Raw genomic sequence first — 114,417 nt, forward strand, 5'->3', positions numbered from 1 at the left:
CCGCGGCCGCCGGACGGACTCTGTCGGAAGGCAACGAAGCACAGAAGGAAGTTCCATGAGCACCACTGAAACCACCGACACCGCAGCACAGCAGGACCTCGAGCTGAAGGCTCGTCACCGCAGGATGTGGGCACTCGGCGACTACGACCGCGTCTGTCGCGAGATCGTCTCCCCGCTGGGCGGCGTCCTCGTCGACGCCCTCGACGTCCAGCGCGGCGAGCGCGTCCTCGACGTCGCCGCCGGCACCGGCAGCGCGGCCGTCCGCGCCGCCCGCCGCGGGGCCGACGCCGTCGCGTCCGACCTCACGCCCGAGCTCCTCGACGTGGGCCGCGAGACCCACCCCGACGACACCCTCGCGTGGGAGGTCGCGGACGCCGAGGCGCTGCCGTACGAGGACGACGCGTTCGACGTCGTCATGTCCTGCATCGGCGTGATGTTCGCGCCGCACCACCAGCGAGCGGCCGACGAGCTGGTCCGCACGGCCCGCCCCGGCGGCCGGATCGGACTGGTCTGCTGGACGCCCGAGGGCACGATCGGCCAGCTGTTCGCGACGATGAAGCAGTACGTCCCGCCGCCGCCCCCGGGCGTCTCGCCGCCCCCGCTGTGGGGCAACGAGGACCACGTCCGCGAGCTGCTCGGCGACCGCGTCGAGGACCTCGAGCTCCAGCGGATGAAGCTCCCGGTCACCCTCTTCGAGGGCGGCGAGCAGTTCCGCGACTACTTCGCGAAGCACTACGGCCCGACGATCGCGGCCTACGCGGCCCACGCCGGCGACCCCGACCGCACCGCCGAGCTGGACCGCGACCTCGCGGCCCTCGGCGAGCGCGAGGGGACGCGCGACGAGGACGGCTTCACGATGCAGTGGGAGTACCTGCTCGTCACCGGGCGGGTCCGCTGACCCTCCGCCCGCGCCGGACGGCTCCGGGATCCCGACGATCCCGGAGCCGTCCTCCCCCTGATGGGGCCGTCAGTCCACCGTGATGCCGATGAACTTGGGCTTGCCCATCTGGTTCATCTGGAAGCCCTGGACCTTGTCGCTCCGCGCGATCAGCGCATCCTGGAACGCCACCGGAAGGAACGGGGTGCTCTCGTAGGCCGCGACGGCCGCAGCGTCCAGGCCGACCACGCGCTCGTCCAGGTCGAAGGACTTGTCCGCCGCACCGATCGCCTCGGCCATGCCGTCGATGTCGAGGCCGCCGACGTTGTAATAGCCCTTGGCGTCGAACAACGACCGGTAGGTCATGCTCGGGTCAGGACGCCCCGACCAGCCGGCGAGGTAGGCCGGACTGCTCTTCTGGTTGAAGTACTGGTCCGTGGCCTCGACCACGTCGCGCGGCAGGATGTTGACCGTCACGCCCACCGCCGCCCACTGGTCCTTCAGGATCTCGGCCAGGCGAACGCTCGAGGTGTCGCTGCGGCTGAGCATGTCGAACTCGAGGTCCGGCTCGCCGGCCTCGGCCAGCAGTCGCTTCGCCTCGTCGGGGTCGTAGGCGTAGTCGACCGAGTCCGGTGTCTCGGCCCAGTACCCGTCAGGCAGCACACCGCTGGCCGGCTGCCCGTGCCCGAACAGCGCGTTCTTGACGATCGTGTCGCGGTCGATGGCCAGGGCCAGCGCCCGGCGCACCGTGGCATCGGAGAACTGCGGTGCGCTCGTGTTCATGTACATGCCGTGCACCAACAGGCTCGTCTGCGACTCGAGGACGACGGACTTCTCCTTCTCCAACGACTCGGCGTCGACCGGCTGGACGTCGAGCGCGATGTCCTGCTGTCCGGAGCGCATCGCGGTCACGCGGGTGCGCGGGTCGGTGATGATCTTGATCCTCAGGCTCTCGGCGCGCTCGGCGTCCTCGTCCCAGTAGTCGTCGAACCTCTCCAGGCGGAGCTCGTTGCCCTGCTTCCAGTCCGACAGCTTCCATCCGCCCGCGCCGACCGGATTGCGGCTCACGTCGTTGTCGTTCGCCTCCAGCGCCGCCGGCGAGACCATCATGCCGGCGCGATCGGCGAGGACCAGCAGCAACGAGGCGTCAGGACGGCTCAGCTCCAGCGTCACGACGAGCTCGTCATCGACCCGCACGTTCTCGATCGACGCCAGGTCAGCGGCCGCGACCGAGTCCTCGGCGCGCGCGCGATCGAGGTTGACCTTGACGGCGTCGGCATCGAGGGGCTCACCGTCGTGGAACGTGACGCCCGACCGAAGGGTCAGCGTCAGCTCGTTCGGGCTCGGCGAGTCCCAGGACTCCACGAGCCCGGGCTGCGGCTGCAGACCCTCGTCGAACGACACCAGCGTGTCGTAGATCGGGAAGAGCATCACGTGATCGTTGCCGGAGTTGCCACGGATGGGGTCGAGCGAGGACACGTCCGACTGGGCCGCGACCCGCAGCGTGGTCGACCCTGCCGACTTCTCGTCCGAGCCCCCGCAAGCGGACAGCACCGCGGTCATCAGGGCGGCCGCAGCCACCACCTTCATCGTCTTGGCGATCCTCACAGCGTCTGTCCTTCCTTGAACAGCTGGCGCAGCTTGTACTTCTCGATCTTGTTGGTCGGTGTGTGCGGGATCTTGCCCACCGGGAGGATCCGCGTGGGCCACATGAACTTCGGCATGACCGCCTTGCAGTGCGCATCGAGCGCCGCCTCGTCGAAGGCGTGCCCCTCCACCAGCTCGACGAACGCGACGATCGCGTCCTCGTAGCCCTCGTCGCTCGGCACCGCGATGACCGCAGCGAGCTGGACACTCGGGTGACGGGCGATCTGCTCCTCGACCTGCGCGCCCGAGATGTTCTCCCCGCGAACGCGGATGCGATCGCCGAGTCGATCGACGAAGTGGAACACGTCGTGCTCGTCGACCCTCGCGGCGTCACCGGTGTGGAACCACAGGTTGGCGAAGGCGTTGGCGGTGGCCTCGGGCTTGGCGAGGTACTCGGTGAAGATCAGCTCGGACAGCGCCGGCCGCATCGCCAGCTGCCCGACCTCACCCGGGGCGCAGGGTCGGTCGTCCTGGTCCAGCACGGTGACCTCGAAGAACGGGCTCGGCGTGCCGAGGATCCCCTTGATCACCCGCGGGTCCGGCCCGTCGAGGACCAGCATCCCGGCCTCCTCGAAGGAGGCGCGGATCGTGGCATGGTCGAGGCCCCGGTAGACCGACTCCGGCGTGCCCTCGCCCTGCGCGAGCTCCTCGACGAGCGTCATCATCGCGCTTCCGGACTCGGACTGGCCGAACCCCGTGAGAGCGAAGTCGATCCCGAAGCGCCGCGCGAACTCCTGGTGGTTCGCCGGTACGGGACCCAGCACCACCTTGTTGAGCGCGTTCTCGCGGTCGTCGTCCCGGGGCTCCTGCTTCTGCAGCCAGGTGATCATGACGTCCAGCAGGGTCGCCGTGGTGCACCCGCCCACCTTGATGCGGCGCCAGAAGTCGCTGGGGCTGAAGCGGTCCCACAGCTGCAGGCCCGCCCCGACCCAGAGGGCGCGTGCGACGTTGTAGTGAGCCCCACCGACGTGGTAGAGCGGGAGGTCGTTGTAGACGACGTCGTCCTCGTTGAGGATCCGACGACCGATCCACGTGTACCCGTTGACCCAGCGGTGCGACTGCAGGACGCCCTTCGACGGCCCCGTGGTCCCCGACGTGTAGATGATGTTGGCCGGGTCGTTGAAGGCCAGGGTGACGTCAGGACGCTTCGCCTCCCCCAGCAGGTCGGCGAAGACATGAGGCCAGGCCCGTGACGATCCCTGCGCCGGCACGACGATCACCGTCGGGTCGACCGTCAGCTCGCCCTTGATGTCCTCGACTGCCGGGACGAGGTCCTCGTCGACGATCAGCAGGGCGGGACGCGTGTCGTTGAGCTGGTAGGCCAGGAGCTCGCCCCGGTAGAGGTAGTTGACGGGCGCGTAGACGGCGGCGGCCTTCCAGAGCCCGTACATCGACGCGGCGGCGACCATCGCGTTGGTGGAGAGCACGCTCACCCTGGTTCCCCGGTCCACCGCGAATCGCTCCGCCAGGTTTCCGGCGATCGCGTCGGTGCGAGCGCCGAACTGGGCGTAGGTCAGCTCCTCGCCCGTCTCGCCGTAGGTGATCGCGATGCGGTCGGGTCGGACCCCCACGTGGTGGTCCAGCGCTTCCACGGCCGTCGCGAAGTCGTACTCCAGCAGCTTCTCGAGGTCTTGGGACCTGATGGCATCCAACTACCTCACTCCTTCCCGCGCGCCGAGCGTCCTCGTCGGCGCTGTCTACCTGAGCGACCGCTCAGGTAGTTGGGATCGTATGTGACGTCTCTCACGCAACGCAAGAAGAAGTTGAGATTAGTTTCAAGTGCTGCCCGCGCAGGCAGGGGCACGACGTCGCGAGCGGCGACTCGCGGCGAAGGGTGGGTGCCAGTCGGCGTCAGCCGGCGGCGAACGCCGCGTCGATCACCTCAGGGGAGGCGTTCAGCATGCGCAGCCCCAGCAGCGCGAAGTGGTCGCCGATCTCCTCCGGCGTCCACCGCCCGTCCGGGCGGTACCAGCGCGCGACGTCGACGCACAGGGAGAACAGGGCGGTGACCGTCATGTCGATCTGGGGACTCTCGAACAGCTCCAGCTCCACGCCGCGGTCGATGATCGCGCGCACCAGGCCCACCATGGCCCGCCGCACCGCGGCCACCTCCGCGAAGTGCTGGGAATTCAGCGAATCCAACTCGTTCGCCAGCACGTGCGAGACGAACTGCTCGCGTGCGTGACCGGCGCTCAACGCGCGCATCACTCCGACGAACTGCGCACCCGGACCAGTCTGGGTGGCCAGGACGCGCTGCATGCCGTGCAGCGCGCTCTCGTGCCCCTCCTTGGCGATGAGGAAGAGCAGCTCCTCCTTGGAGCGGTGGTGGGCGTACAGGGCCGAGGCGCTGATGCCGGCCCGCTCGGCGATGCCGCGCGTCGATGCGCCTCCGAAGCCGTGCTGGGCGAACTCGGCCCGCGCGGCGTCGAGGAGGCGCGCCCGCGTCCGATCGCCCCGGGGACGCTGCTTCCGCTCTGCCATGCCTCAGCCACTCCTTCGCAGTCGTCGCCGTTGACGCGGCGCGGTGGTTCATCCTATCGTCGCGAACGTAACCGATCGATCGCTCAGTTAGCCATGTCCGTTCCATGGTGCTGGGGAAGGAACTCTCGCGTGACAACATCTCTCGGACACGACGAGGTCCACCGCCGCCGCGCGCTCGCGCTGCGGCTCGGAGGCGTCGACCAGGTGGCTCGCCAGCATGCCCAGGGGAAGCTGACCGCCCGCGAGCGCATCGACCTGCTCGCCGACCTCGGCTCACTGCGAGAGTTCGGCATCCTCACCGGACGCTCCGAGTACTCCCCCGAGGGCGAGCTGCGCGACTTCGTCCCGAAGGGCCAGGTCGACGGGATCGTCGAGATCGAGGCCCGCCCTGCCGTCGTGAGCGCCGGAGACTTCACGGTCCGCGGCGGCGCGGGCGGAGTCGATGCGGTGGGCTTCGGGCGCGAGCCGCTGCCGGCGGAGCGCGCGCTGGAGATGGGGGTCCCGCTCATCCGACTCCTCGACGCGAGCGGAGGCAGCGTCAAGAGCTTTCTGGACCTGGGCCGCACCTACCCCCCGGACGGCAACACCTTCGTCGCGCCCGAGGTGGAGCTGCTCCAGCTCGCACCGGTCGTGTCAGCGGTGATGGGGCCGGTCGCCGGGCTGCCCGCGGTCGCCGCGTGCCTCGGCCACTTCAACGTCATGGTCAAGGAGACCTCGCAGCTGTTCCCCGGCGGGCCCCCGGTGGTGAAGGCCGCGCTCGGCCTGGACATCACCAAGGAGGAGCTCGGTGGCTGGCGCGTCCACGTCCACGAGAGCGGGTCCGTGAACAACGTGGCGGTGGACGAGCACGACGCCCTGGCTCAGGTCCGCGCGTTCCTGTCGTACCTGCCGACCAACGTGCACACGATGCCGCCGCGATCGGCACCACGCGGGCCCGGGACCGATCCGGACACCCTGCGCGATGTGATCCCCGAGGACGCCAGGACCCCCTTCGACCCTCGCGCCGTGATCGATGCGGTCGTCGACGAGGCGACGTTCTTCGAGCTGTCGCCCGCCTACGGTGGCTCACGGGTGACCGGGCTGGCCCGCGTTGACGGCTTCCCCGTGGGGATCATGGCGAACGACCCCGCGGTGCTCGGCGGATCGACGGACACCGCTGCCGCGATGAAGACGATTCGGCTGATCCAGATCTGCGACCAGTTCCACCTTCCCCTGGTCTCCCTCGCCGACGAGCCCGGCGTTCTGGTCGGTCCCGACTCGGAGCGCGCCGGGATCGAAGCGGCCGGCGCCCGACTGGTGTGGTCCGTGTGCCGCAGCCGCATGCCCTGGATGACCGTCGTCATGGGCCGACTGTTCGGCGTCGGCGGACAGACGCACCACCGTGCCTCCGGAATGTTCCGCCGCATCGCCTGGCCCACTGCGCAGTGGGGCTCCATGCACATCAGCGGCGGCACGTACGCCGCGTTCCGCAGCCAGATCGAGTCCGCACCGGACCCGGAGGCCGAGCAGGCGCGCATCGAGGCGCAGCTGCGGGCGGTGACGTCACCGTTCCGTACCGCCGAGGCCACCGGCCAGGACATCGTCGACCCGGCGGAGACCCGCGACCTCGTCGTGCAGTTCGTCCGTGACGCGCAGCTGCCGCTGGCTCGCCAGCTCGGGCCCTCCCCCACCCCCTTCCTCCCCTGAACCGCGACCGGAGAGCACACCGCATGAAGAAGGTACTGATCGCCAATCGTGGCGAGATCGCCATCCGGATCATCCGCGCCTGCCGCGACCTCGGGCTGGCGTCCGTCGCGCTGCACACGGCCGAGGACGCCGGCGCCGCGTACGTGTCCCTCGCCGATGAGGCCATGCCGCTTCCGGGCCGCAGCACCGCCCATGCCTATCTGGACATCGACGAGATCCTCGCCGCCGCGCTCGCGTCCGGGGCGGACGCCATCCACCCTGGCTACGGGTTCCTCTCCGAGAGCGCGGAGTTCGCCCGTCGCGTCGCGGGAGCGGGACTGACCTGGGTCGGACCGCCCGAGCGAGCCATCGACCTCCTCGCCGACAAGGCCTCCGCGCGCAACATCGCCTCCGAGGCGGGTGCCCGGCTGATCCCCGGCAGCGGCGGTCCTGTCGAGACGGTCGAGGACGTCCACGCCTTCGTCGCCGAGCACGGCCTCCCGGTGGTGATCAAGGCCGTGCTGGGCGGAGGCGGACGTGGCCAGCGGGTGGTGACGTCCATCGACGAGGTCGCGGAGGCGTGGCAGTCCGCACGGCGGGAGGCCGAGGTCGCCTTCGGCTCCAACCCGTGCATGGTCGAGCGGCACCTGAGCCACGTCCGCCACGTCGAGACCCAGTGCCTCGTCGACCGGAACGGCACCGTCCGGATCGTCAGCACCCGCGACTGCTCACTCCAGCGTCGCAGTCAGAAGCTCGTCGAGGAGGCGCCGGCGCCCCTGCTCGACAGCGCGCAGGTGCGCCACCTGTGCGACGTGTCCACGGCCATCCTGCAGGCGGTCGGCTACGTTGGCGCGGCCACCTGCGAGTTCCTCCTGGACGAGGACGGGGATCTCTACTTCCTCGAGGTCAACACCCGGCTCCAGGTCGAGCACAGCGTCACCGAGGAGGCCACGGGCGAGGACCTGGTCGCCGCTCAGCTGCGGATCGCCGATGACGAGCTGGTCCAACCGGGCGCCGTCGAGGCCGATCGTCACGCGATCGAGTTCCGGATCAACGCCGAGGATCCGGGAAGGGACTTCCTCCCCATCCCCGGGATGGTGCGCTCGCTCTCCGTCCCCCAGGGTCCGGGGGTTCGTTGGGACGGCGGCGTGACCGCCGGTGAACGCGTCACCACGAACTTCGACTCGCTCATCGGCAAGCTGATCGTCACTGGCCCCGATCGGGCAACCGCCCTGGCGCGCGCACGTCGCGCACTCGCCGAGCTCTCCGTCGACGGCATCGCGACGGTGACCGACTTCCACCGTGGCATCGTCGAGCACCCAGACTTCGCCGAGCTGCCGCTGGGCGTGCACACCCGATGGATCGAGCTGGACTGCGACCTCCAGCTCGACGCCTACGCCCCGAGCGTCGCCGATGCCGAGACCTCCTCCGGTCGCGGAGGCGAGGTTCGCTCCGGCGCGACGAGACGGGCCCTCGAGGGTGACGTCGTCTCGCCCCTCACCGCCACCGTGCTCCAGGTCCGCGTCGAACCCGGCTCCGTCGTCTCGGAGGGCGACGTCGTCGCCGTGGTGGAGGCGATGAAGATGGAGCAGTCGATCCGCACGACCACCGGCGGAACCGTCTCTGCCGTGCACGTCGCCGCGGGCGACGGCGTCACGACAGGTCAGGCCGTCGTGAGCATCGACGCATGACGACCCTCCGCGAGGCGTCCCACCCCTACGTCGTCGCACTCGACGCCCTGGCCACGGCCGCGGAGACCGGCGACGAAGCCGCCTTCATGCGCCTGTTCTCGACCGACGCGACCATCTGGCAGAGCACGGTGGGCCACGGCATGCGCGTCACGGATCTCGTCCGGGTCCTGTGGGCGCTCGACCGCACGGTCGGGGGCCGCCGCTACCTCGACCGCCGCGTCGACGTCTTCGAGCGCGGCGCCGTCGAGCAGCACGTCCTCGAGGGGACTCGCCTGAGCGACGGCGCACGCGTCCGACTCACGGCGTGCGTGGTCGTCAGGTTCGACGAGGACGGCTTGATCTGCGACCTGCGCGAGTACCTCGACTCCGCGGAGACTGCGGCTTTCGCACCGCGGCCGCCGACGAGCGTGCGCAGCTAGACGGAGGACGGCCCCAGGATCTCCCTCGATCCTGGGGCCGCCCGGCCTGTCCCCCTGGCCTCAGCGCACCCGCAGCACGAACGCGCGGCTGGCGGGCGATGTCAGCGACGAGCCGCTGAACTTCGCCACCAGGCGCACCGAGGACTTCTGACGCGGCAGCGTGACCGTGGCCTTGCCGCCCTTGACCTTCGCGGAGCCGATCACCTTCGAGCCGCGGTAGATCCGGACCGTGCCCGACTTCTCGGTGAAGCCCGGGGTCCTGACCGTGACGCGCACCTTCGCGCGGGTGCGGTCGGTGACCTTGCCGTTGAGCACCTTCGCGGCGACCGTGGCCTTCGCCTTCGCGACCGTGACGCGGACGCTGGTCTCGCTCGGGTCCACGTCGCGGCTGCCGCCGTAGAAGACGCGCACCGTCGTGGTGCCCGGGCGCAGGGCCGTGCCGGGCACGCGGATCGTGGCCGTGCCGTCGCGCATGATCGCCGAGGCGATGATGCGGCCGTCGACCGTCGCGTACGTCAGGCCGCTGGCACCCGGGGCGCCCGTGACGGCGATCGCCGTCGGCTTGCCGTAGGTGCCGCGCGCGGCCTTGGCGGTCAGCGTGGACACGGCGCGCACGTCGACGGCGACCTTCGCGGTCGAGTCGGCGTAGCGGCCCTCGCCGGCGAAGTCGACGTCGAGCACGTGACGACCGGCGCGCAGCGTGTCGGCCGGGATCGTCACCGTGGCGGCGCCACCGGAGACCTCGGCCGTGCCGAGCACCTCGTCGCCGAGCGAGACGGTGACCGCGCCGCGGGGCGAGCCCACGGCCGAGTCCACCGTGACGGCGACGTCGAACGGCTCGTCGGCCCACACGACCTTCGGCACCGTCGCCGAGGTCGTGGTGGAGACCTCGGCCGCCGCACCCGGGTCGAAGCCGACGATCACGGGGTCGTGGTCGCTGGCGCGGTACGGGGTCGACGCGTCGAACAGGTTCGTCACGTTGTTGTTGAAGCGGCTGTACTCACGGCCGATCGACTCGGGCGCGTTGATCGTCCACACGTCGGCGCCGGTGACTCGCGCGAACGCCGCCGAGGACGCGAACACGTGGTCGAGCGAGCCGTGCATGCCCTCGAACTGGTAGGTCTCCTCGTTCGTCAGGCGCTGGTCGACGTTGACGAATCCGGCGTCCTCGATGATCGCGAGCGGGTCCTCCTTGGCGTAGGAGTTGAAGTCGCCGAGCAGGAACACACGGTCGGTGTCGGTCTGCTCCTCCAGCGAGGCCACGAAGTCGACGAGCGCCTCGGCCTGACCGACGCGAGCGCGGTTGGACGCGCCCTGGCCGTCGCCCTGGTCGGCGTTCACGCCCTCGCCCGAGCCCTTGGACTTGAAGTGGTTGACGATCGCCAGGAAGTCCTGGCCGGCGTCGCCGTCGACCGGACGGAACTCCTGCGCCAGCGGGGCACGAGCGTTCGAGAAGGCGGGCGAGTCGAGGATGACCGACGGGCCCACCGGCTCGACCACGTCGCGCTGGTAGATGAACGCGGTGCGGATGACGTCGCGACCCGAGGTCGGGATCGCGTCCGGCGACAGCACGGGTGCCCAGCGCTCGGTGCCCGCGTCGGCGTTGAGCGCAGCGACGAGGGTCTTGAGGGCCTCGTCGCGGTCGGCGCCGCCGAGCGAGCCGGTGTCCTCGATCTCCTCGAGCGACAGTACGTCCGCGTCGAGCGTGTTGATCGCCTGGACGATCTTGGCCTGCTGACGCGCGAGGCTGGCGTCGTTGGCCGCGCCGCGCGGGCCATTGTTCGTGCACTCGTTGACCGTGATGCGGTTGCCGTCGCGGTCGGAGTACCAGGTGCAGGTGCCGCGACCGGAGGAGACCCAGTCCTCGCCCGTGGTGGTGAAGTAGTTCAGCACGTTGAACGAGGCCAGCTTGACCGCGCCGCCGACGTCCTGCGGCGCCGTCTCACGCGTGCTCTGCGAGGAGATCGTGGCGGGCTCGTCACCGGCCGCGAACGGCTGCGTGGGCTGGAGCTTCCAGGTGCTGTTGCGCCAGTCCAGGATGAGCGGCTCGTCGATCGTGACCTTCGCGCCCGTGCGGACCTCGTTGCCGGGCGTGAGCCACGGACCCGGGATCGCGCGGTTGGCGCCCGACGTGAAGTTGATGCTCTTGCCGTCGTCGATGCTGATCGCGCGCGCGGCGTTCTGCGCGACGAGCGCGTCGTACGCCGACGTGCGCGGACGGACCTCGTTGGTCGGCTGCGGCAGCACGGTGTCGCCGGCCGCCAGACCGATCTCGCCGAACGTGTTCGTGCCGTAGTTGTTCGTGAGCGTGTAGGTGCCCGAGGTCGCGTCGACGAGCATGCCCTCGAGCGCCTCGCGCTGCGTCGGGCTCATCGGGAACGTGACGGGCGTCGGGGTGACCGTGCCGGGGGTCGTCGCGTCCTTCCACGAGACCGCCGTGATCTGGGTCAGGCCGTTGAACTCCGAGACCGGACCCGTGACGTCGATCGTGTCGCCGAGCTCGACCGACTGCGCGAACGCGGTGGACGAGCCGAACACGAACAGGCCGTGCGAGGCCGGGCCCGCCGTGCCGCCCGTGCCGGGCGTCTGAATGTAGGCACCGTTGAAGCCGCCCGTGGCGTAGTGGCCGGTGACGACGCCGGTGGTCGTGACCGTCTGGCCGACGCGCGGGCTGGTGGCGCCCGTGCCCTGGATCTGCGCGATCGTCAGGGTCTCGGTGGGCTCGGGCTCCTGCGGCTCGGCGTCGCCGGGGCCGTCGCACGTGGCACCGCACGGCACGGGCGTGGGCGCCGCGGTGGCGAAGTCGGTGGAGTTCGTGTCGGTGTCGGCACCCGCGGCGCGGGTGACCGAGGCGCTCACGGTGTAGCCGTCGGCCTTCGGCGCGCCCTCGAACGTGTTCGAGGCGCCGTAGCCGATGAGGTCGACCAGCGAGGCGCTGGCGCGGACCGCGGCGAGGTCGCCGGTGAGCGCGGTCTCGGAGGAGACGAGCGCGATGCTGCCGCCGTTGGCGTTGCCCGAGAACGCAACCGTGCTGGCCACGTCGGGAGTCGGCAGGTCGGCGCCGTTGGTGGAGTTGGCGTTGCCGCTGACGAGCAGCGTGCCGCCGGGCTCGAGGTGGTGGTCGCCGAGCGGGATCACCGAGGTGAAGTTCGCGGTGCCGTTGTAGGCGCGGTACTGGACCGACCAGCCGTTGACGCTGATGTCCTCGTCCGTCGGGTTGTAGAGCTCGACGAACTTGTTCTTGTAGGTGGCGCCGGTGGAGCCGCCGTTGAGGTAGACCTCGTTGATCACGAGGCCGGATCCGTCGGGTGCGGCGGTGGCCGCGGACGGCACCGCCACGGCCGCACCGGCCGCGACGGCGAGCGCGGTGAGTCCGCGCAGGACAGGACGAGACATCAGGATTCCCCTCGAGATGGGTGCAGGTGGGAGTGGGCCGGGGCGGCCTGCACGCAGGCCGCCCCGGCTCGGTTCACTACTTGACGACCGTGGTCTTCACGGAGGTCTTCGACGCGTTCGCGACGGAGCTGCCCTGGTAGAAGACCCGCAGCGTGGCCTTGCCGCGCGGGAGCTTCGAGAGCTTCACGCGGGCCACGCCGTTCTTCACCTGCGCCTTGCCCACGACCTTCGTGCCGCGCTTGACCACGACCGTGCCGGTCGGGGTGAAGCCCTTGCCCGAGACGCGCGCCTTCAGCACCGCGCTCTTGGCCGAGACCTTCTTCGCGACGACGGCGCGCACCGAGGTGTTCGCCTTCGTGACCTTGACCGTCACGGTCGCGTCGGCCGGCTCGTACGAGGCGCTGCCGTTGAAGAACAGGCCGTAGGTGTGGGAGCCCGGCTTGAGCGCCGTGCCGCCGAAGCGGAACGTGCCCTTGCCGTCGGAGAGGAAGGCGGTGCCGACCTGCATGCCCAGCTGGTTGGCGACGAAGACGATGCCGGTGGTGCCGGGGGCGGCCGACATCGTGATGGTCGCGCCCGTGCCGTACGGCGTGGTCGAGCCCTTCGCGGTGAACGGCGTCTCGCCCTTGATGACCTCGACCGAGACGGTGCCCTCGGACGGGGCCACCGTGGTGGAGCCGTCGAACGAGACGGTCAGCGTGCGCTGGCCGAGTCGCAGGTCGGACGCGTGGACGTCCACCGTGCCCTCGCCGTCGGTGACGGTGCCCGCGCCGACGATGTGGTCGCCCTCGAGGATCCGGACCGGACCGTCGACGTCGACACCGGCCGCCGCGGCGACCTCGACCGAGACGTCGAAGACGTCGCCCTTGGTGACCTGGGCCGGAGCCGTGGCGGTCGTGGTGGAGGCGGCCTTCTCGACCGACAGCGGGATCGTGGCGACGGTGCCGCTGGGCGCCGCCGTCGCGCGGATCGTGCCGCCCTCGATGGCGCCGGCCGGGACCGTGAACGTGAACGTGCCGGAGGCGCCGTTCGTGACCGCCTGGGTGCCGAGGTCGAGCGACTGGTCGTCGCCGTACTCGAGGACCGCGCTGACCGAGGTGTTCGCCGGGCTGCCCAGCGACGTCAGGTTGAGCTTCGGCAGCGAGAACGAGGCGCTGTCGCCGACCTCGTAGGAGTCCGCGAGGCCCGTGACGCCGACCGAGCGGCGACCGAAGTCGGGCGCGACCGGCGAGTTGTCACCGAGGTAGTCGATCCAGCCCTCGTAGTCGACGACGCCGGTGTCGACCCACGTGCCCTCCTTGAAGGCGCGGAAGTTGTCGCCCCCGGTGCCCAGGAAGGACGGGACGATGACCTTGTAGGACTTCGCGGCGTCGATCTGCTGGTCGTCGATCCAGATGCTGGTGACGCGGTCACCCTCGTCGCGCGTGGCGTCGTAGGTGTAGCGGACGTTGTCCGACACGCCCAGCTGCTGGTACGGACGGCTCGGCACGTTGCCGTTCGCGTCGCGCTGCCACTGCTGCTCGAAGACCTTCTTCAGCGAGGCGCCCGTGAGGGTGACCGTGTAGAGGTTGTTGGTGAACGGCAGGACCGCGTTGGCCTCGGCGAACGTCACCGAGCCGTCGGTGTTGTTCGGGCCACCCGTGGTGGTGTTGCCGGCGTAGAACAGCTCGTCGCGCAGGCCACCGGGGTTGTTGATCGCGAGGTCGGCCGGCGCCGGCGTGCTCTTGGACTGCTCGAGCATCGCGTCGGGGACCAGGTTGCCGATCGTCGACTCGCTGGCGCGGTCGTCGCGGCCCGTCTTCGGGGCCGCCGGGTTCGACGGCGTGTAGACGCCGTTGACGTAGCTGCCGCCGGTGTAGGCGGTCGTGATGTCGGCCGAGATGTCGGCGACCTTCTCGTTGCCGATCGTGGCGGCGTACGCGAGCGCGCTGTCGACGATCTGCTGGACCTGGGCGACGCGCGGCGACGCCAGGTTGGCGGTCGCGGCCCGCGCGACGTTCTCGACGGTGTGCGCGGCGACGTCGCCGGTGTCGGGATCGACCGACAGGGTGACCTTGCCGATGTTCTCGCCGTAGCTGCCGGTCTGCAGGACCGGGCGCGTCTTGCCGGCCGCCCCGGGCACGGGCGCGTCCCAGGCGTAGACCTTGTGCGTGTGGCCGGTGAAGATCGCGTCCACCGAGGCGTCGGTGCCGTTCACGATGTTGGCGAAGGCGCCGCCGTGGGCGACCTCCTCGGCCAGCGACGAGCCGTCGGGCGTGCCCGCGCCGGCTCCCTCGTGGTAGGCCGCGACGATCACGTCGGGCCGGTCGGCCTCGGGCAGCGCCTCGAGTCGGTCGACCTCGGTGTTGACCGCTGCGACGGGGTCGGTGAACTCCAGGTCCGCGATGCCCGAGGGGGTGACCAGCGTGGGGGTCTCCTGCGTGACGGCGCCGATGACGGCGACCTTCAGGCCGGCGCGGTCGAACGTCGCGGAGGCGGGCAGCGCGGCGGAGCCGTCGGACTTGAGCTTGACGTTGGCGCCCAGGTGCGGGAACTCCGCCCGATCCGTGACGCGGCCCGCGAGGTCGGCGAAGCCGCGGTCGAACTCGTGGTTGCCCACCGCGGACACGTCGAGGTCGAGCGCGTTCAGCACGTCGATCGTGGGCGCGTCCTGCTGGGTGGCCGACGCGAACGGCGAGGCGCCGATGTTGTCACCGACGGACAAGAAGAGCGTGTTGGCGGCGCCCTCCGTGTCGCGGATGCTCTCCACGGTCGTGGCGAACTTGGTGGTGTTCGCGTCGATGCGGCCGTGGAAGTCGTTGATGTCGACGAAGGTGATGTCGACCGGGTCGGCGGCACTCGCCGACGGGGCCACCACGATCGGCGCACTGAGCAGCGCTCCGATCGCGACGACCGAGAGGGAACGTCGGGACTTCAAGATCTTTGTCCTTTGTCGCAGGGAACACGGGTCGCCACACCGTAACCCTGAGAATCACCCAAGAGACCTGCCGAAGCATGTCTTTTTGGTTAAGACCCGGCAAAAGGTCGGGGCGCCGCGCGGACTAGAGGGCGATCGTCGCCTGGAGTCGGCACGGGCCGTCGGGCGCGGCCACGATCGGGTCGATCGCGAACGGCACCGTGGCGCCGGCCTCGACCCGGTCGAGCTCGACCACGCGCGCCGGTCCGGTCTGCTGGCCGATGAACGCGGTGACCCGGTAGTCGCGCACCTGCTTGCCGGTGTTCTTGAGGGTGCCCTGCACCTTCCAGCGCCCCTTGGCGTTCTGGCGGCACGTGAACGTGGTGATCGCGAGGGGGTCGACCGTGCCCGTGGCCTCGGTCCCGACCTGGCCCGGAGCGGTCGACGTGGCGTCGGTCTTCGGGGCGGCGGAGCCGTCGCTCGCACCGCAGCCGGCCACCGCCAGGAGGAGCACCACCGAGACCCACGCACGCATGGGTCCATCCCATCACGCGGGCCCCATGCGCCCGCGGAGGCGCACCCCGGTGGCCGGTACGATCGAAGCTGAGGAATCCATCATCTTTCAGGAGGTCGAGTGTCCATCGAACGCATCGGAGTCGTCGGAGGCGGCCTCATGGGGTCCGGCATCGCGGAGGTCAACGCCCGCGCCGGACTGTCGGTCGTCGTCGTCGAGGTGACCGAGGACGCGGCCACCGCCGCGCACGGTCGCATCGAGTCGTCCCTGCAGCGCGCCGTCGACCGCGGCAAGCTCTCGGAGACCGACCGTGACGCCGCGCTCGACGCCATCCACGTCACCACCGACCTGAACGCGCTGGCCGACCGCCAGCTCGTGGTCGAGGCGGCGAGCGAGAAGGAGTCGGTCAAGCTCGACCTGTTCACGCGGATCGGGCAGATTCTGCAGGACCCGGACGCGATCCTGGCGTCCAACACGTCGTCGATCCCGATCGTGAAGCTCGGCGCCGCCTCGGGTCGCGCCGACCGGGTCATGGGCGTGCACTTCTTCAACCCCGCGCCCGTCATGAAGCTCGTCGAGCTGATCCCGTCGCTCACCACCTCGGACAAGACGCTCGACCGCATGCGCGGCTACGTCTCCGAGACCCTCGGCAAGCAGCCGATCGACGCGACCGACCGCGCGGGCTTCATCGTGAACTCGCTGCTCGTGCCGTACCTGCTGTCGGCGATCCGGATGTACGAGGCCGGGTACGCCTCGGCGAAGGACATCGACAACGGCATGGTGCTGGGCTGCGGCCACCCGATGGGGCCGCTCGCGCTGAGCGACCTCATCGGACTGGACACCATCAAGGCGATCGGCGAGTCGATGTACGAGGAGTTCAAGGAGCCCCTCTACTCGCCGCCGCCACTGCTCGACCGCATGGTCGACGCGGGCCTGCTGGGCAAGAAGTCGGGCCAGGGCTTCTACCCCTACCCCTGAGCCGCGGTCAGTCCGTCGTCCGCTTCCCGAGCCCCTGCTCGGGAAGCAGGCGCAGGAAGAGGCCCTCGGCCTCGGCGCACACGACGTCGCCGTGGCGCAGCTCGCCGCGCAGGAACCACTTGCGGCCCTCGACGCGGTCGATCCACACGACGGCCTCCAGCTCGGTGTCGATCGGCGTCAGGGCGCGGTAGCTGGTGTTGAGGTAGGCCGTGCGGGTGATGCCACCGGCGGCCAGCGACGCGAGGATGCCGAGCACCTCGTCGAACAGCAGCGTCACGGCACCGCCGTGCACGGCCATGCCGCCGCCCATGAACCAGCGGCCGAACCGCACCGTGCCCTCCACGCGGTCGCGCGTGCGCGAGGTGACGAGGAGCTCGGGCAGCATCGCGTGCCCGCGCACGGGCAGCTCGGCGACGCGCCCGTTGACCTGGTGCTGCTCGTCGGTGGCGAGCGGTTCGAGCCGCTCGCGCCAGCCGGCGAGGTCGGCGGCGAGACCGTCGATCGCCTCGCGGTCCATCGGCATGGAGGCGAGCGCGTTCTGGACGGCGTGCAGGTGCTCGACCAGCTCGCCGTAGGCCCGCACGTCGTCGGCGGCGAAGTCGCCCTTGAACATCTCTTCCCAGCTCACCCGAGCGAGGCTATCCAAGCGCTCGTCGCGTCAGCCGAGGGCACCCATGATCCCGGCGACGCGCGAGACCGCCTCGGGACCCACCCGGCAGCAGCCGCCGACCCACGCGGCTCCGGCCTCGACCCACGCGGGCACCAGACCGACGTCGTACGTGCTGGTGCCGACCCACTGCTGCGCCTCGGCGTCCCAGACCTCGCCCGCGTTGGGGTAGACGACGCCCGGCTTGCCCGTGGCCGCGGCGGCCCGCAGCGCAGGGCCGACGTCGGCGGGTGCACAGCAGTTCACGCCGACGGCCACCACGCTGTCCACGGCTGCCGGGATCGCGAACGCGGCGTCGAGCCGCTGGCCGGCGCACGTGCGATCACCGACGATCGAGTAGGAGAACCACGCCGCGTGGTCGTACTCCGCGAGCAGCCGTGCCAGCACTTCGGCCTCGTCGGTGTCGGGGATCGTCTCGACGGCGATCACATCTGGTCCGGCGGCCAGGAGGGCCTCGAGGCGCGGCCGGTGCACCTCCTCCAGCTCCCGCGCGGTGAGTCCGTAGCGACCGCGGTACTCCGACCCGTCGGCGCGCAGCGCCCCGAACGGACCCAGCGAACCGGCGACCAGGCGGCCCTCGACGTCGCCGGCGGCCTCACGGGCCAGCTCGACGCTCAGCCGGATGAGGCCGGGGTCGCTCGCCTGGTAGCTGGCGGAGGTCGCCACGTCGGCCCCGGCCTCGAAGTAGGCGCGGTGCACCGCGACGATCTCGTCGGGCGACGTGCGCAGCACCCGCGCGGTCCACTCGCCCCCGGACAGGTCGTTCCCCCGGTCCTCCAGGGCGTTGGACAGTCCACCGTCGAGCACGTGCATCCGGCCAGTATGCCGTTCGCCGGGAGGGCCCGACCGCTGGTCGATCGGTCCGGGCCCGAGGTGCACGAGGCGAGCGGGAGTCGCCACAATGGCAGCGTGACGTGACCCACACGCACCGTTCGACCCGCCGGAGGCCTCATGATCGTCCCGCTGACCCTGCGCGACTTCCTCGACCGCGCCCGCACCGTCTACCCCGACCGCGTCGCCGTGGTCGACGAGCCGAGCCAGGTGGCGGACTCGTGGGGCGAGCTGACCTACGCGCAGCTCTACGCGAAGGCGCGCAGCCAGGCGGCCACGCTCGACGAGCTCGGGATCGCGCAGGGCGCGCGCGTGGCGATGGTGTCGCACAACGCGGCGCGCCTGCTCGCCTCCTTCTACGGCGTGGCCAACTGGGGTCGCATCTTCGTGCCCGTGAACTTCCGGCTCGCACCGGCCGAGGTGCAGTACATCGTCGAGCACTCCGGCGCCGAGGTCGTCATGCTCGATCCCGAGCTGGAGCACCTCGCCGACGCGTGCGCGTCGGCCAAGCACGTGTTCGTGCTGGGCCGCGACGACGACCGGATCTGGGCGTCGAAGGCCGAGCCGGCCGAGTGGGAGCCGGACGAGAACGCGACCGCCACGATCAACTACACCTCGGGCACGACGGCCCGGCCGAAGGGCGTGCAGCAGACGCACCGCGCGCGCTGGGTCAACGCCACCACGTTCGGCTGGCACGCCACGCTGACCGACCGCGACGTCTACCTGCACACGCTGCCGATGTTCCACTGCGACGGCTGGGGCCTGCTCTACTCCGCCACCGGCGTGGGCGCGAAGCAGGTCGTGATCCGCCAGATCGACGGCACCGAGATCCTCCGACGGATCGAGGAGCACGGCGTCACCGTGCTGGCCTGCGCGCCGGCGGTGCTGAACGCGGTCCTCGACGCGCTGCCCGACTGGACCGGCGAGACCGGCCGCGACCGGGTGCGCTGCATCGTGGCCGGCGCTCCCCCGCCGACCCACACGATCCAGCGCGTCCGCGAGGAGCTGGGCTGGGAGTTCATCCAGATCTACGGGCTCACCGAGACCTCGCCGCTGCTGACGATGAGCCGCATGCGCGAGGAGTGGGACGACCTCGAGGGCGAGGAGCAGGCGCGCCTGCTCGCCCGCGCCGGCGCGCCCACGATCGGCACGCGGATCATGGTCGACGACAAGGGCGAGATCCTCGCCCGCAGCAACACCGTGCTCGAGTCGTACTGGGAGAACCCGGAGGCCACGCAGGACGCGCTGGCCGACGGCTGGTTCCACACCGGCGACGGTGGCGTCTACGAGGACGGCTACGTCACGATCGCCGACCGCAAGAAGGACGTCATCGTGTCCGGCGGCGAGAACGTGTCCTCGATCGAGGTCGAGGACGTGCTCGCGTCGCACCCGGCCGTGCGCGAGGTCGCCGTGATCGGCGTTCCCGACGACAAGTGGGGCGAGCTCGTGCTGGCCCTCGTCGTGGTCGAGGGCGACGTCTCCGAGGAGGACCTGCGCGCCCACGCCCGCGAGCGCCTCGCCGGCTACAAGGTGCCCAAGCGCGTCGAGTTCCGCGAGGAGCTCGCCCGCACCGCGACGGGCAAGCTGCAGAAGTTCAAGCTCCGCGCCCAGTACTGGGAGGGCCGGGACCGCCTCGTCAACTGACTCCGATCTCGATACGCCGGCTCGTTCCTCGCCGCGCTATTCGATCGCCGGTGCTCCCGCTGATCGAGTAGTAGGCGAGCGCAGCGAGCCGCGTATCGAGATCCCGGTCAGCCGGTGTTGCGCAGGCCGTTGGCGATGCCGTTGACGGTCTGCAGGAGCGCGGCGCGCATGTCCTCGTCGACGGCGTCCGGGTCCTCGCGGTAGCGGGCCAGCAGGTCGACCTGGGCGAACGAGATCGGCTGGAGGTACGCGTCGCGCACCTCCAGCGTGCGGCGCAGCGCGGGCTGGTCGTCGAGCACGTGCCGCTCGCCGGTGACGCGCAGCACCTCTTCCACGGTGACCGCGTGCTCGGCGCGGATGCGGTCGAAGATGGGTCGCAGGTCGGCCGGGACGAGCGTGTTGACGTAGTGTCCGGCGACGTCGAGGTCGGTCTTGGCCAGCGTCATCTCCACGTTCGAGATGAACGTGCGGAAGAAGTGCCACTTCTCGAGCATCTCGGCGAGCACGTCGGCCTTGCCGTCGAGCCGCGCGGCGCGCAGGCCGCTGCCGACGCCGAACCAGCCCGGCACGATCTGACGGCTCTGCGTCCAGCCGAACACCCAGGGGATCGCCCGCAGGCCGTCGATGCCGCCGCCCGTCTCGGGCCGGCGCGACGGGCGCGAGCCGATGTTGAGGTCGCCGAGCTGGTCGACCGGCGTCGAGGCCAGGAAGTACTCGAACAGCCCCGGCGCGTCGATCAGCTGCCGGTACGAGGCGTAGGCCGCGTCGCTGACCTGCGTCATCGTGTCGTCCCACTGCTGCATCGACTCGGCGGGCGTGCGGGCCTGCAGGTGCAGGGTGGACGCCTCGAGCACGGCCGCGAACGAGAGCTCGAGGTTCTCGTGGCCGAGGCGCGGCAGCGAGTACTTGTCGCTGATGACCTCGCCCTGCTCGGTGAACTTGATGTCGCCGGTGAGCACGCCGTACGGCTGGGCGAGGATCGCGTCGTAGGTGGGGCCTCCGCCACGGCCGACCGTGCCGCCGCGACCGTGGAACAGCCGCAGCGTGACGCCGTGCTTCTGCGCCACGTCGCGCAGGGCGCGCTGGGCGCGGTGCAGCTCCCACTGCGAGGTCGTGATGCCGCCGGCCTTGTTCGAGTCGGAGTAGCCGAGCATGACCTCCTGGGTGTCGCCGCGCAGCCGCACGAGCGAGCGGTAGTGATCGTCGGACAGCAGCTCGTCGAGGACGTCGCCGGCGCGACGGATCTCGTCGACCGTCTCCAGCAGCGGCACGAAGCCGAGCCGCGCGAAGGGGGGCGTCTCGTCGCTGCCGACGAGGTCGACCAGGCCGGCCTGGCGGGCCAGCACGACCGGCGCGAGGAGGTCGTCGCCGCCGAGCGTCATCGAGACGATGTAGGACTCGATGACGTCCTCGCCGAAGGTCTCCTTGAGCTCGCGCACCGCGGTGAAGACGCCGTACGTGCGCGCGCCCCACTCGTCGAGGGAGGGCGGGTCGGCCGACAGCGGACGCAGCCGGCCGAGCTCGCGCGACAGCAGCGCGAACCGCTCGTCGCGTTCGAGTTCCTCGTACGGGGTCTCGGACTCGTCGAGGCGGTCGTACAGGATGCCGAGCGCGTGGTGGTGAGCCTCGGCGTGCTCGCGGATGTCCATCGTGGCCAGGTGCAGCCCCACCGAAGAAATGGCCCGGATCGCCCGCGCCAGCATGCGGTCGGCGATGAGCTCGCCGCCGTTCGCGCGCAGCGACGCGTCGACGACGCGCAGGTCGGCCAGCAGCTCGTCGCGGTTGGCGTAGTCGCGTCCGGGCACGTGAGGCGTGCCGTCGGCCACGCGCGCCGCCGAGTTCGCGACCTTGAGCTTCACGCACGACAGCTTGAGCCGGTAGGGCTCGTGGGCGTTCACGAGCAGCAGCCGCGGGTCGAGGTCGGGCAGGGCCGTGAGGTCGGCCTGCAGCGACTTCGTCAGCTCGGCGCTGACCTCAACGAGCTCGTCGGACGACGACAGCTCGCGGATCAGCAGGTCGAGGTTGGTGTCGACGATCCGCGTGGCGATGCGGTTCTGCAGTCGCAGGATGTCGAGGGTGACCTGCGGGGTGACGTTGGGGTTGCCGTCGCGGTCGCCGCCGATCCACGTGCCGAACGACAGGGGTCGCTTCGCGGGATCGAGGACGATGTCGTGCTCGGCCAGCCGGTCGGCGAGGTCGGTGCCGATGTCGGGCAGCGCCTCCTCGAGGATCTGCTGGAGGAAGAACACGAGGTGCCGCGCCTCGTCGACGGGCGTGGGACGCGTGCGGCGCACGGCGTCGGTCTGCCAGATGAGGTCGATCAGCTGCGCCAGGTCGCGGTCCTGGGCCGCGCGCCGTCGGGTGCCGGTCTCGGCGGAGTCGAGCAGGATGTCGGCGATGCGGCGCAGCTTCGTCAGCACCGTGCGGCGGCTCACCTCCGTGGGGTGCGCGGTGAAGATCGCACGCACGTCGATCCGCTCGATGCCCTCCCGCAGCGCGTCGACGCCCTGCTCGGCGACGATGTCCTCGATCGCGCGGGCGAGCCAGCCGCCGTCGTCGGGCCGCGACTCGATGCCGCGCACGCGCGCGACCTGCTCGGCCACGTTGGCGAGGTTGAAGTAGACGCTGAACGCCCGCACGAGCTTGCCCACCGTGGCGGCGTCCAGGTCGGACAGCAGGGCGCGGATCCGGGTGGCGGCCTCGTGCCGCTCGTCGGCGTCGTCGGAGTCCTCGATGACCTTGCCCTGCGCGCGGACCAGCTCGACCTGCTCGAAGAGGTGCTCGCCCTCGAGGCGGCGCAGGGTCTGGCCCAGCAGGTCGCCCACGCGGCGCACGTCGTGGCGCAGCGAGTCGTCCTTGGAACGGGCGATGGCATCGAACTCGGAGTCGGTCACGGGGCTCCCCTCGGCTGACGGATGTCGTGGGGCGCCGTTGCCCGCGCCCAGCCTAGCCAGATCGGTCGCGGGACGCGGCGCTCAACTCGTGTGGTGGACCACCGCGTCGACGAGCGCGCGCCACGGACCGTCGATCTGCCGCTCGGGCAGCGTGGCCTCGCGGTCGTTGGCCTGCACCTCGTAGACGAAGCCGTCGGGGTAGCCGTCGTCGGGCGTGGCGTCCCACGGGCACGCCTCGACCAGCGGCCACCAGGCCCGGGCCTCGTCCTCGCTGGTGGCCTCGACCTCCCACTGCCGGCGCAGGCCGGCGAAGCCGCCGGTGCGGATCACCCGGACGACGAGGAGGGGCTGGTCGATTCCTTCCATACCCCCACAGACTGCCACGCACCGCGCACCACGTCAGCCGCGTCGTGGCTCTCGGCGACCGCGACCGTGGCGCGGGCGAACTCCTCGAACGTGGCACGCGGCGAGAGATCGCCCAGCAGCGTCTCGTACCAGATCCGGCCGGCCACCTCCCAGGCGTGACCGCCGAGCCCGGTGGCCACGAGGTGGAATGCCTTGTTGGGGATGCCCGAGTTCAGGTGGACGCCGCCGTTGTCCTGCCGGGTCTCGACGAAGTCGTCCATGTGCGCGGGCTGCGGGTCCTTGCCGAGGACGTCGTCGTCGTAGGCCGTGCCCGGCGCGCTCATCGACCGCAGCGCCCGACCCTCGACGGCGTCGGTGAACAGCCCCTCGCCGATGAGCCACGAGGCCTCGTCGGCGGTCTGGCCCGCGGCGCGCTGCTCGACCAAGGCGCCGAAGACGTCGGCGACGGACTCGTTGAGGGCGCCCGACTGGTCGCGGTAGACCAGACCGGCGGTGTACTCGACGAGACCATGTGCGAGCTCGTGACCGATCACGGACAGCGACGCGGTGAAGCGGCCGAAGATCTCGCCGTCGCCGTCGCCGAACACCATCTGCGAGCCGTCCCAGAAGGCGTTGTCGTAGGCGTTGCCGTAGTGCACGGTGCCCAGCAGCGGCAGTCCGGCGTCGTCGATCGACTGCCGCGCGTAGACCGCGCGGAGGAGGTCGTCGGTGGCGCCGAAGCCGTCGTAGGCCTCGTCCACCGCGACGTCGCCCGTGGGCGGGTCGCCCTCGTCGCGCACGACCTCGCCCGGCAGCTCGGTGCCGCCCCGCGCGTCGTGCACCGTGCGGCGCAGCGGCACGGTCGTGGCCGGCGGCCGGGCCGACGGGCGCGCCTGCCCGCCGTGCTCGGGACGCTCGGCGAGCGCGGCCTGGGCGGCCTGCGCGGCCGTGGCGTAGCGGTCGTCCTCGAGGCCGGCGATGTGGCGGAGCAGGTAGGGCGGGACGATCCCCCGAATCGTGTCCATGTCCCGACCGTAGACGTCGGCACCGACATCGCGCGCGCCGACGACTGCCACGTGAGACCCGCCCGGCCGACCGGCTGCCCGGACTGGCCGATCGGCCGACGCGGCAACCTCGCGACCACGGCTAGCGTGCGGGCATGGCCACCTGGATCCTGCGCGACCGCGGACGCGACCTCGCCGTGCGCGACGACGGGGACGGCGGCCTCGTCCTGTCGCTGGACGGAGTCGAGGTCGACCAGGCCACGGTCGGGCGGCTCGGCGACCACGAGTTCGAGCTCGACCGGATCGCCGGTCGGCACCAGAAGGTCAAGGCCGAGCGAGGTCTCGGCGCGGCGCTGGCGAAGGTCGCGCTCGTGGAGTCCGGCAACGGCGACCTGCCCGTCACGGTGCCGTTCGTGCCGCCCGAGGGCACCCGCGCCCGCCGCCTGCACGACCTCCGCGAGGCCCACCCGAAGGCGTGGGCGGCCCGGCACGTCGTGTTCACCGTCGTCGGCCTGCTCGGCATCGGCGCCCTCGTGTCGGGCCTGCTCGGCCGCCTCGTCCCCGCGATCGACTGGTCGTGGCTGCCCGACCCGCCCGACGTCGACCTGCCCGAGATCGGCCTCGACCTCACGCTGCCCGGCTGGCTGCGCTACCTGAACCCGTTCTTCTGGCTCGGCCGCATCACGCCCGACTGGCTGGCCGACCTGCCGTGGGGCGTGATCATCTCGCTGCTGGTGGCGTGCAGCCTCGCGTGGGGCGAGTACCGCAAGCAGAAGGACCGCAAGGAGCGCGAGGAGCGCACCGACGACTGACGCGCCTCAGGACGGGTCCGGGCCCTCGCTCCGACGCTCCTGCTCGGCCTCGTGCCGGACGGTCTGGATCCCCTTGGCCCACTGCGGCAGGTCGGCGCGGCGCACGTGGTCGGGCACCTGCCGGCTGAGCACGAACCGCATGAGCCAGATGCCGACCACGACCATCGTGATCCCGATCAGCCAGCCCAGTCCGGTGCGGCCCTCGTTCGACAGCCACACGATCGCGGTCGGGACGGCGAACGTCAGCATGAGGCTCACCGAGAGCACGCGGGCACCGGAGGCGTTCGCGGCGGCGTGCGCGGGGCTCGTGTCCATCATGTTCGCCTCGACGAACTCGGCCGGACGGAAGAACGCGAACCACGGCAGGACCACGAAGACCACGAGACCGAGGCCCGCGAGCATCGGCATGAACGTGTTGGCCAGGATCACCAGGGCGGCGTCCGACCAGATGCCGCCACCGCCGCGCGAGGCGTCGAACCAGTAGTGCCAGCCGTCGGGCCGGCGGACGGCCTCAATCGTGTCCTCGACACCCGGCCGGTACCGGACGAGGACGGCGGTCAGACCCACCAGCGGGCCCATGATGAGCGGCAGGACGAGCGTCCGGCCGAGCGCGACGAGAGGGCGCGGTCCGTCGAACCGCACCCACATCGTCTCCAGCACGGCCCACGACACGGGGATGACCGAGCCGAACATCAGCAGGTAGCCCAGCGGGCTGTCGCCGTCGACGTCGGCGGCCACGTCGTCGACGACGATCCACTGCACGACGGCCAGGGCGACCACGAGCAGCCACGGGACCGGGGTGAACAGGATCCGCCGCCACGGGCTCTTCGCGCGCATGCGCTCGAGCCTAGGGGCGCCGCGGCGGCCCGGCCTCGCCGAGTGGCGCAATCCGGGGTCGCGAGTGGCGCAGAAAGGCCCGCCACTCGGCGAGTGGCGGGCCATGTCGCGCCACTCGGCGAACCGGTGGGCGACGGGATGGAGGCGACGGGGTCAGCGCTGGCGGCGCCAGACGGTGACCTGGCGGTCGCCGTAGAGCGCGGGGAGGTTCTGCGGGGCGCGCGCCTGGGCGAGCTCGGCCTGCAGCTCGGCGACCTTCGCCTGGAGCGCGGTCACCTGGTTCTCCAGCGCGATGACGCGCTTCACGCCCTCGAGCCCGAGGCCCTCGGCGGTCAGCTGGGCCACCATCCGCAGCAGCTCGATGTCGCGCAGCGAGTAGCGGCGGCCGCCGCCGGAGGTGCGGCCGGCCTCGACGAGGCCGATCCGGTCGTACGTGCGGAGGGTCTGCGGGTGCAGGCCCGACAGCTCGGCGGCAATGCTGATGACGAAGACCTTCGCCTCCGGTCCCGGCGGGACGAAGTCGTTCATGACGGCACCGCCTTGGAGAAGCGACGGTATGACGGCACCGTCATGACGTACTGGACGTTCGCTCGCTGACGCTCACTCATGACGTACTCCCGATCCTCGCGGCCCGGTAGGCCTCGATCGCGGCGAGCTCGTCGGCCGACGGCTCGTGCGGCACCTGGACCTCGACGGTGACGAGGAGGTCGCCGCGCGTGCCGTCGCGGCGCGTGCCGCCCTTGCCGCGCGCCCGGAACGTGCGGCCGTTGGGGGTGCCGGCCGGCACCTTGAGCTTGACCGGCGGGCCGTCGATCGTGGGAGCGCTGACCTCGCCGCCCAGCACCGCGTCGTCGAACGACAGCGGCACCGTGACCGTGAGGTCGTCGCCCTTGCGCCCGAAGCGCTCGTCGCCCTCGACGTGCACCACGAGGAAGAGGTCGCCGGCGGGTGCGCCGGTGTCGCCCTTCGCGCCCTTGCCGCGGATCTTGATCCGCTGGCCGTCCTTGACGCCCGCGGGCACCTTGACGTTGATCGTGCGGCTCGACGGCGCGCGGCCCGAGCCCGAGCACACCTCGCACGGGTGCTCCACGATGAGCCCACGGCCGCGGCACTGGCGGCACGGCTCGGTCATCGCAAAGACGCCGCCCGACGCGCCGGTCTGCATGCCGCTGCCCTGGCAGTTGCCGCACACCTTCGGCACGGTGCCGGGCTTGGCGCCGGTGCCGTGGCACATCGAGCAGGGCTCGTCGCTGGTGAGGCGCAGCGGGATCGTGGCCCCCTCCACCGCCTGGCGGAAGGTGATCGTGGCCTCGGTCTCGAGGTCGTCTCCGCGGCGCGGCTGCGCCTGACGACGCCGGCCGCCGCGGGCGCCGCCGCCGCCGAAGATCCCGCCCAGGATGTCGCCGAGGTCGAAGTCGACGCCGCCCCCGCCGTACGAGCCGCCCCCGGGCGGCGGGAAGCCGCCCTTGAACTGCCCGAACAGCGAGCGCTGCTCGTCGTACTGCTTGCGCTTCTCGGCGTTCCCGACGACGCCGTAGGCCTCGGAGATCGCCTTGAAGCGCTCCTCTGCCTGGGCGTTGCCGGGATTGGAGTCGGGGTGGTGGTCCCGCGCCAGCTTGCGGTACGCCTTCTTGATCTCGTCGGCCGAGGCATCCTTCTTGACGCCCAGGACCGCGTAGAAGTCCTTCGACGCCCAGTCAGTCGGTGCGCTCATTCACCCCTCCTCCCTCTCGTGTTCCTCGTTCAGTCCTCGGTGGTCGGCTGCTCGGTGGCCGCCGCGGCGGCACCCGGGTCGACGACCCCCACCACGGCCGGCCGCAGGACGCGGTCGCCGACGCGGTAGCCCGTGCGCATGACCTGCGCGATGCTCTGGACCTCGACCTCGGGGTCCTCGCCCGCGTGGAAGACGGCCTCGTGCAGGTTCGGGTCGAACGGCTCGCCGACCTCCCCGAACGACTCGAGGTCGAACTTGCCCAGCGCCCCGCGCAGCTGGTCGGCGACGGCCTTGAAGCCGCCCGTCAGCTCGCCGTGCTCCTCGGCGCGACCGAGGTCGTCGAGCACGGTCAGCAGCTCGGTCAGCACCTTCTGCTTGCCGGCCTCGACCGCGCGGGGACGGTCGTCCTCGACGCGGCGCTTGTAGTTGATGAACTCCGCCTGCTTGCGCTGGAGGTCGTTCGTCAGCTCGGCGACCTTCGCCTCGAGCTCGGCGACGGCGTCGGGAGCGGACTCCTCGGTCGGCGGCTCCGTCCCGGCGCCGCCGACGGGCGCCTCCCCCTCAGGGGAGGTCGCCTCGTCGAACGGCTGCTCGGTCACTTCTGCTCACCCTCGTCGTCGACGATCTCGGCCTCGACGACGTCCTCGTCGTCGGCCGGCGCGTCGCCCGCGGGGGCACCCTCGGCGCCCGCCTCGGCCGCCGCGGCGGCGTACATGGCCTCACCCATCCTCGAGCTGGAGGTGCCCAGCTTCGTGACGGCGGCCTGGATGGCGTCGGTGTCGTCGCCCTCGAGGGCCGACTTCAGCGCGTCGACGTCGGCCTGGACCTCGGTCTTCACGTCGTCGCCGACCTCGTCGCCGTTCTCGGCCAGGAACTTCTCGGTCGAGTGGACCAGGGTCTCGGCCTGGTTGCGGACCTCCACCGACTCGCGGCGCTTGCGGTCCTCCTCGGCGTACTGCTCGGCGTCCTTGACCATCTTGTCGATGTCGTCCTTCGACAGCGCGGAGCCGCCGGTGATCGTCATCGACTGCTCCTTGCCGGTGCCGCGGTCCTTGGCCGAGACGTTCACGATGCCGTTGGCGTCGATGTCGAACGTGACCTCGATCTGCGGCACGCCACGCGGCGCCGGGGGCAGGCCGGTGAGCTCGAACGTGGCCAGCAGCTGGTTGCCGGCGGCCATCTCGCGCTCGCCCTGGTAGACCTGGATCGCCACGGACGGCTGGTTGTCGTCGGCCGTGGTGAAGACCTCGGACCGCTTGGTCGGGATCGTGGTGTTGCGCTCGATGAGCTTGGTCATCACGCCGCCCTTGGTCTCGATGCCCAGCGACAGCGGGGTCACGTCGAGCAGCAGGACGTCCTTGACCTCGCCCTTGAGCACGCCGGCCTGGAGGCTGGCGCCGATCGCGACGACTTCGTCGGGGTTGACGCCCTTGTTGGGCTCCTTGCCACCGGTGAGGGTCTTCACGAGCTCGGACACGGCGGGCATGCGGGTGGAGCCACCCACGAGCACGACGTGGTCGATGTCGTTCACCGTGACGCCGGCGTCCTTGATGACGTTCTGGAACGGCTTCTTGGTGCGCTCGAGCAGGTCGGCCGTGATCTTCTCGAACTCGGCGCGGGTGAGCGTCTCGTCGAGGAAGACGGGGTTGCCGTCGACGACCGTGATGTAGGGCAGGTTGATCGACGTCGAGGACGAGCTGGAGAGCTCGATCTTCGCGCGCTCGGCGGCCTCGCGGATGCGCGGCATCGCCATCTTGTCCTTGGTCAGGTCGACGCCGGTGGACGCCTTGAACTTGGTGACCAGCCAGTCGACGACCGCGTTGTCCCAGTCGTCGCCACCGAGGTGGTTGTCACCGCTGGTGGCCTTCACCTCGATGACGCCGTCGCCGATCTCCAGCAGGGACACGTCGAACGTGCCGCCGCCGAGGTCGAAGACGAGGATCGTCTGGTCGTCGCCCTTGTCGAGGCCGTACGCGAGCGCGGCCGCGGTGGGCTCGTTGATGATGCGGCTGACGTTGAGGCCCGCGATCTCGCCGGCCTCCTTCGTGGCCTGGCGCTGGTGGTCGTTGAAGTACGCCGGCACGGTGATGACCGCGTCGGTGACCGGCTCGCCCAGGTACGCCTCGGCGTCGCGCTTGAGCTTCTGCAGCACGAACGCGCTGATCTGCTGGGGGTTGAACTTCTTGCCGTCGATCTCCACCGACCAGTCCGTGCCCATGTGGCGCTTGACCGAGCGGATGGTGCGGTCGACGTTCGTGACGCCCTGACGCTTGGCGACCTCGCCGGTCAGGACCTCACCGTCCTTCGCGAACGCGACGACGGACGGGGTGGTGCGAGCGCCTTCGGCGTTCGCGATGACGGTGGGCTCTCCACCTTCGAGCACGGCCACGACGGAGTTCGTCGTGCCGAGGTCGATGCCGACTGCACGGGCCATTGGTTCCTCCTGGTTTCGCAGTGTTCTGCCTGGTGAGCTCTGCCTTGAAGACTGTGGGTCAAAAGACTTGAGTCATACGTTATCAACTTCGTTCAAGGGCGCTGCATTCCCCCCGAGGGCCGAAAGACCAGACCCTGGTCTGACGATCGGATCACACCGCGCGCCTAGGCTCGGGCCCATGGACGAGATCGCGCCCGCGCCCGGGCGACCGTGGCGCCTGGGTCCGCGCGCGACCCGCCTGTTCGACGTCGCGCTGGCCTCGGCGCTCGTCCTGGCGTCCTTCCCGATGAGCGTCCTGGCGACCGGCCAGAACGCGTGGGCGCTCGGGCTGTCGCTGCTCCAGACGGTGCCGCTGTACTGGCGGCGCAGCCGTCCCGCGACCGTGTTCGTCGCGGTCGCCGGCGCGAGCGTGCTCCAGGCCGTCACCTACGACCTGCCCGTCTGGGGCCAGGTGGCCTTCCCGGTCGCGCTGTACTCGCTGGCCCGGTTCGGGTCGGCGACGGCAGGACGCATCGGCCTGCTGGTCGGGCTGTGCGGCGCTGCGGTGGCCTCGTGGGTGTGGACCTCCACCCAGTTCGCGGCCTACCCGCCCGGGCTCGACTACATCGACTACGAGATGGGGCTCGACGATCTGTCGCCCTACTTCTTCCTCATCACCGCGATCGTGCTGGCCGCGTGGGCGCTCGGCAGCCAGGCGCGCATCCGCCGGGCCTACGAGGAGAACCTCGTGGCGCAGGGCCGTCAGCTCGCGGTCGAGGCCGAGCAGCGCGCCGTGCTGGCCGCCGCCGAGGAGCGCACCCGGATCGCGCGCGAGATGCACGACGTCGTCGCGCACGGACTCTCCGTCGTGATCGTGCAGGCCGACGGCGCGCGGTACGCCGCGCAGAAGGACCCGCAGGTGGCGGTGCAGACGCTGGGCACCGTCGCGTCGGTGGGTCGCGACGCGCTCACCGAGATGCGCCGCCTGCTCGGCCTGCTGCGCGGCACCGAGGACCCCGCGCTCGCCCCGCAGCCACGGCTGGAGGACATCCCCTCGCTCGTCACCGCGGACGACCGCGTCGACCTCCACCTGCCCGATCCCGTGCCGCAGGTGCCCGACGGCGTGGCCCTCACGGCCTACCGGCTCGTGCAGGAGTCGCTCACCAACGTCCGCAAGCACGCGGGCCCGCAGGCGCGCGCGACGGTGCGGCTGTCGGTCGACGCGGACGCGCTCGGCGTCGAGGTCGTGGACGACGGTCGCGGCGGGGCCAACGACGGCACCGGCGGCCTCGGACTGCTCGGCATGCGCGAGCGGGTGGAGGTCCACGACGGCACCCTCGAGGTCGGGCCCGCGCCCGGTGGCGGATGGGCCGTGCGTGCGAGGATCCCCACGTGACCGACCCGATCCGCGTCGCCCTCGTGGACGACCAGCAGATGGTGCGCGCGGGGTTCCGGATGCTCGTGGACAGCCAGGACGACCTCGTGGTCGTGGGCGAGGCCGGCGACGGCGAGGAGGCGCTGCGGCTGCTCGCCGAGGTCGAGGCCGACGTCGTCCTGATGGACGTGCGCATGCCGCGGCTCGACGGGGTCGAGGCCACGCGGCGGCTCGCGCCGGGCGACGAGGGGCCGCGCGTCATCGTGCTCACCACGTTCGACCTCGACGAGTACGCGTTCGCGGCGCTGCGGGCGGGCGCCTCGGCGTTCCTGCTGAAGGACGCGGCTCCCCCGGACCTGCTGGCGGCGATCCGCGCCGTGCACGCCGGCGACGCCGTGGTGGCGCCGTCCACCACGCGTCGCCTCCTCGACCACTTCCTCGCGGCGCCCACCGCGCCCCGTGCGCCCGGTGCCGCCGACCGGCGCCTGGAGTCGGTCACCGAGCGCGAGCGCGAGGTCCTCGGCCTCATCGCGCGCGGCCTCAGCAACCCGGAGATCGCGGCCGACCTCGTCGTCTCGGAGGCCACCGTGAAGACGCACGTGAGCCGACTGCTGGCCAAGACCGGATCGCGCGACCGCGTCCACCTCGTTCTCCTGGCCTTCGAGGCCGGCCTCGTCGACTGACCGCGCGGCGCTCACGTCATACCGTGGGCGGACGCCGAAGATCCGCCCCTGAGGCGACGACCCGGAGGGCCTCCGAAAAATAGCGTCGAGGCATGACTTCGACCTCCTTCTCCGGGACCGCGCAGCGCGGCGTCCTGCCCGCCGCCTCCGTCCGCGGACTCACCAAGATCTACGGCCACGGCGACACCACCGTGCACGCGCTGCGCTCGGTCGACCTCGACCTCCCGCCCGGCCGCTTCACCGCGATCATGGGCCCGTCGGGCTCGGGCAAGTCGACGCTGATGCACTGCCTCGCGGGCCTCGACCGCCCCACCGAGGGCACCGTCTCGATCGCGGGCACCGAGCTGTCGACCCTCGACGACGACCGCCTCACCCACTTCCGCCGCGACCACCTGGGCTTCGTCTTCCAGGCCTTCAACCTGCTGCCGATGCTGACGGCGCGGCAGAACATCATGCTGCCGTTCGAGCTGGCCGGCCGCCGCCTCGAGCCCGGCACGGCCGAGCGCATCGAGCAGGTGATCGACGTGCTCGGCCTGCGCGACCGCCTCGACCACCGCCCCGGCGAGCTGTCCGGCGGCCAGCAGCAGCGGGTCGCGATCGCCCGCGCCCTCGCCGCGGACGCCGACGTCGTGTTCGCGGACGAGCCCACCGGCAATCTCGACAGCACCGCGTCCTCCGAGGTGCTGGCCTACCTGCGCCGCAGCGTGATCGAGCTGGGCCACACGGTCGTCATGGTCACGCACGAGCTCGACGCCGCGGCCTACGCCGACGACGTGGTCGTGCTGGCCGACGGCCGCGTCCGGGCCCACCTCGTCACCCCGACCCGCGACGCGATCGCGCGCGCCCTCGAGGGCGGTGCCCGATGAGGACGGTCCTGCTCGCCTCGCTGCGCACGCACACGCGTCGCTACGTCTCGGCGCTCGTGGCCGTGTCCATCGCGGTGGCGTTCGTGGTGGTCATCGACGCGATCGGCTCGGGCGCCCGCAGCGGCGTCGCGGCCAGCGTCGAGGCCGCCTACCCGGAGGCCGACCTCGTCGTCGGCGAGGAGTACGGCATCGCCGAGGCCGACCCCGCCAGGGCCCTCGAGGTCGCGGAGCGCCGCGGCGACCGTGCCACGGTGATCGCCTCCCTGTGGACCACGGTCGCGGGGCCGAACGGGTCACTGGGCGACGACGTCCAAGTCGGCACCGTGTCCACCGAGCCCGACCTGCGCTCGCAGGACGTCACCGCGGGTCGCGCCCCGACGGGCGACGGCGAGGCGCTCGTCGCCGAGGACACCGCGAAGACGCACGGTCTCGAGATCGGCGACCGGCTCACGGTGGGCGTGGGGCGCGACACGACCGACGTCGCGATCGTCGGCCTCACGCGCGCCGCCTCCTACCTCGACGCGGACGTCGACATCACGTGGCCGGCGATGGCGGGTCTCGGCATGGCCATTCCCGACGCGGTCGCGTACGACGTGCGCGACGGCGACGTGGCGGGCGCGACCGAGGCGCTGACCGCCGCGGTCGACTCGACCGTGCAGACCCGCGACGACTACGTGGCCGCCCGGATCGTCCTGATGAACCAGGGCGTCGACGTGCTGTCGTACCTGCTGCTCCTCTTCGCGGCGATCGCCGGCTTCGTCGCCGTGCTCGTCATCGCGAACACCTTCACGATCCTGTTCGCCCAGCGCAGCCGTGACTTCGCGCTGCTGCGCTGCGTCGGCGCCACCGGCCGCCAGGTGCTGCGCTCGGTGCGGGTGGAGGCCTTCGTCCTCGCCCTCGCCGGCGGCGTCGCGGGCGTCGTGACCGGAGTCGTCCTGGGCCGAGCTCTCGGCTGGCTGATCCGCGCATGGGCCGGCGAGACCGCGTTCGGCCCGGTCTCGCACTCACCCGTGTGGCTGGGCGCGGCCTTCGCCGGCGGCGTGCTGGCCACGGTCGTCGCCGCCTGGTGGCCGACCCGGTCGGTCGTGCGCGTCAGCCCGCTGGCGGCGCTGCGGCCCTCGGACGAGGTCACCACGCGCACCTCCGCCGGACGCCTCCGGATCGCGCTGGGCCTCGTCGCCGTGGCGGCCGGCTGCGCCGCGCTGGCGCTCGCGATCGCCTCGGGCTCGATGGCACCGCTCCTCGTCGGCGGCATGACGTCCTTCGTGGGCGTGCTGCTGCTCGGTCCGCTGCTCGTGCCCGCGCTGCTGCGCCTGCTCGGCCGGATCGGCCGCACAGGCGGCCCGCTGCGGGTCGCGGCGGCGAACGCCGTGCGCAACCCGCGCCGGAGCGCTGCGACCACGGCGTCACTGCTCGTCGGCGTGACCCTCGCGACCGCGATCCTCTCGGGCATGGCGAGCGCCCGGCAGGCCGTCGACGCCCAGATGGACGGCGAGTATCCCGTGGACATCGCGCTGAGCGGCACCCTCGCCCCCGACGCCGTCCGCGCGGTGGGCCAGGTCGACGGCGTCGAGGAGGTCCGCGCCGTCCATGGTGCCGAGGTCGCCTCGAACGCAGGGCGCCTCACGGTCATCGCGCCCTCGTCCGACGACCGCGCCGTCACGCGTGACCGCGAGGCCACCCGCGTGGCCGACGACGAGATCCTCCTCCCGACCGAGGTGGCACAGGGCTTCGACGAGGGCATCCCCGACGAGCTCACCCTGCGCACGCGCGAGGGCGAGGTCACCCTGGCCACGCGGCTCGTCGGGTCGAAGTGGGGGCGCGCCGCGATCGTGCCTCCCGCGGTCCTGGGCCAGCTGACGACGGATCCGGAGCCCCGCGTGCTGTGGGTCCTGGCCGACGACGGCACGGACGCCGAGGAGCTCGGCGGCACGCTTGGCGCGCTCACCCGTGGCGGCGACGTGCAGGTCGACAACCACCTCCAGGACCAGCAGTGGGTCGCGCAGCAGCTCGACGTGCTGGTGTGGGCGGTGCTGGGCCTGCTCGGCGTCGGCATCCTCATCGCGCTCGTCGGCATCGCGAACACCGTGGGCCTGTCGATCCTCGAGCGCTCGCGCGAGCACGCCCTGATGCGCGCGCTCGGCCTCACCCGCCGCGGCCTGCGCCGCATGCTGGCCGCCGAGGGCATGCTGCTGTCGGTCGTGGCGGCCCTGCTGGGCACGGCGCTGGGCGTGACGTACGCGTGGTTCGGCGTCGAGACCGTGGTGGTGCCGGCGCTGGGCTCGGGTGGCCTCGTCATCCCGTGGGGGCAGCTCGGGGTCGTGCTGGTCGTGGCGGCGCTGGCGGGCCTGGCGGCCTCGACGCTGCCGGCTCGTCGCGGGGCCCGGGTCACCCCGGCCGAGGGCCTGACCCTCGACTGACCGCACCCTCCCCGCCCCCGCCCTTCGGCGAGTGGCGCAGAACGGCCCGCCACTCGCCGAGTGGCGGGCGTTCCTGCGCCACTCGCCGTCAGGCGGAAGGTATTGACGAACTGCCAACAAGGGGGACACTGAACCCATGCCGACACCTGCGGCCCGCACCCGGCTCGCCCCCGACTCCCGGCGCCGGTCGATCCTCGACGCCGCCGCGGTCCTCTACGCCTCGCGGCCCTACGACCAGGCCTCGACCACCGAGCTGGCCCGCGCGGCCGGCGTGACCCGCGGCCTCGTGCACCACTACTTCGGCAGCAAGCGCGCCGTGTTCCTGGCGGTCATGCGCGAGTCGGTGATGATGCCGGAGGGCGCCCTGCCCGAACTCTCGGGACTGCCCTTGGAGGAGCGGGTCGGCCGCACGATCGACTGGATCCTCGACGCCGCGGGCACCTACGGCCAGGCCTGGGTCGCGGCCTCAGGAGCGGCGAACCTGCACGGCCCCTCCGACGTCCAGGCCATCGTCGACGAGGCCGACGACCGCGCCGCGCGGCTCGTGCTCGACGCGCTCGCACTGCCCGACGACCCGATCCTGCGAGCGCGACTGCGACCCGTCGCGGCCTACGTCAAGGCGCTGTGCCGCGAGTGGCTCGAGCACGGCACCCTCGAGCGCGAGGACGTCCACGCCGACGTGTGCGCCGCCGTGCTGCAGGTAGTGTCGCCATGACGTCGATCGGGATCATCGGCACCGGCTTCGGCGGCATCGCGACGGCCGTCGAGCTGCTCACGCACGGCTACGACGACGTGCGGCTGTGGGAGCGCGCCGACGACCTCGGCGGCGTGTGGCGCGACAACACCTACCCGGGCTCGGGCTGCGACGTGCCCGCCCCGCTCTACTCCTTCTCCTTCGCGCCGAGCGACCGCTGGACCCGCCGCTACCCCACGCAGACCGAGATCCTCGCGTACCTGCACCGGGTCGCCGGTCGCTACGACGTCACGCCGCGGTGCCGTTTCGGCGTCCGCGTCGTCGCCGCCCGGTGGCGCGACGACCGGTGGGAGGTCAGGTTCGGCGACGGCACCACCGAGTCCGTCGACGTCCTCGTCAGCGCGGTCGGCCAGCTCTCCGAGCCGAGCGCGCCCGAGGTCGAGGGCTGGGAGTCGTTCGCCGGCCCCGTGCTGCACGCGGGCTCGTGGGATCCGTCCGTCGACCTCGCGGGCCGCCGCGTCGCCGTCGTCGGCACCGGCGCCTCGGCGATCCAGCTCGTGCCCCGCCTGGCCGAGGTCGCCGGCGAGCTCGTCGTGCTCCAGCGCTCGGCCCAGCACGTGCTGCCGAAGCTCGACGGCGCATACCCGACCTGGTACCGCGACCTCGCCGCGCGCGAGCGGCGCCCGATCGACTGGATCACCCAGCAGTTCTCGCGCGGGCTCGACCCGTCCTCGGCGGTGGCCCGGCTGATCGACCGGATCGCGACCACCCACCGACGCGTGCAGGTGCGGGACCCCGGGTTGCGCCGCGACCTCACCCCGCGGCACCAGGTGGGCTGCAAGCGGATCCTGTTCTCCAACGACTACTACCCGGCGCTCTCGCGTGAGCACGTTCGCCTCGTCCCGCACGAGATGACCGAGGTCCGCCCCGACGCCGTCCGCACCGCCGACGGCACGTGGCACGCGGTCGACGCGATCTGCTTCGCGACGGGATTCGACACCCAGGAGTTCCTGCGTGGGATCGAGGTCACCGGCCCGGGCGGCGACCTGCACGAGGTCTGGTCGGGCGGTGCCCGCGCCCACCTCGGCATCCACGTGCCGGGCTTCCCCAACCTCTTCCTGGCCTACGGACCGAACACGAACCTCGGCGGCGGCTCGATCATCACGATGCTCGAGGCGCAGGCCCGTCACGTGCGCGCCGTCCTCGACCGGGCGCGCGACCGCGGCGCGACCCGGGTGGAGGCGCGGCCCGAGGCCGAGCAGCGCTGGGACGACCGCGTGCAGCACGAGCTCGCGCACTCGGCGTGGGCGTCCTGCACCAGCTGGTACCGCCACCCCGAGACCGGCCGGATCACCTCGAACTGGCCCGGCGGCACGCACGCCTACGAGCGGGTCGTCGCGCAGGTCCGCGACGACGACTTCGCCTGGGCGTGAGGCCCCTCACCCGGCCGCGATCGCCTTGATCCGGCCCGGGACAATGGGGCCATGTCCCCCCGCCGCCTGTTCCGCACCGTCGCCGTCGCCGAGGCCGTCACCTGGGCCCTGCTGCTGTTCGGCATGTTCCTCAAGTACGTCACCGAGACGACCGAGCTGGGGGTGCGGATCGGCGGCATGCTGCACGGGTTCGTGTTCGTGGCCTACCTCGTCACCGCGGTCGTCGTCGCGATCGACGCGCAGTGGAGCCTGAAGCGCACGGCGCTGGGCCTGCTGGCCGCGATCCCGCCGTTCTTCACGATCTGGTTCGACCTCGCCAGCGAGCGTCAGGGCGCGCTGCCCGAGCGCTGGCGCCTCGCCACCTCCGAGCCCACGGGCGCGCTCGACCGCCTCGTCGCGTGGCTCGTGCGCAAGCCCCTCCAGGGCCTGGCCGTCGGCGTCGTCGCCGTGGTCGCCCTCACCGGCGCCGCCCTCGTGGTCGGCCCGCCCACCAGCTGACGTCCCCCGCAGACGACGAAGGATGATGCATTCAGGCCCCTCAGCGGGGCCGAATGCATCATCCTTCGTCGTTCGGGCTCAGGTCAGCGCGCGCGTGATCGGGTCGATCGCGAAGTAGATGACGAACAGCACGGCGATGATCCACAGCAGCAGGTGGACCTCGCGGATCTTGCCCATCACGACCTTCAGCACGACGTAGGCCAGGAAGCCCGCGCCGATGCCGGCGGTGATCGAGTACGTGAACGGCATGAACGCGATCGTCAGGAAGGCCGGGATCGCGATCTCGGGGCTCTTCCAGTCGATCTCGGTGACCTGGGTCATCATCAGGAAGCCCACGAGCACGAGCGCGGCCACGGCGGCCTCGTTCGGGATGACCGTCACCACCGGCGTGAAGATGGTGGCGAGCAGGAAGCACAGGCCCGTGACGACGCTGGCCAGGCCCGTGCGGGCGCCGTCGGCGACACCGGCCGTGGACTCGACGTAGGACGTGTTGCTCGAGACGCCGGCGGCACCGCCGACCGCGGCGGCGACCGAGTCGACGATGAGGATGCGCTGCGAGCCCTCGGGCGCGCCGTCCTCGTCGTTCAGGCCGGCCTCGGCGCCGACGGCCGTCATCGTGCCCATCGTGTCGAAGAAGTCGGCCAGCATCAGGGTGAAGACCAGCAGCACGGCCGCGACCACGCCGACGCGCTCGAACGAGCCGAAGAGGTTGAACTCGCCGAGCAGCGACAGGTCGGGCTTCTCGAAGATCTTGTCGGGCCACGCCGGGACGTTGAGGTTCCAGCCCTTCGACGTCGGGTCGCCGTTCGAGGCAGGCGTGTCGGTGATCGCCTGCACGACGATCGCCAGGATCGTGGTGGCGGCGATGCCGATGAGGATGGCGCCGGGCACGCCGCGCGTGTGCAGGCTGATCATCAGCAGCAGGCCGAGGCAGAACACCAGCACGGGCCAGCCCGAGAGCTCGCCGCCGATGCCCATGCCGATGGGCGGCGCCGCGTTGCCCGTGGCGCGCACGAAGCCCGCGTCGATCAGGCCGATGAGCGTCAGGAACAGGCCGATGCCGACCGCGATGGCGGTCTTGAGCTGGCCCGGGACCGCGTCGAACACGGCCTTGCGGAAGCCGGTGAGCACGAGGACGAGGATCACGATGCCCTCGAGCACGACCAGGCCCATCGCGTCGGCCCACGTCATCTGCGTGGCCACCGAGAACGCGACGAAGGCGTTCAGGCCCAGACCCGTCGCCAGCGCGATCGGGAAGTTCGCCACGACGCCCATGAGGATGGTCAGGACGCCGGCCACCAGCGCGGTGCACGCCGCGATGGTGACGAAGCCCGACCCCGCCACGGAGCCGCCGCCGAGGTAGTTGCCGTCGGCGTCCGCGACGCCGCTCAGGATGATGGGGTTGAGGACGATGATGTAGGCCATCGTCAGGAAGGTCACGACACCGCCGCGAACCTCCTGGCCGATCGATGAGCCACGCTGAGAGACCTTGAAGAACCGGTCGATGGAAGTCACCACGGACGGCCATTCTGCCAAGCGTCCGTAGGGCTGGGCACGGCGGGCTCTTCGCGGGCTCTCAGGAAACGGACAGGTAGGCTCGGCAGACTTGCCCGGCGAGCCTCTCCGACGAAATGAGAACCATGCGGAACCTGAAGACCCTGCCCGTCGTCCTGCTGCTGTCCGCGGTGACCCTCGCGGCCTGCGGCTCCGGCGACGACGACGAGAAGTCGAGCCAGGAGAACTGCACCGACTACTCCTCCGGCGCCACGAGCGACGCCGTGAAGGTCTCGGGCGAGTTCGGCGAGACGGGCCCGAAGGCCACGTTCACGGCCCCGCTCACGGCGAAGGCCGACGAGCTGCAGCGCACCGTGGTCGACGACGGCAAGGGCGACGACACCGCCGAGGGCGACCAGGTCGAGGCCGTCATCAGCGTCTTCAACGGCCGCACGGGCAAGCAGGCCCTCAGCGAGGCCGCCACGCTGACGGTGGGCGACGAGAACACCTTCGAGGCGTTCCGCGCCGGCATCGAGTGCGTCCCCACCGGCTCGCGCGTCGTCACGTCCGTCCTGGCGTCCGACGTCTACGGCGCCGAGGGCTACGCCGACCTCGACATCAAGGCCACCGACTCGCTCGTCATCGTCACCGACGTCGTCGACGTCCGCGAGGAGGTCAAGGCCAAGGCGTGGGAGAAGGACGTCCCCGAGGTCTCGCTGAAGGGCGACGAGCCCACCGTGACCCTGCCGAAGACCGACCCGCCGAAGGACGTGCTCTACAAGGTCCTCGAGAAGGGCGACGGCGACACCGTCAAGGCCGGCGACTCCATCACCGTCAACTACCAGGGCCGCACCTGGGAGGACGACGGCAAGATCTTCCAGCAGACGTTCGGCGAGGACGGCCAGCCCGCGCAGCTGTCCACCGACCAGGTCGTGCAGGGCTTCAAGGCCGGCGTCGTGGGCCGCAAGGTCGGCGACACCGTGCTGATCAACATCCCGGCCGAGTACGGCTACGGCACCGAGGCCTCCGAGGGCAACGAGCTCGGCGGCAAGACGCTGCTGTTCATCGTCGAGATCGTCTCGATCGACTCCTGACCGTCAGAGCGCGCCCTCGGGCGCGGTGACCGTGCGACCGGCGTCGCGGTGGACCTCCGCCGCGGCGCCGATCCGCTCCAGCAGCGCGGACCACCACGCCTCGTCGCGCTCGGTGCGGGCCTCGTCCCACGTGTCGCCCTGCCCGTCGAGTCCCTCACGCAGGATCTCGAGGTGCCCGGCGTGCTGCGCGGTCTCCGAGACCAGGTGCACGAGCAGCCGCTCGAAGGTGGTCGACGGCTCGGACCACCACGGCACCGTGACGGGCGCGTCGGGCGCGAGCGCGGCGGCGGCCCGCTCGGTGTGCTCGCCCACGGCCACGTAGAGATCGATCACGTCCTGCGCCGACTCGTCCGCGGTCAGCCAGAGGTCGGAGTTGTCCTCCTCCCCCGTCGTGGTCTCCCACGGCGTGCCGAGGTCGCTGGGGAAGCTGGCGCACGACGCGACGTACTCCAGCTCGACGATCGCCAGGTGCTTGACCAGACCCAGCAGGTTGGTGCCCGTGGGCGTCAGCGGCCGGCGCGCGTCGTACTCGTCGACCCCGTGCACGGCACGCAGCACGGCACGGTGACCGCGCCGCAGGTACTCGAGGCTGATCGCGTTGGCGGTCACCGGACGGTCCGCCACTGGGGGTCGCGGCCCAGGAAGCCCATCAGTCGCGTCACCCCGTCGCTGTCGGGCGGCACCGGGACCGCGGGGCCGTACTGGCCCGAGTCGCGCAGGATCTGCTCGTGCAGGCTCATCCCCTGGAGCAGGTGCTCGCACTCCTCGGGGTCGAGGCCCGACGGGACGCCGGCCGACTCGGCGAGGTCCCACGTGTGCATGAGCACGTCGGTCGTGTAGAGCCGGTCGACGACACCGCCGAGCGGCTCGGTGCCCAGGTGCGGGTGCGTGAAGTCCGCCTCCGCCGCCTCCGACGCGAGCAGCTCCTGGATCTCGGCCGCGTGCGCCTGCCACGTGCCGGCGGGGTCCTCCCCGTCGACCGGACTCCGCAGCTCCACGCCGCCCGAGGCGAGGAAGCCCTGCGACCACGTCACGAGGTGCTCGACGACGTCGCGCGCCCGCCACTCGGGCACGGGCGTCGGCGCGTCCCAGTCGTCCACGCGGTCGACGGCGGCGGTGAAGCCCTCCACGATGCGCGCGTGGCGCTCGGCGAGGGGCTGCGAGGGTGCGGACACGGGTCCTCCTGCGGTGGACGGCACGGGGCTCCAGTCGACCGGCCGGACCCCGGCGGCGTCAAGGGTCGGTGGCGGGCCTGCGGGTTGTCGGAACCCTGCCGAGCACGAGACGGTGGCACGGTGACCGCACTGCACGACCTCGACGCCCACGACCTCGCCGCGACCATCGCCTCGGGCGAGGTCTCGTGCGTCGAGGTCACCCGCCACTTCCTCGACCGGGCCCAGAGCGACCACCTCGGCGCCTTCGTGACCCTGACCCCCGAGCGCGCGCTCGCCCGCGCGGCCGAGCTCGACGCCCTCGAGGAGCGCCCGCCGTTCGCCGGCGTGCCGACGGCCTTCAAGGACCTCACGGCGACCGAGGGGGTCCGCACGACGATGGGGTCGCGGCTCATGGCCGACCAGGTGCCCGACCACTCGGCGGACCTCGTCGAGCTCGTCGAGGACGCCGGCTTCATCAGTCTCGGCAAGACGAACACCCCGGAGTTCGGCCTCAGCTCCTACACCGACAACGACGTCGTCGGCCCGACCGGCACGCCCGCCGACCCGTCGCGGAACGCGGGCGGCTCGAGCGGTGGCGCGGCCGCGGCGGTCGGGGCGCGCCTGCTCCCCCTCGCGCCCGGCAGCGACGGCGGCGGCTCCATCCGGATCCCGGCGTCGTGCTGCGGGATCCTCGGCTTCAAGCCGTCGCGCGGTCGCGTGGGCGCCGGCCCCGACTCCCCCACGTGGAACGGCCTGGCCACCGATGGCGTCCTGGCCCGCTCGGTGCGCGACGTGGCCGCCGTGCTCGACCTCCTCGCCCGGCCGGTGCCCGGCTCGTCGCGGGTCTGGCCGGCACCGGCCGTGCCGTTCGCCGAGGAGGTGCGGCGCGAGACCGGACGGCTGTGCATCGCGACCTGGACCGACCCGTACCTCGACTTCGCCGAGGCCTCCCCCGGCTCGGTGGCGGCGGTCGCCGCGGCGCGCGAGGCACTCGCCTCCCTCGGGCACGAGGTGGTGGAGATCGCCAACCCCTGGCCGGCCGAGCTGGAGCCGCAGTTCAACGTGGTCTGGTCCGCCGGCATGGCGTCGGTGCCGCTGCCGCCCGAGGCGATCGGCAGCCTGCGTCCGACGACCCGCTACTGGTACGAGCGGGGTGGCCAGGCCTCGGCGCCGGCGCTGGCCGGGGCGCTGAGCTTCCTCGAGCTGACGACCGCGCGGGTCAACGCGTCACTGGCCTCGTTCGACCTGTTCCTCACGCCCACGCTGGCCCTGCCGCCGCAGCCGCACGCGTGGTTCACCGAGTCGGGCGACCCGGCCGAGGACCACCGGCGCGAGCTGCTCTTCACGCCCTACACGGCGCTCATGAACATGAGCGGCCAGCCGGCCGCGAGCGTGCCCGGCTTCGAGCACGAGGGCCTCCCGGTCGGCGTCATGCTCGCCGGGCACGTGGGCGCCGACGCCCTCGTCCTCCGCGCGTCCCGAGATCTGCTCCGGATTCCACCTTTCAAGGGGGCTGAAAGGTAGAAAACGGAGCGAATCTCGGCCGAGGGCGGTCAGTCGCGGGCGGTCATGACGATCGGGTCGCCGTCGGTGATCGCGATGGTGTGCTCGCTGTGGGCGCCGCGGGAGCCGTCGGCGCTGCGGATGGTCCAGCCGTCGTCGTCCATGCGGATCTCGTCGGTGGCCGCCAGCAGCCACGGCTCGATCGCGATCACGAGGCCGGGCTTGAGCGGGAAGCCGCGGCCGGCGGTGCCGTCGTTGGAGATGTGGGGGTCGCCGTGCATCGTGCGGCCCACGCCGTGCCCGCCGAACTGGGTGTTGACCGAGTAGCCGTACTCGCGCGCGGTCTCGCCGATCGTGGCGCTGATGTCGCCGATCTTGTTGCCGGGACGGGCCACCTCGATGGCGCGGGCGAGGGCGACCTCGGTGGCCTCGATCAGGCGCAGGTCCTCGTCGCGCGGCGTGCCCACCACGACGCTGAGGGCGGAGTCGCACACCCAGCCGTCGACGCTGACCGCGAAGTCGAAGCTGACCAGGTCGCCGTCGCGCAGCTTGTACTTGTGGGGCAGCCCGTGCAGCACCGCGTCGTTGACGCTCGTGCACAGCACCTTGCCGAACGGACCCCGCCCGAACGAGGGCGCGTAGTCGATGTAGCAGGACTCCGCGCCGCGGTCCTTGATCATGCGGTGCGCGAGGGCGTCGAGCTCGATGAGGTCGACGCCGACGTCGGCCGTCTCGGCCAGCGTGGTCAGGACCTCGGCGACGAAGCGACCGGCGGGCCGCATGTCGTCGAGTTGAGTGGGGCTCAGGAGCTCGATCGCCATGCGGCCAGCCTACGGAATCGCGTCAGCGGCGGACCTTCAAGGTGGCCGTGTACGTGCCGCCGACGACACCGGGGGCGAAGAAGCTCGCCGTGCGCTGGGACGAGCCCTTGGCCTTGCGGACCTTCCAGTTCCAGCTGGCCGTCACCCGGCCCTGGTCGGCGGGGATGAGCGCGTCGAGCTGGGCGATCAGCTCGGAGAACCGGCGAGGACCGTCCTCGTCGTCACCGAAGCCCGGGCACCAGATCTCGCCGTCCTCGTCGATCTCGCAGTCCTCGAGCGACGGCTGGGCCCGCGCGGCGAAGGCGACCTTCACGCGACCGGCGGCGTTCTTGCCGATCGCGAACTTGCGGCCGGGGCCGGTGAGCGTGCCCTGCGGACGGCCGTTCACGTACTGGCGGTACACCGGGCGCACCGTGATGCCGGTGCCGCGCCGCACCGAGCTGCCGTGCAGCTTGACCCACGCGCGGCCGTTCCAGCGCTCCGCGCCGGCGTAGCGGTAGTCGATGGCCTTCGCGCTGCGCAGCGTCAGGTGCGAGGTGATCGACGTGATCGTCACGTCGGCCAGGTCGGTGCCGAGCAGGCTCGCGACGTCGTTGCCGAGGTGGCCCGCGAGCTCGTCGGCGAGCATCTCGCGGTCGGCGTACACCTGGACGTTCGCCAGGCTGCCCGTGCGCCCGCCGCGCAGCTTGTAGTTGATCCGCCACACGTGGCGGGCCGTGCCGATGCCGTAGTTGTCGAGCAGGTCCAGCGCGGCGTAGGACGGTGCGTAGGCCGCGGCGAAGGGCGCCATGTCGCGGTTGACGGCGGTGCCGGCATAGGTGGCGATCCGCTTGCCCTTGGCGTCGTAGACGTAGGTGGTGACGGGGAAGCCCTCGATGACGCCGAGCTGTCCGCGGATCGCGCCGTAGCCGTCGTGCGTGATGGTGCCGATCTGCTGACCGATGCGCGAGACCTGCTTGTACGAGCCGACGAGGCCCGTGGCGTCGGGGACGACCAGGGCCGTCGAGGCGTTGTGGATCGACAGCGAGGTCTCGCCGGCGAAGTCCATCGGGTGACCGAAGGCCCACACGGTCGAGCCGCAGATCGCGGTGACGGTGCCGACGCCGCCGGAGAACAGGTCTCCGGTGGAGTAGCCGACCGCGATGTTGCCGCCGGGGACCAGGGGCTCGGCCATGCGGGTCGGGGCGGCGACCGAGGCGAAGCCTCCGGCGCGGGCGGCGCGGGCGGTGGCCGAGCCGCCGGGCACGCGCTTGAGGGTGCGGTTGGCGAGCGCGTTGGCCTTGGCGCCGCCGGCGACGACCTTGCGGGTCTTCAGCAGCGGCAGCGACGTGCCGGCGAGACGCTTCTCGGTGGCCGCGGAGGCGCCCGAGAGCGACGAGCGGGTGACCGACACGCGCGCCGGACCGAGACGGTCGACGCCCGACTTCTTCATGTAGTCGGCCGGGGTGACGCCGGCGATCGGGATGTTGTCGAAGTTCAGGCCGTAGGCGACGGCGCCGATCAGGCGACCGTCCTGCGTGTAGACCGGCGAGCCCGACATGCCCGACCAGATGCCCGCCCGGGGGTTGCCGGTGTCGATGCCGGCGCCCGAGAGCTCGAACAGCAGCATGTCGACGCCCTGGCCCAGCGCGTTCTCCAGGTGACCGACGTACTCACCGGTGAACTCGACGGGCTGCGTGCCCTTGACGACCGTGAGGCCGGTGACCGGCTCACCCTCGGCGAACGTGGTGACCTCGTCCTGCGTGACCATCGGCTGACTGCCGTCGGAGCAGAAGGCCTCGGTCGCTGCCGCGGCGGGCGTGGCGGGGGCGACCAGAGCGGTCGCGGCCACGCCGCTGAGTGCGGCGGCGGACAGCCAGCGCAGGATGGGACGGTTCATCGAGTACCCCCGAGAGTCGGACATGAGTCACCGGATCGTACCCGGTGAGCCCCGCCTCTCGGGGGCGTTACGCGAATCAGCCTCCGAGCGACGTCCGGAACCGCTGCATCCCGGACAGCCAGTGGTCGGTGTCCTGCGCCTTGCGGGCGTACATCGTGCCGACCGACTCGTGCGGGAGCGCGAGAAAGCGGCCCTCGTCGATGGCCTCGAGCAGCACCCGTGCGGCCTCCTGGGGCGCGAGGGTCTCGCCGGCGGCCGCGACGGAGCCGTGGGCCAGTCGCGCGTCGGGCTCGGTGGCGGTCTCACCGGCCTCGGCCATCGGCGTCGCGACGCCCATCGGGCACAGCGCGGCCACCTGGACGCCCCGGTCGCCGTACGTCGCGGCGAGCCACTCGGCGAAGCCGACCGCGGCGCGCTTGGACACCGAGTAGGTCGGCGAGCCGAGCTGGGTCAGCAGGCCCGCGGCGGACGCGGTGACCGCGAAGACGCCGGGCGTCTCCACGCTCCACCGCGGCACGAGCGCCCGGGCGGCGCGCACGTGCGCCATGACGTTGACGTCGAGCGAGAGCGACCAGTCGAACTCGTCGGCCTCGAGGCCGAAGCCGCGGAAGATGCCGGCGTTGGCGACGAAGACGTCGACCCCGCCGAGCTCGGCGTCGGCCTGCTCGATCAGCGCCGCGACGCCCGCCTCGGAGGCGACGTCACCGGCGAACCACGGCTGGCCGAGCCGCTCGCCGGCCTCGGACACGCGCTGCTCGTCGAGGTCGGCCAGCAGCACGCGGTCACCGCGCTCGACGAGCGCCTCCGCGATCGCCAGGCCGATGCCGCCCGCAGCACCGGTGACGACACACCTGCGCGCGCTCATCGGGCTGCCGCCTCGAAGGAGCAACGGTAGGACGACAGCCCGATTCGAAGCACTGAATCGTTCACTCGCTGGCGCTCGCTCATCGCAGACCCTGACGCTTGAGCTCGGCCTTGGCGAGCGAGTTCTTGTGGACCTCGTCCGGGCCGTCGGCGAACCGCAGCGTGCGGATGCCGGCGTACATCTCGGCCAGCGGGAAGTCCTGGCTCAGGCCGCCGCCGCCGTGCGTCTGGATGGCCTTGTCGAGGATCCACTGCACCGTGCGGGGCGTGGCGATCTTGATCGCCTGGATCTCGGTGTGCGCTCCCTTGTTGCCCACCGTGTCCATCAGCCACGCGGTCTTGAGCACCAGCAGGCGCAGCTGCTCGAGGCGCACGCGCGACTCGGCGATCCAGTCGCGGATCACGCCCTGGTCGGCGAGCGGCTTGCCGAACGCGGTGCGGTCCTGCGCGCGCTGGCACATGAGCTCGATCGCGCGCTCGGCGATGCCGATCGACCGCATGCAGTGGTGGATGCGGCCGGGCCCCAGGCGCGCCTGGGCGATCGCGAAGCCGTCACCCTCGCCCGCGATGAGGTTCGAGACCGGGACGCGCACGTCGGTGAACCGCAGCTCGGCGTGGCCGCCGTGGTCGCGGTCGTGGTAGCCGAACACGTGCATGCCGCGGACGATCTCGAGGCCGGGGGTGTCCCGCGGCACGAGGATCTGCGACTGCTGGCGGTGCCGCGCGGCCGTGGGGTCGGTCTTGCCCATGACGATGAAGACCTTGGCGTTCGGGTTCATCGCGCCGGTGATCCACCACTTGCGGCCGTTGATGACGTACTCGTCGCCGTCGCGCACGATGGAGGTCTCGATGTTCGTCGCGTCGCTCGAGGCCACGTCGGGCTCGGTCATCGCGAACGCCGAGCGGATCTCGCCGGCCAGCAGCGGCTCGAGCCACTGCCGCTTCTGCTCCTCGGTGCCGAACTCGTTCAGCACCTCCATGTTGCCGGTGTCCGGAGCGGCGCAGTTCGTCGCCGGCGGGGCCAGCTGGATGCTGCGGCCCTGGATCTCGGCCAGCGGCGCGTACTGGAGGTTGGTCAGGCCGGCGCCGCCCTCACCGGGCAGGAACAGGTTCCACAGGCCTCGCTTCTTCGCCTCCGTCTTGAGGTCCTCGACGACCGGCGGGATGGACCAGTCGTCGTTCCGGTAGTTGGCCTCGATCTGCTCGTGGGCGAGCGGCTCGGCCGGGTGGACGACCTCGTCCATGAAGGACTGCATCTGCGCGATGAGGTCCTGGGTCCTCTCGTCGAAGGCGAAGTGCATGGCTCAGGCCTCGGCCATCACGTAGACGACCTCGGCGATGCACGCCGGCTTCTCGACGCCCTCGATCTCGACGACGACGCTGACGATGGCCTGCGTGCCGATCGCGATGTCCTGCGTCTCCTTGAGGGTGGCCGTGGCGCGCACCTTCGAGTCGACCGGCACGGGGTGCGGGAAGCGCACCTTGTTCGCGCCGTAGTTGACGCCCATGACGACGCTCTTGACCGAGTAGATCTGCTCGGTGAAGACCGGCAGCAGGCTCAGGGTGAGGTAGCCGTGGGCGATCGGCTTGCCGAACGGGCCCTTGGCGGCGGCGTCGGGATCGACGTGGATCCACTGGTGGTCGCCGGTGGCGTCGGCGAAGAGGTTGATCTTGTCCTGGGTCACGGTGACCCACTCGCTGGTGCCCAGCTCCTGGCCGGCGGCGGCCTTGAAGTCGGCGAGGGTCTCGAACTCACGGGTCATCGGGGTCTCCTGGATCACTAAGCGCTTGCTTAGCCAGCACCGTATCGTGCGTCCTCGGTCACGGGCAACGGGACCGGCGGCCTCGCGCGTCCGGGTATCGGCGACTCGATTGTCCGGCGGCCGCCCAGGTGTGACACTCAGTTGCATGAACGCCCCCGCCGGCCCGCCGCGCCGCGAGCGCCCCGAGCTGCGGCCGACGCCCCAGCTGCGGCCGCTGCGACTCGTGGCGAGCCTGCTGACGGTCGTCCTCGTCGTGGGCCTGGGGTGGGCCGCCTGGACCTACATCGGCACCAACGTCGTCGCGAAGCAGCGTCAGGGCGAGATGGCCGTCGCGCTGGCCGACGACTGGAAGGGCAACCGCGAGGGCGACGCCACCCGCGACGAGATCCGGATGGGCCAGGTGTTCGCGGTGCTGCGCGTGCCGCGCCTGGGCGAGGACTTCGAGGTCCCCGTGGTCGCGGGCATCGACGACACCGCGCTGACCTCGGGCGTGGGCTGGTTCACCGACACGCAGCGTCCCGGCCAGCCGGGCAACTTCGCCGTGGCCGGCCACCGCGTGACGAACGGCCAGCCGTTCAAGGACTTCCCCGACCTGCGCGCCGGCGACCTCGTCGAGGTGGAGACCCGCACGCACGTCTACACCTACGAGCTGCGCAACTCCGGCACGGACACGATCGTCGACTTCACCGACATCTGGGTCGTCCAGCCCGTGCCGGAGAAGGCCAAGGAGTCCACGACCCAGAAGTCCCCGGCCCGTCCCACCGAGTCGCTGCTCACCCTCACGACGTGCTCGGAGATCTTCCACACCGACAACCGCTCGGTGGTCTTCGGCGAGCTGGTCAGCACCAAGCACGTCTGACCCGCGCGTGTCCCGAGATTTGCTCCATTTTCCACGTCTCAGACGGGCTGAAACGTAGAAATAGGAGCAAATCTCGGGGCGGGCGGTCAGCTGGTGGTGAGGTCGTCCACGAGCCAGTCGCCGTCGACCTTCTTCATCGAGATGACGACCGAGAGGGCCGCGGGCGAGCCGGGCTTGCCGGCGATCGTGCGGTTCTGGTCGACGAACGCGAGCAGGCGCACCTTCGAGGTCGAGCACTCTTGACCGCACTCGAGCGCCGCGATCGTGCGGACGGTGGCGGTGACGTCGATCTGGCGCTGCTGCGCCGTGGAGACCAGCTGGGGCGTCAGCTCGGAGTACTGGTCGGCGAACGACTCGGTCATCACCTCGGTGGCCTCGTCGAGGTCGTCGGCGATCGTGGCGTGGCGGTAGCCGAGCATGCGCGGGATCGCGTCGGTGGCCGCGGCGGCGGCGTCGTCGCGGGCGTCCTGCTGGTCCTGGGCCGACGCCTCGGCGCGCTGCACGACGAGGACGGACACGAGCGCGAAGACGACCGCCACGACGGCGACGGCGATCAGCACGGTGCGGGTGGACGGACGGGTCATCGGCCCTCCTCCTGCGACTCGGGCGCCTCGGTGGGCGCGGTCTCGACCGCGACGTTGGCGAAGTTGTCGACGAGCCACGTGTCGCCCTCGCGGACGAGCGAGACGCGCCAGCGCAGGCGGGGCTGGCCGTACTGCACGCTCTCGGGCTCGGTCGTGACCGTGATCGCTGCCAGCGCCTCGGCACTGTCGCCGTCGATGCTGTCGATCGCGACCTGCTCGACCTTGCCCTTCGAGACGATCTCCGTCTCGGCGAACCGCGAGAGCAGGTCCTGCGTGGAGAGCTCGAACTGCTCGGCGAGGTCGTCGGTGAGCAGGGGCGTGACCTTCTCGACGTAGGGGTCGAGGTCGGCCACGTCGTAGGTGTTGATCGAGGTCGCGAACCGCTCGGTGGCGGCACGGACGTCCTGGCGTGCCGACGTGTCGGCCGACGCCGGGACCTGCGGACCTCGCGCCAGCAGCCATGCACCCGCCGCCGCGGCGACGAGGGCGACCACCACGAGCGCCGCCGTCAGGAGGCGACCGCGACTCACCGGGCGACCGCCGGACCGAGCATCATCCACTTCCAGGACTCCTCACCGAGATCGAGGGCCTGCGGGATCGTCGCGGCCTCGTCGTTCGACGCGAGCGTCCGCGTCGCCACATCGTACGTGCCCAGCACCGTGCCGGCGCCGGATGGCGCGGAGGACGAGGACGACGTGGCGCCCCCTCCCCCGGACTTGCCGCCGCGCGGCGTGACCTTCGAGCAGGTCCACGAGCGGTCCCACTTCTCGACCGTGCGGTCGTAGGGCGTGCGCTGGCGCGAGTCGGGCTTGTATCCCGCCAGGCAGGGCACGTTCGCCGGCTGCAGCGACAGGCTCAGCCGCGCCGCGTACTGCCCGGTGCGCGAGTCCTTCGTGATGATCGAGTACGCGCTCTCGATGCCGTACGGCGCGATCACCAGCACGCCGCGGACGCCGTCGAGCCGGGTCGCCACCACCTTGTTCACGGTGATGGCGTCGTCGAGCAGCGCGGCGATGTCGTCGGCGTTCTCGTCGATCAGGGCCCGCAGCGACTTCGCGGCCGGGGCACCGGAGTCGATCACGGTGCGCAGGTCGGCGTCCGAGCTGCGGACCGCCGAGGTGAGCCGGCTCAGGTTCCGCGCGAACGCCCGGATGTCGCTCTGCGAGTCCACCTGCGTGCGCAGCACCGTGTTCGAGCTGCGGATCAGGGCGGCGGTGACCTCGTACTTCTGGTCGGCCTCGGTGATGAACGAGCTGGAGGTGTCGATGATCGTGCTGAGGTCCTGCGACGATCCCTCGAACGCCGTGCCCAGCTCGGTGATCACCGTGCTGAGGTCGTCGGCGTCCACCGACGACAGCAGCGAGCTGACGTTGGTGAGCAGCGTGCGGGTGTCGATCGGCACCTGCGTGCGCTCGCGCGCGATCACGTCGTCGTTCTCGAGGAAGGGGCCGCGGTCGGTGCGGGGCTGGAAGTCGAGGAACTGCTCGCCCACGGCCGAGCGGTTGGCCACGACGACGTCGGAGTCGGCGGGGATCTCGGGCGCGTCGCCGTCGATCCGGACCTCGACCTTCACGCCGTCGCCGTCGAGCCACATGTCGGTGACGCGGCCGACGCTGACGCCGCGGTAGGTGACGTCGGCGGTGGTGAAGATGCCACCGGACTCGGCCATCTGCACCGTGACCTTGTAGCCGCTGCCGAAGAGACGGTCGACGTGCGCGTAGTTGGCGCCGATGTAGGTCAGCAGCACGAGGGTGCCGGCGAGGAAGAGCGCGAGCTGCACGCGCACCTTGCGGGTGATCACGGCGCCACCACCGACTTCGCCAGCACGCCCGACACGTCGTCCTCGCGCAGGGCGTCCTTGAGCGCCTGTCGCTCGGCGTCGGTCATCAGTCCGACCGTCGTCGAGAAGTCGGTGTTGAAGTCCAGCGACACGTTGAGGAAGTCGCCCATCTGGTAGCTCTTCGCCTCCTGCGGCGTCTCGCCGAGCAGCGAGTCCGGGAACGGGAAGGTGGGCAGCACCTCAAGCGAGGTGATGAGCGCGTCGCCGGCCGAGCCGAGGTTGTCCAGGATCGGCGCGAGGGCGCGCAGGTCGGCGGTGACCGCGGTCTTGCTCTTGACGATCACGTCGGTCCCCACGGCACCGAGCTCGGACAGCGCGTCGAGCATCTTCACGAGGTTGGCCCGCTGCTGGTTGACGGTGGTGAGCGCGGCGGGGAGGTCGTCGAGCGCGGCGTCGATCGCCTGCTTCTGCTCGTTGGTGGTCTTCGCCAGCCGGTCGATCTGCTCGATCGCGGCCACGATGTCCTCGCGCGAGTCGTCGGCGACCTCGAGGAACTCGTCGAGGCGGCGGACGAGCGTGCGCATGTCCGACTCTCGGCCCTTGAACGCGGTGCCGAGCTCACGGCTGATGACCTGCGCCTTGCCGAGCGCGCCACCGTTGAGCACGAGCGAGACCGACGCCAGCACGGCCTCGATCTCGGGCGCGTTGCCCGTGCGCGCGAGCGGGATCAGGTCGCCGTCGCCGAGACGTCCGACCTCGCCGCCGCCCTCCTCCGGGGGCGCGAGGGACACGAACTTCTCGCCGAGGATCGAGGTCTGGCGGATCGACGCGACGGCCTGGTCGGGCAGCACGACGTCGCCGTTGACCTTGATCGTGACCTTCGCCTTCCAGTCGTCGAGCTCCACCTTCGTGACGCGGCCGACGGACACGTCGTTGACCTTGACGGCGCTCTGCGGGACGAGGTCGAGCACGTCGGCGAACTCGATCGTGACCGAGTAGGGGTCGTCGCCGAGGTCGGCGCCGCCCGGCAGCGGCAGGTCGCCGACGCTGGACACGCAGCCCGAGACGAGGGCCAGCGAGCCCACGACGCCCACGAGGGCGGCTCGGGTCCGGATCGTGCGCATCACGCCACCCCCATCAGGTAGGAGAGGGACTCCTCGGTGGAGGATCCGGCCGGCGGCGCCTGCGCGGCGGGCGCGGCGTCGGCGTCGCTGCCCACGGCCTTCGCCCGGTCGGCGAGGAAGCCGACGAGCTCGCCCACGGCGTCGCACGCCTCCTTGTACTTGGCGTTCTCCTGGGTGCTCAACGAGCAGTAGGCCGCCACGTAGAAGCTCTCGGTGAGGACGGTCATCCCGCGCGAGGTGGAGCCCTTGATCGAGCCGCGGGCGTCGAGGGTGCCCGTGGTGGGGTTGTAGGCCATCGCGAGGTTCGACAGCGCCTTCGGACCCTGCTCGAGGATCTTCGCCAGGTCCTTGCGCTGCTCGGCGAGGTTCTTCGTCACGTCGCTGAGACCGGAGACGTTGCGGCGCAGCACGCTGCGGTTCTCCTCCACGTAGCCCTGGACCTGCTGCAGGGCGCCGGCCAGCTCGCGCACGGCGAGCTGGAGGTCGTCGCCCTCGGCGGCCAGGATGCCCGAGACGTCCTCGAGGCTGGAGTTGAAGCGGCGCACGCTGGAGTCGTTGGCCTCGAGTGCCGAGACGAACCGCTCGATCTGCTCGATCGAGGTGAAGAACTCGTCCTTCGTCCCGTCGACTGTGGTGCCCAGCTTCGCCAGCGCCTCGATGCTCTCGCGGATCTCGGCGCCCTTGCCGTCGAGGCTGTCGGCCGTGCTGGAGACGAGCTCGCTGACGGCGCCGTCCTCGTTCAGCCCGTCGGGGCCGAGCGTCGTGGCGACGTCGTTCAGCGCAGCGAAGGTCTCGTCGAGCTCGGTGGGCGTGCCCGTGCGCGACTGGTCGAGATGCGCGCCGTCGCGCAGCGTGGGGCCGCCGGTGTAGGCCGGGGCCAATTGGACGAACCGGTCGCCGACCACCGACGGGGACACGATGAGCGCCTTCGCGTCGGCGGGCACGTCGTACTCGGCGTCCCACGCGATCCGCGCCCGCACGGTCTGGCCGCGCGGCGTGATCTTCTCGACCGTGCCCACGTCGACGCCCAGGATGCGCACCTTGGACCCCTCGTAGAGCGACACCGTGCGGTCGAAGTCGACCGTGACGGTGTTCGTGCCCGACCGCGTCACCGCGGCGACGGCGGCCACGCCGACCAGGACGAGGCACAGCAGGGCCGCTCCGATCGCGATGGCGGGGCGGGACAGCCCGCCGAGACGCTCGCTCATCACAGTCCTCCCGGGACGCCGAGGATGCTCAGCAGGTTGTAGATGTACGAGTCCAGCCACGGGCCGTTCGAGCCGTTGTTGGCGACCATCGCGTAGTAGGCGGGCAGCTGGTCGATCGCGGCGTCGATGTTCTTCTCGTTCTTCCTCAGGACGTCGACCACCCCGGCCAGCCGCGTGAGCGCGGGCTTGAGGTCGCCGCGGGTGTCGGTGACGAGCGTCTCGATCTCGTTGGACATGCGCGTCACGTTGACGAGCACGGCGTGGATCGCGTCGCGGCGGCTGCTCAGCGCGTCGAACAGCACCGAGCCGTCCTCGAACAGCTTGACGAACTCGGTGTTCCGGTCGGCGAGCACCGCGGAGATGCCGTCGACGTTCTTCAGCAGGGTCTCGAGCTCCTCGTCGCGCTTGGCCAGCGTGTTCGACAGGGCCGTGACACCGGTGACGGCACTGCGGAACTCCTCCGGCGTCTTGGACGCGACGTCGTTGATCGTCTCGAGAGCCTGCTTCAGCTGCTCCTGGTCGACCTCCTGCGTGGTCTCGGTGAGGCCCGAGAACGCCTGGACGATGTCGTAGGGCGCCTTCGTCCGCGACGCCGGGATGACGGCGCCCTTCGCGAGCGTGCCGGAGCCGTCGGGCTCGAGGCTGACGTACATCGTGCCGAGCAGCGACTTGATGCGGATCGAGGCGCCGGTCTGCGTGCCGAGGCGGTCGCGGTCGGACTTCACGCGGAAGACCACGCGCACCTTGTCGCCGTGCAGCTCCAGGTCGGAGACCTCGCCGACGCGCACGCCGGCGAGGCGGACGTCGTCGCCCTTCTTGAGGCCGCCGACCTCGGTGAACTCGGCGGCGTACTTCGCACCGCCGCCGACGATCGGCAGGCTCGCGGCCTGGCTGGCGCCGAACAGCATCGCGGCGATGATCGCCAGCGAGATCGCACCCACGATGACGGGGTTGCGCTCGCGGATCGGCTTCATGTCCCTCAGCGGCATCGACTCACCCCCGCTCCGGTCACGGTGACGCGCTTCGTCGTCTTGAACGGCTGCGTCTGCTCCCAGCCCGGCACCCCGTTCAACGACGGCACCTTTCCGTTGACCCCGATGTCGCAGACGAAGAAGTTGAAGAACGAGCCGTACTGGCCGGTGCGGCCGATCCGGTCGATCTTGATCGGCAGGATCTGCAGCGTGCGGTCGAGGTCGCGGCGCGCCTGCTTCGTGCCGATCTTCGAGGTGAGCTGGCGCAGCTCCTTGATGTCGGCGGTGATCGCGGGTCCCGTGTCCTCGAGCAGCCCGGCGGTCTCGCCGGTGAGCACCGAGATGTCGTCGAGCGAGCCGGTGAGCACGTCGCGGTCGTCCTTGAGGCCGGTGATGAGCTGCTGGAGGGTGGAGATCGCCGAGGACAGCTCGGTGTCGCGCTCGTTGAACGAGGTCAGCACGACCGTGAGGTTCTCGATGACCGACCCGATCAGCTCGTCGCGGTCGGCGAGGCTCTGCGTCAGCGAGGCGGTGTGCGACAGCAGCGACTCCACGGTGCCGCTCTCGCCCTGGAACACCTGGATGAGCTCGTAGGCGAGCTGGTTGGTGTCCTCCGGCGACAGCGCCTCGAACAGCGGCTTGAATCCGCCGAACAGGTCGGTCAGGTCGAGCGCGGGCGTGGTGCGGTCGAGCCCGATCGTCTCGCCCTCCTTCAGCCGGCCGGGCGCGCCGTCGGCGCCCTCGCTCAGGGAGATGTAGCGCTGGCCGATCATGTTGCGGTACCTCAGCGCCGCCTGGGTGGACTGGGTCAGGTCGATGTCGGAGTCGACGCTGAACGTGACCTCGGCGCTGGAGCCGGAGTGCACCTTGACCTCCGAGACGTTGCCCACGCGCACACCGGCGATGCGCACGTCGTCGCCCTTCACGAGACTCGTCACGTCGCTGAACACCGCCTTGTAGGTCACGGTGCGCTCGAACGACGTGTTGCCGATCACCGCGACGAGCAGGGCGGTCATCACGCCGGTGACGACGAGGAAGGCCATCAGCTTCGCGAACGCCGAGGCCGTCTGGCGGTCCATGCCGGTGCGGGCCATCAGAGCGTCACCTCCGCTCCACGCAGGACGGGGCCGAACAGCGGCTGGGCCACGTCGGGGACCTCGGAGGGGTCGACGCCCAGCGCGGTGGCCACGATCGCGTCGATCTGCTCGGCCTCGACGTCGGTGCCGGCGGGGCTGGCCACCGCGGGATCGACGAGCGGCGAGCGCTTGCCGAGGTCGCCGTCGATGCCGAACTGCTCGAGGAGTGTGTCGCTCATGCCGGGTGCGGGACGCTTCGCCGTGTAGGCGGTGCGCGGCAGCGTGGCGCAGCTGGGCGCGAGCGCGCCGGACTTCCCGGCGGCGGGCAGCCGGTAGGCGTCGTCGCCGTCGTAGTCGCGGGACGAGCGCGGCGCGAACTCGATCGAGGCGTGCGCGCGGTGGTTGCGGAACGCGCCGTCGATCGCGGGCTTGAGGCGGTCGATGCCCTTGAGGACGCACTCGAGCGTGGGCGAGTACTGCGCCAGCAGCTCGAGCGTGGGCTGGGAGTCGCGCGAGAGGGTGATGAAGTCGTCGCCCGACCGCTCGGCGAGCTTCTCGGCCGAGGTCGCGAACGCAGCGGTCTCGACGAAGAGGGTCTGGAGCTGGGCCCGCCGGGCCGTGAGCGTGTTACCCGTGACCACCGCGTTGCGCAGCGTGGTGCCGATCTCGGGCATGACGTCGGCGTAGGCCTTCGCGGTGTCGCCGAGCAGCGTGACGTCCTCGACGAACTTCGGCGCGAGCGGCGTGATCTTCTGCAGGTAGCCCGACAGCGTCTCGAGGGTCTCGCCGACCTTCTCGCCCTGGCCCGACAGCGCGTCGGACAGCGCGGTGAGGACGTAGGAGAGGTCCTCGGGGTTGAGCGCCGTCAGCAGCGGGTCGAGGTCGGCCAGCAGCGTCTCGACCTCGGACGGCAGCGCGGCCTGGGCGATCTCGTCGCCGGCCTGGATGGGGGTGCCGGCGGACTGCGCCACGGGCTGGAGGTCGATGAACTTCTCGCCGAACAGGGTCTTGGGCACGACGAACGCCTGCACGTCGGACGGGATGACCTGCTGCTGGTCGGCGTCGAGGCGCAGGTGGATGACGGCCTGCCCCTCCTCGGAGGTGATGTCGTCGACCCGGCCGACAATGACGCCGCGCAGCTTGACGTCGGCGTTGGGGTTGAGCTGCAGGCCGACGCCGTTGCTGCGGATCAGGACGGGGATGTCGGACGAGAACGCCTTCGTGAACACCGCGTAGGTCAGCAGCACCGAGCCGACGAGGAGGGCGACCATGGCGACGCCCAGGCCGCGGACGACGGCGGGGCGGTCGAGGGTGGCCAGGCGCGCCATCAGCCGGCCAGCCTGACGGTCGTGGTGGTGCCCCAGATGGCCATCGACATCATGAGGTCGGCGACGTTGATGACGACGATCGAGGTGCGCACCGCGCGGCCCACGGCCACGCCGACGCCCACCGGGCCGCCGCTGGCGTAGTAGCCGTAGTAGCAGTGGATGAGGATGACGAGCACGGCGAACACGAGCACCTTGAAGAACGACCAGAGGACGTCCTCGGGTGGCAGGAACAGGTCGAAGTAGTGGTCGTACGTGCCACTGCTCTGCCCGTAGATCGCCGTGATGGTGAGCCGCGTGGCGATGTACGACGACATCAGGCCCACCATGTAGAGCGGGATGATCGCGATCATGCCGGCCAGCACGCGCGTCGTGACCAGGTACGGCAGCGACGGGATCGCCATGACCTCGAGCGCGTCGACCTCCTCGGAGATCCGCATCGCGCCGAGCTGGGCCGTGAACCCGCAGCCGACCGTGGCGGCCAGCGCGATGCCGGCCACGAGCGGCGCGATCTCGCGGGTGTTGAAGTAGGCCGAGAAGAACCCCGCGAACGCGCTGGTGCCCAGCTGCTCGAGGGCGCTGTGGCCCTGCATGCCGACCTCGACGCCGGTGAAGAACGACATCGTGAAGATGACGCCGACGGTGCCGCCGATGACGGCGAGCGAGCCGCGGCCGAACGTGACCTCGGACAGCAGCCGCAGGATCTCGCGCGGGTACCGCGTGATGACGCGCGGCATCCACGCGATCGTGCGCAGGTAGAACGCGAGCTGGAGGCCGAGGTCGTCGAGGATCCCCAGCGGGCGGCGCACGGCGGTCGTCAGGTTCGCCACGTCACAACGCCTTCGCCGGGACGAGCTGGAAGTACAGGGCGCTCATCACGAAGTTCGCCAGGAACAGCAGCAGGAAGGTGATGACGACCGACTCCATGACCGCCTGGCCGACGCCCTGCGGGCCGCCGTCGGCGTGCATCCCCATGTAGGTGGAGACGATCGCGGCGATGAGGCCGAAGACGAGCGCCTTCGCCATGCCCTGGTAGAGGTCGGGGGTCTGGGCCAGCGCGGTGAACGAGGCGAGGTAGGCGCCGGGCGTGCCGCCCTGCATCATCACGTTGAAGATGTAGCCGCCCAGCACGCCGACCACGCTGACCAGTCCGTTGAGGAAGACCGCGACGAGCATGCAGGCCAGCACGCGTGGCACGACCAGACGCTGGATCGGGTCGATGCCCAGCACCATCATCGCGTCGAGCTCCTCGCGGATCTTGCGCGCGCCGAGGTCGGCCGCGATGGCCGATCCGCCGGCGCCGGCCACGAGCAGCGCGGTGGCGATCGGCGCGGCCTCGCGCAGCACCGCGAGCACCGCGGCCGAGCCGACGAAGGACTGGGCGCCGAACTGCTGGACGAGGCTGCCGGTCTGCAGCGCCACGACGGCGCCGAACGGGATCGCCACGAGCGCGATCGGGATGATCGTGACCGACGCGATGAACCACGCCTGCTGGATGAACTCGCGCAGCTGGAACGGCCGCTGGAACACCGCGAGCAGGACGTCGGCGCCGAACGCGAACAGCCGGCCCGCGGTGGCCAGCGGCGCGGTCACCCGCTCGCCGAGGCTCATCGGGGGCCGCCGATCGACTGCGGCGACGGCGCCGAGAAGCTCGAGCCGTCGTCGAGGAAGGAGCCCGGCGGCGGGACGACGCCGTTCGCCGCGCACCAGGCGCCCGGCTCCGCCTGCGTGGCACGCGGGCGACCGTCGGACGGGAACAGCTGGAGCGGGATCGGCGGCAGGGGCGGCAGGGCGCTGTGGTCCTCGGCCGCGAGCTCGTCGGCGTCCTTCTCCTCGCTCATGCCGATCGGGCCCACCGTCTGGGCGTTGAGGAACTGGCGCACGGCCGGCTCCTCGCTGGAGAGCAGCATCTCGCGCGGGCCGAACATCGACAGGTGCCGGTGGTAGAGCAGGCCGATGTTGTCGGGCACCGTGCGCGCGGTGTTGATGTCGTGCGTGACGATGAGGAAGGTGGCCTCGGTCTGGGCGTTCAGGTCGACCATCAGCTGGTTGATGAACGCCGTGCGCACCGGGTCGAGACCCGAGTCGGGCTCGTCGAACAGGATGATCTCGGGCTCGAGGACGAGGGCGCGGGCGAGGCCGGCGCGCTTGCGCATGCCGCCGGAGATCTCACCGGGCAGCTTCGTCTCGGCGCCGACGAGGCCCACCATCGACATCTTCTCCATGACGATGTCGCGGATCTCGGTCTCGTTCTTGCGGGTGTGCTCGCGCAGCGGGAAGGCCACGTTGTCGAACAGGGTCATCGAGCCGAACATCGCACCGTCCTGGAACAGCACGCCGAACAGCTTGCGGATCTCGTAGAGGTCGCGCTCGCTGCACGTGGCGATGTCGGTGCCCTCGATGAAGATGTGGCCCGCGTCGGGCTTGATGAGGCCGATCAGGGCCTTGAGGAACACGGACTTGCCCGTGCCCGAGGGGCCCAGCATGACGCTGATCTGCCCGGCGGGCAGCGTCAGCGAGACGTCGCGCCAGATCGTCTGGCTGCCGAAGGCCTTGGTCAGCCCTTCGACGCGAACTTCGACACCCATCTGGGCTCCTTCACAGGGGGACGGAACCCGCGGGACGGGTACCTGGAGGAACTGGTGGTCAGCGGCTGGTGCGCCGCAGCCTCACGGCGAGGCCGATCCGGAGCGCCACCAGCACGGCGAGCGCGGCGCCCAGGATCGGGCCGAACGAGGAGCCGGTGGCCGGCAGTGCCGTGGTCTCGGCCGACGCGGAGGCGACCGAGGCGTCGTCGCTGGTCCCGTCCTCGTCGAACGCGTAGTCGTCGTCGACGGCGGTCTCCTCGTCGGGGGTGACGGGATCGATGACCTCGGGGTCCTCGCCGTCGCCGGTTCCACCGCCGCCGCCCCCGCCACCGCCGCCGCCCTCGGCGGGCGGCAGCGGGCACTCGGCCGCGGTGCAGCCGGCGCCGATCGGGATCGTGCCGATCACGCGGGCCGCGGCGTTGTCGCTCTGGCGGACGCACTCGAGCTCGGCCTCGGAGACCGAGCCGAGCACCGGCGGGTCCATGACGGAGTCGAGGTAGAAGGTCTTGGGCATCTGGACGTAGATGAGGCCGTTCTCGGCGGTGGACGGCACGTCGATCGCGGCGACCGTGCCCGCGGCCGGGATCGTGAGCTCGGCGCCCGTCTGGATCTGCACCCAGTCGGCCTGGAGTCCGCTGACGGGCTCGTTGCGGGTCTCGAGGACCTCGCCGCCCGGGGCCACGGCCTGCAGGACGACGTCGGAGCGCGAGGTGCCGCGCACCCGACGGACCTCCATCTTCGTGTAGAGGTGGTCGACCAGGTCGCGCGAGAGGATCAGGCTCAGCGTGGTGTCGGTGGCCGGCACGATGGAGCCCGCCTGGACGCTCTCGGGAAGGTCGGTCTGCGCGGTCACGTAGAACTGGTAGTGGCCCTCGAGCGTGGAGTTGATGATCGGGTTGGTGGCCTGGCACTCGTAGCCCACGCGCTCGACGCCGGCGGGGGCGGCAGTGGCGGCCGGGGCGAGCTGGGTGATGCCTGCACCCACGAGCGCCGTCGCGATCGCGAACCGAAGTCCTCGACGTGCAGCTGCGGCGCTCTGGCGCATGGGCTCTCCTCGCTTCAGGTCCACGGTCGTGGGTGTAAACGCCCGTTAAGCGGGCAGTGCCGACGACTGTAACCTGAAGTTGCATTGTGACGCAAGACACCTTTCGGCGGTGGTGCGTCAGAGGCCCATGAGACGCATCCCCAGCGGTACGAGAGCCAGGATCACGGCGCCCACGAGAACGCCGACGTCCGCGCGGGACCACGTGGCGGGCTCGGCCCACGTGCGCCGGTGCGCGGTCGCGAAGCCGCGCGCGTCCATCGCGATCGAGGTGCGCGTCGCCTCGCGGATCGTGTGCACGAGCAGCGCGAACGCCATCGACCACGGACGCACCTTGAGGCCGCGCGCACGGCGCGTCCGCTCCAGGTCGTGCCACGTGCGCCACGAGCCGCTGACGCGCTGGAGGGCGGCCGACAGCGCGGCGGCGAAACGGCCCGGGACCTTGAGGCTCTGGGCCAGGTAGTCGCCCAGCCGCGCGACGTCGACGTAGCCCACCGCCACCGCACCGGGCCACGCCAGCACGAACGTGCGCAGGCCGGCGACGAGGGCGACCTCGGCGTCGCGACCGCCCAGCAGCCACGTGGACCACGCGACGCTCGCCATCGGGATCAGGACGAGCAGCAGGCAGACGGCCGGGTACTTCCACGACGGCACCGTGAGGGCCGCGGCGAGCACCCACAGCGACACCGCGACGACCGCGATCGGCAGGGTGCGGATCGCGGGCGAGCCGAGGGCGGCGGCGACGCCGATCCCGATCAGGACCAGCGGGTTGAGGCGGGCGAGCAGGCTGGTCACGCCACCACCTCCCCGGCGCGCAGCAGGACCTCGCGGTCGCGCGGCAGGTCGGGGTCGTGGGTGGCGACCGCGACCGTCACGCCGTGGCGGGCGGCCGAGCCGAGCCACCCGGCCACGAGCGCCCAGGCGTCGCGGTCCTGGCCCACCGTGGGCTCGTCGGCGAGCAGCAGGCCGGGGCGGTGCGCCGCGGAGGCGGCGAGCGCGAGCCTGCGCTGCTCGCCCCCGGAGAGCCGGTAGGGATGGTCGTCGCCGCGTCCGGGGAGGCCGACCGCCTCCAGCAGCGCCTCGACGTCGACGGCCCGACCGAGCGCGCGCGGCGTGGCCTCCAGCTCGTCGCGGACCGTGGTGGCGACGAAGCCGAGCTCGGGGTCCTGCGGGCACCAGCCCAGACCGCGAGGCGCCTCGACGACCCCCGACACCGGCTCGATCAGCCCGCCGAGGGCCAGCAGCGCCGTGGACTTCCCGGCGCCGCTCGGCCCGACGAGGGCAGTGAGCGTGCCGGGGTCGAGCACGAGCGTCAGTCCGGAGACCGCGCGCGTGCGCTCGGAGCCGCGGAGACCTCGGGTGACCTGGTCGACGACGAGGTCGGTGACGCGCACGTGCGCCGGCTCCTCCGGCGCCAGCAGGTCGCCGGGAGCCTCCAGCGGGACGGGCGCGGGACGCCCGGGCATCCACAGCGCGTCGGGCACCGCCGCGGTGCGGAACTGCGCGACCGAGCCGTCGAAGACCAGGCGCCCGGCGTCCAGCACGACCACGCGGTCGACGTGGTCGAGCCACGGCTCGAAGCGGTGCTCGACCACCACGAGCGAACGGCCGCCGACGACCGCCAGGACGGCGTCGCGGACCACCTCGACCAGCGCGGGGTCGAGCATCGACGTCGGCTCGTCGAGGAGCAGCAGGTCGGGCTCGGTGGCCAGCGCGCCGGCGAGCGCGAGCCGGTGCCGCTCACCGCCCGACAGCGCACTGGTGAAGCGGTCGCGGTCGTACGGCAGTCCCACGGCGTCCAGCGCCGCGTCGACCCGCCGCCAGATCTCGTCGCGCGGCAGGCCGAGGTTCTCGGGACCGAACGCGACGTCACGCCCGACACGGTCGGCGACGATCGAGGCCGACGGGCTCTGCGTGACCAGGCCGATCCGCCCGTCGACCTCGACCGCCCCGGACGCGTCCCCCACGAGCGTCGAGCCCAGCGCACCGGCGACGGCGTGGAGCGCCGTGGACTTGCCGCTGCCGCTGGGCCCGACGAGCAGCACGCGCTCGCCGCGCTCGATCCTCAGGTCGAGCCGGTCGAGGGCGGGCCGCCTGCCGTGGAGGGGCGTCCAGGTGAAGTCGCGGAACGCGATCGTCACGCGCTACGGCCGCCCGGAGGGGAAGGAGTCGAGGGCACCCGCCTTCGCCAGCGAGCGCACCAGCAGCCAGCCGCCGAAGCCTGCGATGACGATGCCGGAGGTGACGAGGAAGCCCAGGTGCATCAGCCGCCACTGCAGGTCCCAGTCGGGGAAGTAGTACTTCCACTCGTAGAACGCCTCGAGCGCACCCGACAGCGCGCCACCGAGGGCCGCCGTGAGCAGGTCGAAGCGGCGGTAGAGGAACAGCGCGAAGATCAGCTCGGCGCCCAGGCCCTGCACGACGCCCGAGATCAGGACGGTGCTGCCCCAGGACGTGCCGCCCAGGACCAGCATCGACACGAGGGCGGCGATGAACTCGGTGGCGAACGCGGCGCCGGGCTTGCGGACGATCAGACCGCCGACGACGCCGGCGATGAGCCACATGCCGCCCAGGAGGGCGGCCGCGGGCTTGAAGCCGACCGCGGCGCCGAGGTCGATGACGTCGTAGAACTTCCCCCAGCCCCAGAAGACGACGCCGAAGGCGACGCCGAGCATCGCGATCGTGACGAGATCGATCGTGCGGTAGCGGGTGAGTCGGGTCGTGGATGTGACGGCAGAATTCATGATGACTCCCTTCGCCGGTGCTAACCGGAGCAGGTTCAAGGGTCTGCGGCTGTTCCGCACTCTCAGCGCCCTCTGCATGGCGCTCCCCTGTCGTGGTGCTGCCAGCCTAGCCCGCACGGGCCGGGCACGGCAGCGGGGGCGGACCCGAGGATCCGCCCCCGCTCACTCGTGCGTCAGTCGCGACGCGTGCGGCGGCGCAGCACGAGGGCCGCTCCTCCGGCCAGCACCAGCACGCCGCCGAGCAGCGCGGCACTCATGGCGGGACCGCCCGTCGCGGCGAGGTAGCCGTCGCTGACCCACTCGTCGTCGGTCGTGTCGGCCGCGGCGTCGGCGGGGAGGATCTCGACCGGCACCGAGGCGATCACCTCGCCGCGGCTGAGCACCACGACGTCGTGCGAGCCGGCGGGCGCGTTGGTCGGGATGCGCACCGACACCTCGCCGGACGTGGGCACGACCTTCGTGCCCATCGGGATCGGGTCGGAGCGCAGCTCGAACTCGAGCTCCTTGCCGATCCAGTTCGAGCCGAAGGCGAAGGTGATGGTGTCGCCGGGCGACAGCACGTCGTCGCTCAGCAGCTCCACCGCGTCGGGGTCCTCGTCGTCGCCCGGCCCGGTCGTCGGAGCCGTGGTGGGCTCACCCGTGGGCTCGGTCGTCGGCTGCGTGGTCGGGGCGGTCGTCGGCTGGCTGGTGGGTCCCGTGGTGGGCTCCGGCTCGGCGTCGCCGACCGGGATCGAGCCGAGGCCCAGCTCGTCGGGACCCGCGCAGGTCAGGTTGGACGGGACGGTCGAGGCGTCGGCCTTGTGGATCGTGGCCTGGATCGTGAACGCCTCGGGCATGCCCAGGCGCACCGAGGTCTCGGCGTACTCCGGGACCGTGATCTCGGGGACCGTGCCGGTGGCGGGGATCAGCCAGGGCTCGTCGGCGACCTGCGGGATCGGCGTGCGGGCCGACTTCAGGTCCTGGATGGCCACCGTCTGCGTCTGGCCACCCGTGGTCAGGGTGATCGACGAGTCCGTCGAGCCGCCCTCGGCCTCGCGGCCCTGGAGCAGCATCGCGGTGGACTGCCGCAGCAGCTCGGGCAGGGTCAGGGTGATGTCGACGCCGCGCGAGGAGATGACGTCGCCGACCTGGACCCGCGACGGGATCGTGGTCTCGGCCAGGACCTTGATGACGTGCGAGCCGAGGTCGAGTCCGCCGGCCGTGACGCGGCACGTGTAGTCGAAGCTCTTCGACAGGTCGACGTCCTCCGCCGGCGGATCGGTCGGGCTGGTGGTGGGGGTCGTGGTCGGTTCCGACGTCGGCTCGCTGGTCGGTTCCGAGGTCGGCTCGCTCGTCGGCTCCGAGGTCGGCTCGCTGGTCGGCTCCGTCGTGGGCTCCGAGGTCGGGCCGGTGGTCGGCTCGCTGCCCGCCGTGACCGCGATGGTGCCGAGCGACAGGTCGGAGGGGCCGGCGCAGGTCAGGCTCGACGGGACCGTCGAGTCGTCCGCCTTGTAGATGGTGGCGGCGATCGAGAAGCTGCTCGGCATGCCGAGGACGACCGAGCCGGTCGCGGTGGCCGGGGTCGTGATCTCGGGGACGGTGCCCGACGCCGGGATCGTCCACGGCTCGTTCGCCGTCTGCGGGATCGGCGTGCGCGGCGAGCCGAGGTTCGGGATCGGGACGCTGGTGGTCTCGCCACCCGAGGTCAGGGTGACGGCCGAGTCGGTCGACTCGCCGGCGGCCTCGCGCCCCTGCAGGAGCACCGCCGTGGACTGGCGCAGCAGCTCGGGCATCGTGAGCGTGATGTTCACGGTGCGCGGCGCGATCACCTCACCCGGCGAGACCGACTCGGGCGCGGTGGTCGACGCCAGAACGCCGATCACGTGCTCGCCGAGGTTGAGGCCTCCGGCCGTCACCTGGCACGTGTAGTCGAAGGACCTCTCCAGCTCCACGTCGGCGGCCGAGGCGGGCGAGACGAGCCCCACTCCGACCACGGCTGCGGCGGCCAGGGCGGCCGCGGCCGAGCCTGCGGCGACGAGGCGCTGGGACGTTCGGGACGTGCGGATCACGGGCGAGCCTTCCTCCGGCAGGCCCGTCCCCTGAGACGGACGGGCCCTGTGATGTGGCTCACCCTAAGTGCTGTAACTGGTAGTGACAACCCGCGTTCACGTCCGCGTCCGCTGCCGTCAGCCAGGGATCGACCACAATGGGCGCATGCCCTCCGTGCGCACCCCCGACCCGAACCCCGGCTGGCTCTCCGACTTCCAGCTCGAGGAGACCCGGTCCCGTGTCCCGATCCTCTACGTCGAGGCGATCCCGGTCCGGCTGGACAGCCTCGGCCAGGTCGAGCAGGTCGGCCTGCTGCTGCGCGGCTCCCCCACCACCGGCACGATGGCGCGCTCGTTCGTGTCCGGTCGCGTGCTGCACGGCGAGCCCATCCGCTCGGCCCTGATGCGCAACCTCGAGAAGGACCTCGGCCCCACGGCGTTCCCGCAGCTGCCGGCCGACATCGTGCCCTTCACAGTCGCCGAGTACTTCCCGATCCCCGGCGTCACGCCGCTGTACGACGCGCGCCAGCACGCCGTCGCGCTGGCCTACGTCGTGGCGGTCACCGGTGAGTGCGACCCGCGACAGGACGCGCTCGAGCTCTCGTGGCTGACCCCGCAGGAGGCGCTCAGCCCCGCGATCCTCGACGAGCTCGAGGGCGGGCGCGGCGTGCTGCTGCAGCAGGCGCTGGCGCACGTGGGCGCGCTCGGATGACCCGCACGCGGAGGTGACGCGCCGCCCGAGCCCGTGGCTCATGCTGGTCGCGGCGATGATCGCGCAGGTCACCGCGACCGCCGTGGTCAGCACGCCGCTGCTGCTGATCCCGCACCTGCACCTCGACGAGGGAGTCCCCCTCGTCGCCACCGGCGCGCTCGCCGCCGCCCCCACCGTCGGCACGCTGCTCACCCTCGTGGCGTGGGGCGCGATCGTCGACCGCGTGGGCGAGCGGATCGCGCTGACGTCCGGCCTCGTCCTGCTGGTCGCGGGCTGTGCCGTGGCCTGGTCGGGCGCCCGCGCCGACGACGTGGTCGTGCTCGCGCTCGGCTTCGGCCTGTGCGGCGTGGCGGCGGGCAGCTCCAACTCGGCCAGCGGCCGGCTCGTCGTGGGCTGGTTCCCCGCGCACCGGCGCGGCCTCGCGATGGGCATCCGTCAGACGGGACTGCCGCTCGGCGTCGGCGTCGCGGCGCTCGTCGTCCCCGCCGGCGTGCAGTCGTGGGGCGTCGCGCCGATCGTGCTGGGCTGCCTCGTCGTCGCGGCACTCGCCACCGTGTTCATCGCGCTCACCGTGGTCGACCCGCCGCGGCACGCGACGGAGGGCACGGACCCCCGCGCCAATCCCTACCGCGGCGACCGGCGTCTCGTGCGGATCCACGGGGCCTCGGCGCTGCTCGTCATCCCGCAGTACGCGGTGTGGACGTTCATGCTGCTGTGGCTCATCGACCAGCACGGCTGGAGCCCGGCCGCGGCCGGCGCGCTCTACGCCGTCTCGCAGGTGCTCGGCGCCGGCGGTCGCATCGCCGCGGGCTGGTGGTCCGACCGCGTCGGCGACCGCCTCGGACCGATGCGGCAGGTGGCCGTGGCGGCCACCGTCTCGATGCTGGCGCTGGCCGTGCTCGAGGGATCCCCCGTCGCGATCGCGCTCATGGTCGCCGCCATGGTGATCACCGTCGTCGACAACGGCCTGGCCTTCACCGCCGTGGCCGAGATCGCCGGGCCGCGGTGGTCGGGGCGCGCCTTCGGCATCCAGAACACGGGCCAGTACCTGACCGCGGCTGCGGTGCCTCCCGTGGTGGGCGCGCTGGTGGAGCTCGCGGGCTACGGCTGGGCCTTCGCGGCGGTCGCCGTGTTCCCGCTGGCCGCCATCGCCTGCGTGCCCGTTGCTACTCGCAGGTAACATCATCCTACGCCTTTGGCTGGCCTAACTGAGCAGCGCTTTCCGCCGCAGATTAGGGTCAGCACCAACTGCTTGAACCGCGAGAGGAATCGGCATGGAACCGATCAACATCATCGCCGGAGTGATCACGCTGGTCTCGACGGCGTTGGCGGTGTACTACCTGGCGCCCGGGATCAAGCGGATGCTCGGGGTCATCCGCGCCGGAACTCCGGCCTACGGTCGCACCGACAACCCGGCGAGCCGCACCAAGAACATGCTGGTCGAGACGCTCGGCCACACGCGCATGCTCCAGTGGCACTGGGTCGGCATCCTGCACTGGGCCGTCTTCTTCAGCTTCCTCATCCTCAGCACCGCGGTCGCCACCGCCTACCTGCAGGTCTGGAACCCGCACCTCGTGCTGCCGATCATCGGCCACTTCTTCCTCTTCGAGTGGGTCAGCGAGGCCATCGCCTGGCTCGGCCTCATCGGCATCGCGGCCCTCGTCGTCATCCGCCAGCGCAACCACCCGCGCACCCAGGGCCGCCAGAGCCGCTTCTTCGGCTCGCGCTTCGGCCAGGCCTACTTCGTCGAGGCGATGGTCGCGCTCGAGTGCGCCGCCGGCATCCTCATCCGTGGCGCCGAGTACCGCCTGATGAGCCTCGAGGGCGACAGCCACGGCACCTACTTCCACTTCCCGCTGACCGGCTGGATCGGCGACACCCTCTGGTCGGGCCTGTCGGTCACCGGCCTCGAGGTCACGATCACGCTGCTCGCCGTCGTCAAGGTCGTCTCGGCCACCGTCTGGCTGATGGTCATCGGCAAGAACCTCACGATGGGCGTCGCCTGGCACCGCTTCCTGGCCTGGTTCAACATCTACTTCAAGCGCGAGGCCGACGGCGGCACCGCGCTGGGCGCCCTCGTCCCGCTCTACGTCGCGGGCAAGCCGCTCGACCTCGAGACCATGGAGGACATGGAGGAGGAGGAGTTCGAGAAGCTCGGCGTGGGCAAGGTCGAGGACTTCAGCTGGAAGTCCATCCTCGACTTCTCCACCTGCACCGAGTGTGGTCGCTGCCAGAGCCAGTGCCCCGCCTGGAACACCGAGAAGCCCCTCTCCCCCAAGCTCCTGATGATGGGCCTGCGCGAGCACGCCTACGCGAAGGTGCCACTGCTCGGCGCCGACCCGGAGACCCTCACCGAGGACCAGCAGCGCGAGCTCGAGCGTCCGCTCATCGGCACCGAGGACCTGTTCGGCGTCATCGACCCCGACGTCCTGTGGTCGTGCACCAACTGCGGCGCCTGCGTCCAGCAGTGCCCCGTCGACATCGAGCACGTCGACCACATCGACAACATGCGCCGCTACCAGGTGCTCGTCGAGTCCAACTTCCCCGCCGAGCTCAACAACATCTTCAAGGGCCTCGAGCGCAAGGGGAACCCGTGGGGCATGAACCCGCGCGACCGCATGAAGTGGGCCGAGGACCTCGACTTCGAGGTCAAGCAGGTCGGCGTCGACGTCGAGTCCCTCGACGAGGTCGAGTGGCTGTTCTGGGTCGGCTGCGCCGGTGCCTTCGAGGACCGCGCGAAGAAGACCACGCAGGCCGTCGCCGAGCTGCTCGACATCGCGGGCGTCACCTTCGCCGTCCTCGGTGACGGCGAGACCTGCTCGGGCGACTCCGCCCGCCGCGCCGGCAACGAGATCGTCTTCAAGCAGCTCGCGATGGAGAACGTCGCGGTCTTCGAGGAGACCAAGGTCAAGAAGGTCGTCTCGACCTGCGCCCACTGCTTCAACACGCTCAAGAACGAGTACAAGGAGTTCGGCATCGAGCTGGAGGTCGTGCACCACACCCAGCTGCTGAACCGCCTCGTCCGCGAGAAGAAGCTCAAGCCGGTCGCGCCCGCCGCCCCGGCCGCCAAGGTCACCTACCACGACCCCTGCTTCCTGGGCCGCCACAACCAGGTCTACTCGCCGCCGCGCGAGCTGATCGGCGCCACGGGTGCGGACTACGTCGAGATGGACCGCTCGAAGGAGCGCTCCTTCTGCTGCGGCGCCGGCGGCGCCCGCATGTGGATGGAGGAGAAGATCGGCTCGCGCATCAACATCAACCGCACCGAGGAGGCCATCGGCACCGGGGCGGAGCAGATCGCTGTGGGCTGCCCCTTCTGCCGCGTCATGCTGGCCGACGGCCTCACGGCGAAGCAGGCCGAGGACGAGTCGCTGCTCAACGTCGAGGTCCTCGACGTCGCGCAGCTGCTGCTCCAGGCCGTGAAGCGCTCCGAGGAGGACGTCGTGACCGAGGCCGAGGCCCTGGTCGCCGCGGCCGCCGACGAGTCGCACGCCGCCGGTGACGAGCCCGAGGACGCCGAGCCCGGCCCGGAGGCCCAGGCCGATCCCGGCACGCTGACCGACACGGAGTCCGTCGGCGCCGCCGCCGACGCGCACGCGTCGGCCGACGCGCCGACCGACGCCGGCGACGACCTCGACGACCCGGAGGGCGAGGGCCGCGCCGCGGACGCCGAGGTGGCCGCGAAGCACAACATCGCGGTCGACGAGAAGGGCACCGCCGGCGGGATCTTCGAGTCGGGCGACGCGACCCCCGAGGGCGCGCTGGACGCCGAGGGCACCAAGCCCGTCTCCGTGGCCACCGAGCCCGAGGACGAGCCCGCCCAGTCCGACCCCGAGCCGGAGGCTCTGGACGACGCGGTCTCGAAGCCCGAGTTCGACTCCGAGTCCGACGACAGCCCGGCGCTGCACGAGCAGCAGCCCGGACTCGGCCAGCCCGACGCGGAGAAGGCCGACGCTGCCGACGCTCCGGCCGAGGCCGAGGCGACCGAGGAGGCTCCCGCTGACGAGGCCCCGGCTGCCGAGGAGGCCCCCGCCGGGGGCGGTGCCACCGAGGCGTCCGCGGGCGGTCACGAGCAGCCGTCGCTGCTCGACGCGCTCGAGGACGACGAGCCGAAGGGTCACACGGCTTCGGAGGACGAGCCCAAGCCCGAGCCGCACCCGGAGAGCGGCGACACGACCAACCCCGACGCCGAGTCGGTCGTGTACGACGACTCCGAGCCCGAGCTGCCGGCCGAGAAGCACGCCGAGCCCACCTCCGAGCAGGAGGAGCTGGCGGCGATCACGCCGGTCGAGGACGCTCCGGCACCCGACCCGGTCTCCGAGGACGCCGCGCCGCTCAGCGACGCGAACCCGTCGGGCGAGGACCTGACCGGCTCCGCCACCGAGGCGGCCGCCGACGAGGCCACGGACGAGGGCGACGACACGAAGGCCTGACAGCCGTCACCGCGCGAGCGCGCCAGCACCTCCGGGTGCTGGCGCGTTCGTCGTTCCCGGCCTACTCGCAGGAGCCCGACCCGAGCAGGGCCAGCCCGCGCCGGTCCCCCGGGCCCCACGACAGCGGCCCTGAGTGCGGATGCATGAGCTCGTCCTGGTCGTCGACGTGGTCGAGACCCACGACATGACCGAGCTCGTGGCGGATCACCTGGAGGCGCTCCTGCTCGGTCATGGCCGCCAGGGAGGGACCGTCCAACGCGATCTGCCCGGTGGTGTAGCGCGCGCCGGAGGAGTGCTCGACCGCGACACTGCCGCCCTGACCCACCACGTCACCCCCGAGTCCCGGCGTCTCGGACTCGTCACTCCACGCGATCAGGACGGGCCTGCGGAGGTCCTCGGTGCGGACCTGCGCATCGAAGTCCGGTGCCCGTTCGGTCATCCCGTCCACGACGAGCTCCAGCCCGGTCGCGGCCTGCACCTCGTCCAGCGCCGCCTCCACCCCGCTGACGGCGTCGGACCCACCGGTCCGCGGGTTGATCTCGACGTGGATCGGGACACACGGGTCGTAGGTCACCGGGGTCGTCCCGTCGCGCAGCGTCCTCACGAACGCGTAGGTCCCCTGCTCGGGCACACGCGGCGGGGTCGCCAGCCGCTCGTCCCGCGCATCCTGCGCCGGGGCCGGCTGCCCGCCGCCGGCACTGGGCGCCCAGACGAGGCCCGCCGCGTGCGGGTCCGGGTCACTCGGCAGCAGCGACACCACGACCGTCCCCGCGATCACGAGGCCGAGCAGGACGAAGGATCGCCGGCGCCGGGGGGACGTCGGGCTCGGGACCGACGTCCAGTCACGCGGCGCAACCGCCGCTCGGTCCAGGGCCTCGAGCTCCTCGAAGGCGCGGCGGGACCAGTCCGCACGACGGCGCCGGGCGCCGCTGATCCTGTCCCACCACCCTCGCATCGCACCATCATGCGGTCGGCACCCCGACCGCATCGACCTTTCGTGTGACGAGGGGGTGCGTCAGGGGCGGGCGCCGCGCTGCTGGACGCAGCGGCTGGCGGCGCCGATGCCGCCGGTGAGCGCGGCGCGCGGGTCCTTCTGCTCCAGCCACGACGCGAGGAAGCCCGCGGTGAACGCATCGCCCGCGCCGGTGGTGTCGACGACCTGGATGCGCGGGGCCGCCACCTGCTCGCGGTCGCCGCCGGCGACGTAGGCCGCGCCCATCGAGCCGAGCGTGACGACGACCTGCGGGTACATCCGCGTCAGCGCGTCGAAGTCGACGAACGGGCCGGTCGCGCCGACGAGGAGGCGTGCCTCGTCGAGGTTGGGCACGAGGAGGTCGACGCCGCGGGTCCACTCGGCGAACGCCTCGGGGGTGACCTCGCGCAGGAACGCGGTGGTGCTCGGGTCGACGCTGACGCCCGCCCCGCGCCGCTTCGCCTCGGCGATGAGGTCGATCGCGACGTCGCGCGTCTGCGGGTCGAAGAACGTGTAGCCCGTGAGGTGCAGCCAGTCGACGCCGTCCCAGAGGTCGTCGGGGAGGTCGGCCTGCGTGAGCGTGCCGTTGGCGGCGCGGTCGACGTACATCGTGCGATCGGCGTCGTCGTCGAGGGTCAGCACGATCGTGGCCGTGGGCAGCAGCGGGTCGGCGACCAGCCGCGGCTCGACCTGGTGCTCGCGCAGGGCGGCCCCGTGGCGCTCGACGCCATCGTTGCCGACCTTGCCGAGGAAACGGGTCTCGGCACCGAGGAAGCCCAGCCACGCGGCCGTGTTCGCGGCGGACCCACCCGGGGTCATGCGGATCTGCGCGCGGGTGTCGCTGCGCGGGGCCACGGGCTCGAGGGGCAGGACGCCGATGTCGTCGACGACGTCGCCCACGACGAGGATCACGGGTACTCCGCCGCGGCCGTGGCGATGCGTGCGGCGACCTCGATGTTGTTGCGGGCGATGTCGAGGTTGACGGCGAGGCTGTCGCCGCCGGTGAGCTCGACGATGCGCTGGAGCAGGAACGGCGTGACCTCCTTGCCCGAGAGGCCCTTCGCCTCGGCCTCGGCGAGCGCGCGCTCGAGCGCCTCGTCGTGGACCTGCGGGTCGAGCTGCTTCTCCTCCGGCAGCGGGTTCGCCACGACGATGCCCGACCTCAGTCCGAGCTGGTCGCGGCTGTGCATGACCGAGGCGACGGCGAACGCGTCCTCGGCCCGCCAGTCGAGCTGGTGACCCGAGGAGGTGAGCCAGAAGCTGGGGAAGTCCTTCGTGCGGAAGCCCAGCACGATGACGCCGAGGGTCTCGAGCCGCTCCAGCGTGGCCGGGATGTCGAGGATCGACTTCACGCCGGCCGAGACGACCGTGATCGGCACCTGGCCGAGGACGGTGAGGTCGGCGGACTCGTCGAACGTCTCGGACGCGCCGCGGTGCACGCCGCCGAGACCACCCGTGGCGAACACCCGGATGCCCGCGCGATCGGCGATCCACGACGTGGCCGCCACCGTGGTGGCGCCGCTGCCGCCCATGCCGAGGACGACGGGCAGGTCGCGGACCGTGAGCTTCGGGACGTCCTCGTTCGCGATGCGCGACAGCTCGTCGGCCGTGAGGCCCGCCTTGAGCTCGCCGCCGAGGACCGCCACGGTGGCGGGCGTGACGCCCTGCGACCGGAGGATCTCCTCGAACTCCTGCGCGGCCGCGAGGTTGTCGGGCCGGGGCAGGCCGTGGCTGATGATCGTGGACTCGAGGGCGACGACGGGACGCCCCTGCTCCAGTGCTGTGGCGACTTCGGGGGACGGCTGGACTCTCACCCCGCGACCCTATCCGTCGGCGCCGACGGGCAGGACGGCACGCAGGACGCGCAGCGTGTTGCCGCCCATGATCGCGGCGACGTCCTCGTCCGAGTGCCCGCGGTCGCGCAGCTCCTGGGTGACGACGGCGATGTCGCTGGTGTCCCAGGCGACCTTCGTGGCTCCGTCGTAGTCGCTGCCGAGCGCCGCGGTCTCGATGCCGCCGACCTCGATGACGTGCTCGATCGCGTCGACGACGGCGGCGGGCGTCAGCGCGCAGACGGCCGCGTCCCAGTAGCCGACGCCGACGACCCCGCCCGTCGCGGCGACGCCACGGATCTCGTCGTCGGTGAGGTTGCGGTTCACGTCGCAGGTCGCCTGGACGCCGCCGTGGCTGGCCACCACGGGCTTCGTGGCGAGCTCGAGCATCTCGGCGATCGCCGGGTGACTGGCGTGGGCGATGTCGACGACCATCCCCCGGCGCTCCATCTCGGCGAACGCCTCGCGGCCGAGGTCGGTCAGCCCGCCCTTGTCCTCCCCGTGCATCGACCCGGAGACCTCGTTGTCGAAGAAGTGGGTGAAGCCGGCCATGCGCGCGCCGGCGCCGAACAGCCGGCCGAGGTTGTCGAGGTCGCCCTCCAGGCTCTGCAGGCCCTCGAGCGAGAACAGCGCTCCGGTCACGTTCTTGCCAGCCTCGCGGTCGGCCACGAGGCGGTCGAGGTCGTCGCGCGACCGGATGAAGCGCAGCTCGCCCTCGGAGTCGGCGACCGCGTCCTGCAGCTTCTCCGCGTGGTACAGCGACCGCTCCAGCAACGAGGTCCACGTGCGGGGCGGCTGCAGCTGCAGGATCGCCAGCAGCGTGATGTTGTCCGTGTTCGCCGGGTTCGAGTCGTAGTTCTGGTTCTTGGGCGTCTTCGACACCGACGAGAACACCTGGAGGCCGACGTTGCCGTCCTGCAGCCGTGGCAGGTCCATGTGGCCCCGGTCCGACCGGTCGAGCAGGTCCCGGTTCCACATCAGCGTGTCCGAGTGCAGGTCGGCGATGAACAGGGAGTCGTGGAGCGCGATCGTCTCCCGGTCGGGCTCGGCCAGGTCGGTGTCGGCCATCCGGTTCATGCTGTTCTCGACGATGCCCGGACCGAGCGTGAAGAACCCGATCACGCCGAGGAGCAGGAGCACGAGAACGGCGAGCAGGGTGCGCCGCAGCCAGGTCCGAGTCTTCTTCGCCACGCGCGCACGCTACCGACTGGTGTGACGTGGGTCATGCTCGGGGTCCGCGCCGGACGCGCCGAGGACTCCGGCCGTCGCCGGAGCCCTCGACCGCACGCTCAGGAGAGGTGGTGCACCTCCTGCAGCCCGCGGACGGGCGTCGGGATGCCGACGTGGCGCGCCTTGAGCTGCAGTGCGAGGTAGAGCGAGTAGTGCCGCGACTGGTGCAAGTTGCCGCCGTGGAACCAAAGGTGCGGCTGCTGCGTCGGCTTCCACATGTTCCGCTGCTCGCCCTCCCAGGGCCCCGGATCCTTGGTCGTGTCCGACCCGAGTCCCCAGACCTTGCCCACCCGGTCGGCGACCTCCTGGCTGATCAGGTCGGCGGCCCAGCCGTTCATCGAGCCGTACCCCGTCGCGTAGACCACGAGGTCGGCCGGCAGCTCCGTGCCGTCCGCCAGCACCACGGAGTCCTCGGTGAGGTGGGAGACCTGGCCCTTCGCCAGCTTGACCTCGCCGTCCGCGACGAGCTCGGCCGCCCCGACGTCGATGTAGTAGCCGGATCCCCGTCGCAGGTACTTCATGAACAGGCCCGAGCCGTCGTCGCCCCAGTCGAGGTCGAAGCCGGCTGCCTCCATGCGCGCATAGAAGTCGGCGTCGCGCTCCTTCATCTGCTCGTACAACGGGATCTGGAACTCGTGCATGATCCGGTAGGGCAGCGACGCGAAGACGAGGTCGGCCTTCTCCGTGGTCATGCCGGCCGCGAGCGCCCGGTCGGAGTAGAGGTCGCCCAGGCCGATGTCCATCAGCGACCCGGACTTCACGATGTGGGTCGAGGACCGCTGGACCATCGTGACGTCGGCATCGTGCTCCCACAGGGCCCCGCAGATGTCGAAGGCCGAGTTGTTCGAGCCGATCACCACGACCCTCTTGCCGCGATAGGCGTCGGGGCCGGGGTGCTGGCTCGAGTGCTGCTGCTCGCCGCGGAACACGTCCTGACCGGGAAGCACGGGAACGTTCGGCTTCCCGGACATGCCGGTCGCCAGCACGAGGTGCGTGGGGGTCAGCGTCAGCGCCTCGCCCTCGCGCTCGACCTCGACGGTCCACCGTCCGGTCTCCTCGGAGAACGACGCCGCCGTCGCGACGGTCGAGGACCAGTACGGCACCTCCATGACCTTGGTGTAGGACTCCAGCCAGTCGCCGACCTTGTCCTTCGGCGCGAACACGGGCCAGTTGTCGGGGAACTTCAGGTACGGCAGGTGGTCGTACCAGACCGGGTCGTGGAGGCACAGGGACTTGTAGCGGCTGCGCCACTGGTCGCCCGGCCGGGGGTACTTGTCGATGACGAGGCTCGGGACCCCGAGCTGGCGGAGCCGAGCACCGAGCGCGATGCCGCCCTGGCCGCCGCCGACCACGAGGACGTAGGGCTGCTCGGTGCGTCCGAGGGACGCGTCCTCCGCCACCCGGCGCTCGGTCCACGTGGTCCGGTCCTTCCTCGCGCCGTGCTCGGCGCCCATCGGCCGGCGGGAGCCGCGCGGCTCCTCGTGTCCCTTCAGCTCGTAGAGCGTCGTGAGGAACGTCCAGGCCTTCCAGTGGCCCTCCTCCTCACGCAGGCGAGCGAGACCACGGCCACGGCCGACCGCCGTCTCGAACACGAACCAGGCGGTGATGACGCCGCCCTCCTCGGTGGCCTGCTCCTCGAGGACGAACCGGCTCGGATCGGTGCGCTCGAGCGTGTCCGACAGCAGGCCCTCGACACCGGACCGGTCCTCGACCGTCGTGATGTTCCAGCTGAACGCGACCAGGTCGCGCCAGAAGCTCTGCGTGGCGAACTGCGCCGCGGCGCGACGGACGTCGCGCTCGCGCAGGGCGGCCTCGAAGTCCGCCAGCCACTCCTCGGCCGCGGCGGTGGGATCGGGGTTCGCCGCCGTGTCGACGGGTGGTTCCAGAATCTGGGTCATGATCGCTCCTCGAGTCGCTGAGGCCGGTGGGGGGACGGACCTCAGGACACCGCCGGGACCGGTCGGCCGGGTAGCGTTGCACGACGTTGCACGTGACGGGCGTCACACTGGCTGCCTATGCTGGCGACGACCCAGGAGGTGGCGAGGTGAACAGCTTCAGTGCCGTCGCGCCGGGCACGGACCTGCCGCGCCACGCCCGGGACCTGCGCCGGATGCACGACCTGCTGCTCTCCGGCGGGCGCGCTCCTGCTCTGCCACGGCCGGTGGTCGCGCGGTCGTGGCAGCGGATGCTGGCACTCGGCCTCAATCCCACGGGCGCGGGCGCTCGGGACCCGCTCGGTCGCGACGAGGTCGAGCGGCGCCGCCGGGCCACGCCGCTGCGCTGGGTGATTGACGACCTCCGGCTCGCCCTCACGAGCGTCGCCGACGCGTCCCGCTTCCTGCTCGTGGTGACCGACGCCGACGGGATCATCCTGTGGCGCGAGGGTGCGAGCACCGTCCGCCTGCAGGCCGACCGCCTCGGCTTCGGCGAGGGCGCCCTGTGGACTGAGGGCCAAGTCGGGACGAACGCGATCGGCACCGCCATCGCGGAGCAGGCGCCGGTCCAGCTGTTCTCCGCCGAGCACTTCGAGGAGCAGCAGCACCCCTGGTACTGCACCGCCGCGCCGCTGCACGACCCGCGCACGGGCGAGCTGCTCGGCGTGGTCGACGTCAGCGGACCGGCGTTGACCCTGCATCCGGCCATCACGGCCCTCGTCGAGACCGCCGTGCGACTGGCCGTGGTGCGGCTGTCGCAGGTGCACACCGATCAGCTGGAGCGGCTCCGTCGCTCGGTGGAGCACGTGGTCGCGTCCTCGAACGGACCGCTCCTCGTGGTCGACCCCGACGGCTGGGTCGCGGTGCGCTCCGGCATCGCGGTGCGCGACCGGATCGCGGCTCCGCGCCCGGACACGTCGCTGGCCGTCCCGGGGATGGGCCTGTGCCTGCCCGAGCCCATCGACGGCGGCTGGCTCGTGCGTCCTGCGACCGCCGACCGGCGCGTGCGGGGACGCCTCGACCTCACCGGCGGCGAGCCCGTCCTCGAGGTGACGTCCGCCGACTCGACCCTGCGCCGGCCCCTGAGCGCCCGCCATGCCGAGCTCCTGGTCCGGCTCGCGGACGCCGGACCCGCCGGGACGTCCGCCGCCGCCCTCAGCCGCGCACTGTTCGGCGACGGCGGCCACGAGGTGACCGTGCGCGCCGAGATCTCGCGGCTGCGACGGCAGGTCGGAGCGCTGCTGACGACCTCGCCCTACCGCATCGCGGACGAGGTCGACCTCGTCGTCGTGCGGTGAGGGTGACCGGTCAGAGGCCCAGAACCGACCGGACCGTGGTGATGACGCCGTTCTCGTGGTTCGGCGGCGCCGTGTAGTTCGCGACGTCGAGGATGTCGGGGTGGGCGTTGCTCATCGCGAACGACCAGTCGGCGGACTGGAGCATCTCGTAGTCGTTGAGGTAGTCGCCGAACGCCATCGTCTGCGTGGCGTCGATGCCCATCTCGGCCTGCAGCTCGCGGACGGCGAGACCCTTGTTGACGCCCTCGGCCATGACGTCGACCCAGTGGGCACCCGAGATCGCCACGGGGTTCTGCTCGGCGTGCTCCTTGAGGAACGGCGCGGTGACCTCCTCGAGGTCGCCGAAGTCGTGCACGGCGAGCTTGATGATCGTGTCGTCGACGGCGGTCAGGTCCTCGGTGACCTTGAGCCGGCGGTAGTACGGCTCGACCTGGTCGAGGAACGGCTGGTCGGTGCGGTCGATCCACGCGGACTCGATGCCGCACACGACGATGCCGATGTCGACGCCCCGGTCGACCAGGCCCTGCGTCTTGCGGACGGCGCCGGACACCCACGCGGGGTCCAGCGGGTGGGCGGCGACCTCGACGCCGGCGTGGGTCACGTAGGCGCCGTTCTCGGCGATGATGACGAGCCCGTCGGCGACCTCGTGGAACATCGACTCGATGGTCGCCCACTGGCGGCCACTGGCGGGCGCGAAGGCGATGCCGGCGGCCTGCAGGTCACGGATGAGGGCGAACGTCTCGGCGGGCATCTGCTTGCGTTCGTCCAGCAGGGTGCCGTCGAGGTCGGCCACGACGAGGCGGATGTCGGGCGCGGTCATGCCCTCAGTCGATCACACTCCGGTGGAAGTTCGCGTGGGACCGTGATGCCGTGGGACCGCGCTGGCCCTGATAACGGGAGCCGTACTTCGCCGAGCCGTACGGGTTCTCCGCGGCCGAGGTGAGGCGGAAGAAGCACAGCTGGCCGATCTTCATGCCCGGGTAGAGCTTGATCGGCAGCGTGGCCACGTTCGCCAGCTCGAGCGTGATGTGGCCCTGGAAGCCCGGATCGATGAAGCCGGCGGTGGAGTGCGTCATGAGGCCGAGGCGGCCGAGCGACGACTTGCCCTCCAGGCGCGCGGCGACGTCGTCGGGCAGCGTCACGTACTCGTACGTGGAGCCCAGCACGAACTCGCCCGGGTGCAGGATGAACGCGTCCTCACCGGCGACCTCGACCTCGCGCGTCAGGTCCGACTGGTCCTGCGCGGGGTCGATGTGGGGGTACTTGTGGTTGTCGAAGACGCGGAAGAACTTGTCGAGGCGCACGTCGATGCTCGACGGCTGGATCATCGAGGCGTCATAGGGGTCGAGTGCGACCCGCCCGGCGTCGATCTCGGCGAGGATGTCGCGGTCCGAAAGCAGCACAAGGAGAACCTAACGCACGCGCGCCCTCTTCCTCCGGGCCGCAGCCGTTCTCACTCCCGCGCGCGTGGCCTCCTCGTGTGCCAAGGTGCAGGCAAGGCAACTGTGAGGAGCATCACGTGTACAAGACCATTCTCGTCGGCGTCGACGGCAGCGACACGGCATCCCGCGCGGCCGAGGTCGCGGCGGAGCTCGCCTCGGCCACCGGCGCCGCCCTCCACATCGTCACGGCGGTCGACGAGAAGGCCGCCGCGGCCACCGACCTCCCGCCCGGCATGCACCCGCTGAGCCCCGGCGAGCGCGCCGAGGCGATCGCGCGCCAGGTCGCCGAAGGCCTCTCCTACCAAGGCACGGTGGAGTCCAGCCCGGCTCCGGGCAAGCCCGCCGACGCCCTCGTGCACGTGGCCAAGGAGATCGGCGCCGACCTCATCGTCGTGGGCAACCGGCGCGTGCAGGGCATCAGCCGGCTCTTGGGAAGCGTCGCCACCGACGTCGCCCACCACGCGCCCTGCGACGTCTACATCGTCAAGACGGTCTGAGGTCCGCGGGACGCAGGGGCGCGTCCGGACGGTTCACCTCGCGCACCGTGTGGATGAACCAGCCCAGATGCGCCAGCGTCGCTCCGAGCAGGATGACGGCGAGGCCGATCTCGCGGTCCTCGGGTCGCGAGATCGCTGCTGCCGCGAATCCGCACCCGAGGAGACCGTAGACCGACCCCGGAACCAGGTGCATCACTCCCGAGACTCCCTGGCCGGCCTTCGAGGTGCGGGGCGACGGCAGGAAGAGCGTCACGACGGAAGCCAGCAGCACGATCACGCCCACCAAGGACATGCCGACGGACGTGAGCACGAGGAAGTCGATCTCGTTCCCGCTCGGGGTTCGGCGATCGTGGTCGAGCGCCGCCCACCCCACTGCGGCGGTGGCGAGCACGTAGACCAGGGCCGATCCGATCGCGTCCCACTTGTACCGGTTCATCGGCGTCGCCGTCCCGCGGCGCTGGTCGTCCTGCGCCCTGTCAAGTGGAGCCGGTGACGGGAATCGAACCCGCGTATCTTGCTTGGGAAGCAAGCGCTCTGCCATTGAGCTACACCGGCGGTGTGCCCCGATCGTAACGACTCAACGCACGATGATGCATTCGGGTACCGGAGCGGGGCGGAATGCCTCATCGTTCGTCAGAACTGGCGCAGGAAGTCGCGGACGTGGCCGACGAGCTCGGCGGGGCGCTCCTCGGGGATCCAGTGGCCCGTGCCCGAGATCTCGGTGACGGTCACGTTCGGCGGGCCCTCGGCGCGGCGCACGAGCGCGGGCGCGAGCACGAGGTCGCCGGTGCCCGGGAGGAACAGCAGGGGCACGTCGTCGACCCGGCGGGCGTAGCCGCGGCCCAGCTGCGGGATCTCCTTCAGCAGGAACGACCGGTACATCGACTGACCGGCCCGGGCGCGGGCCGGATCACGGAAGCGCGCGAGGTACTCCTCGCGCACCGACCGCTCCCAGCGGAAGCGCCGCGACGCGCCCGCGCGGAAGATCGTCTTGAGCAGCGCCTGACCGGCGTGCCGGTGGAGGAACGCACCGCCGGGGCCGCCCGCGATCGGCTGGTAGGCGAAGCGCCACATCTCGTACCAGGGCACGTCCTCCCACGGCGCCACGATCGCCGCCGCAACCACACCGCGCACGAGGCCCGGGTGACGACTGGCAACGAGGAGCGAGGTCCACGCGCCCCAGTCGTGCCCCACCAGCACCGGACGGTCCAGCCCCAGCACTTCGATCGCGCGGGCGACCTCGTCGGCGATGACGCGCTTGTCGTAGGCCTCGGTGCCCTCGGGGACGTCGCTCCAGCCCGCGCCGCGCAGGTCGAGGGCGACCACGTGGTGCGTCTCGGCCAGCGCCGGCATCACGTGGCGCCAGCAGAACCAGTGCTGCGGCCAGCCGTGCAGCAGCACGAGCGTGGGACGGTCGGCCGAGCGGCGCGACTCCCCCGCCTCGGCCACGTGCAGGCTCACGCCGTCGACGTCGATCCACCGGTGCTCGACTCCGGGCACCACCGGCAGGGTCCGTTCGGTCATGGGCTGATCGTAGGGTGATCCGCATGACACTCGTCGAGCTCACGCGCGAAGACTCCGTCCGCACGATCACCCTGAACGCCCCCGAGCGCCTCAACGCGCTCGACTGGCCGCTGCTGGAGGAGCTGCGCGCCGCCGTCGAGTCGGTCGCGGCCGACGACGAGGCCCGTGCACTGGTCGTCACCGGCGCCGGCAAGGCCTTCTGCTCGGGCGCGAACCTCGAGAGCCTCTTCGGCGACACGAGCCGCCCGGCCGACGTGCTGCGCGAGCACCTGATGAACGTCTACGCCTCGTTCCTGGGCATCCGGAGCCTCACGATCCCCACCGTCGCGGCCGTCCAGGGCGCCGCCGTGGGCGCCGGCCTCAACATCGCGCTCGCCTGCGACGTCATCGTCGCCGGGCCCGAGGGCGGCTTCGGCCCCACCTTCAGCAAGATCGGCCTGCACCCCGGTGGCGGCTGCACGTGGATGCTCACCCAGCGCATCGGCTCGGCCAACACCGCGGCCGCACTCTTCAACGGCGACATCATCAAGGCCGACGCCGCGCTGCGCCTGGGCATCGCCCAGGAGATCGCCGAGGACCCGAAGGCCCGCGCGGCCGAGCTGGCCGCCTCGTGGGCGAAGCGCAACCCCAAGCTGATGGCCGACATCAAGAAGTCGGTGGGCGTCGCGGCGCGGTCCGACCTGCACGAGTCGCTGAACTTCGAGTCGTGGGCCCAGGCCGAGTCGCTCGCGAGCGAGGAGTTCGCCGCGTTCGCGGCCAAGTTCGCCTCCCGCTGACCCGCGCGACGGCCGTCACCGGCCCGTGAGAAGGTCAGGTTCCATGTGGACCCTGCACGGTGACGGCCAGAACGTGAAGCCCGACGCGATCGTCATGCCCGAGGAGCGGCTCTCGTGGCCGCGCACGCTGGGCTTCGGCGCGCAGCACGTCGTCGCGATGTTCGGCGCGACGTTCCTCGTCCCGATCCTCACGGGCATGCCGCCCACGACGACGCTGTTCTTCTCGGGGTTCGGCACCCTGCTGTTCCTGGCGATCACCCGCGGCCGGCTGCCCAGCTACCTCGGCTCGTCGTTCGCCTTCATCGCCCCGGTCCAGGCGCTCGTCGCCGACGGCGACATGGGTGCCGCCCTGTTCGGCATCATGTGCACCGGCGTCCTGCTGGCGATCATCGGCTTCGTCGTCCAGGCCACCGGCTCCACGTGGCTCGACGCCCTCATGCCCCCGGTCGTCACCGGTGCGATCGTCGCGCTGATCGGCTTCGCCCTCGCGGGCGCGGCGACGACCAACTACGCGACCGCCCCGTGGCTGGCCACCCTCACCCTCGCCGCGATCTGCCTGTCGGCCGTCGTGCTGCGGGGGTTCGCCGCGCGCCTGTCGATCCTGTTCGGCATGGTCGTCGGCTACGCGGCCGCGGCGATCAGCGGTCAGCTCGACTTCGGCGCCGTCGAGAAGGCCGCCTGGTTCGGGCTCCCCGACTTCCACACCCCCACCGCCGACTGGTCGGTGCTGCCGATGTTCCTGCCGATCGTGCTGGCGCTCGTCGCCGAGAACGTCGGCCACGTGCGCAGCGTCGCCCACCTCACCGACCGCCCCGCCATCAACGACGAGTCGGGCCGCGCGCTGATCGCCGACGGCCTCGCCACCACGCTCGCGGGCGGCTTCGGTGGCTCGGCCACCACCACCTACGGCGAGAACATCGGCGTCATGACCGCCACCCGCGTCTTCTCCACCGCGGCCTACGTCGTCGCGGGCGTCGTCGCGATGCTGCTGAGCCTGTCGCCGAAGTTCGGCGCCCTGCTCATGACGATCCCCGGCGGCGTCATCGGCGGCGTGACCGTCGCGCTCTACGGCCTCATCGGCCTGATCGGCGTGCGCATCTGGATGGACAACCGGGTGGACTTCGCCAACCCCGTGAACATGTACACGGCCGCCGCCGCCCTGATCATCGGCATCGGCAACCTCACGCTCACCAGCGGCGACGTCTCAGTCGCGGGCATCACGCTGGGCTCGGTCGCCGCGATCGTGATCTACCACGTCATGCGGGTGCTCCAGCGCGATCCCGAGGCCGAGCTGTCGAAGGAGACGTTCGACCCGGGCGCCTGACCCTGTAGACATGGGCGGGTGGATCCCGCCCTGGTGCTGCTCGTCGCCGCGTGCGCGTTCGCGACGTCGGCGCTCACCGCGGTCCTGGGATTCGGCGGCGGCATCGTCCTGCTGGCCGTGCTCGTCGCGTTCCTCGACCCGCTGGTCGCGATCCCGCTGCACGCCGCGATCCAGGTGGTCTCGAACGGCACCCGCACGATCGTCCGGCGACAGGACGTGGACTGGCGCATCGTCTGGCGGACCTCGCTGCTGCTCCTGCCCGCCGGCCTGCTGACTCTCAGCCTGGCCCGGCAGGCGCCCGACGCGGTGCTGCAGATCGCGATCGCCGTCACCGTGCTGGCCGCGACCTGGCTGCCCGTGTGGCTCTCGAGGCCGCTGCCCGCGCCCAGCTCGGGCGGCTGGATCGCGATGGGCGGCGTCCTCGGTGCGCTCAACCCCGTGGTCGGCGCCACCGGTCCGCTCGCCGCACCGTTCTTCCGCGCGGGCACCCGCGACCGCCTCGGTTTCGTCGGCACGTTCGCCGCGTCGCAGGTGGCCGGACACTTCGCGAAGCTCGTGCTGTTCGGCTCGATCGGGCTGCTGCCCGCCGCCCAGGCACCGGCGGCCGCGGCCGGCATCGTCGGCGTGATCGCCGGCACCTGGGTGGGCAGTCGCGTCCTCGACCGCATGCCCGAGCGCCGCTTCGACCGGATCTACCTCGTGGCGATCACGGCCGTCGCGGCCTGGCTGCTGCTCGACGCGCTGGCCTGAGACTCAGCTGTCGCCGGGCCCGGGAGGCCGCGGGGTCGACGTGTCGCCCTTGAGCGCCTTCCACGCGACCTTCTCGCAGGACGCGTCGACGGTGGCCGTGCCCACGAGCCCCTTGTAGGTCAGGAACGTCACGACGTCGTACCCGTCGCCGCAGTCCACCCGGGCGCCGCGAGCCACCTGGCTGATGGTGAACTGGTCGTCGCCCGGCCCGCCGGAGGCCTGGTCGGAGTCGCTGACGCCGATCGTGTCGTTGCCCTCGTCGCCGCGGACCGTGTCCACGCCGACGTCGCCGGACAGGATGTCGTCACCCGGTCCGCCGTCGACGATGTCGTCCCCCGAGCCACCCTTCACCAGGTCGTGGCCGGCGCCGCCATAGAGCCAGTCGGCGCCCTCGTCGCCGTCGAGCCAGTCGTCTCCGTCACCGCCGTCGAGTCGGTCACCTTCGGTGCCGCCCGTGAGCGTGTCGTTGCCCAAGGCCCCGTAGAGCTCGTCGGCTCCCGCCTCGCCGTGCAGTCCGTCGTCACCGTCCCAGCCCTGGAGGATGTCCTGCCCGTCCCCGCCGCTGAGGCTGTCGTGGCCGGCGTCGCCGCGCAGCCAGTCGTCGCCGGCGGCGCCCAGGAGCTGGTCGTTGCCGTGCTCGCCGCCGAGGCTGTCGTTCCCGCCCTCGCCGAAGAGCCGGTCGTCCCCGCCACTGCCGAGCAAGGCGTCGTTCCCCTCTCCGCCGTAGAGCCGGTCGACGCCCCCGAGCACCGCGTCGCTGTCGGCGTCGCCGATGAGCGTGTCGCTGCCCGGTCCCCCGTAGACGGTGTCGTCGCCGCCGAGCGCCGCGGTGTGGTCGTCGCCGCCGAGCAGCTGGATCGTGTCGGCCTCGTTCGTGCCGTCGAACCAGTCCGGTCCCTCGGTGCCGGTGAGCGTGGCCGCGAAGGCCGGCGCGCCCATGGCGAGCACCGCGGCGGCGGCCAGGCCGGCCGGCCAGAGACGGCGCCGACGGCTGGCGGCATGCATGGATGAGCTCATCTGATCCCCCGATCGAATGACGCCGCCGACTCCCTGCCGGCGCGCGTGAGTGGGCTCAGCGTATGGCGTCCGGGAGGCGGCGCAAGCGGAGTCAGAGGGCGCCGTGACGGTCGGCCACCGCGCGAGCCTCCTCGCGCAGCGCCTGGACGCAGAACCGCACGCTCGGCCGCTCGAAGCGGTCGGGGCGCAGGACGGCCGTGATCTCACGCCGGGCGCGGATCCCGACGAGCGGCCGAGTGACGAGTCCGTTGTCGCGCGTCCGCGTGGTGAAGCGCGGCAGGATCGCGATGCCGTGTCCCGCCGCGACCACCGCCTCGACCACGCCGTTGTCGTCGAAGCGCTGGGCGATGCGCACGGACTCGCCCGTGACCGCGACAAGCTGCTGCAGCACGCGGTCGTAGGGGTAGCCGTGCGGGGCGCCGATCCACGTCTCGCCCACCACGTCCTTGGGCGACAGACTCGCCTTCGAGGCCAGGCGGTGATGCTCGGGGAGGGCGACGTCGAGAGGCTCGCGCATGAGCGAGACCAGCTGGAGGCCCCGCTCGTGCCACTCCTCGGTGGCGGCCGGGGAGTCGGCGACGACGACGTCGAACTGGGCCACCATGTCGAGCACGTCGAACCGGAGCGTGGGGTCGCGGTCGGTGCAGATGAGGTTCACGGCGGGCTCCGCCGTGACGCGCGAGAGCAGGCCCGGCAGCAGCATCTCGCCGCCGGTCGGGAAGACCGTGAGCGTGACGTCGCCCGCCGGCCCGCCGAGGTACTCGCGCCACCTCGCCTCGGCGCGCTCCAGCGCGACGGCCACCTCGGTGGCGGTCTCCGCGAGCGCGCGCCCCGCGGCGGTGAGCCGGACCCCGCGCCCGGCGGGCTCGAGCAGGGGCACGCCGGCCTCCGCCTCGAGCAGCTTGAGCTGCTGCGACACCGCCGAGGGTGTGACGTTCATCTCGTCGGCGACGGCCCCCACGGTGCCCCGCTCGGCCAGTTCCCGCAGCATTCCAAGGCGTCGAGGATCCATGTAGACAAACTACACGTTAGGCATAGTTTCGTTGGATTGTGCTTGACAATTGAACTGTCCACAATGGAGGAAACGAAAGGAGCTGCACCATGACCTTCCTCGCCCTCTCCGGCGCTCTGGCCCTCGTCGCCGGCACGGTCCACACCGCGTACCTCGTGGCCACCGACGGCCTGCAGCGCGTCCCCGCGCGTCGCGCCTGACGCACCCTTCCGAAACCGACCCGGCTCCCCCGCGGAGACGGGTCGTTTTTCTTTGCCCGGAACCGCTTTTGCGTGCGACCGACACGGGACTACCATGGAGTTACTGGCCAGTAGAACCCGCCAGTAACACTGGCAGTCCCCTTTCCCGGAGGTCCCACGGCCCATGAGCCACTACAAGAGCAACCTGCGCGACGTCGAGTTCAACCTCTTCGAGCTGTTCGATCGTCAGTCGATCCTCGGCGCCGGCCCCTTCGACGAGGTCGACGTCGACACGGCGAAGAGCATCCTCTCCGAGGTCGAGCGCCTCGCGCGCGAGGACCTCGCCGCGTCCTTCGTCGACGCCGACCGCAACCCGCCGGTCTTCGATCCCGCCACGCACACCCTGACGCAGAACCCCGCGTTCAAGGAGAGCTACCAGAAGTGGATCGACGCCGAGTGGTGGCGCCTCCAGCTGCCGACCGAGCTCGGCGGCCAGCCCGCCCCCTCGTCGCTGGTGTGGGCGATGGGCGAGTTCGTGCTCGGCTCCAACCCCGCCATCTGGATGTACGGCGCCGGCCCGGCCTTCAGCCGCGTCGTGTGGGAGAACGGCACCGAGCGCGACCAGAAGATCGCGCAGATCATGATCGACCGCAAGTGGCTGACCACGATGGTGCTCACCGAGCCCGACGCCGGCTCCGACGTCGGCGCCGGCCGCACCAAGGCCTTCCAGAACGAGGACGGCTCGTGGCGCATCGAGGGCGTCAAGCGCTTCATCACCTCCGCCGTGAGCGACCTCGGCGAGAACACGATGCACCTCGTGCTCGCGCGTCCCGTCGGCGTCGAGGGCGTCGGCGGCCCGGGCACCAAGGGCCTGTCGCTCTTCCTCGTCCCCGAGCACCACTTCGACCACGAGACCGGCGAGCTGACCGGCGAGCGCAACGGCGTCTACGTCACCAACGTCGAGAAGAAGATGGGCATCAAGGTCTCGGCCACGTGCGAGGTCACCTTCGGCGACCCGCAGCTCGGCGGCCAGGCCACCGGCTGGCTGCTCGGCGAGGTGCACGACGGCATCAACCAGATGTTCCGGGTCATCGAGAACGCCCGCATGATGGTCGGCTCGAAGGCGATCGCGACGCTGTCGACCGGCTACCTCAACGCGCTCGAGTACGCCAAGGAGCGCGTCCAGGGCGCCGACCTGACCAACCCGGCCAAGGACGCCCCGCGCGTCACCATCACGCACCACCCCGACGTGCGCCGCTCGCTGCTCACGCAGAAGGCGTTCGCCGAGGGCCTGCGCTCGCTCATGCTCTACACGGCCACGTTCCAGGACGAGGTCCAGATCAAGAAGGAGTCGGGCGAGGACGCGAGCCTGGCCGCCGCGGTCAACGACCTGCTGCTGCCGATCGTCAAGGGCTACGGCTCCGAGCGCTCGTGGGTCCTGCTGGGCACCGAGTCGCTGCAGACGTTCGGCGGCTCGGGCTTCCTGCAGGAGTACCCGCTCGAGCAGTACGTCCGCGACGCCAAGATCGACACCCTCTACGAGGGCACCACGGCGATCCAGGGCCAGGACCTGTTCTTCCGCAAGATCGTGAAGGACCAGGGTCGCGCCCTCGGCTACCTGTCCGAGCAGATCAAGTCGTTCATCGACAGCGAGGCCGGCAACGGTCGCCTCAAGGTCGAGCGCGACCTGCTCGCCCAGGGCCTCGACGACACCACCGCGGTCATCACGGCGATGTTCACCGATCTCATGGCCTCGAACCCCGCCGACGAGAACGGCGACATTCGCAACGTCTACAAGGTCGCGCTGAACACGACGCGCCTCGTGTACGTGCTCGGCGACCTCGTCGTGTCGTGGCTGCTGCTGCGCGGCGCCGAGGTGGCGCAGGCCAAGCTCGACGCCGGCGCCTCGGGTGCGGACAAGTCGTTCTACGAGGGCAAGGTCGCCGCGGCGTCCTTCTTCGCCAAGACGGTCCTGCCGCGCCTCGCGGCCGAGCGCGCGATGGCCGAGGCCGTCGACCTCGACGTCATGGAGCTCGACGAAGCGGCCTTCTGAGCCAGCCTCGCTCGCACGGCGCGGATCCCCTCGGGGTCCGCGCCGTGCGCGTTCCGGGGAACTCGTCGCCGCTCTCCACTTTTGGAGCGGGATGCACGCTTTCCGGCGCGCGAACGGTGCAACTCGTTCCACAAGTGGAGAGGGGGAGGTCGCGCGGGGTGGCGGGCGCCGCGGGTGAGTCCCTCTAGGCTGGGCGGGTGGAGTTGACCCGACGACGCTGGTACCTGGTGGCGGGCCTGCTCGCCGCGCTGGCGTGGATCGCGGGCACCGCGTTCGCGGCCTCCGCATGGGACCCGCTGCGCGAGGCCGAGGTCGTCCCCGTGGGCCAGCCCATCCAGGCGAACGGGTCCGACGACCTCGCGGTCCTGACCGACCTCCCGCAGGCCGAGCGCGCGATCTCGTGCGTCGCCCGCACCGGCAAGGAGCGCACCCCGGTGCCGCCCGCCACCGTGGACATCGTGGTCGACAGCGACGGCAGCCGCTGGCACCTCATCGGCGTCCTGCCCGACGCCCCCGACGAGACGCGCATCGTGTGCCGTCCCGACGACAAGCAGACCGACACCGCTCGCTACGGGACCGCCCTGGTGGACCTCGAGAGCCGGGTCGGGACGGGCCGGGCGATCGCCTGGACCGGGCTCATCGCGGGACTGGGGCTGGCCGGTGCCACCCTGACCGCACGCACCCGCAGGATCCTCGCCCATGACTGACCTCAGCCTCTACGTCGCCGCCTGGCGGCAGTCCGCCGACGCCGTGCTCGCCCTCGAGCCCGCCGACTGGGACGTCCCCACCGACCTGCCCGGGTGGACCGCGAAGGACGTGCTCGCGCACCTGGTACACCTCGAACGCGTGATGGTGGAGGGCGAGACCGACGTGATCGGCGGCGGCAGCGTCCCGGCCGACTACACCAACGCCGGCGTCGCCGCCCTGCGCGACGTGCCGGTGGAGCAGCTGCGCGCCGACCTGGCCGATCTCGTCGCCCGGCGCGCGAAGACCCTCGAGGAGCTCCCCGACCCGCAGGCCGCCGCCGTGAACACGCCGGCGGGCGTCGAGTGGACGTGGGACGTCGCGCTGCGCAACCGGGTGATCGACCTGTGGTCGCACGAGCAGGACATCCGCCGCGCCGTGGGACTGCCCGGAGGCCTCGACGCGCTCGGCGCGCAGGTCACCGTGGGCACGTTCGCGGCAGCGCTGCCGTACGTGCTGGGCCGCAAGGCCGGGGCGCCGGCCGGCAGCGTCGTGCGCTGGGTCGTCACCGGTCCGGTCCCGCTGGACTCCACGATCGGCGTGGGCGACGACGGTCGCGCCCGCCGCACCGACGCCGAGCCCACCGCCACCGTGCGGATGGACACCGAGGCGTTCGCGATCCTCGGGTCCGGTCGCCGCGGCCCCGACGGCGTGGAGGTCGAGATCGAGGGCGACCAGGAGCTGGCCGAGCGCGTCCTGGGCGCCATGGCCGTCACCACCTGATGCGTCCCGGGCCGGCAGTCCCCGTCGCGCGGCTGGTCCGCCTGGCACGACGCGGCCTCGCCCGGCTCCAGGGCAGCCCCGGCGCACCGCGAGGGTTCACCGCGGCCGCGGCCCTGCCACCCGAGGTGGCGCGCCGGCTGCGCGAGCGCATCGAGCAGCTGACCCCCGCGGAGCGTCGCGCGCTCGACCCCACGAGCCACCCGCGCGACTTCCGCCAGCCCAACGACACCTCGTGCGGCGCGGCCTCGCTCGTCGTGTCGCGGATGCTGCACGACGAGGCCTACGCGCTGTGGGTGACCGCGGGCCACGACGTCCGCACCGGCACCACCGACGCCGCGCCCTTCGCCGATCGCTGGCTCGCCGAGGTCGTGCGGATGCACCGCCGCGTCTCCGGCCTGCGCGACCACGACGGCGACCTCCAGTGGCCGTGGCTGCGCGTCGTCGGCACCTCCCCGTGGGGCGCTGCGCGGCAGATGACCGGCGAGGGAGGCTCGGGAGTTCCGGGCCGCGAGTACACGGCGCGCACCCTGGACCCCGAGGACCTCGGCTCCGCCTTCGACCTCGTCCTGGCGGCCGTCGAGGCCGGTCACACCGTGCCGCTCTACGTGGGCGACGAGGTCCGCCCGGCGCACGTCGTGCTGGCCGTGTCCGCCCGTGACGGCGCGGTGCGCGTCTTCGAGCCGAGCGCGGGCCACCTCGTGCGGGTCGACCGCGAGGCCTTCGCCGGCGCGACCCTCCGCCTCGGCGGCTGGTCCGTGCCGTGGTTCGCGGTGCTGCCGGGCTGACTGGGGCACCTTCGGGCACACTCGGAGCCATGACCTGGAGCACCGAGGACATCGGCGACCTGACCGGGAGGCGCGTGCTCGTCACGGGCGCCACGAGCGGCATCGGCACCGAGACCGCGCGCGAGCTGCTGCGCCACGGCGCCGACGTCACCATCACGGCGCGCGACGACCGGAAGGCCGCGGCCACGGTGGCCGACCTCGGCGGTGACGTCGAGGTGGTGGCGCTCGACCTGGCCGACCTGCCCGGCACGATCGCCGCGGCCCAGCAGGTCGTGGATGCGGGCGAGCGCTTCGACATCCTGGTCAACAACGCGGGCGTCATGGTGCCGCCGTTCACGCAGACGATGGACGGCTTCGAGCTGCAGATCGCCACGAACCACCTCGGGCACTTCGCGTGGACCGCCACGCTGTGGCCGCTGCTGCGCGAAGGGGCGACGCGCGTCGTGACCGTCTCGTCGCTGGCGCACTCCGCCACCCGGGGCATCGACCTGAGGTCACTCGAGCCGAACGGCGACCCGCGCCGCTACAGCCGCTGGCGCTCCTACGCCGAGTCGAAGCTGGCCAACCTGCTGTTCATGAAGGAGCTCGACCGGCGGGTCAAGGCCGTCGGGCTCGGACTGGTGTCGGTCGGGGCGCACCCGGGCCTGACCTCGACGAACCTGACGAAGACCACCGGGTTCGCGATGCACCACCTGGCGGGCGCCTTCAGCCAGTCCTCGCGGGCGGGCGCGTGGCCGTCGCTGCGAGCCGCGACGGATCCCACGTTCACCGGCGGCGAGTACGTCGGACCCGCCAGTCTGCGCCAGACCCGAGGACGCCCGAAGACGGTCGGCATGACCTCCGCGGCCCGCGACGAGCGCCTCGCCGCCGAGGTCTGGTCCGCCAGCGAGTCCGCCACCGGCGTCGTCTTCGAGGTCTCCTGAGCCGACCCCTCGGCTCCGACCCGGGTCGCCGGGTTGCCAGTGCCGCCGAGTGGCGCAAACCGGGGTCGCGAGTGGCGCGGAATCGCCCGCCACTCGGCGAGTGGCGGGCGATTCCGCGCCACTCGGCGTCACCGGGGCAAGCTGGAGGTCGGCATGACCCCCCCCCCCGACCCGACGGCGGGTGGGGTCAGCCGAGGCCGGCGTGGCGGGCCCAGCGCTCGGGGTCGTCGCGCACCATGCGGGCGCGGGTCCTCACCCGGTAGCGCCAGACCTGCACGAGGCCCAGTCCCCACAGGACGTACTGGAAGCTCATGGCGGCCTTGTAGTTCTGGTCGGTGTGGTCGAGGATCACGCCGACCGCGACCACCGTGACGAGGCTGGCCAGGAACCCCGCCTGGTTGACGATCCCGGTCGCGGCGGAGAGCCGGTCCAGCGGGTTCGAGGTGCGCACGAGGTCGAAGCCGATCATGGCGGCGGGTCCGCCGACGCCCACCGCGATCACGAGCACGACGAGCAGCCATCGGGGCGCGTCGCCGGGCCAGGCGAGGACCGCCGTCCACGCGCCCATGATCGCCAGCACGATGCCCATCACGAGGGTGGACCGGTGCCACGGATGGCTCGCGATGACGCGCCCGAGCACGGGTCCGGCGAACATGACGGCGACGACCATCACGGTCAGCAGCGTGCCGGCGAAGGTCTCGGAGGTGTGCTCGCCCTCGACGAAGAACGGGTAGCCCCACAGCAGGCCGAGCACGGTCGAGCTGAACTGCGTCACGAAGTGCATCCAGAAGCCGAGCCGGGTCCCGGGGTGCTCCCACGAGTCGGCCAGCGAGCGCCGGATGTTGGTCCACGACAGCGCGGGTCCGCGCACCGAGCGGGAGTGCGGCTCGTCGCGCACGCGCAGCAGCACCGCGAGCGTGATGATCAGGCCGAACGAGGCGGCGAGCAGGTACGCCCGCGTCCAGCCGAGCGTGCTCAGCGCCCACGTCATGGGCACCGCCGCGACGATCGCGCCCAGCTGGCCGATGGGGCCGGTCATCAGCGTGATCTGGGGGATCTGGCGCGGCGAGAACCACGAGTTGACGAGCCGCAGCAGGCACACGAACGTCATCGCGTCGCCCATGCCGACGAAGAACCGGGCCAGGAGCGCGGTCGGGTAGGACTCGGCGAACGCGAACGCGGCCTGCGACAGCGTCAGCAGGATCGCGCCGGCCAGCATCACGGCGCGTGGACCGAACCGGTCGACCGCGAGCCCCACCGGGATCTGCATGCCCGCGTAGACCAGCAGCTGCAGCATCACGAACGCCGAGAGCTGCGCGGCGCCGATGTCGAAGCGCTCGGAGGCGACGAGGCCCGCGACGGCCAGCGAGGAGCGGTGGAAGACCGCGAGCAGGTAGGCCGCCAGCCCGATCAGCCAGACGGTGTAGGCGCCCGGATGGTGTCGGTCCTGGACGCTCACCGATCCAGTGTGCGCCTGCAGCGCTGGGCGTGACGTTCCGGGGGTCGATTTGCCGTTCTCACCCCGCGAACGTCACGCCCAGCGCTCTCAGAAGGCCAGCGCGAGGCCCGGGTCCTCGAGGATCGCGGCGACGTCGGCGAGGAAGCGCGAGGCCTGCTCGCCGTCGGCGACGCGGTGGTCGAACGTGACCGCGAGCGTCGTGACCCAGCGCGGGACGACCTCGTCGCCCACGACCCACGGCCGCTTCGCGACCTGGCCGAGCGCGAGGATCCCCGATTGCCCCGGCGGCAGGATCGGCGTGCCGCCGTCGATCCCGAAGACGCCGATGTTCGTCAGCGTGAAGGTGCCGCCGGCCATCTGGTCGGGCTGGATCCGCCCGGCGCGCGCGGTGGCGACGAGCTCGTCGATCGCGCGACCGAGGTCGGGCAGCGCCAGGCCGTCGGCCTCGCGCACGACCGGCACCACGAGCCCGCGCTCGGTGGCCGCCGCGATGCCGAGGCCCACGGAGGCGGGGTGCTCGATCGTGGACTCGTTCCATCTGGCGTGGAGGTCGGGCGTGCGTCGCAGGGCGAGGCAGACCGCGCGGGCCGTCAGCAGGGTCGTGGTGACCCGGACGCCCTCGAACCGCCGGTCGCACTTGAGCCGCTCGACGAGGTCGACCGAGGCCGACACGTCGACCGTGACCCACTCGGTGGCCTGCGGGACGGCGACCGAGGCGATCATCGCCTCGGCCGTCGCCCGCCGCACCCCCGAGACCGGAGCCGCGGTGACGGCGTCGGCGCCGTGGCCGCGGGCGAACGCCTCGACCTCCGCCCGCGTGACGACCGCACCGCTCGACGGCACCTGCGTCAGGTCGACGCCGAGGTCCTTCGCGAGCTTGCGCACCGGCGGCTTGGCCAGCACCCGCACCGAGGCGCGCGGGGCGCTCTCCGTGGCGGGAGTGGCACGGTTCCGCCGGCGGCGGCGACCCGTGCTCGGGCCGTAGCCGACGAGGACCTCCAGCTTCTTCTCCTCGGGGGCCGGTGCCTCGACGGGCTCGTCGGCGACCGGCGCGGCCGCCGCCTCGCCCGACCCGATCCGCACGATCGGCGTGCCGACAGAGACGGTCTGGCCCTCGGAGACCAGCAGCTCCTCGACCCGGCCCGCGAACGGGCTGGGCAGCTCGACGATCGACTTGGCCGTCTCGATGTCGACGAGCGGCGCGTTGACCGCGATCTCGTCGCCCACCTTCACGTGCCACGTGACGATCTCGGCCTCGGTGAGTCCCTCGCCGACGTCGGGCAGGCGGAACTCACCGGACGTGAGCGTGCTCATCAGAACTCCCCCGTGACGTCGACGGCGTCGAGGATCCGCTCGACGCTGGGCAGGTGGTCGTGCTCGACCCGGCAGGGCGGATACGGCATGTCGTAGCCCGTGACGCGCTGCACCGGGGCTTCCAGCGAGTAGAAGCACTCCTGCGTGATCCGCGTGGAGAGCTCGGCGCCGAGGCCGAGCGTGCGCGCGGCCTCGTGCACCACGACGACGCGCCCGGTGCGCTTGACCGACTCCATCACCGGACCGAGGTCCAGCGGCGAGAGCGAGCGCAGGTCGATGACCTCGAGCGATGCCTCGGCCTCGTCGGCCGCGGCCAGGCACGTCTTCACGACGGGCCCGTAGCCCACGACCGTGACGTCCGAGCCCTCACGGGCGACCCGGCTCTCGTGCAGGCCGATGCCGGCCTCGTCGCCGACCTTCCCGGTGTCCCAGTAGCGCTGCTTCGGCTCGAGGAAGATCACCGGATCGTCCGACGCGATCGCCTGGCGCATCATCCAGAACGCGTCGTGCGCGTTCGACGGCGCCACCACCGTGAGGCCCGGCGTCATGACGAACTGCGCCTCGGGGCTCTCGGAGTGGTGCTCGACCGCGCCGATGCCGCCGCCGTAGGGGATCCGGATGACGAGCGGCACCGTCACAGCGCCCTCGCTGCGGAACCGGAGACGCGCCACCTGGTTCACGATCTGGTCGTAGGCCGGGTAGACGAACCCGTCGAACTGGATCTCCACGACCGGGCGGAACCCGCGGTAGGCCATGCCGACCGCGGCGCCGACGATGGCGGACTCGGCCAGGGGCGTGTCCATCACCCGCTGGTCGCCGAAGTCCTTCTGGAGGCCGTCGGTGACGCGGAAGACGCCGCCGAGCCGGCCGATGTCCTCGCCCATCAGGACGACCTTCGCGTCGTCGTCCATCGCTGCTCGCAGGCCCGCGTTGAGGGCCTTGCCGATGCTCAGCTCCATGACCGCACCTCCTCGCGCTGGGCCACCAGATCCGGTGGCAGGTCGGCGTACACGTGCTCGAAGAGCGCCGCGAGATCGGGATCGGGCAGGTTGCGGCATACGTCGCGCAGGTGGGCGCCGAGCTCGTCGGCCTCTGCCTGGACCCGGGCGTCGAACTCGGCGAAGCCGGGGTCGGTGCGCTCGAGCAGGGTCCGCAGCCGCAGCAGCGGATCGCGCTCGGCCCACGAGTCGGCCTCGTGCGGGTCGCGGTAGCGGCTGGGGTCGTCCGACGTGGTGTGCGCGCCCATCCGGTAGGTGACCGCCTCGATGAGGGTGGGCCCGCCGCCCGAGCGCGCCTTCGCCAGCGCCTCGGAGGTGACCTGGTGCACGGCGAGCACGTCGTTGCCGTCCACCCGGACGCCCTCGAAGCCGAAGCCCGCGGCCCGCTGCGCGATCGGCACGCGGGTCTGGCGCTCCAGCGGGATGCTGATCGCGTAGTGGTTGTTCTGGCAGAAGAAGACGACCGGCGCGTGGTACGACGCGGCCCAGGCGAAGGCCTCGTTCGTGTCGCCCTGGCTGGTGGCGCCGTCGCCGAAGTACGTGACGACCGCGTCCTCCTTGCCCTCGAGCGTGAGGCCGATGCCGTAGCCGACGGCGTGCAGCGTCTGGGCGCCGATGATGATCGCCGGCAGCGCGTAGCCGTACCGGGCGGGGTCCCAGCCGCCGAGGCTCGTGCCGCGGAAGAGGCTCAGCAGCAGCGCCGGGTCGAGTCCGCGGCACCACGCGACGGCGTGCTCGCGGTAGGACGGGAAGACGAAGTCGTGCGGCGCGAGCGCCCGGCCGCTGCCGATCTGGGCGGCCTCCTGGCCGAGCATCGGGGCCCACAGCCCCAGCTCGCCGTGCCGCTGCAGGGCGAACGCCTCGGAGTCGATGCGCCGGGCGAGCACGAGGTCTCGGTGGAACCCGCGCAGGTCCTCGGGGGTGAAGTCGTGCGCCGCGACGAGCTCGCCGTCTGGCGCCAGGGTCTGGGAGATGGGTAGGCCCATGACTGCCTCCTTGCCGGGGGCGGGATCACCGCCCTCATGACACGGCCAGCGCTCGATGGTGGTGAGCGGGCGACCGTCGATGTGACAGGCATCACATCTGCTCCGAGGCTAGCAGGTGCGGCGGCGCCCCCGGCGGGCGACTGAACGAGGTTTCCTGTCACTTCGCGAGGTTCGCGAACCTCGCGAAGTGACAGTTTCCCCGGTTAACCGGGGAAACTGTCGGGGCCGTCAGCGGCGGAACGCGGCGGCGCGGGCGAGGAAGGCGTCGTTGATCTCGGGCGTGCCGATGGTGACGCGGACGCCCTCCGGGAAGGGGCGCACCGAGATCGGGTGGGCGTGCTCGGCGAACTCGGCCGAGCGCTCGCCGAGCGGCAGCCACACGAAGTTGGCATGGCTCGACGGCACGTCCCAGCCCTGCTCGCGCAGCGCGTCGAACACGCGGGTGCGCTCGGCGACGACCGCCTCGACCCGCTCCTCCAGCTCGGCCTGCGCGTCGAGGGAGGCGAGCGCGGCCGCCTGCGCGATGTCCGTGACGCCGAACGGCGGCAGCGCCTTGCGGATCGCCTCGGTGATCGCGGGGTGCGCCATCGAGTAGCCGATCCGCAGCCCCGCGAGCCCGTACGCCTTCGAGAACGTCCGCAGTACGACCACGTTCGCGTGCCGCGCCAGCGCAGCCGCGCCCGAGAGCGCCTCGGGGTCGCGCACGAACTCCAGGTACGCCTCGTCGACGACCACCAGCACCGTCGAGGGCACGCGCGCCATGAAGGCCTCGAACTCGGCCTCGGCGACGACCGGGCCCGTCGGGTTGTTCGGCGTGCAGACCAGCACGACCTTCGTGCGCTCGGTGATCGCGTCGGCCATCGTCGGCAGGTCGTGACGGTGGTCGGCCGTCAGCGGCACCCGCACCGACGTGGCGCCGGGCAGGTCCACCGCGATCGGGTACGCCTCGAACGACCGCCACGGGTAGACGACCTCGTCGCCCGGCCCGCACCACGCGTCGAGCAGCCCGAACAGCACCGAGACCGACCCGGTCCCGAACGCGAAGTGGTCCGACGACAGCCCGTGCCGCTCGGCGAGCGCCTCGCCCAGCGCGGTCACGCCCGGATCGGGGTAGCGGTTCATCCGCGCGAGCCCCGCGGCCGCGCGCTCGACGACGCCCGGCAGCGGCGGGAACGGGTTCTCGTTGCTCGAGAGCTTGTGGCTCTCGTCGAGGGCCGGACGGCCCGGGCGGTAGGCCGGGATGGCGGCCAGGACCTGGCGGGGTCGGGGGTCGGTCATGGCTTGACCTTACGACCGCCGGGTCGCCCTCACCGACCGGACGGCCGGTGCGAGAATCGTCCGGTGTCCCAGCCCCACGTGCGCCTCGGGTTCGCGCTCGTCGTCACCGCCGCGGTGTTCTTCGGCATCAACGCCGGCGTCACCCGCATCCCGATGGAGGCGGGCCTGCCGACCTCCACGTACACGACCATCCGCGTCACGTTCGCGTTCCTGACCTTCCTCCTGCTCGCGGTGGCGTTCGACCGGTCGGCGCTGCGTCCGCCGCGCGGGCGCGACCTGCTGCTGATCGTCGCGCTCGGCGTCGTGGGCGTCGCGTTCGTGCAGTGGACCTACAACGTCGCGATCATGCGGCTGCCGATCGGCGTGGCGCTGCTGCTGGAGTACCTCGCCCCGGTGCTGGTGGTGCTCTGGGTGAGGTTCGTCCGGCGCGAGCCGGTGCACCCGCGCGTGTGGCCGGCGATCGGACTGGCCCTCGTGGGCCTCGCGCTCGTCGGCCGCGTCTGGGACGGGCTGAGCCTCGACGGGATCGGCGTGCTGGTCGCCCTCGCGGCGGCCGTGTGCTTCGCCGCCTACTTCCTCATCGGCGAGGAGCTCACCGCCACCTCGGCCGAGCCGCTGACCGCGCTGCGCACCGTGGTCTGGTCGTTCGGCGTCGGCGCGATCGTCATGAACCTGCTCGGTGGCTGGGAGGGCTCGAGCGCCCTCGCGAACGACGCCTCGATGCTCGGCCGCCTCTCCGACGTCACGATCCCGGCGTGGGCTGCGATGGTCTTCGTCGTGGTGTGCGGCACGGTGCTGCCGTTCTTCCTCTACCTCGCGTCGCTGCGCCACCTGTCGAGCTCGAAGGCGTCGGTGACGGCCATGCTCGAGCCGGTCGTCGCGGTGATCGTGGGATGGCTCTGGTTCTCCGAGACGCTCGACCTGCTGCAGACGATCGGCGTCCTCGCGGTGGTGTCCGGCATCGTGCTCGCGCAGACCGCCCGTCATGTCCCGGCGGAGGAACTGCCTCCGCCCCTCTAGGGTGAGACGCATGGAACGCTTCCTGTCCTCCTGGTTCGTCAGCAGCGTCGCGCTCGCCCTCGCAGCCCTCCTGCTCGGCAGCCACATGACCATCGGCGACGCCGACGAGACCACCGTCAACCGCGTCCTGGCGCTCGTGATCGTGGGCCTGGTGTTCACGCTCGTGCACCTGTTCGTCGGCCAGATCGTCAAGCTGCTCACGCTGCCGTTCATCGTGCTGACCCTCGGCCTGCTGCTCGTCGTCATCAACGCGCTCCTCCTGCTGCTGACCGAGTGGATCACCTCGGCCTTCGGCGTGGAGTTCGGCGTCGACGGCTTCTGGTGGGCGTTCCTGGCCGCCATCGTCATCTCGGTCTGCCAGTCGATCCTGTCGGCGATCCTCGACTGATGCCGCGCCGTGTCGCCCTGGTCTGCCTGGGCAACATCTGCCGGTCCCCCATGGCCGACGTCGTGCTGGAGCGCCAGCTCGCCGAGGCCGGCGTCGACGACGTCGAGGTCTCCTCGTCGGGCACCGGCGACTGGCACGTGGGCCAGCCGATGGACGAGCGCGCCGCCGCCACCCTGACCGCGGCGGGCTACGACGCCACGCGCCACCGCGCCCGCACGTTCACCGCCGACTGGTTCGACGAGCAGGACCTCATCCTCGTGATGGACTCCTCGAACCACGCCGACGTGCTGGCGCTGGCGACCTCGGACGACCACCGCACGAAGGTGCGGATGTACCGCTCGTTCGACCCCGAGGCCGACACGCCCGACGCCGAGGTGCCCGACCCCTGGTACGGCGGGCCCGAGGGGTTCGACGAGGTCCTCGCGATGGTCGAGCGCACGTCCCGCGAGATCGTCCGCCACCTCTCCGACACCGCGTGACCACGCCCTGCCTGCGGCTCGTCACGCCGGACGACGCCGACGAGCTCGCCGCGGTCTACGTGGCGAACCGGGAGTTCCTCGCGCCCTGGGAGCCCGTCCGCGAGGACGAGTTCTTCGAGTCCGACAGCCAGCGCGCCGCGATCGAGCGCATGCTCGCCGAGCACGAGGCCGACCGGATGGTCCCGTTCGTGATCCTGGGACCCGGCGGCGAGATCGCGGGACGGCTCACGCTCAACAACGTCGTCCGCGGGGCCTTCCAGTCGGCGTCGGTGGGCTACTGGGTGCGCGAGGACATGAACGGCCGCGGCCTGGCCACGCGCGCCGCTCGCGAAGCGGTCGACCATGCCTTCACGGCGCTGGGACTGCACCGCCTGGAGGCCGGGACCCTCCTGCACAACGTGGCCTCGCAGGCGGTCCTACGCCGGGCCGGGTTCACCCCGTTCGCCGTCGCGCCCGACTACCTGAGGATCGCCGGACGCTGGCAGGACCACCTGCTGTTCCACGCCTTCACGCCATCGCCGCGTCCCTGACCGCTGAGGGCTCCGCACTGGTCACCGGGCGGTAAGTTCAGGGCATGGCACGAATGGCGGGAACCGCGGCGTTGGCCGAGCAGCTGCTGGAGGTCGCCGTGGTGTCGACGACCTCGGTGGCCGGCGGCGACATCTGCACCACGACGCGACTGCGACTCACCGACGGGCGCAGCGCCGTCATCAAGACCCGTCCCCAGGCCCCCGCGGGCTTCTTCACCACTGAGGCCGAGGGCCTGCGCCGACTGCGCGCGGCCGGCGGCGCTCCCGTCCCCGAGGTTCTCGCGGCCGACGACGAGTGCATCATCCTGGCCTGGATCGAGCCCACGAAGCCGTCGGTCGACCTCGCCGAGTCGCTCGGGCGCAACCTCGCCGCGACGCACTCCTCCGGAGCGGGCGGCTTCGGCGCCGACCACGACGGCTGGATCGGGCTGGCCCCGCTGCCCAACCGCCCCTCCCCCACGTGGGAGGAGTTCTACGCCGGCCGGCGCGTCATGCCCTACGTGAAGGCCGCCGCCGACCGCGGCTCGCTCTCGCTCGAGCAGGCCGCCGTGATCGAGAAGGCGATGAAGCGGCTGCCGTCGCTCACGGCCGATCCCGAGCCGCCGGCGCTGCTGCACGGCGACCTCTGGTCGGGCAACCTCGTGTGGTCGTCCGACGGCGTCCACCTGGTCGACCCGGCCGCGCACGGCGGTCACCGCGAGACCGACCTCGCGATGCTCTCGCTCTTCGGCGCGCCCCACCTCCAGCGGATCCTCGACGCGTACCACGAGGCCGCTCCCCTCCAGGACGGCTGGATGGACCGCGTCCCGCTGCACCAGCTGCACCCCCTGCTCGTGCACGCGGTGATGTTCGGCGGCGCCTACGGGGCGCGGGCCGCCGCGGCCGCCCAGAGCCTGCTCGACGGCCGGGCGTGAGGAGCGCGACATGAGGATCCTCGTCGTCGACGACGACCGCGCGGTGCGCGACTCGCTGCGCCGGTCCCTGGAGTTCAACGGCTACACGGTCGAGGTCGCCGGCGACGGCGCCGAGGCCCTCGCCAAGGTCGCCCAGTCGGGCCCCGACGCGATCGTGATGGACGTGATGATGCCGCGGCTGGGCGGGCTCGACGCCACCAAGGCGCTGCGGGCCGCCGGCAACGACGTGCCGATCCTCGTCCTCACGGCGCGCGACGCCGTCAGCGACCGCGTGGACGGTCTCGACGCGGGTGCCGACGACTACCTCACCAAGCCGTTCGCGCTCGAGGAGCTGCTCGCCCGCGTGCGGGCCCTGCTGCGCCGTGGCGGTCGCTCCCGAGACGACCTCGACGACGAGCCGGCGCTGACGTTCGCCGACCTCACCCTCGACCCGAACACCCGCGAGGTGCGCCGCGGCGAGCGCTCGATCTCGCTCACCCGCACCGAGTTCGCCCTGCTGGAGCTGTTCATGCAGCGGCCCAAGCGCGTGCTGGAGCGCTCGTTCATCCTCGAGGAGGTGTGGGGCTTCGACTTCCCCACCACCGCCAACTCGCTGGAGGTCTACGTCGGCTACGTCCGGCGCAAGCTCGAGGCCGAGGGCGAGTCGCGCCTGCTGCACACCGTCCGCGGTGTCGGCTACGTGCTGCGGGAGACGCCTCCGTGACCGTCCTCGACCGGATCCACGCACGCGCCCACACGCTGCTGGAGCCGATCACGAAGCGGCTCTCGCTCGCCGGTCGCGTCGCCCTGCTGACCACCGCGGCCGTCGCCACGGTCCTGACGATCATCAGCATCAGCATCTTCGTCCTCGTGCGCCAGGAGATCGTCGGCGCGCTCGACGACTCGATGACCAAGCGCGCCCACCAGGCCGTGAAGGCGGGCTACACGCCGCAGAACCTCACGGTGGACGAGGCGAACATCCTGGCCATCGCCGGCATCCAGCTGCTGACGATCAAGAGCGGCGGCGGGGAGTTCCTCGTGCACTCCGAGGACGCGTTCCCCTACGACAACCGTGAGCGGGAGGTGGCGCTGGGCATCGCCGAGACCTCCGCCCGCACGGCGCACGTCGACGGCGTCACCTACCGCGTCGTCGCGGTGCAGGCCGGGCCCGGGCAGGCGTTCATGCTGGCCCAGTCGATGGAGTCCACCCGCCGCGCGCTCGAGCGGCTCTCGGTCGTGCTGGTGCTGTCCACGCTGTCGGGCATGATCCTGGCCGGCGTCGCGGGCTGGGCCGTCGCCAGCAACGGCCTGCGCCCGGTGCGCCGCCTCACCAGCGCGATCGAGCGCGTCGCCGAGACGCAGGAGCTCACCCCCATCGAGGTGCCCGGCAAGGAGGACGAGCTGGCCCGGCTGACCCGCTCGTTCAACGCCATGCTGCTGGCCCTCGACGCCACGCAGCGCCGCGAGCGCCAGCTGATCGCCGACGCCGGCCACGAGCTGCGCACGCCGCTGACCAGCCTGCGCACCAACATCGACCTGCTCCGCCAGGCCAGCAGCCAGCCGGAGCGCCGGCTCGACGCCACCGCCTACCGCGAGCTCATCGACGACGTGGGCGCCCAGCTCGACGAGCTCTCCACGCTCGTCAGCGACCTCACCGAGCTGGCCCGCGACGAGCCGCTGCACCGCGACCCCGAGCCGCTCGACCTCGCCGACGTGGTGCGTCGGGCGATCGACCGCGTCGAGCTGCGCGCCGCGAGTGCCACGTTCGACGTCCTGCTCGAGCCCACGTGGGTCGTCGGCGACAGCCAGCTGCTCGAGCGCGCGGTCACGAACCTGCTCGACAACGCCGTGAAGTGGAGCCCGCCGGACGGCACGGTGCGGGTGCGGCTGAGCCACGGCACCGTCACCGTCGCCGACGAGGGCCCGGGCATCGCGCCCGAGGACCAGCCGCGCGTGTTCGACCGCTTCTACCGCTCCACCGAGGCGCGCACGCTGCCCGGATCGGGCCTCGGCCTGGCGATCGTGCGACGTGCGGCCGACCGCCACGGCGGCACCGTGAGCGTCGCCTCCACCCCCGGCGAGGGCGCCACGTTCACGTTCCGGATCCCTCCGGACGAGGCGTGACCCCGGGAGCGGTGAGTCCTCAACCGAACGGGACCTCGGTACGGTTGACGACGCACCGTCAGCGCGCGGGAAGGGTTGACAGCGCACCGCTCAGCCAGGGTGTCGGGGCGCGGGGTTTGAAGGTGGCGCCCAGCACGTTCACAAGCAACTCTCAGGTCCTCGCGGGAAGGTTGAACCATGACAGACCAGCGTGATCCGTACGCCGACCGCCCCTACGTGCCCCCGACGGCGCCGCAGGAGCCGCAGCAGCCCGCGCAGCAGGCCGAGACCGGTTGGCCCTTCTCCGAGCCCCGCGCCGACGAGCGCCGCGCCGAGGAGACCCGCGTTGAGGAGCCTCGCGCCGACGAGCGCCCCGTCGATCCGTGGGCGACCACGGACGACCACGAGCCGACGGTGTCGGTGAACGAGCCGACCCGCACCTTCGCCGGAGGCCCCGGCGACCCGAACGGCCCCACCGGGCCGGGTGGACCCAGCGGGCCCGCCGCCTTCGGCTACCCCGTCGCCTCCCCCGAGCCCCAGCCGCGCAAGAAGCGCCGCGCCGGCCGCCTCGTGGCCGCCGCCACCGGCGTCATCCTGCTGGCCGGCGCGTCCGCCGCCGGCGGCGCCGCGCTCTACGACGCGATGCAGGACGACTCCAGCACCTCGACGAGCGTCACCGGCACGTCCCTGGACCGCCCGGCCTCCTCGTCCGGCGCGCAGAGCGACGTCTCGGCGGTCGCCGACGCCGTCCTGCCCGCCACGGTGAAGATCAACGTCACCGGCGGCGGCGAGTCCGGCACCGGCACCGGCGTGGTCATCAGCGCCGACGGCAGCATCCTGACGAACAACCACGTCGTCGAGGCCGCCGCGGACGGCGGCTCGATCACCGTCGCGTTCAACGACGGCCGCATCGCGAAGGCCGAGATCGTCGGCCGCGACGTGGCCACCGACGTCGCGGTCATCAAGGCCGAGGGCGTCAGCGACCTGCCCGCCGCCACGCTGGGCGACTCGAAGCAGGTCAAGGTCGGCCAGACCGTCGTGGCGATCGGCTCGCCGTTCGGCCTCGAGTCCACGGTCACCACCGGCATCGTCTCGGCCCTCAACCGTCCGGTCTCCCCCGGCGACCAGAGCGCCGACGGCCCCAGCACGACGTTCCCCGCGATCCAGACCGATGCCGCGATCAACCCCGGCAACTCGGGCGGTCCGCTGGTCAACCTCGAGGGCCAGGTCATCGGCATCAACTCGGCCATCAACACCGGTGGCCAGGGCAACGGCTCGGTCGGCCTCGGCTTCGCGATCCCGATCAACCTGGTCAACAACGTGGCCACGCAGATCCTCGACGGCGACACCGTGGAGCACGCCCAGATCGGCGTCCAGGTGCGCAGCGCCACCGGCGACGACCAGGTCACCACGATCGGTGCCGAGATCGGCGAGGTCAGCGCCGGCGGGGCCGGCGACAAGGCAGGCCTGAAGGCCGGCGACATCGTCACCAAGGTCGACGGCAACCCGGTCTCCGACAACCAGGCGCTCGTCGCCACGGTCCGCGGCTACAAGCCCGGCGACACGATCGAGCTGACCGTCCTGCGGGGCGACAAGACCCAGGACATCAAGGTCGAGCTGGGCAGCGACGGCGGAGCCGCCGCTCGCGCCCAGGAGTGACGCTCAGCCCAGCAGCGCCGCGGTGAGGTCGCGCAGGATGGCGTAGCCGTTCTGCGTGAGCACCGACTCGGCGTGGAACTGGATCCCGCGGTAGTGAGGCCCGGCCACCAGGTGGATGTCACCGGTGGCCGGGTCCGTCTGCACCGTGACGCCCTCGGGCAGCCCCGACTCCGGCACCCGGCCGACGAACGTGTTGTAGAAGCCGACGGTCTCGGTGCGGTCCAGCACCGGCAGCGCGCTCTGCGTGCCCTGGAAGACGATGTCCTTGTAGTCCAGGTCGAGCCCGATCTCGTGGCACAGCGTCTGGTGGCCCAGGCAGATCGCCAGGAACGGCTGCTCCCGCTCGAGCAGGCGGCGGGTGGCCCGGCGCAGCACCGCGATCTTGGCGTCGTCGCCGTCGCGCGGGTCGCCCGGACCGGGGCCGATCACGACGAGGTCGTGCCCGTCGATCGCCTCCTCGGTCCACTCGTCGTGGCGGACCACGTCGGTGCTCATGCCCATCACGCCGAAGACGTGGGAGAGCATGTTGACGAAGTCGTCCTCGCCGTCGAGCACCACGACCCGCTTGCCCTCGAGCGCGGGCGTCGGCGCCGTGCCCGACTGGTCGCTGAGCCAGAACTGGCTGAGCCGCTGGTTGCGCGAGCCGAGCGCGATGAGCACGTCGTCCTCGCGGGTGAACGCGTCGAAGCCCTCCACGGGCTCGGGAGCGGCCTCGACGAGGCCGAACGCGCTGAGCACGCCCGACGCCTTGGCCCACGTCTCGTTCGTCTCGTAGTCGGCGTCGGAGTCACGCACGAGCGTGGCACCCGCCGTGACCGTGAGGCTCCCCTCGAGGTCGACGTCGGCCGTGCGGATCAGGATGGGGGCGTCGAGGCGGGCCGTGCCGTTCTCGTCGCGGCCCACGAGCGCGGCCACGCTGGCGTAGTAGCCACGGCCCTGCGGCTCGTACTGCTTGATGAGGCGGCAGGCGTTCTCGACCGGGCTGCCCGTGACCGTTGCCGCGAACATCGAGTCGCGCAGGATCTCGCGCGGGTCGCGGTCGGTGCGGCCGGCCAGCAGGTACTCGGTGTGCACGAGGTGGCTCATCGGCTTGAGGTACGGCCCCAGCACGAGGCCGCCCTCGTGGCACAGGTCGCACATCATCTTGAGCTCCTCGTCGACGACCATGAAGAGCTCGTAGATCTCCTTCTCGTCGGAGAGGAACTTGAGCAGCTCGCGCTTGCGGTCGGCGTGGGTCTCCAGGCCGCGCATGCGGAACGTGCCGCTGATCGGGTTCATCCGCAGCTGGCCGTCGTCGAGGCTGACGTGCCGCTCGGGGCTCGCGCCGATCAGGTAGCGGTCGCCGGTGAAGATGCAGAACGTCCAGAAGGCGCCGCGCTCGCGCTCGAGCAGGCGGCGGAAGACGGTGAGCGCCTTCGCGTGGTCCCAGTCGGACACGGTGGCGCGGTAGCGGCGGCCGATGACGAGGTTCGCGCCCTCGCCCTGGCCGATCTCGTCGTCGATGATCCGGCGCACCATCGCGGCGTAGTCCTCGTCGGAGGTCTCGAAGCCGCCGCGGTCGGCGAGGTCGATCGCGCCGTTCGGCAGCACCTCGAGCAGGTCGGCGAGGGCGACGTCGTGGTTCGAGCGCGCCTCGATCACCGACAGGGGCGTGCCGTCCTGGTGGGCCTCGAAGCCGCGCTCGGCGACCTGGGCGAACGGGACGACGACGAGGTGGTCCCACGCGGGGCCGGGGCCCTCGGCGAGCGGGATGTCGGCCAGCCGCTCGATGTCGGTGCGCGGGCCGCCCAGGAGCGTGACGCGGTCGGCCTCGCGCCCGCGGATCAGCGCGAACGCCGGCTGGGCCAGCACGTCGTCGAGGAGCTCTTTCGTCATCGTGGTCTTCTTCCCGCGGTCGGACGAACGACGCCCAGACCGCCATGTGGGGGTCTGGGCGTGGGTACGTCGACAGTCCTCCTCAGCGGAGGGGCCACCAGGTGCTGGTCGTCGACATGCGCACAGCGTAGCGGGCTCGTGACGCGGCGCGGCACTCGGTGATCGAGTGCCGCGGCGAGCGCAGCGAGACGTGGTGTATCGAGATCACGCACATGTGGTCTCGATACACCCCCGCGAGCGGGAGGTGCCCCCACGTCTCGCTCCGCTCGCCGGCACTCGACCACCGGTGGGTCGCCTGGGGCTAGTTGCCGGCGACGGGGACCGGGAGGGTCGTGTAGTCGCCGACGTCGATGAGGCCTCCGGGCTTGAACGTGACGATCTGCAGGCCGACGACGCGGCCGGCCTCGAAGGTCAGCACGGCCACCTGCGCGTCGCGGCGCAGCTTGGTGCCCAGCGCGAACGCGTAGACCGCGCCGCCCGTGGAGCCGATCGACACCTCGGTGGAGGTGCCCTGCGGGCCCTCGGTGCTGGTGGGACCGACCTGGCGGTGCAGGTGCCCGCTGATGGCGAGGTCGACGCAGCCCTCCTGCACGGTGCGCTTCGCCGACGCGGCGCTGTGCGTGACCATGAGCGACACCTCGCCGTCCTCGCATGCCGCCTCGGCCAGCTTCTCGCTCTGCTCGGTGATCGCGGCGATGTTGTCGCCCTCGTTGCCGTTGTAGCCGGCGGTCAGGCCCGAGCTGCGCGGGTCGCTCTCGCCGATCATGCGGATGCCCTCGACGTCGGTGGGCTCGCCGTCGAACACGAGGAAGTCGTTGCGCTCCATCTCGCGCAGGATGTACTTGCCGGTGTCGTGGTTGCCGGCGACGGCGAGGATCGGCAGATCCTCGAAGGTCTGGCGCAGCGACTTGATGCTGAACGCCTCCCACGAGGCGCCGTTGGACGTGTCGTCGCCCATGTCGATGACGAAGGACGCGTCGGCGGCGCGAGCCACCTCCCGGGCGACGGGGTCCATGCCGATGTTGTCGTGGCGGTCGGTGACGACGAGCGCGGTGGTCTGACCCGACTCGGGCGCCCGCACCGGGACGTCCTTGGTCTTCTCGGCGAGCGAGGAGTAGAACGCCAGCGACTCCTCGTAGGTGTCGAGCGCGCCCTGGACGATGGCCTTGCTGGTGGCGGTGGCGGCGCCGCGCGAGATCTCCACGTTGGCGAGCCGCGCCTCGTCGGGCAGCTCGGGGAACTCCTGGCGGATCGGCACCCACGCGACCTCGCGCTCGGTGCTGGGGTCGGGCGCGTAGGCCATGACGGCGCCGAGCACCACGATCGCGAGCACGCCGCCGACGAGGGCGGTGCGCGGCTCGGGCGGCCACTGGTCGCGCAGCTCACGACGGCGGCGCGGGCCGACGGCCACCCAGCCGACGCCCACGACGACCATCGCGATGACGCCCGCGGCCACACCGCGCTGGAGCGCCGCGAGACCCATCTCGGTGATCTCCGACGTCATCGCCGCGATCTCGCCCTCGGGCTGGCTGGCGATCGCGGCGTCCTGCGCGAGCACGCGCTCGAGGTCGGTGTCGGGGCTGTCGCGCAGGACCACCTGGGCGCCGATGCCGAGCAGGGCGTCGGAAGGCATCCGCAGCTCGGGCAGCAGCGGCCCGGCCACGATCGTGACGTGACCGTCGAAGGTGGGTCGCGCGGTGGCGTTGTGGGCGCCGATCGTGACGGTGCGCTCGGTGTCGACGAACGTGGCGGCCGTGACCGGCACCGCCACCGCGAGGCCGACGCCGAGCAGCGCCAGGCCCGCGACGATCCGGTTCACTCGGCCACCCGATCCAGCCACGTGCGGCTCGTGCCGACCGTGACGAGTCGCTGGGTCGCGCGGGTGAGCACGACGTAGAGGGTGCGCCAGCCGGCGGCGGCCTCGGTGACCACGCCGTCGGCGTCGACCAGGACGACGCCGTCGAACTCGAGGCCCTTCGTGTCGAGCGGGTCGAGCACGCGCAGGCGCTCGTCCGGGGGCATCACGGCGCGCAGCCGGTCGAGGCGGCCCGTGGGAGCGACGACGGCGATCGTGCCGTCGACCTGGCCCAGCATCTCGGTGGTCTCGGCGACCGCGCGGTCGAGCAGCGCGTCGGCCGTGACGACCTCGTGGCGCGGGTCGACGCCCGTGCGGCGGACCGCGTCGGCGAGGTCGGGGTGGGCGATCGCGTGACGGGCGACCTGCGCGGCGAACTCGTAGATCTCGGCGGAGTTCCGGTAGTTCGTCGACAGGCGGAAGCGGTGGACAGCGAGCGCGCCGAGGGCCTCGTCGCGGGCGGCCGCGGACTCGGCGGGCACGGGCCACGAGGACTGCGCCTCGTCGCCCACGATCGTCCAGCTGGCGGTGCGGCCGCGGCGGCCGAGCATCCGCCACTGCATGGGCGAGAGGTCCTGTGCCTCGTCGACCAGCACGTGGGCGAAGCCCTCGTCGTCGATGCTTCCGGTGGCCTGGACGCGGTCCTCGCGCTCGCGCTGCTCGAAGCTCATCAGCTGCTTCGGCGACGCCCAGTCGTCCTCGGTGCGCACGGGCGCCTCGCCCAGCAGGTGGCGCAGCTCGTCGATCAGCGGGATGTCCTCGATCGTGGGCTCGTCGGCCCACTCGCGACGCAGCACCTGCTGCTCGAATGAGGTGAACAGGTCGGACGCGACCTCGCCGAGGCGCGACGGGACGGTGCGCCACACGTCGACCGGGTCGAGCTCGGGCCACCACGCGTCGACGAAGTCCTCGAAGGCCTCGTCGCCGTCGAGGTGGTCGCCGAACGCCTCGGGGCCGCGGTCGAGGGCGCGGTCGCCGGTGACCTTGTCCCAGAGCGCCTTCACGAGCTCCTCGCGGGCGGCGGACAGGGTGGTGTTGGGCAGGCCGTTCGACAGGACGCGCTTGCGGATGCGGGAGAGGTCGGAGGCCTCCAGCACGAGCCGGTCGTCGCGGTAGAACAGGTCGAGCCGCTTCGGGGCGCCGGGCTGCGGGGCCTTGGTGATGCGCGCCAGCGCGGTGGCCATCTGGCTCGCGCCGAGCAGCGCCGCGGCCTCGGGCGAGGCGTGCTCGGTGGCGCGGATGCCGTCGACGACCTCGCCGATCGAGCGCAGCGTCACGCTGGTCTCGCCGAGACTGGGCAGCACGCGCTCGATGTAGTTCATGAAGACGCCCGAGGGGCCGACGACGAGCACGCCGCCGGACTCGAACCGGCGCCGGTCGGTGTAGAGCAGGTAGGCCGCACGGTGCAGCGCCACGACCGTCTTGCCGGTGCCGGGGCCGCCGCCGATGATCACGGCGCCGCGCGAGGGCGCGCGGATCGCCTCGTCCTGCTCCTTCTGGATCGTGGCGACGACCGAGTGCATCGAGCTGTCGCGGGCGCGGCTGAGGCTGGCCAGCAGCGCGCCCTCGCCGATGACGACCATGTCGTCGGGGGCGGCGTCGGCGTCGAGCAGCTCGTCCTCGATGCCGATCACGCGGTCGCCACGGCAGCGCAGCACGCGCCGTCGGACGACGCCGGCCGGGTCCTGCGCCGTGGCCTGGTAGAACACCGAGGCCGCCGGGGCACGCCAGTCGACGAGGATGATCTCGCGGTCGGCGTCGCGCACGCCGATGCGGCCGATGTAGCGGGCGTCGCCGCCGTCGAGGTCGAGGCGGCCGAACACGAGGCCGTCGTGGGCCGCGTGCAGGGCGCTCAGGCGGCGCGAGGCCTGGTAGACCATCGCGTCGCGCTCGACCAGGCCGCCTTCGTGGCCGATGTGGCCGCGCGCCATCCCCTCGGCGACGAGCGACCGGGCCACCTTGGTGGACTCCTCCAGGCGCTCGTAGACGGTGTCGACGTACGCCTGCTCGTGCGCGAGCTCGCGTTCATCGGGAGAGGGGTTGCTCATCGACGTCCTTCGGTGCCGTGGGGGAACTCTCCATTCTAGGCACCGCGGACCAGCCGTGTGGACGCATCGCCGCGCCGCGGACGCCCTCACGTTCTCCAATCGAGACGTATCAGCGCGCCGGTGGCGTGCTCATGGGAGCCGTCGGCCACTCGGGACCGACGCAAGCGCCGCGCGGACGCCGACCGCCAAACGGGGGTCGGCCGGCGTCCGCGGGCGCGTCACCGCGTCACCGCACGCGGTGGGTCACCCGGAGCTTCTTGAGGTAGGTGACCTTGGAGCCCTCGAAGCCGCGCACCACGATCGTGCGCTGCGCCGACTTGAGGCCCTTGCCGTAGCGGACCTTGCGGACGACGCGTCCGTGCGAGTCGGCCTTGCCGGTCACCATCTGGTGGCGCAGCGAGATCCGGTAGCGCTGACCCGGGGCCAGGCCCTGGGCGCGGACCGTGAACACCTCGCGGTCGCGGACGACCTTGCGCGACACGGAGGCCTTCGCGACCTCCGTGACCCGGCTCGTCCGCAGGGTCGTCGACCACTCCACGTAGCCCGGCGCCGTCACCGTGACGCGCACGCAGACCTCGCGGCCGGCCATCGCCGACGTCACGCGGTAGGAGCCGGCCCTCGTGACGGGTCGGCAGTCCTTGCCGGCCTGCGCGAGGCCCCACGCCGTCGTGGTCTTCGCATCCTTCGGCAGGGCGCCGCTCATCAGGGGCGCGGTGAGCGTCGTGCCGACCTTCGGGGTCCTCGTGCTGAGGACCGCCCGCATCGCCGGCAGAGTGCCCCGGACCACGGCGTGCTCCACGACGAAGGTCCCCGCGAGGGGCTCGTAGCCCTCGGCGGTGACGCCGGCCTCGATGCACAGGGTCTTCCCGACGAGGTCGGCCGTGGGCGTGAACGAGGCTGACGTCGCACCCGAGATGGCGACACAGTCCTCGTCCGCGGCCACGCCCCACTGCCAGTGCGCAGCGGCCTCCTCCGGAGCCTCCGAGAGGTCGATGGGCAGCGAGATCGGCTCGCCCACGCGCGGGCGATCGCTGCTGGGCTGCGGACTCGGGACGTGCAGCGTGCCCACGCCCACCTCGACCGCGTCCGACGTCGTCACGTCGTCCTCGAACCCGCGCGCGGAGGACGTCACCGTCACGGACAGCTCGTGGCCGCGGTGCGCGCCCTTGGGGGTGAAGACGGCCCGGGTCGCGCCGTCGATCGGCTCGCCGTCCAGGTTCCACTGGTACGCGCGCTCGGCGTCCGCCGGATCGCCACCGGTGACGGTGGCGGTCGCCTCGGCGCCGGCCTCGACCCAGCCCTGGATCGAGACGGCGGGCGACTCCGCGAAGTCACCGGCGCCGACCTCGCCGACCGTGTGCGCAGTCGTGGCGTCGGCGTGGTGCGGCGCGCTCACCGTCACGGTCACGCACAGCGACTTCTCGAACTCGGCGACCTCCGGGGTGAAGGCGGCCTCGTCCGCGCCCGCGATCACGACGCAGTCCTCGCCGTCGACCAGGCCCCACTGCCAGGCGGTGACCTCGGCGCCCTCGGGCGCGTCGGCGAGGTCCACCGCGGCCGTGACGGTCTCGCCGACCCGGGGCGTCTCGACGTCGGTCGTCGGCGTCGGGGCCGTGAAGGCGCCCACCGCGACATCGGACGCCGCGGCGCCCACCTCGAGCGTGTCGTACCCGGTGGCGAGGTACATGAGGCTGACACAGATCGTCCGTCCCGCGTCGGCATTGCTCACGTCGTAGGTGACCGAGCCGTCGAAGTCGTCGCGCGTCACGCACTCCTGCTCGTCGTCCAGGTGACCCCACCGGGTCTGGACGCGTCGAGCGCCCTCGGGGAGCCTCGACTCGTCCGGCACCACCGTCAGCACGTCACCGGACGTGGGCGGCGTGCCCGGGGTCGAGTCCGTGAGGGTCGCACCGGCCGTCATGAGGGCCGGCAGAATCTGCCGCTGCACCACGCCGGAGCGGTCGGCGGGCTCGCCGTCGGTGCCCTTCGCGGTGACGGTCGCGGTCACGAACTCGCCCACATCGGCCAGGGTCGGGGTGAAGGTCGCGGTGGTCGAGCGCACCTCGTCGCTGCCGCCGACCGTCCAGGCGTACGTCCACGAGGCCGGCTCGGGCGAGGTCGACGCTGTCACGCTCAGCTCGTCCCCGGCGCGGCCCGATCCCTCGATCGTGGGGGTGAACGTCTTGAAGGTGGGCTCCAGCTCGAACTGCTGGATGTTGCGCTGGAAGTCGGCCACGTAGACGCGGCCGGTGTCGTCGAGCGAGATCCCGGTGGGCTGCTGGAACTGGCCGGCGGCGGTCCCGCGCGAGCCCCACGCGACGAGGGTCCGACCCTCCGGGTCGAGGACCGCGGCACCGGAGCCATGGAGCTCGGCGACGGCGATCCGGCCCTCCGAGTCGACGGAGACTCCATAGGGGCCCGCCATCGCCCGGCCGGAGACCTGGGTGAAGTCGGCGACGTGCGTGCCGTTCGTGTCGTACTTGCGAATCGCCCCACCATGGAGGTCGGCGACGTAGACGTAGCCGTCACGCGCCGCGATGCCGAAGGCGCTGTTGAGCCGGCCGGGGCCGTCCGTGTTCCCCCAGGAGCCGACCTGCTCGCCCTGGAGCGTCAGCTTGAGGACGCGGCCGGTGTTGACGTCGGTGACGAACAGGTGACCTCCTGATGCGGCGATCTGGAACGGGATCGACGCGTCGACGCGGAAGCTCGAGACCAGGGCCCCCTCCGGGTCGAACGTGCTGATCCGGCCGGCCGCCTCCGTGACGTGGACGTTGCCGGCGGCGTCCACCGTCGCACCGTAGGGCGAGGTGAGGTGGCCCTGTCCGATCGTCCGCAGGAACTCGCCGTCGGCGCTGTAGACCTTCACCACCCCGGTCGAGTAGTCGGCGGCGTAGACACGGCCTTCGGCGTCCTGGGCCAGCGCGTAGAACCAGCCTGTCGCCCCCTCGCCCGATCCGGCTGCGGCGAACGTCCGGACGTACGTGGCCTCGTCTGCGGCCTGTGCGGGGGCGGCGACCGACACGAGACCCGCCAGGGCGATGGCGAGGGCGAGCACGGTGGCGAGCGGGCGTCCGGCGCGGCGCGCGGGAGACGTGGGACGCGTGGGAAGGAGGATCACTTCTGCAACGTATGTCGCACTTCTGCGACCTCGTGGCGGAACGACCGCATGTCATCCCATGTGACTACGCCTGAGGCTCGTGAGTTCTCCCGTTTCCCCTCAGCCACACCCGTCACGGCCCTACGCTGTCGTCGCTGCATGTCCCCACGACGTAAGGAAGAACCGCATGCGCGTGCGCGCCCTCGCCCTCGCCGCGACGACCGGACTGGTCCTCGCCCTGGCCCCCACCGCGGCCCAGGCCGCCCCCAAGCCCACCTACAAGGTCAGCATCTCGATCAACACGACCGCCCCGACCGTCGGCACCACCGTCAAGGTCACGGGCAAGGTCGCGGGCCCGAAGGCCGCGAAGAAGAAGCTGCTCGTCCAGCGCAAGGTCGGCTCGGGCGCCTGGAAGACCGTCGCCAAGGTCCGCACCAGCAAGAAGCGCACGTACTCGGCCCGTGTCCGGGTGCTGACCGCCGGACAGCAGTACGTGCGCGTCGTCGCACCCAAGTCCACGAAGGCCAAGGCCGGCTCCAGCTCGCGCCGCGGCTTCGTCGGCTACCGCTGGCTCGACCTGACCACGCAGCCCAGCGAGACGTCGGGCACCGTCGTGAACGGTCCCGTCACGATCGCCGGCAAGACGTACCCGAAGGCGCTCACGTTCTCGTACTCGGGGA

General features: G+C 71.7%; 99 protein-coding genes, 1 tRNA gene and 1 riboswitch (1 of these 101 cut by a window edge). Of the genes, 39 read left to right on the plus strand and 61 right to left on the minus strand.

All coding sequences use genetic code 11. The annotated features are described in order from the left end of the window. Window positions 1-55 precede the first annotated feature (55 nt). A complete protein-coding gene (locus ACK99Q_RS02650; protein ID WP_410184693.1) occupies window positions 56-898 on the plus strand; it encodes a class I SAM-dependent methyltransferase in 843 nt (280 codons plus the stop codon). A gap of 69 nt (window positions 899-967) precedes the next feature. On the opposite strand, the gene ACK99Q_RS02655 is transcribed toward ACK99Q_RS02650, so the two are convergent. From ACK99Q_RS02655 to ACK99Q_RS02665, 3 genes are all read right to left on the minus strand, one after another. Further along, a complete protein-coding gene (locus tag ACK99Q_RS02655) occupies window positions 968-2,485 on the minus strand; it encodes an ABC transporter substrate-binding protein (RefSeq protein ID WP_410184694.1) in 1,518 nt (505 codons plus the stop codon). Beyond that, window positions 2,482-4,176 carry a class I adenylate-forming enzyme family protein gene (locus ACK99Q_RS02660; RefSeq protein WP_410184695.1) on the minus strand — a complete coding sequence of 565 codons (1,695 nt, stop codon included), beginning with the start codon at window positions 4,174-4,176 and terminating at the stop codon, window positions 2,482-2,484. The genes ACK99Q_RS02655 and ACK99Q_RS02660 overlap by 4 nt, the downstream gene beginning before the upstream one ends. 199 nt (window positions 4,177-4,375) lie before the next feature. Further along, window positions 4,376-5,005, minus strand: coding sequence for a TetR/AcrR family transcriptional regulator (locus ACK99Q_RS02665; protein WP_410184696.1), 630 nt, complete (start codon window positions 5,003-5,005; stop codon window positions 4,376-4,378). Window positions 5,006-5,134: 129 nt separating this feature from the next. Between ACK99Q_RS02665 and ACK99Q_RS02670 the strand changes: the two genes are divergently transcribed. The 3 genes from ACK99Q_RS02670 to ACK99Q_RS02680 are packed head-to-tail and all read left to right on the plus strand — an operon-like array spanning window position 5,135 to window position 8,780. Continuing rightward, window positions 5,135-6,691: an acyl-CoA carboxylase subunit beta gene (locus ACK99Q_RS02670; protein ID WP_179426759.1), complete on the plus strand. Its 1,557-nt coding sequence runs from the start codon at window positions 5,135-5,137 to the stop codon at window positions 6,689-6,691. Window positions 6,692-6,714: 23 nt separating this feature from the next. Further along, the gene (locus tag ACK99Q_RS02675; RefSeq protein WP_410184697.1) at window positions 6,715-8,361 is read left to right on the plus strand and encodes an acetyl/propionyl/methylcrotonyl-CoA carboxylase subunit alpha; all 1,647 of its coding nucleotides are present in this window, start codon (window positions 6,715-6,717) and stop codon (window positions 8,359-8,361) included. Then, entirely contained in the window at window positions 8,358-8,780 is a 423-nt protein-coding gene (locus ACK99Q_RS02680) for a nuclear transport factor 2 family protein (RefSeq protein WP_410184698.1), read from the plus strand. Before ACK99Q_RS02675 ends, ACK99Q_RS02680 begins: the two co-directional genes overlap by 4 nt. Window positions 8,781-8,840: 60 nt before the next feature. On the opposite strand, the gene ACK99Q_RS02685 is transcribed toward ACK99Q_RS02680, so the two are convergent. The 3 genes from ACK99Q_RS02685 to ACK99Q_RS02695 form a co-directional block, all read right to left on the minus strand. Next, entirely contained in the window at window positions 8,841-12,176 is a 3,336-nt protein-coding gene (locus tag ACK99Q_RS02685; RefSeq protein WP_410184699.1) for an ExeM/NucH family extracellular endonuclease, read from the minus strand. Window positions 12,177-12,252: 76 nt separating this feature from the next. Beyond that, window positions 12,253-15,093 (minus strand): bifunctional metallophosphatase/5'-nucleotidase, encoded by a 2,841-nt coding sequence (locus ACK99Q_RS02690; RefSeq protein WP_410184700.1) that lies wholly within the window; start codon window positions 15,091-15,093, stop codon window positions 12,253-12,255. A gap of 124 nt (window positions 15,094-15,217) precedes the next feature. Further along, complete coding sequence (locus ACK99Q_RS02695) at window positions 15,218-15,607, minus strand: hypothetical protein (protein ID WP_410184701.1); 390 nt, start codon at window positions 15,605-15,607, stop codon at window positions 15,218-15,220. 105 nt (window positions 15,608-15,712) lie between these two features. Here ACK99Q_RS02695 and ACK99Q_RS02700 point away from each other — a divergent pair, with 105 nt between their 5' ends. Then, a complete protein-coding gene (locus ACK99Q_RS02700; protein ID WP_410186053.1) occupies window positions 15,713-16,564 on the plus strand; it encodes a 3-hydroxybutyryl-CoA dehydrogenase in 852 nt (283 codons plus the stop codon). Window positions 16,565-16,571: 7 nt separating this feature from the next. Here the strand turns inward: ACK99Q_RS02700 and ACK99Q_RS02705 are convergent, their stop codons facing one another. Both ACK99Q_RS02705 and mmuM read right to left on the minus strand, forming a co-directional pair. Next, window positions 16,572-17,192 carry a PaaI family thioesterase gene (locus ACK99Q_RS02705; RefSeq protein WP_410184702.1) on the minus strand — a complete coding sequence of 207 codons (621 nt, stop codon included), beginning with the start codon at window positions 17,190-17,192 and terminating at the stop codon, window positions 16,572-16,574. 30 nt (window positions 17,193-17,222) lie between these two features. Further along, window positions 17,223-18,044: a homocysteine S-methyltransferase gene (gene mmuM, locus ACK99Q_RS02710; protein WP_395486838.1), complete on the minus strand. Its 822-nt coding sequence runs from the start codon at window positions 18,042-18,044 to the stop codon at window positions 17,223-17,225. Window positions 18,045-18,182: 138 nt separating this feature from the next. On the opposite strand from mmuM, the gene ACK99Q_RS02715 reads away from it, so the two are divergent. Continuing rightward, window positions 18,183-19,706 carry an AMP-binding protein gene (locus ACK99Q_RS02715; RefSeq protein WP_410184703.1) on the plus strand — a complete coding sequence of 508 codons (1,524 nt, stop codon included), beginning with the start codon at window positions 18,183-18,185 and terminating at the stop codon, window positions 19,704-19,706. Window positions 19,707-19,813: 107 nt separating this feature from the next. Here the strand turns inward: ACK99Q_RS02715 and ppc are convergent, their stop codons facing one another. From ppc to ACK99Q_RS02730, 3 genes are all read right to left on the minus strand, one after another. Continuing rightward, window positions 19,814-22,600 carry a phosphoenolpyruvate carboxylase gene (gene ppc / locus ACK99Q_RS02720; protein WP_410184704.1) on the minus strand — a complete coding sequence of 929 codons (2,787 nt, stop codon included), beginning with the start codon at window positions 22,598-22,600 and terminating at the stop codon, window positions 19,814-19,816. An 81-nt stretch (window positions 22,601-22,681) separates the two neighbouring features. Continuing rightward, on the minus strand, window positions 22,682-22,966 hold the full coding sequence (locus ACK99Q_RS02725; RefSeq protein WP_410184705.1) for a protealysin inhibitor emfourin: 285 nt from the start codon (window positions 22,964-22,966) through the stop codon (window positions 22,682-22,684). Next, on the minus strand, window positions 22,927-23,970 hold the full coding sequence (locus tag ACK99Q_RS02730) for a M4 family metallopeptidase (protein ID WP_410184706.1): 1,044 nt from the start codon (window positions 23,968-23,970) through the stop codon (window positions 22,927-22,929). The genes ACK99Q_RS02725 and ACK99Q_RS02730 overlap by 40 nt, the downstream gene beginning before the upstream one ends. Before the next feature lie 134 nt (window positions 23,971-24,104). Between ACK99Q_RS02730 and ACK99Q_RS02735 the strand changes: the two genes are divergently transcribed. Next, window positions 24,105-24,761: a hypothetical protein gene (locus ACK99Q_RS02735; protein WP_410184707.1), complete on the plus strand. Its 657-nt coding sequence runs from the start codon at window positions 24,105-24,107 to the stop codon at window positions 24,759-24,761. 6 nt (window positions 24,762-24,767) lie between these two features. Here the strand turns inward: ACK99Q_RS02735 and ACK99Q_RS02740 are convergent, their stop codons facing one another. The 5 genes from ACK99Q_RS02740 to dnaK all read right to left on the minus strand — a co-directional run bounded on the left by ACK99Q_RS02740 (window position 24,768) and on the right by dnaK (window position 29,746). Then, window positions 24,768-25,598: a hypothetical protein gene (locus tag ACK99Q_RS02740; protein ID WP_410184708.1), complete on the minus strand. Its 831-nt coding sequence runs from the start codon at window positions 25,596-25,598 to the stop codon at window positions 24,768-24,770. 153 nt (window positions 25,599-25,751) lie between these two features. Then, complete coding sequence (locus ACK99Q_RS02745; protein WP_410184709.1) at window positions 25,752-26,126, minus strand: heat shock protein transcriptional repressor HspR; 375 nt, start codon at window positions 26,124-26,126, stop codon at window positions 25,752-25,754. 76 nt (window positions 26,127-26,202) lie between these two features. After that, a complete protein-coding gene (gene dnaJ / locus ACK99Q_RS02750; protein WP_410184710.1) occupies window positions 26,203-27,312 on the minus strand; it encodes a molecular chaperone DnaJ in 1,110 nt (369 codons plus the stop codon). A 29-nt stretch (window positions 27,313-27,341) separates the two neighbouring features. After that, on the minus strand, window positions 27,342-27,911 hold the full coding sequence (locus ACK99Q_RS02755; RefSeq protein ID WP_410184711.1) for a nucleotide exchange factor GrpE: 570 nt from the start codon (window positions 27,909-27,911) through the stop codon (window positions 27,342-27,344). Next, window positions 27,908-29,746, minus strand: coding sequence for a molecular chaperone DnaK (dnaK, locus tag ACK99Q_RS02760; RefSeq protein WP_410184712.1), 1,839 nt, complete (start codon window positions 29,744-29,746; stop codon window positions 27,908-27,910). The genes ACK99Q_RS02755 and dnaK overlap by 4 nt, the downstream gene beginning before the upstream one ends. Before the next feature lie 178 nt (window positions 29,747-29,924). On the opposite strand from dnaK, the gene ACK99Q_RS02765 reads away from it, so the two are divergent. The 7 genes from ACK99Q_RS02765 to ACK99Q_RS02795 all read left to right on the plus strand — a co-directional run bounded on the left by ACK99Q_RS02765 (window position 29,925) and on the right by ACK99Q_RS02795 (window position 37,694). Further along, window positions 29,925-31,121 (plus strand): sensor histidine kinase, encoded by a 1,197-nt coding sequence (locus ACK99Q_RS02765; RefSeq protein ID WP_410184713.1) that lies wholly within the window; start codon window positions 29,925-29,927, stop codon window positions 31,119-31,121. Continuing rightward, window positions 31,118-31,783 carry a response regulator gene (locus tag ACK99Q_RS02770; protein ID WP_410184714.1) on the plus strand — a complete coding sequence of 222 codons (666 nt, stop codon included), beginning with the start codon at window positions 31,118-31,120 and terminating at the stop codon, window positions 31,781-31,783. The genes ACK99Q_RS02765 and ACK99Q_RS02770 overlap by 4 nt, the downstream gene beginning before the upstream one ends. A gap of 92 nt (window positions 31,784-31,875) precedes the next feature. Next, a complete protein-coding gene (locus ACK99Q_RS02775; protein WP_410184715.1) occupies window positions 31,876-32,649 on the plus strand; it encodes an ABC transporter ATP-binding protein in 774 nt (257 codons plus the stop codon). Beyond that, window positions 32,646-35,069: an ABC transporter permease gene (locus ACK99Q_RS02780; RefSeq protein WP_410184716.1), complete on the plus strand. Its 2,424-nt coding sequence runs from the start codon at window positions 32,646-32,648 to the stop codon at window positions 35,067-35,069. Before ACK99Q_RS02775 ends, ACK99Q_RS02780 begins: the two co-directional genes overlap by 4 nt. A gap of 136 nt (window positions 35,070-35,205) precedes the next feature. After that, window positions 35,206-35,784 (plus strand): TetR/AcrR family transcriptional regulator, encoded by a 579-nt coding sequence (locus tag ACK99Q_RS02785; protein WP_410184717.1) that lies wholly within the window; start codon window positions 35,206-35,208, stop codon window positions 35,782-35,784. Next, a complete protein-coding gene (locus ACK99Q_RS02790) occupies window positions 35,781-37,196 on the plus strand; it encodes a flavin-containing monooxygenase (RefSeq protein WP_410184718.1) in 1,416 nt (471 codons plus the stop codon). The genes ACK99Q_RS02785 and ACK99Q_RS02790 overlap by 4 nt, the downstream gene beginning before the upstream one ends. 51 nt (window positions 37,197-37,247) lie before the next feature. Then, window positions 37,248-37,694 carry a DUF3817 domain-containing protein gene (locus ACK99Q_RS02795; protein WP_410184719.1) on the plus strand — a complete coding sequence of 149 codons (447 nt, stop codon included), beginning with the start codon at window positions 37,248-37,250 and terminating at the stop codon, window positions 37,692-37,694. A 78-nt stretch (window positions 37,695-37,772) separates the two neighbouring features. Here ACK99Q_RS02795 and ACK99Q_RS02800 read toward each other — a convergent pair whose 3' ends face one another. After that, on the minus strand, window positions 37,773-39,212 hold the full coding sequence (locus ACK99Q_RS02800; protein ID WP_410184720.1) for an NCS2 family permease: 1,440 nt from the start codon (window positions 39,210-39,212) through the stop codon (window positions 37,773-37,775). A 122-nt stretch (window positions 39,213-39,334) separates the two neighbouring features. Between ACK99Q_RS02800 and ACK99Q_RS02805 the strand changes: the two genes are divergently transcribed. After that, window positions 39,335-40,282 (plus strand): FKBP-type peptidyl-prolyl cis-trans isomerase, encoded by a 948-nt coding sequence (locus ACK99Q_RS02805; RefSeq protein ID WP_410184721.1) that lies wholly within the window; start codon window positions 39,335-39,337, stop codon window positions 40,280-40,282. Window positions 40,283-40,285: 3 nt separating this feature from the next. Here ACK99Q_RS02805 and ACK99Q_RS02810 read toward each other — a convergent pair whose 3' ends face one another. After that, window positions 40,286-40,891: a DUF664 domain-containing protein gene (locus ACK99Q_RS02810; protein ID WP_410184722.1), complete on the minus strand. Its 606-nt coding sequence runs from the start codon at window positions 40,889-40,891 to the stop codon at window positions 40,286-40,288. Then, entirely contained in the window at window positions 40,888-41,457 is a 570-nt protein-coding gene (locus tag ACK99Q_RS02815; RefSeq protein ID WP_410184723.1) for a TIGR03086 family metal-binding protein, read from the minus strand. The genes ACK99Q_RS02810 and ACK99Q_RS02815 overlap by 4 nt, the downstream gene beginning before the upstream one ends. Before the next feature lie 120 nt (window positions 41,458-41,577). Between ACK99Q_RS02815 and ACK99Q_RS02820 the strand changes: the two genes are divergently transcribed. Then, window positions 41,578-42,960: an amidase gene (locus ACK99Q_RS02820; protein WP_410184724.1), complete on the plus strand. Its 1,383-nt coding sequence runs from the start codon at window positions 41,578-41,580 to the stop codon at window positions 42,958-42,960. A gap of 29 nt (window positions 42,961-42,989) precedes the next feature. Here ACK99Q_RS02820 and map read toward each other — a convergent pair whose 3' ends face one another. The 5 genes from map to ACK99Q_RS02845 form a co-directional block, all read right to left on the minus strand. Then, window positions 42,990-43,760, minus strand: a complete 771-nt coding sequence (gene map, locus ACK99Q_RS02825) for a type I methionyl aminopeptidase (protein WP_410184725.1) — start codon at window positions 43,758-43,760, stop codon at window positions 42,990-42,992. A gap of 22 nt (window positions 43,761-43,782) precedes the next feature. Next, window positions 43,783-45,639 carry a hypothetical protein gene (locus ACK99Q_RS02830; RefSeq protein ID WP_410184726.1) on the minus strand — a complete coding sequence of 619 codons (1,857 nt, stop codon included), beginning with the start codon at window positions 45,637-45,639 and terminating at the stop codon, window positions 43,783-43,785. A 76-nt stretch (window positions 45,640-45,715) separates the two neighbouring features. Continuing rightward, window positions 45,716-46,504, minus strand: coding sequence for an SDR family oxidoreductase (locus ACK99Q_RS02835; RefSeq protein WP_410184727.1), 789 nt, complete (start codon window positions 46,502-46,504; stop codon window positions 45,716-45,718). A 79-nt stretch (window positions 46,505-46,583) separates the two neighbouring features. Continuing rightward, entirely contained in the window at window positions 46,584-47,804 is a 1,221-nt protein-coding gene (locus tag ACK99Q_RS02840; protein ID WP_410184728.1) for an acyl-CoA dehydrogenase family protein, read from the minus strand. 3 nt (window positions 47,805-47,807) lie between these two features. Then, window positions 47,808-48,266 (minus strand): MaoC family dehydratase, encoded by a 459-nt coding sequence (locus ACK99Q_RS02845; RefSeq protein ID WP_269305024.1) that lies wholly within the window; start codon window positions 48,264-48,266, stop codon window positions 47,808-47,810. Between the two features lie 145 nt (window positions 48,267-48,411). On the opposite strand from ACK99Q_RS02845, the gene ACK99Q_RS02850 reads away from it, so the two are divergent. After that, window positions 48,412-49,125 (plus strand): class E sortase, encoded by a 714-nt coding sequence (locus ACK99Q_RS02850; RefSeq protein ID WP_410184729.1) that lies wholly within the window; start codon window positions 48,412-48,414, stop codon window positions 49,123-49,125. Between the two features lie 86 nt (window positions 49,126-49,211). Here ACK99Q_RS02850 and ACK99Q_RS02855 read toward each other — a convergent pair whose 3' ends face one another. From ACK99Q_RS02855 to ACK99Q_RS02930, 16 genes are all read right to left on the minus strand, one after another. Beyond that, window positions 49,212-49,709, minus strand: a complete 498-nt coding sequence (locus ACK99Q_RS02855; RefSeq protein ID WP_410184730.1) for a hypothetical protein — start codon at window positions 49,707-49,709, stop codon at window positions 49,212-49,214. Continuing rightward, window positions 49,706-50,239 carry a hypothetical protein gene (locus ACK99Q_RS02860; protein WP_410184731.1) on the minus strand — a complete coding sequence of 178 codons (534 nt, stop codon included), beginning with the start codon at window positions 50,237-50,239 and terminating at the stop codon, window positions 49,706-49,708. The genes ACK99Q_RS02855 and ACK99Q_RS02860 overlap by 4 nt, the downstream gene beginning before the upstream one ends. Then, window positions 50,236-51,510, minus strand: a complete 1,275-nt coding sequence (locus ACK99Q_RS02865; RefSeq protein WP_410184732.1) for an MCE family protein — start codon at window positions 51,508-51,510, stop codon at window positions 50,236-50,238. Before ACK99Q_RS02865 ends, ACK99Q_RS02860 begins: the two co-directional genes overlap by 4 nt. Then, window positions 51,507-52,613, minus strand: a complete 1,107-nt coding sequence (locus tag ACK99Q_RS02870; RefSeq protein WP_410184733.1) for an MCE family protein — start codon at window positions 52,611-52,613, stop codon at window positions 51,507-51,509. Before ACK99Q_RS02870 ends, ACK99Q_RS02865 begins: the two co-directional genes overlap by 4 nt. Next, complete coding sequence (locus tag ACK99Q_RS02875; RefSeq protein ID WP_410184734.1) at window positions 52,613-53,821, minus strand: MCE family protein; 1,209 nt, start codon at window positions 53,819-53,821, stop codon at window positions 52,613-52,615. The genes ACK99Q_RS02870 and ACK99Q_RS02875 overlap by 1 nt, the downstream gene beginning before the upstream one ends. Beyond that, window positions 53,821-54,810 (minus strand): MCE family protein, encoded by a 990-nt coding sequence (locus ACK99Q_RS02880; protein ID WP_410184735.1) that lies wholly within the window; start codon window positions 54,808-54,810, stop codon window positions 53,821-53,823. Before ACK99Q_RS02880 ends, ACK99Q_RS02875 begins: the two co-directional genes overlap by 1 nt. Continuing rightward, window positions 54,801-55,886 carry an MCE family protein gene (locus ACK99Q_RS02885; RefSeq protein WP_410184736.1) on the minus strand — a complete coding sequence of 362 codons (1,086 nt, stop codon included), beginning with the start codon at window positions 55,884-55,886 and terminating at the stop codon, window positions 54,801-54,803. The genes ACK99Q_RS02880 and ACK99Q_RS02885 overlap by 10 nt, the downstream gene beginning before the upstream one ends. Then, window positions 55,886-57,196 (minus strand): MCE family protein, encoded by a 1,311-nt coding sequence (locus tag ACK99Q_RS02890; RefSeq protein WP_410184737.1) that lies wholly within the window; start codon window positions 57,194-57,196, stop codon window positions 55,886-55,888. Before ACK99Q_RS02890 ends, ACK99Q_RS02885 begins: the two co-directional genes overlap by 1 nt. After that, on the minus strand, window positions 57,196-58,023 hold the full coding sequence (locus ACK99Q_RS02895) for an MlaE family ABC transporter permease (RefSeq protein WP_410184738.1): 828 nt from the start codon (window positions 58,021-58,023) through the stop codon (window positions 57,196-57,198). Before ACK99Q_RS02895 ends, ACK99Q_RS02890 begins: the two co-directional genes overlap by 1 nt. Window position 58,024: 1 nt before the next feature. Then, complete coding sequence (locus ACK99Q_RS02900) at window positions 58,025-58,804, minus strand: MlaE family ABC transporter permease (protein WP_179426854.1); 780 nt, start codon at window positions 58,802-58,804, stop codon at window positions 58,025-58,027. Further along, the gene (locus ACK99Q_RS02905) at window positions 58,801-59,781 is read right to left on the minus strand and encodes an ABC transporter ATP-binding protein (RefSeq protein WP_410184739.1); all 981 of its coding nucleotides are present in this window, start codon (window positions 59,779-59,781) and stop codon (window positions 58,801-58,803) included. The genes ACK99Q_RS02900 and ACK99Q_RS02905 overlap by 4 nt, the downstream gene beginning before the upstream one ends. 58 nt (window positions 59,782-59,839) lie before the next feature. Continuing rightward, on the minus strand, window positions 59,840-60,826 hold the full coding sequence (locus ACK99Q_RS02910; RefSeq protein WP_410184740.1) for a DUF6801 domain-containing protein: 987 nt from the start codon (window positions 60,824-60,826) through the stop codon (window positions 59,840-59,842). A 117-nt stretch (window positions 60,827-60,943) separates the two neighbouring features. Continuing rightward, the gene (locus ACK99Q_RS02915) at window positions 60,944-61,618 is read right to left on the minus strand and encodes an energy-coupling factor transporter transmembrane component T family protein (protein ID WP_410184741.1); all 675 of its coding nucleotides are present in this window, start codon (window positions 61,616-61,618) and stop codon (window positions 60,944-60,946) included. Next, window positions 61,615-62,964, minus strand: coding sequence for an ABC transporter ATP-binding protein (locus tag ACK99Q_RS02920; protein ID WP_410184742.1), 1,350 nt, complete (start codon window positions 62,962-62,964; stop codon window positions 61,615-61,617). The genes ACK99Q_RS02915 and ACK99Q_RS02920 overlap by 4 nt, the downstream gene beginning before the upstream one ends. A gap of 3 nt (window positions 62,965-62,967) precedes the next feature. Next, the gene (locus ACK99Q_RS02925) at window positions 62,968-63,567 is read right to left on the minus strand and encodes an ECF transporter S component (protein WP_410184743.1); all 600 of its coding nucleotides are present in this window, start codon (window positions 63,565-63,567) and stop codon (window positions 62,968-62,970) included. After that, a riboswitch (TPP riboswitch) is annotated at window positions 63,557-63,666 on the minus strand. Its footprint overlaps the gene before it by 11 nt. 74 nt (window positions 63,667-63,740) lie before the next feature. Next, the gene (locus tag ACK99Q_RS02930; protein WP_410184744.1) at window positions 63,741-65,615 is read right to left on the minus strand and encodes a DUF6801 domain-containing protein; all 1,875 of its coding nucleotides are present in this window, start codon (window positions 65,613-65,615) and stop codon (window positions 63,741-63,743) included. A 145-nt stretch (window positions 65,616-65,760) separates the two neighbouring features. Between ACK99Q_RS02930 and ACK99Q_RS02935 the strand changes: the two genes are divergently transcribed. The 3 genes from ACK99Q_RS02935 to ACK99Q_RS02945 all read left to right on the plus strand — a co-directional run bounded on the left by ACK99Q_RS02935 (window position 65,761) and on the right by ACK99Q_RS02945 (window position 70,739). Continuing rightward, window positions 65,761-66,306, plus strand: a complete 546-nt coding sequence (locus ACK99Q_RS02935) for a DUF4916 domain-containing protein (protein ID WP_269304999.1) — start codon at window positions 65,761-65,763, stop codon at window positions 66,304-66,306. Between the two features lie 13 nt (window positions 66,307-66,319). Then, window positions 66,320-67,486, plus strand: a complete 1,167-nt coding sequence (locus ACK99Q_RS02940) for an MFS transporter (RefSeq protein ID WP_410184745.1) — start codon at window positions 66,320-66,322, stop codon at window positions 67,484-67,486. A 94-nt stretch (window positions 67,487-67,580) separates the two neighbouring features. Then, window positions 67,581-70,739: a heterodisulfide reductase-related iron-sulfur binding cluster gene (locus tag ACK99Q_RS02945; protein WP_410184746.1), complete on the plus strand. Its 3,159-nt coding sequence runs from the start codon at window positions 67,581-67,583 to the stop codon at window positions 70,737-70,739. 61 nt (window positions 70,740-70,800) lie between these two features. Here ACK99Q_RS02945 and ACK99Q_RS02950 read toward each other — a convergent pair whose 3' ends face one another. The 5 genes from ACK99Q_RS02950 to ACK99Q_RS02970 all read right to left on the minus strand — a co-directional run bounded on the left by ACK99Q_RS02950 (window position 70,801) and on the right by ACK99Q_RS02970 (window position 76,672). Beyond that, complete coding sequence (locus ACK99Q_RS02950; protein WP_410184747.1) at window positions 70,801-71,694, minus strand: matrixin family metalloprotease; 894 nt, start codon at window positions 71,692-71,694, stop codon at window positions 70,801-70,803. 60 nt (window positions 71,695-71,754) lie between these two features. Beyond that, window positions 71,755-72,624, minus strand: a complete 870-nt coding sequence (locus tag ACK99Q_RS02955; protein WP_410184748.1) for a carbohydrate kinase family protein — start codon at window positions 72,622-72,624, stop codon at window positions 71,755-71,757. Beyond that, window positions 72,621-73,526: a pseudouridine-5'-phosphate glycosidase gene (locus ACK99Q_RS02960; RefSeq protein WP_410184749.1), complete on the minus strand. Its 906-nt coding sequence runs from the start codon at window positions 73,524-73,526 to the stop codon at window positions 72,621-72,623. The genes ACK99Q_RS02955 and ACK99Q_RS02960 overlap by 4 nt, the downstream gene beginning before the upstream one ends. 9 nt (window positions 73,527-73,535) lie before the next feature. After that, complete coding sequence (locus ACK99Q_RS02965; protein ID WP_410184750.1) at window positions 73,536-74,735, minus strand: dipeptidase; 1,200 nt, start codon at window positions 74,733-74,735, stop codon at window positions 73,536-73,538. A 98-nt stretch (window positions 74,736-74,833) separates the two neighbouring features. Then, window positions 74,834-76,672: a flavin-containing monooxygenase gene (locus ACK99Q_RS02970; RefSeq protein ID WP_410184751.1), complete on the minus strand. Its 1,839-nt coding sequence runs from the start codon at window positions 76,670-76,672 to the stop codon at window positions 74,834-74,836. Window positions 76,673-76,818: 146 nt separating this feature from the next. On the opposite strand from ACK99Q_RS02970, the gene ACK99Q_RS02975 reads away from it, so the two are divergent. Next, window positions 76,819-78,006, plus strand: coding sequence for a GAF domain-containing protein (locus ACK99Q_RS02975; protein WP_410184752.1), 1,188 nt, complete (start codon window positions 76,819-76,821; stop codon window positions 78,004-78,006). Between the two features lie 10 nt (window positions 78,007-78,016). On the opposite strand, the gene ACK99Q_RS02980 is transcribed toward ACK99Q_RS02975, so the two are convergent. Together ACK99Q_RS02980 and dcd are read right to left on the minus strand one after the other, a co-directional pair. Further along, window positions 78,017-78,826, minus strand: a complete 810-nt coding sequence (locus ACK99Q_RS02980) for an HAD family hydrolase (protein ID WP_410184753.1) — start codon at window positions 78,824-78,826, stop codon at window positions 78,017-78,019. A 4-nt stretch (window positions 78,827-78,830) separates the two neighbouring features. Continuing rightward, window positions 78,831-79,409: a dCTP deaminase gene (dcd, locus tag ACK99Q_RS02985; RefSeq protein WP_269304961.1), complete on the minus strand. Its 579-nt coding sequence runs from the start codon at window positions 79,407-79,409 to the stop codon at window positions 78,831-78,833. A 116-nt stretch (window positions 79,410-79,525) separates the two neighbouring features. Between dcd and ACK99Q_RS02990 the strand changes: the two genes are divergently transcribed. Next, entirely contained in the window at window positions 79,526-79,945 is a 420-nt protein-coding gene (locus ACK99Q_RS02990) for a universal stress protein (RefSeq protein ID WP_410184754.1), read from the plus strand. On the opposite strand, the gene ACK99Q_RS02995 is transcribed toward ACK99Q_RS02990, so the two are convergent. The 3 genes from ACK99Q_RS02995 to ACK99Q_RS03005 all read right to left on the minus strand — a co-directional run bounded on the left by ACK99Q_RS02995 (window position 79,932) and on the right by ACK99Q_RS03005 (window position 81,469). Beyond that, window positions 79,932-80,381, minus strand: a complete 450-nt coding sequence (locus ACK99Q_RS02995; RefSeq protein WP_410184755.1) for a hypothetical protein — start codon at window positions 80,379-80,381, stop codon at window positions 79,932-79,934. The genes ACK99Q_RS02990 and ACK99Q_RS02995 overlap by 14 nt on opposite strands. A 45-nt stretch (window positions 80,382-80,426) precedes the next feature. Continuing rightward, window positions 80,427-80,500 (minus strand) — tRNA-Gly (locus ACK99Q_RS03000). Between the two features lie 78 nt (window positions 80,501-80,578). Then, a complete protein-coding gene (locus tag ACK99Q_RS03005) occupies window positions 80,579-81,469 on the minus strand; it encodes an alpha/beta fold hydrolase (protein WP_410184756.1) in 891 nt (296 codons plus the stop codon). Window positions 81,470-81,492: 23 nt separating this feature from the next. Here ACK99Q_RS03005 and ACK99Q_RS03010 point away from each other — a divergent pair, with 23 nt between their 5' ends. The 3 genes from ACK99Q_RS03010 to ACK99Q_RS03020 are packed head-to-tail and all read left to right on the plus strand — an operon-like array spanning window position 81,493 to window position 84,319. Beyond that, window positions 81,493-82,245 (plus strand): enoyl-CoA hydratase, encoded by a 753-nt coding sequence (locus ACK99Q_RS03010; RefSeq protein WP_410184757.1) that lies wholly within the window; start codon window positions 81,493-81,495, stop codon window positions 82,243-82,245. A gap of 43 nt (window positions 82,246-82,288) precedes the next feature. Further along, complete coding sequence (locus ACK99Q_RS03015; protein ID WP_410184758.1) at window positions 82,289-83,569, plus strand: uracil-xanthine permease family protein; 1,281 nt, start codon at window positions 82,289-82,291, stop codon at window positions 83,567-83,569. Window positions 83,570-83,587: 18 nt separating this feature from the next. Further along, window positions 83,588-84,319 (plus strand): sulfite exporter TauE/SafE family protein, encoded by a 732-nt coding sequence (locus ACK99Q_RS03020; protein WP_410184759.1) that lies wholly within the window; start codon window positions 83,588-83,590, stop codon window positions 84,317-84,319. 3 nt (window positions 84,320-84,322) lie between these two features. Here the strand turns inward: ACK99Q_RS03020 and ACK99Q_RS03025 are convergent, their stop codons facing one another. Both ACK99Q_RS03025 and ACK99Q_RS03030 read right to left on the minus strand, forming a co-directional pair. After that, complete coding sequence (locus ACK99Q_RS03025; RefSeq protein WP_410184760.1) at window positions 84,323-85,336, minus strand: calcium-binding protein; 1,014 nt, start codon at window positions 85,334-85,336, stop codon at window positions 84,323-84,325. 91 nt (window positions 85,337-85,427) lie between these two features. Continuing rightward, window positions 85,428-86,348, minus strand: a complete 921-nt coding sequence (locus ACK99Q_RS03030; protein ID WP_410184761.1) for a LysR family transcriptional regulator — start codon at window positions 86,346-86,348, stop codon at window positions 85,428-85,430. A 363-nt stretch (window positions 86,349-86,711) separates the two neighbouring features. Between ACK99Q_RS03030 and ACK99Q_RS03035 the strand changes: the two genes are divergently transcribed. The 5 genes from ACK99Q_RS03035 (at window position 86,712) to ACK99Q_RS03055 (ending at window position 91,755) form a co-directional block, all read left to right on the plus strand. Beyond that, on the plus strand, window positions 86,712-88,580 hold the full coding sequence (locus ACK99Q_RS03035) for an acyl-CoA dehydrogenase (RefSeq protein ID WP_410184762.1): 1,869 nt from the start codon (window positions 86,712-86,714) through the stop codon (window positions 88,578-88,580). Window positions 88,581-88,777: 197 nt separating this feature from the next. After that, a complete protein-coding gene (locus ACK99Q_RS03040) occupies window positions 88,778-89,287 on the plus strand; it encodes a hypothetical protein (RefSeq protein WP_410184763.1) in 510 nt (169 codons plus the stop codon). Then, window positions 89,280-90,047 (plus strand): maleylpyruvate isomerase family mycothiol-dependent enzyme, encoded by a 768-nt coding sequence (locus ACK99Q_RS03045; RefSeq protein WP_410184764.1) that lies wholly within the window; start codon window positions 89,280-89,282, stop codon window positions 90,045-90,047. The genes ACK99Q_RS03040 and ACK99Q_RS03045 overlap by 8 nt, the downstream gene beginning before the upstream one ends. Next, entirely contained in the window at window positions 90,047-90,832 is a 786-nt protein-coding gene (locus tag ACK99Q_RS03050; RefSeq protein ID WP_410184765.1) for a hypothetical protein, read from the plus strand. Before ACK99Q_RS03045 ends, ACK99Q_RS03050 begins: the two co-directional genes overlap by 1 nt. A 29-nt stretch (window positions 90,833-90,861) precedes the next feature. Then, complete coding sequence (locus tag ACK99Q_RS03055) at window positions 90,862-91,755, plus strand: oxidoreductase (protein ID WP_410184766.1); 894 nt, start codon at window positions 90,862-90,864, stop codon at window positions 91,753-91,755. 187 nt (window positions 91,756-91,942) lie between these two features. Here the strand turns inward: ACK99Q_RS03055 and ACK99Q_RS03060 are convergent, their stop codons facing one another. The 5 genes from ACK99Q_RS03060 to hisC all read right to left on the minus strand — a co-directional run bounded on the left by ACK99Q_RS03060 (window position 91,943) and on the right by hisC (window position 97,790). Then, a complete protein-coding gene (locus ACK99Q_RS03060) occupies window positions 91,943-93,214 on the minus strand; it encodes an MFS transporter (RefSeq protein ID WP_410184767.1) in 1,272 nt (423 codons plus the stop codon). Between the two features lie 87 nt (window positions 93,215-93,301). After that, window positions 93,302-94,528: a dihydrolipoamide acetyltransferase family protein gene (locus tag ACK99Q_RS03065; RefSeq protein WP_410184768.1), complete on the minus strand. Its 1,227-nt coding sequence runs from the start codon at window positions 94,526-94,528 to the stop codon at window positions 93,302-93,304. Continuing rightward, window positions 94,528-95,487, minus strand: coding sequence for an alpha-ketoacid dehydrogenase subunit beta (locus ACK99Q_RS03070; RefSeq protein WP_410184769.1), 960 nt, complete (start codon window positions 95,485-95,487; stop codon window positions 94,528-94,530). The genes ACK99Q_RS03065 and ACK99Q_RS03070 overlap by 1 nt, the downstream gene beginning before the upstream one ends. Further along, window positions 95,478-96,512, minus strand: coding sequence for a pyruvate dehydrogenase (acetyl-transferring) E1 component subunit alpha (gene pdhA, locus ACK99Q_RS03075; protein ID WP_410184770.1), 1,035 nt, complete (start codon window positions 96,510-96,512; stop codon window positions 95,478-95,480). Before pdhA ends, ACK99Q_RS03070 begins: the two co-directional genes overlap by 10 nt. Before the next feature lie 228 nt (window positions 96,513-96,740). Then, window positions 96,741-97,790 carry a histidinol-phosphate transaminase gene (gene hisC / locus ACK99Q_RS03080; RefSeq protein ID WP_410184771.1) on the minus strand — a complete coding sequence of 350 codons (1,050 nt, stop codon included), beginning with the start codon at window positions 97,788-97,790 and terminating at the stop codon, window positions 96,741-96,743. A gap of 63 nt (window positions 97,791-97,853) precedes the next feature. On the opposite strand from hisC, the gene ACK99Q_RS03085 reads away from it, so the two are divergent. The 8 genes from ACK99Q_RS03085 (at window position 97,854) to ACK99Q_RS03120 (ending at window position 104,862) form a co-directional block, all read left to right on the plus strand. Next, a complete protein-coding gene (locus ACK99Q_RS03085) occupies window positions 97,854-98,810 on the plus strand; it encodes an EamA family transporter (protein ID WP_410184772.1) in 957 nt (318 codons plus the stop codon). A 10-nt stretch (window positions 98,811-98,820) separates the two neighbouring features. Further along, the gene (locus ACK99Q_RS03090; protein WP_410184773.1) at window positions 98,821-99,198 is read left to right on the plus strand and encodes a phage holin family protein; all 378 of its coding nucleotides are present in this window, start codon (window positions 98,821-98,823) and stop codon (window positions 99,196-99,198) included. After that, complete coding sequence (locus ACK99Q_RS03095) at window positions 99,198-99,677, plus strand: low molecular weight protein-tyrosine-phosphatase (protein WP_410184774.1); 480 nt, start codon at window positions 99,198-99,200, stop codon at window positions 99,675-99,677. The genes ACK99Q_RS03090 and ACK99Q_RS03095 overlap by 1 nt, the downstream gene beginning before the upstream one ends. Beyond that, complete coding sequence (locus ACK99Q_RS03100; protein ID WP_410184775.1) at window positions 99,674-100,207, plus strand: GNAT family N-acetyltransferase; 534 nt, start codon at window positions 99,674-99,676, stop codon at window positions 100,205-100,207. The genes ACK99Q_RS03095 and ACK99Q_RS03100 overlap by 4 nt, the downstream gene beginning before the upstream one ends. Before the next feature lie 44 nt (window positions 100,208-100,251). After that, a complete protein-coding gene (locus ACK99Q_RS03105) occupies window positions 100,252-101,121 on the plus strand; it encodes a fructosamine kinase family protein (protein WP_410184776.1) in 870 nt (289 codons plus the stop codon). A gap of 10 nt (window positions 101,122-101,131) precedes the next feature. After that, on the plus strand, window positions 101,132-101,824 hold the full coding sequence (locus ACK99Q_RS03110) for a response regulator transcription factor (RefSeq protein ID WP_410184777.1): 693 nt from the start codon (window positions 101,132-101,134) through the stop codon (window positions 101,822-101,824). Next, on the plus strand, window positions 101,821-103,224 hold the full coding sequence (locus ACK99Q_RS03115) for a sensor histidine kinase (RefSeq protein ID WP_410184778.1): 1,404 nt from the start codon (window positions 101,821-101,823) through the stop codon (window positions 103,222-103,224). Before ACK99Q_RS03110 ends, ACK99Q_RS03115 begins: the two co-directional genes overlap by 4 nt. Window positions 103,225-103,401: 177 nt before the next feature. Next, on the plus strand, window positions 103,402-104,862 hold the full coding sequence (locus ACK99Q_RS03120) for a S1C family serine protease (RefSeq protein ID WP_410184779.1): 1,461 nt from the start codon (window positions 103,402-103,404) through the stop codon (window positions 104,860-104,862). Between the two features lie 3 nt (window positions 104,863-104,865). Here the strand turns inward: ACK99Q_RS03120 and ACK99Q_RS03125 are convergent, their stop codons facing one another. From ACK99Q_RS03125 to ACK99Q_RS03140, 4 genes are all read right to left on the minus strand, one after another. Continuing rightward, window positions 104,866-106,737, minus strand: a complete 1,872-nt coding sequence (locus tag ACK99Q_RS03125; protein WP_410184780.1) for an anthranilate synthase family protein — start codon at window positions 106,735-106,737, stop codon at window positions 104,866-104,868. Window positions 106,738-107,038: 301 nt separating this feature from the next. Beyond that, entirely contained in the window at window positions 107,039-108,556 is a 1,518-nt protein-coding gene (locus tag ACK99Q_RS03130) for a metallophosphoesterase family protein (protein WP_410184781.1), read from the minus strand. Beyond that, window positions 108,553-110,640 carry a HelD family protein gene (locus tag ACK99Q_RS03135; RefSeq protein WP_410184782.1) on the minus strand — a complete coding sequence of 696 codons (2,088 nt, stop codon included), beginning with the start codon at window positions 110,638-110,640 and terminating at the stop codon, window positions 108,553-108,555. Before ACK99Q_RS03135 ends, ACK99Q_RS03130 begins: the two co-directional genes overlap by 4 nt. A gap of 226 nt (window positions 110,641-110,866) precedes the next feature. After that, window positions 110,867-113,758: a hypothetical protein gene (locus ACK99Q_RS03140; protein WP_410184783.1), complete on the minus strand. Its 2,892-nt coding sequence runs from the start codon at window positions 113,756-113,758 to the stop codon at window positions 110,867-110,869. A 166-nt stretch (window positions 113,759-113,924) separates the two neighbouring features. On the opposite strand from ACK99Q_RS03140, the gene ACK99Q_RS03145 reads away from it, so the two are divergent. Continuing rightward, window positions 113,925-114,417, plus strand: partial view of a hypothetical protein gene (locus ACK99Q_RS03145; RefSeq protein WP_410184784.1) — the 5' portion only. The gene runs 305 nt beyond the window's last position; 493 of the gene's 798 nt are visible here — the first part of the coding sequence; the start codon lies at window positions 113,925-113,927; its stop codon lies off the right edge, out of view.

The sequence above is a fragment of the Aeromicrobium sp. MLTX1 genome, assembly GCF_046452335.1.
Lineage (GTDB): Bacteria > Actinomycetota > Actinomycetes > Propionibacteriales > Nocardioidaceae > Aeromicrobium.

Coding starts and splice junctions, on each gene's coding strand:
- ACK99Q_RS02995 (WP_410184755.1), bottom strand. CDS start 80,381: ATGAACCGGTACAAGTGGGACGCGATCGGATCGGCCCTGGTCTACGTG.
- ACK99Q_RS03095 (WP_410184774.1), top strand. CDS start 99,198: ATGCCGCGCCGTGTCGCCCTGGTCTGCCTGGGCAACATCTGCCGGTCC.
- ACK99Q_RS02875 (WP_410184734.1), bottom strand. CDS start 53,821: ATGAGCGAGCGTCTCGGCGGGCTGTCCCGCCCCGCCATCGCGATCGGA.
- ACK99Q_RS03005 (WP_410184756.1), bottom strand. CDS start 81,469: ATGACCGAACGGACCCTGCCGGTGGTGCCCGGAGTCGAGCACCGGTGG.
- ACK99Q_RS02780 (WP_410184716.1), top strand. CDS start 32,646: ATGAGGACGGTCCTGCTCGCCTCGCTGCGCACGCACACGCGTCGCTAC.
- ACK99Q_RS03110 (WP_410184777.1), top strand. CDS start 101,132: ATGAGGATCCTCGTCGTCGACGACGACCGCGCGGTGCGCGACTCGCTG.
- ACK99Q_RS02795 (WP_410184719.1), top strand. CDS start 37,248: ATGTCCCCCCGCCGCCTGTTCCGCACCGTCGCCGTCGCCGAGGCCGTC.
- ACK99Q_RS02675 (WP_410184697.1), top strand. CDS start 6,715: ATGAAGAAGGTACTGATCGCCAATCGTGGCGAGATCGCCATCCGGATC.
- ACK99Q_RS02740 (WP_410184708.1), bottom strand. CDS start 25,598: ATGCGCGCGAAGAGCCCGTGGCGGCGGATCCTGTTCACCCCGGTCCCG.
- ACK99Q_RS02790 (WP_410184718.1), top strand. CDS start 35,781: ATGACGTCGATCGGGATCATCGGCACCGGCTTCGGCGGCATCGCGACG.
- ACK99Q_RS03010 (WP_410184757.1), top strand. CDS start 81,493: ATGACACTCGTCGAGCTCACGCGCGAAGACTCCGTCCGCACGATCACC.
- ACK99Q_RS02870 (WP_410184733.1), bottom strand. CDS start 52,613: ATGCGCACGATCCGGACCCGAGCCGCCCTCGTGGGCGTCGTGGGCTCG.
- ACK99Q_RS03125 (WP_410184780.1), bottom strand. CDS start 106,737: ATGACGAAAGAGCTCCTCGACGACGTGCTGGCCCAGCCGGCGTTCGCG.
- ACK99Q_RS02945 (WP_410184746.1), top strand. CDS start 67,581: ATGGAACCGATCAACATCATCGCCGGAGTGATCACGCTGGTCTCGACG.
- ACK99Q_RS03065 (WP_410184768.1), bottom strand. CDS start 94,528: ATGAGCACGCTCACGTCCGGTGAGTTCCGCCTGCCCGACGTCGGCGAG.
- pdhA (WP_410184770.1), bottom strand. CDS start 96,512: ATGGGCCTACCCATCTCCCAGACCCTGGCGCCAGACGGCGAGCTCGTC.
- ACK99Q_RS02785 (WP_410184717.1), top strand. CDS start 35,206: ATGCCGACACCTGCGGCCCGCACCCGGCTCGCCCCCGACTCCCGGCGC.
- ACK99Q_RS03135 (WP_410184782.1), bottom strand. CDS start 110,640: ATGAGCAACCCCTCTCCCGATGAACGCGAGCTCGCGCACGAGCAGGCG.
- ACK99Q_RS02685 (WP_410184699.1), bottom strand. CDS start 12,176: ATGTCTCGTCCTGTCCTGCGCGGACTCACCGCGCTCGCCGTCGCGGCC.
- ACK99Q_RS02840 (WP_410184728.1), bottom strand. CDS start 47,804: ATGCACTTCGCCTTCGACGAGAGGACCCAGGACCTCATCGCGCAGATG.
- ACK99Q_RS03035 (WP_410184762.1), top strand. CDS start 86,712: ATGAGCCACTACAAGAGCAACCTGCGCGACGTCGAGTTCAACCTCTTC.
- ACK99Q_RS02970 (WP_410184751.1), bottom strand. CDS start 76,672: ATGACCCAGATTCTGGAACCACCCGTCGACACGGCGGCGAACCCCGAT.
- ACK99Q_RS02905 (WP_410184739.1), bottom strand. CDS start 59,781: ATGGGTGTCGAAGTTCGCGTCGAAGGGCTGACCAAGGCCTTCGGCAGC.
- ACK99Q_RS03030 (WP_410184761.1), bottom strand. CDS start 86,348: ATGGATCCTCGACGCCTTGGAATGCTGCGGGAACTGGCCGAGCGGGGC.
- ACK99Q_RS02835 (WP_410184727.1), bottom strand. CDS start 46,504: ATGAGCGCGCGCAGGTGTGTCGTCACCGGTGCTGCGGGCGGCATCGGC.
- ACK99Q_RS03025 (WP_410184760.1), bottom strand. CDS start 85,336: ATGAGCTCATCCATGCATGCCGCCAGCCGTCGGCGCCGTCTCTGGCCG.
- ACK99Q_RS03105 (WP_410184776.1), top strand. CDS start 100,252: ATGGCACGAATGGCGGGAACCGCGGCGTTGGCCGAGCAGCTGCTGGAG.
- ACK99Q_RS03055 (WP_410184766.1), top strand. CDS start 90,862: ATGACCTGGAGCACCGAGGACATCGGCGACCTGACCGGGAGGCGCGTG.
- ACK99Q_RS02880 (WP_410184735.1), bottom strand. CDS start 54,810: ATGCCGCTGAGGGACATGAAGCCGATCCGCGAGCGCAACCCCGTCATC.
- mmuM (WP_395486838.1), bottom strand. CDS start 18,044: ATGCACGTGCTCGACGGTGGACTGTCCAACGCCCTGGAGGACCGGGGG.
- ACK99Q_RS03050 (WP_410184765.1), top strand. CDS start 90,047: ATGCGTCCCGGGCCGGCAGTCCCCGTCGCGCGGCTGGTCCGCCTGGCA.
- map (WP_410184725.1), bottom strand. CDS start 43,760: ATGGCGATCGAGCTCCTGAGCCCCACTCAACTCGACGACATGCGGCCC.
- ACK99Q_RS02935 (WP_269304999.1), top strand. CDS start 65,761: ATGCCCTCCGTGCGCACCCCCGACCCGAACCCCGGCTGGCTCTCCGAC.
- ACK99Q_RS03070 (WP_410184769.1), bottom strand. CDS start 95,487: ATGGAGCTGAGCATCGGCAAGGCCCTCAACGCGGGCCTGCGAGCAGCG.
- ACK99Q_RS02925 (WP_410184743.1), bottom strand. CDS start 63,567: ATGAATTCTGCCGTCACATCCACGACCCGACTCACCCGCTACCGCACG.
- ACK99Q_RS02735 (WP_410184707.1), top strand. CDS start 24,105: ATGGCCACCTGGATCCTGCGCGACCGCGGACGCGACCTCGCCGTGCGC.
- ACK99Q_RS02805 (WP_410184721.1), top strand. CDS start 39,335: ATGCGGAACCTGAAGACCCTGCCCGTCGTCCTGCTGCTGTCCGCGGTG.
- ACK99Q_RS03090 (WP_410184773.1), top strand. CDS start 98,821: ATGGAACGCTTCCTGTCCTCCTGGTTCGTCAGCAGCGTCGCGCTCGCC.
- ACK99Q_RS02695 (WP_410184701.1), bottom strand. CDS start 15,607: ATGCGTGCGTGGGTCTCGGTGGTGCTCCTCCTGGCGGTGGCCGGCTGC.
- ACK99Q_RS02830 (WP_410184726.1), bottom strand. CDS start 45,639: ATGAACCGTCCCATCCTGCGCTGGCTGTCCGCCGCCGCACTCAGCGGC.
- ACK99Q_RS02980 (WP_410184753.1), bottom strand. CDS start 78,826: ATGACCGCGCCCGACATCCGCCTCGTCGTGGCCGACCTCGACGGCACC.
- ACK99Q_RS02850 (WP_410184729.1), top strand. CDS start 48,412: ATGAACGCCCCCGCCGGCCCGCCGCGCCGCGAGCGCCCCGAGCTGCGG.
- ACK99Q_RS02680 (WP_410184698.1), top strand. CDS start 8,358: ATGACGACCCTCCGCGAGGCGTCCCACCCCTACGTCGTCGCACTCGAC.
- ACK99Q_RS03045 (WP_410184764.1), top strand. CDS start 89,280: ATGACTGACCTCAGCCTCTACGTCGCCGCCTGGCGGCAGTCCGCCGAC.
- ACK99Q_RS02775 (WP_410184715.1), top strand. CDS start 31,876: ATGACTTCGACCTCCTTCTCCGGGACCGCGCAGCGCGGCGTCCTGCCC.
- ACK99Q_RS02765 (WP_410184713.1), top strand. CDS start 29,925: ATGGACGAGATCGCGCCCGCGCCCGGGCGACCGTGGCGCCTGGGTCCG.
- ACK99Q_RS03015 (WP_410184758.1), top strand. CDS start 82,289: ATGTGGACCCTGCACGGTGACGGCCAGAACGTGAAGCCCGACGCGATC.
- ACK99Q_RS02665 (WP_410184696.1), bottom strand. CDS start 5,005: ATGGCAGAGCGGAAGCAGCGTCCCCGGGGCGATCGGACGCGGGCGCGC.
- ACK99Q_RS02900 (WP_179426854.1), bottom strand. CDS start 58,804: ATGAGCCTCGGCGAGCGGGTGACCGCGCCGCTGGCCACCGCGGGCCGG.
- ACK99Q_RS02855 (WP_410184730.1), bottom strand. CDS start 49,709: ATGACCCGTCCGTCCACCCGCACCGTGCTGATCGCCGTCGCCGTCGTG.
- ACK99Q_RS02910 (WP_410184740.1), bottom strand. CDS start 60,826: ATGCGCCAGAGCGCCGCAGCTGCACGTCGAGGACTTCGGTTCGCGATC.
- ACK99Q_RS02650 (WP_410184693.1), top strand. CDS start 56: ATGAGCACCACTGAAACCACCGACACCGCAGCACAGCAGGACCTCGAG.
- ACK99Q_RS02725 (WP_410184705.1), bottom strand. CDS start 22,966: ATGGAAGGAATCGACCAGCCCCTCCTCGTCGTCCGGGTGATCCGCACC.
- ACK99Q_RS03120 (WP_410184779.1), top strand. CDS start 103,402: ATGACAGACCAGCGTGATCCGTACGCCGACCGCCCCTACGTGCCCCCG.
- ACK99Q_RS02845 (WP_269305024.1), bottom strand. CDS start 48,266: ATGACCCGTGAGTTCGAGACCCTCGCCGACTTCAAGGCCGCCGCCGGC.
- ACK99Q_RS02890 (WP_410184737.1), bottom strand. CDS start 57,196: ATGGCGCGCCTGGCCACCCTCGACCGCCCCGCCGTCGTCCGCGGCCTG.
- dnaK (WP_410184712.1), bottom strand. CDS start 29,746: ATGGCCCGTGCAGTCGGCATCGACCTCGGCACGACGAACTCCGTCGTG.
- ACK99Q_RS02745 (WP_410184709.1), bottom strand. CDS start 26,126: ATGAACGACTTCGTCCCGCCGGGACCGGAGGCGAAGGTCTTCGTCATC.
- ACK99Q_RS02950 (WP_410184747.1), bottom strand. CDS start 71,694: ATGCGAGGGTGGTGGGACAGGATCAGCGGCGCCCGGCGCCGTCGTGCG.
- ACK99Q_RS02715 (WP_410184703.1), top strand. CDS start 18,183: ATGATCGTCCCGCTGACCCTGCGCGACTTCCTCGACCGCGCCCGCACC.
- ACK99Q_RS02885 (WP_410184736.1), bottom strand. CDS start 55,886: ATGGCCCGCACCGGCATGGACCGCCAGACGGCCTCGGCGTTCGCGAAG.
- dnaJ (WP_410184710.1), bottom strand. CDS start 27,312: ATGAGCGCACCGACTGACTGGGCGTCGAAGGACTTCTACGCGGTCCTG.
- hisC (WP_410184771.1), bottom strand. CDS start 97,790: ATGACCGACCCCCGACCCCGCCAGGTCCTGGCCGCCATCCCGGCCTAC.
- ACK99Q_RS02730 (WP_410184706.1), bottom strand. CDS start 23,970: ATGGACACGATTCGGGGGATCGTCCCGCCCTACCTGCTCCGCCACATC.